This is a genomic window from Clostridium sulfidigenes, from assembly GCF_000732635.1.
Taxonomy (GTDB): Bacteria; Bacillota; Clostridia; order Clostridiales; family Clostridiaceae; genus Clostridium_J; species Clostridium_J sulfidigenes.
Genome location: NZ_JPMD01000015.1, coordinates 1 through 115,343 on the forward strand (window position 1 = coordinate 1; position 115,343 = coordinate 115,343).

Genomic DNA, 115,343 nt, shown 5'->3' on the forward strand with positions numbered 1-115,343 from the left:
ATATATATCTTCAACCTGATCTGAAATTTGACGGGTCGTAAGACCTTTGGCATACATTGAAATTATTTTATCTTCAATGTTGGAAATATCCTTTTGTCTCTTCTTAACAACCTTCGGTTCAAAAGAGCTGTTGCGGTCCTGTGGAACATCAATTGTCATTTCGCCATACTTACTGCGTATTTGTTTTTGTTTCTTCCCATTGCGCGCATTAGAACTATCGCTACGTTCATATTCATCATAGCCTAAATGGTTGTCCAACTCAGCTGCTAACATACTTTCAATTGTACCTCCGAGTAAGTCTTTTAATGCATCTTGAATATCTTCTGCAGATTGAATGTCATATTCTCTAATTAAATCTGCTATGATATTCTTTTTTCCTTCGCTTAATCTTTCTTTTCTTTTCACCATAAAAACAGCCTCCCATGATATATTTATTTTATCATAGAAAGCTGCTATTATTTGTAATTTACAGACTTTTTTTCACAGGCTCTGTTTTAAACTGTTGTTAAAACATAGCCTATATTTAAATTAAGTTTAAATTTATACTTAATTATTGAGCCTTCTTTTCGTTTTCCTTGTTATCTTCAGGGTTACACTTATTATCACACTCTGGTTTTCTCATATGTTTTCCAGGAGTCTTTGTATTTTGTTTTTTCTCATCAGTTTCGTTTAGAGTTGGTTTCTTTTCATCTTCTTTAGGAGCTTTTTCATTCTCAGGCTTAGACTCACTTATAGTTTGCTTCTTTTCATCAGGTTTTTTTGTCTTTTCTTCTTCCTCAATCATAGTTGGTTTCTTTTCCTCAGTGGGTTTTTCATCCTTAGATTTTTCTGCTGGAGTCTCTATAGTAGTCATTTTTTCACTATTAGAATCCATTGATATATTATCATATCCAAAGGCTACAGTAGAAGAAGTCATGATGGCACCAACTAATGTTAGCATAATTAAAGATTTTTTCATTGTAATACACCGTCCTTTTAAAGTATTTACTTAAATTATTAAGTATGAGTATATTTGATGAGAATAACAAGAATAAGGATAAGCTATTGAAAAATAAAAGGTTTAAGAAAACTCGACTTTAGTTTATCCTTAGAAAGAAAAAATATGTTATTAAAAATTTTCCATTAAAAATGTGGATAATACTAAATTAAAAGTAAATTTGAAAATTATAGTTTTTATGTTATAATGAAGTTAATTTAATAATTATTTAGCTAGGGGTGCCTAATGCTGAGAGAAGCAATAATTGCTTTAACCCTTGAACCTGATGTGGATAATGCCATCGAAGGAAAGCTTTAAAAGATTTCAATAATAGCTTATTTATAAAAATGTTTATAAATATTTATTTTATGAATTCATCTAAAGGCTTACCTTGTGTAAGCCTTTATTTTTTTAGATAAGAATTAATAAAGGTTTGTAAAAAAATATGTAAGCAATTATTTTCTCCTAAAGAAAGGCGCTAAATTATTAAATTAAATAATTATTGTACTTAGGGAGGAAGAAAGTATGAATTTTACAACACAAATGGATGCCGCTAGGAAGGGTATTGTAACAAGAGAGATGGAGATTGTAGCTAAGTCAGAGAATATGGATGTTCAAGAGTTAAGGGCTTTAGTAGCGGAAGGGAAGGTAGCTATACCTGCTAATAAAAATCATAAATCCCTTGTACCACAGGGAGTAGGACAAGGTCTCAAAACTAAAATAAATGTAAATTTAGGTATATCCAAAGATTGTGATGACATAGATAAAGAAATGGAAAAGGTAAAAGTTGCTTTAGATATGAAAGCAGAGGCTATTATGGACCTTTCTAATTATGGAAAAACTGCAAAGTTCAGAGAAAAGTTAGTAGAAATGTCTACAGCGATGATTGGAACAGTACCAATGTATGATGTAGTTGGCTTTTATGATAAGGAACTAAAGGATATCTCTGTAGATGAATTCTTTAAAGTAGTAGAAAAGCATGCACAGGATGGAGTAGATTTTGTAACTATCCATGCAGGACTAAACAGGGAAACTATAAATACTTTTAAAAGAAATAAGAGGATTACCAATATAGTTTCAAGGGGAGGATCTCTTTTATTTGCTTGGATGGAATTAAATCAGAGAGAAAATCCATTCTATGAGTATTTTGATAGATTATTAGATATATGTGAAAAATATGATTTAACTTTAAGTTTAGGAGACGCATGTAGACCAGGTTCAATAGCTGATGCTACAGATGCTTCACAAATTAAGGAGCTTATGGTATTAGGTGAGCTTACAAAAAGAGCTTGGGAGAGAAATGTACAAGTTATAATTGAAGGTCCAGGACACATGGCTATAAATGAAATAGAAGCTAATATGTTACTTCAAAAAAGACTTTGTCATGGAGCACCATTTTATGTTTTAGGACCTTTAGTTACGGATGTAGCTCCAGGTTATGATCATATAACTTCTGCCATTGGTGGAGCTATTGCAGCAAGTTATGGAGCAGACTTTTTATGTTATGTAACTCCAGCAGAACATTTAAGACTTCCAAACCTAGATGATATGAAGGAAGGTATAGTAGCAGTAAAAATTGCAGCTCATGCAGCGGATATTGCTAAAGGAATTAAAGGTGCATCGCAGTGGGATAATGAAATGAGTAGGGCAAGACAGGAACTTAATTGGGAGAAGATGTTTACCTTAGCCTTAGATGAAGAAAAGCCAAGAAAATATAGAAAAGAATCTACACCTCATCATGAAGATAGTTGCACTATGTGTGGTAAAATGTGTTCTATGAGAAATATGAACAAGATTCTTAGTGGAAAAGATATTAACCTTTTAAGAGAAGATGATTAATAATTAATAAAAGGACACTATTAAAAATTAAGCTTTCATTGGTAGTATAAGCTTAGTAATTTTAAGAGTGTCCTTCTTTATATACTTTTATGTTTAATAACTTGAATAATATAATTAATAATAAAGTAATAGCTGTTTTAAAGTTTAAATTATTAATATATATCTGCAGTTGCTAAGTTCACTGAATTTATTGAATTTAGCATTAATTCATCTTCTAAGGTATTTATTAATGTAACTTTATCTCTTCCAGATTCTTTAGAGATATATAATTGTTTGTCTGCAATTTCAATCATATAGTCAGTTGAACTAAGAGAGAAAAGGTTTCCATAGACCCCACCAATACTAACAGTAATTACAGAACTCTCATTATCATGAGTAGATTTTATTTTTAAGTCCTTAACTTTACAACTTATTAGATTACCTAGGTAAATAGCTTCATCATAGGTTAAATCCTCAGCAAGATATATAAATTCTTCTCCACCGTATCTACCACAAAAATCGTGACGGGAGGTAGAAATGTCTTTTAAACATTGAGCAATACTAGCAAGACATTTATCACCATGCATATGCCCCCAATAACCATTATATAATTTAAAGTTATCCACATCTATCATAAATAAAACCATATTATTTTTATTGAGTTTAGAATATTTCCATAGTCTACTAAACATTTGGTCAATGGCATGTCTATTTGAAATTTTAGTAAGAGAATCTTTCAATGCTTTAAATCGTAAATTCTTATTCTCATTTTTCATATATTGTAGCCTTTTATTTTGGGATTCTATTTCCATTTCTAGTTTTTGATTTATTATTTTAATTTGTTCTAATTCTTCAGCTTCTATAGCATGATTACATTGAATTCTTATAATTTCTAGTTTAGATTTCATAGTAGATGAAGAAACTTCTTCTTCTGAAAGGTGGTACTGCCTGTAATATTCTAAGGCTGTTTTAAAATCTCCTAATGATTCGTAGTATTTAGAAAGCTGCAAATGTATTTTACTAAGCTTATGTTTGGAATTAAGTTCCTCAGCACAATGTATAGCTTTATTTAAATATTCTATAGCATCACCAGAAGAAGTAGAAAGCTTTAAAAAACCAATGTTAAAGTATAAATCTATGATATAGAATTTGTTGCTAATGGTTTCTAAGTGTTCTAAGGATTTATTATAGTATTCCATGGCTTTATCAAACTCTTTATTTTTAAAGTGAATGAAACCAATATTATTTTCTATTTCACCTAGAAGTATAAAGTTATTAAATTCAATAGCTATATCATAGCTTTCAAAAAATATTTTTAAAGCTTTATGGTAATTATTCTTCTCTAGAAGAACTTGTCCTATATTAAATAAAATAGATGCAGATAGTGAAGTATAATTAAACTTTTTAGCTTTAGCTAAAGCTTTCTCATAATATTTCAAGGCTTTATTATATTGGGTAGTTATCCTGTGAATCTCTGCCATATTATTAAGGGAACAGGTGTGAATAAAGCTATGGTTATCATCAATACACAAATCTAGAACTCTAAGACAATTTATTAAAGAATCCTCATAAAGTCCAACGTGAAAATATGCGCAACTTAAAAGATTTAAAGCTACAACAATGCCTTCCTCTTCATTTAATTCCATAAATATATCTAGAGCATGATGACCATATTCTACCCAGTTGGCAAGATTTGATAGTGATCTGTAAATTAAAGCAAAATTAATAAAGCAATAGCCCATTGCAGATTTATTATTAAACGCTTCAGCTAATTTTAATGCTTCTTTTGTTATTTCATAAGCTTTTCTAGGATCGCTATGTACAATAGTGTTTCCATCATCAATAAGTTTAAAAAGTTCTTTTGAGTTATTATCCATACTAAACAACCTACTTTTCTTAGAATAGTTTAATTATAATTTGAATTTAAACTTATAACTGATTAACCAATGAATTTTTAACCCTGCGGTTACAATAATATAATAACATAAAATTAGATAAAAAATAATAAAAAATTATATGTTACATAAAAATTACTTAGAGAATTTAAGTAATATAAGTAATTATATGTTACATTTAATTTACTTGTTATTAGTCACAATATTTTTTTAATCTTTCAAAATCTAGAATAACTATTTTTTTAGATGTGCTTGCTAATATTCCTTGGGATTTTAACTCATTAAGAACTCTAGTAACGGTAACTCTAGAGCAGCCGATTAAATTTCCTAATCCTTCATGGGTAAGCGGGAGACTTAGTTCAATTGGAGCATTACATTTAGAATAATTATTTATAGTTTGAGCAACAATTCTACAAAGAGCAGAGCAAATTTGAGCTCTTGGTGATCTCTTTAAAAGGTCTCCCATCTGAAATAAAGAAATTTGATATTTTCTTAATATACTTTGAAGAAAATACTCATAATTTTTAGGGTTATCATTTAAATAATTATATAAAGTTTCATTATCAATAAATGAGATTGAAGTATCTTCTAATGTAACTGGAGTAATGCCTATATGAGAGTGCTGAAATAAACTTTCTTCCCCATATATTTCTCCTGGTATTAAAAAAAATAAAATTTTTTCAAGACCATTTTTAGTATAGATACAAACCTTCACTTTTCCTTCAGTAACTATTGAGAGTTTACCACCAGGAAAGTAATCTATATGCTCATTTTTTTTATAATGTTTTATAATTCCTAAAGGAGCAAGTTCTTCAAGAAAAAAGGTTCTCATTTTTTCTTGTGGAATATGTTTAAAGTATTCTTCATACATATATTAAATCATCCTTTTCAATTTAATAGAGTAATAGGTAATGTTTATGTTAAATCTTAAAAAACGTCTATAGTATAATATAATTCCTCATATTATAGGCATTATTTTTAAATTAAATTTTATTCATTAGTATTATTTTTGTTATTAGTAGTAGATTCATTTTGTGGAGTAACAGTAGCAATAGTTGATAGGTTTGTACCTATAGCTTGAAAAAGATTTCCTAATAGATTAATTTCATCAGAAGTTCTATTTTTAGCTATATATATAGAGAGAACAGCAGCTGCTACAACTAATTCTTCGGGGTTTAGATTATAAGACATAAATTCACCTTAAGAAAATAATTATTATTTTATATATTATGCAATAGAAATAGAGATGTCAATAAATTTAAATATAATTTTAGTTTATTGCAATAAAAAATCTATCAAATAAATGATAGATTTTTCTACTTGTATTATTATAGGCTATTCATATACTTTTTCCAGTCTCCATGATGAATATAGATTGCATGGGAATTAAAGTTTTTATCATTGTCATCTACGTATTTATATACATAACAATTTTCAATGGCCTTTGTTTCAAGATTTTTGACATTTATAGTAGTTCTTATATATTCATTGATTGATATATCTTCAAAGGATCTGAATCCTTCCATTTGATCTAAGGAAACTATATCTTCATAAAAATTTTTTAGTGCCATAATTTCTCCAATAACAGTATCTTCTCCATCTAGTAAAGCAGGGTATCCCTTGTGAGAAAGATGGAAAAGCTTTCCATTTACTTCTCCTAGAGAAGCTGGAGATACTTTATTTTTTAAGTATTTATCATAGTTAAAGAAACCTTCTCTTAAGCTTCCATATACAAATACTTTTTTTTTCTTCTGTTGGGTGTATCATTAGCAGATTGTACCTCCTATAGTTTTAATGTCCTCATCTCCATTATTAACTAGGGCTTCTATACAAAGCTCAAGACATTTTGAAATATCTTGAAGATTCATATAAGGTGTATTTGGCTTTGTAACCACTTGATTTGGTATATATGGAACGTGAATAAATCCACCTTTCATGTAAGAGTACTTTTTATCGATAAGATAAAGTAATCCATACATTATATGGTTACAAACAAAGGTTCCAGCAGTATTAGAAATTGCAGAAGGATAGCCATTATCTACCATGTTTTTAACCATTGCTTTTATAGGTAAGTTAGAGAAATAAGCATTTTCTCCATCTTCTTTAATTTTTATATCTATTGGTTGATTTCCTTCGTTATCTTTAATTCTAGCATCATCTATATTAATAGCAACTCTCTCTGGCATAACTGCAAATCTACCACCTGCTTGTCCGATGCAAATAACTGCATCGGGGTTATGATTTTTGATAGAGCTTTCAAGGGCCTCTATTGATTTATTAAAGACAGTAGGAATTTCTACCTTTATAACTTCTACGCCAGCAATATTATTAGGAAGTAATTTTACTGCTTCAAGAGCTGGATTTATAGGTTCTCCTCCAAAGGGATCAAAACCACTTATTAAAACTTTCATATATATATTTAATGAAGCATTAGCTTCATTAAAATTCACCTCCTTTAGTTATATCTTATATAAACTTTTAAAATGCTAAGAAATACATTAAAACTATGTGTGCTATTAGTAATGTCATAGCCACAGGAAATTGACGTTTAATAATTGCATTTTTGTCGTCTATTTCTAGAAGAGCTGCAGGCATAATATTAAAATTAGCTCCCATTGGTGACATTAGTGTTCCACAATATCCAGCAGTAAGAGCTAAGGCACCAGCAACTACTGGATTAGCCCCCTGTGCAAATACAAATGGAATTCCAATACCAGCAGTGATAACTGCAAATGCAGCAAAGGCATTTCCCATAATCATTGTAAAGATAGCCATACCAATGCAGTAAGCAGCTACTCCAATTAAAAGATTTCCTTCAGGTATGAAGCTTGATATACCATTAGCAATAACAGTACCAACTCCAGCAGCTGTAAATAGTGAGCCTAATGCAGTAAGAAGTTGAGGTAAGATACTTACAGGTCCAACAGAGTCAATCATTCTAGCTCCATCCTCTAAAATGAACTTTGGATTAGCTTTTGTGATAATTAAGGTTGCTATAGTTGCTATCACAGCAGCTATACCAATAGCAGCTGTTCCGCTAATAGAGGTAAATTGTGCTATTCCTAGAGCTACAATTGCGATTACTAGAGGTGGTAAGAAAACTTTGTTTTTAAGTTTTCCAGATTGAGTTTTAGCAAACTCTCCATCAAGGGGTTTGGTAGGTAGCATTTTAACTTGCTTAGAAACGGTCAAGCAACCTAAGGCTATTATTAAAATCCCAACTATATTAGCTGGGATATAAGGTCCAGCTATGAATATAATACCTAGAATTGACCAAAATATTGAAGTACCAATTCTAGCTTTATGATCTTTATTTGTAAATGTATAAACTGATAGGGAAATCATTAGGAAGCCCACTAAGGCATAAAAGATTTCCAATAAAAAATTTGATAGTGCTGCCATATCCATAATCGATTCCTCCTTTAATTATCTTTTTTAGAATATTTCTTAATTAATGATTTATCTAATAAATGATTCTGTACTAATACCATTATAAATAGTATTACAGCTATTGGGATAGAAGCTTTAGCTACATCAAGAGCATCTACTACATAGCCTTGTTCCTGAAGTGTACTGGTTATTAGAAGTACTCCTGAGCTAGCCATAAATAAGTTTTGTCCAAAGAAGTTACCATAGTTGTCCATAGCTGCAGAAGAAGCCTTAATTTTATCCTCATCTTCCTTATCAATTTCTCCAAAGTTACTAACGGCAGCACCTTGTGCCATAGGGTTAACAAGAGGTCTAACAAATTGAGGATGTCCACTCATTCTAATAGAAAGGGCAGCTGCCACTTGTCTAACTAGGGCATAGACACTTAATAGCTTTCCAGCAGAAAGAGATTTAGCATTACTTATAAGAGTTGCAGCTCTTTCTTTAAGTCCATATCTTTCACACATACCAATTACAGGTAATGTTAATATGAATAATGTTATGGCTCTTTGAGATACAAAAGTTTGTCCTAGAGTAGTCAATATTTCGTTAATACTCAAACCAGCAACGAGCCCTGTTAAAACCCCCGCAGAAAGAACTACAGCAATAGTATCGAGTTTTAACGTAAAACCAATGATAACAATTATAATACCGATTAATTTGATCATTATTATCCTTCCTCCCATGAATTTATATAATTTTTTAAAATTATACACTATTATGAAAAGTAAATATGTATACAGGTATACAAAGAAAGGATAAATATTAGATATAGATGAGGTTGATTGGATAAAAATAAAATTTAATTATTAAGCATCAATAACTATTTTTATCCATATTGTATTAGTAGTTGTAGTATGATAATATTAGTCTAGTAAAATGGAATAATTAATATTTATAGCATATTTTTAGGGAGATGATAAGAGTATGGGAAAAATTATACTTACCATAGTAATAACAGTATTGATGCTCCTATTTGCAATTTTCTATTTTGGAGGTATCATATTTGTTACTTTTGCAGAAGGAATAAAGTTATTGCCAATAATTTTGCTTTTAATTGCCATAGGTATAGCAGGAGCAATTATTTATAATATGATAGAAAGAATAAAGGAAATAAAAGGGGGAGACGAAAATGATATTAGTAAATACTAATTACATTGCAGGAAAAGAGTTAGAAATGTTAGGAATGGTTAAAGGGTCAGTGGTATGGTCTAAAAATATAGGTAAGGACATTCTTAGTGGTCTTAAAACCGTTGTAGGTGGAGAGATAAAAGGCTATACAGAAATGATGAATGAAGCTAGAGCCATATCTACAAAGCGTATGGCTGACGAAGCAGAAACTATGGGTGCTGATGCTATAGTAAATATAAGGTATGCAACAAGCTCAATAATGAATGGTACATCTGAAGTTATTTGTTATGGAACTGCAGTAAAATTTAAATAAAATTATCTGAGATAGACTGAGTCAAATAAAAAAATTTGACTCAGTCTTTATTATTTATTGCAAAAATAATGTTTTAATACGAGCTTTAAAGAAGGACTACTAATATTCCTATAGCTTTTATATTATATTAATGTAATTTTAAATAGAGCCTAGAAATAAAAAGTTTAAATCTTTTTGTATAAATTAGCGTATATAAATAAAGGATATTTCTTAAGATATAGGTATTAAGATTTATAGTATGAGTAGAGAGTTACTACGTTCTTATATAACGATCTTCACTAAAGTACAACGACTTCTAAGTATCAAAAATACTGATACTAAGAAGTCTGTTAGTAAGCTTCAGTGGGAGAAAACTCCATCTGAAGCAAAGAACTCTATTTATATGAAATATGGAGGTATATATATGAAAAAGAATAAATTTAAATTGTTATGTGGTACTTTAGTTTTAACTACGGTGGTACTTTTTTCAGGGTGTAATAATATAAATGCAGGTGAAAGTGAAAAAGAGGAGGAAACTGTTGAAGTAGGAAATACAGAAAATCAAGATAATGATGAAGTTTCAGCAAGCACAGAAGATAAAGAGGGGATTATTAAAAAACCTAGTGATTCTGCGAGGGAGCTTGAGTTTAAGGATAGTTATGAAAGATCTCCATATTATAATTCAAGTAAAAAATATCCTATTATCACTATTTGCAAATCAAAAGAATGTTTAAAGGAGCATGAAGGGAAAGTAAAAGGACTTACTGTAAGTATGCTGTCATGTGTAAATGAAAACCGTGACGTAGATGCAAGCAAATATGATGATGAGTTTTTTTCTAAAAAAGCTTTAATTATTGTAACACTAGATGAATCAAGTGGATCTGTGAGGCATAAAGTAAGAAAGGTAATTAAAGAGGGCAATGAAATTTCTATAGCGATTGAGAGAATGGTTCCTGGAATTGGAACTGCAGATATGGCAGAATGGAATATATATATTGAGTTAAATACTGAAGACGTAGATGAAAATGATATAGTGAATCTTGGTTTGACTAAAGGTCTAAACTAGTTTTTAAATTTATGGTGAGTATGTAATTATATTAAGATTCATGCTCACCATTTTCATGTAATTATTTATAGTTCATATTTCTTTTATAGTTGGAAATTATAGAAAAGGTGAATTACTTTAAAATAAATGCGCTATAAAGATGGAAAAAGGTATATAATAAAAGGTAGAGTAAATTTATTGAAAAAGGAAGAAATTTTAATTAGGAGAATTGTGAGAATGAAGTTTGATTTAGAGTTGAGAGAGATAAAGGATATATGTGGAAATGTTATTTTTAATAGAGCCATGGATATGTACCTTAGAAATAAAGTTAGAAGTATAAGGATCAATGAAAACTCTATAAATATATTATCAGTTACAGCCATAGTACAGTCAGCCTATGATGTAAATAATTATAAAACTAGTGTACTTATAAATAATAGAAATTTTAAATTATATCCCAACTGTAGTTGTGAAGCTTTTAGTCAATATCATATGTGTAAGCATGTAGGAGCTGTACTTATAAAGTTAAATAAGGAAGGTGTAAGAGGCAGGGGTATAAATATTCCTAAGTCTGGAGAAGAAGAGCTTCTTGAAACCTATAAAAGTACCTTTGATAAGGCTATTAGAGGAGTTGAGAAAGAACCTCTAAATATGGATATTACCTTAGTGGTAGAGGATGAGCACTACGGAAGTAAGAAAAAAAGTTTTTATTTAGAGTTAAAGATAGGAACTAATAGATTATATGTGGTAAAAAATATTCGTGAACTTATGGAGTGTATGTATACAAGTGGTGGAACTATTAATTTTGGAAAAGAGCTTCAGTATAATAACACTAAATATATGTTTAAAGATAAGGATCAAGAAATCATGAATATTATAAAGGAAATTTATGATTTAAATTTAGAAGTAATGAATAGGGTATATACTAATCGTTCTGTATTCTTTAGTGGGAAAAGGGTATTTCTTTCAGAAGGACAACTTAAAAATATTCTAACCATTAAAAATGGGAAGACTATCAATTTAGATTATAAGGGAGAGCATTATAAAGATATAACTGTTTCATTAGGAAACATGCCTACTAGTTTTTATATGTTTATGAAGGGAGAAAATCTAAATATAGATATGAATGGTGAAATCTCAAAGGCCATTTGTGAGAATACAGGACTTTATTATTTAAATAACACTTTATATCTATTGTCTGAAAAGGAAAAAAGTGATTTTACTCCACTTCATAGAGCTTTTATGAAATCAAAAAATAATACTATATCCTTTAAAAAAAGTAGTATTAATGATGTGGCAAATTTTCTTCTACCTAAATTAAAGAGTATAAGCCCCATTGTTATTAAAGATGAAAGTGTAAAGGAACTTATAAAGGAGGAGCCTTTAGTAACAGAATTTTATTTAGATAAGGATAAAGATAGAGTAACTTGTGATGTGAAATTTAATTATGGAGAAGAAAGCTTTTATTATAATTTAGAAAATGAAAGTAAAAATATCAAAGAAGAAAATCATCAATTTTTAAATGAAAAAGAAGTGGGTGTATCTGAAGATATAGTTATTAGAGATATAGTGAAGGAAAGAAAGACTATAGAGAAGCTTTATGGACTTGGATTTAAAAATAGAGATAAAAGTTTCTATATTGAAGATGAAGATGAATTAGTAGAGTTTTTAACCTATGGTGTGGAGGAATTAGCTGAGGTAGGAGAGGTATACTACTCTGATAGTTTTAAGGAGATAAAAATATTAACGCCTAAATCCTTTAATTCTAGCATTAGACTAAATGATTTAGATCTTTTAGAGTTTAATTTTAATATCGAAGGAATTTCTAAAGAAGAATTGAAGGCAACTTTAACTTCAATTAAACAGAAGAAAAAATACTATAAACTAAAGAATGGCTCTATAATTCCACTTCAGGGCAGTGAATTTAAAGATATTTATTCTGTTATTGATAACTTTGATATATCAATTTCAAAGTTAGCTAGTGGAAGTGTAGAAATACCTAAGTATGCATCCTTATATATAGATGAAAAGATTAATAAGGGGGCATTGAATTTTGTTACAAGAAATAAAGGCTTTAAAAATCTTATAGATAATATAAAAGATGTAAAAAGTAATGAATATAAAGTTCCAGAAGAACAAGGTGCAGTATTAAGAACTTATCAAGAAATTGGATTTAAGTGGTTTAAAACCTTGTCTCAATGTGGATTTGGTGGAATTCTAGGAGATGAGATGGGACTTGGTAAAACCCTTCAAGCTATAACATTTATAAATTCAGAAAAACAAGAAGGAAATTTGAAAAATAAGGCACTAATTGTATGTCCTACTTCATTAGTTTATAACTGGGTTATGGAATTTGAAAAATTTTCTAAGGACCTAAGGATTGTAGCCGTAAGTGGAAATAAAGCAGAGCGAGAAATATTGATAGAAAACATAGAGGAGTACGATGTAATAATTACGTCCTATGCCCTAATAAGAAGGGATTTTGAATATTATGAGAAGATGAAATTTGATATTTGTATAATCGATGAGGCACAATATATTAAGAATCCAACTTCTTTAAATGCAGAATCTGTGAAGTCAATTCAAGCTAAGAGTAAATTTGCTATGACAGGAACACCAATAGAGAACTCACTTACAGAACTTTGGTCTATTTTTGATTTTATAATGCCTGGATATTTAAAAACCCATGGAAAGTTTAATAAAAACTTTGAATTGCCTATAGTAAAAGAAAAGGATGATAAAGCTTTAGAGGAGTTATTGAAGCTTATAAAACCATTTATTTTAAGAAGATTTAAAAGGGATGTAGCTCTTGAACTACCACCAAAGATAGAACATAAAATAGTGGTGGACATGACTTCAGAGCAGAAAAAACTATACTATTCTTATGTAGATGCCTATAAAGAAGAGATGGAGCAAGAAATAAAGGAAAACGGCTTTAACAAAAGTAGGATGAAGATATTATCACTTATTACTAGACTTAGACAAATTTGTTGTGATCCCGCTTCCTTTATAGAAAATTATAAAGGCGATAGTGGAAAGTATCACGCTCTTTATGACATTTTGGAAGAAGCTTTAGAGAATAATCATAAGGTGCTATTATTTTCTCAGTTTACTACAATTCTAGGTAGTATAAGAGAAAAGTTGAATAAAAAGGGAATAAACACTATGTATTTAGATGGTTCTGTTCCATCTAAAGATAGGATGAATTTAGTTAAAGAGTTTAATGAGGGGGAACCATCAGTATTTTTAATTTCTTTAAAGGCTGGGGGAACAGGACTTAATCTTACCTCAGCTGATATGGTAATACATTTTGATCCATGGTGGAATCCAGCGGTGGAAGAACAGGCTGAGGATAGAGCACATAGAATTGGACAAAAGAATGCTGTGGAAGTAATAAAACTTATAGCCAAGGGAACTATAGAGGAGAAAATTTACAATATACAAGAAAAGAAAAAAGAAATCATAGATAAAGTAATAGATGGAGAAGAACATACGGAATTAACCTTATCTTCTATGAATGAAAAGGAACTAGAAGAGTTATTTTCATAATAAAACTCTATCTGAAAAGTGTTTACTACAGCTTATTTTAAGAAGATAATTACCAATTAATTATATTTAGATAATGAAATTTTTAGCCTGTCGAAATAAGTCATTGAAAATATAAGGGATATGAAGTATAATTATATTGTGAAGAATAGTGTTTAGATATAAGGTACTTAAAGCTTACAGCATGAGAATTTAAAGGTTAAGAATTATCTTAGCCATAATTATATGTTATGTAATAAATATATTAAGATGTATTTTGCAAGGTTAAGATTTTTCTAACCTTGCATTAGTACTTAAATAGACAATTTAATTTAGAAGGGAGATACTACATGGGTAGACAAAATGCACTATGTGAAGAAAAAATCACAAAATTATTACTTAAGTTTTCTATACCAGCCATCATTGGGATGTTGGTTAACGCACTATATAATATTATAGATAGAATGTTTATAGGACACATTCCAGAGGTAGGAAATTTAGCAATTACAGGTATTGGAGTAACTATGCCAATATCAACTATTATATTAGGGTTTGGTATGTTAGTTGGAATAGGTACTGCTACTACTATTTCCATAAGATTAGGACAAAATAAGAAGGAAGAAGCAGAGAAGATTCTAGGAAATGCTTTTACTTTAATTATAATCATTAGCTTAGCTATAACAGCTATAGGATTAATCTGGGGAAAGGATATACTAAGAATGTTTGGAGCTAGTTCAAGCACACTAGTATATGCTGAAGAGTACATGCAGATTATATTTATAGGTACTATATTTAATATGTTAAGTTTCGGACTAAACCACACCATAAGAGCTAGTGGAAGTCCTAATATAGCTATGGCATCTATGCTTATAGGAGCAATTACTAATGTAATTCTTGACCCAATATTTATATTTACATTAGGAATGGGAGTTAAAGGGGGAGCTATAGCTACAGTAATAGCTCAAATTGCTTCAGCTATATGGGGAGTAAGCTTCTTTTTAAGAGGAAATGCTAATCTGAGAGTTAAAGTTAAAAACTTTAAGCTAGAGAAAAAGATAATATTAGCTATATTTGCTATAGGAATGTCACCATTTAGCATGCAAATTGCAGCAAGTATAGTTCAAGTAATATCAAATAATGCTTTAAGGAATTATGGAGGAGATCTAGCCATAGGAGCAATGACTATAGTAAATAGTATAACTATGATAATCCTTATGCCGATTTTTGGATTAAACCAAGGAGTACAGCCTATTATAGGATATAATTATGGAGCTAAAAAATATGATAGAGTTAAGGAGGCTATAAAGTATCCTCAAATAGCAGCTTTAATTATTGCTACCATAGGATTTTTAATGATAGAACTTATTCCAGGAGTTTTAGTAAAGTCATTTAACTCAGACCCAGAGCTACTTTCAATAACGAAGCATGGGATGAGAATTTTCCTTTCTATGATTATTTTTGTAGGACCACAGATTATAAGAACTAACTACTTCTCTTGTATAGGAAAAGCTAAGAAATCTATGTTCTTAAGTTTATTAAGACAAGTAATACTTTTAATACCATGTCTTATAATTCTGCCTAGGATACCACTTACAAATGGAGGAACTCTTGGATTAACAGGAGTATGGATGGCAGGACCAACTAGTGATTTCATATCTGTTATAATCACTCATTTTATGTTTAAGCATGAAATTAAGAAGTTAGACAATCCTGACATAGAAGATGGAGAAGTTATGGGAGAGGCTATTTAGGTTTCTCAATTAAATATAAATAAAAAACTGTTAACATAACATTATGTTAACAGTTTTTTATACTAAGAAGCCTTTATATTGTAAAGCATGTTTTAATTACACCTCATGTATTTTAAACTATAGCAATTCCACCTTCAACAAGAATATGTTGAGAAGTTACGTAGCTAGAAGCATCTGATGATAGATAAATAATTGTTCCATTAAGTTCACCTTTTTTACCTGGTCTTCCGGCAGGAGAAATAGCATTGTAAGCTCTAAGAAATGGTTCATGCTTAAAAAGAGTATTTTCTGTCATCTCAGATTCAAAAAGGCCAGGACCTATAGAATTAACTGTAATATTATCTTGCATATAGCTTGCAGCCATACCCATAGTTAAGCCTCTAACAGCTGCTTTAGAAGTATTGTAGGAGTGACGGAAAAGAGAAGGATCTTTGTCTGCAATAATAGCATTTATAGAAGCTATGTTAACAATTTTACCATATTTCCTGTCTCTCATATGAGGAACTACATATTTACTCATTAAGAAAATTCCCTTAACGTTAATGTCCATAACTTTATCCCAAGCTTCAACAGACATGTTTTCAACAGAACCTGCAGTTGCAACTCCTGCGTTATTAAGAAGGATATCAATTTGTCCAAAGTGTTTCATAACTTCGTCTATTGCTGCTTTAACACTATCTTCATTAGCAACATCACATTGAACAGCTAGAGCTTTTCCACCATTATTTTCAATTTCTTTAACTACATTATCAAGTTTATCTTTTCTTCTTGCAAGTAGTGCAACACTAGCTCCATATTCAGCATAAGCTCTAGCGGCATCAGCTCCTAGTCCACTAGAAGCACCTGTAACTATAGCAACTTTACCAGTAAGATTGAATAAATTGTTCATAACATCAAATCCTTTCTAAAATATAAATATCTTGTAAATATTATCAATAAACAAATATTATTAATGGATATTTACTTGCTATAATAATATAGTAGCATAACTTCAACATATTGTAAATTAATTAATTATTTAACAAGGTGCTTTAATACTAATTTATAATTAGTATTATGCTAACCTGAGAGATTAATTGTCATGCAGTTGTAGATTTATCATACAAAATATTCTATAATTTTAATATACTCTCAAGTGTAAGGAGCTAGTTTAGGAGGAATATGAATGATTAATATTTGTAGAGCTAAAGTAGGGGAAGCAAGTATTTTAAGTAATATTGCTATAAACTCGGAAGCATATTGGGGTTATGGTGAAGAATATATGAAAAGTTATAAAAACACTTATGGTGTAAGTGAAAACTATATAAAGGAGGAATAGAATTGAAATTAAAAAATAAAACTTTTTTAGGAGTGTGCTTAATACTATTATTATGCAGTTTTAGTGGTTGTACATTGGATACAGGGAAAGCAGATATTTATGATAATAATGAAAAAATTGCAAAAGATGGAGATAGCTATAGCTATGTAGGTAGGAATCAATCGGGTTCTAAAAATGAAATTACCGTTAAATATGGGAAGTTTTCAGGAGCAGACACAATTTGGAATATAGAATCAGAGGGACAAAGTGAAATTACCATTAAATATGATTCAAAGGTTGAAAGTGGTGATTTTAAAGGAGTTTTAATTAGTCCAGAAAAACAGGTGGAGGATATACTAGTAGGCACTGAAACCGGGGAAAGAACAATAAAATTAACAGAGGGAAAATATAGATTTAAATTTGTAGGAAATAAAGCAAAGGGAAAGATTGAAATTTCAATTAAAACTGAAGAGGATGAACAGGTTAAGATAAGAAAAGTAGATAATGACTAATATTAAATCGTTTATAAGGGCCATATGAAAATAATTAAGTTAGAAATCTTAGTTAATTTCCATATAGTCCTTATTTATATTATTACAGTTATTCTAACATATAAAATTTATCTGAAATAATCTCTAATATTTTATCAAGATTAGCATTACCACTATAGGTAACATGAATTATATTCTTACCACGAGAAGCAAACACATTATAATAATTTACATTAGGAGAAGAATAAAGTTTTGAACTATCCTCATAAACACTCAAATGATCAAAATTTGAATTGTTTACCTGAACAGTATTTTCACCAAAATTATGTTTATTTTCTAGGGCTGTAACTAAGCTATCTACCAAGTAATGAAAGGTTATTTTATAGGTTGAGGTATGGATATAAGTATCAATACCGTTTTTATCTACACTCTCTGTAGTATTATAAGTGGTAGCAAAAATATTATAGGTATAATTATAGTGATTTAGTTCCTTCTCTGTAGATGAAGCAGGGTCAATCCTTTTTACATCCTTAGAACCCTCTATATCATATAATGTGACAATAGGTAAATCATAGGCTTTCTCTTTAAAACTATGGTTAATACTAGTAATAACTTGTGAAAATAAGTATATTAATATAAGGAGAATTATAGGAAAAGAAATACCGTTTAATGGAAAAAGTTTATCCTTATATTTTGTATATTTGTTAACACCTGCTTCTTCTGAGAAGTTCTCTATAGCCTTATTAACATACTTATATCCTAAAAAAGAGCGAACACAATCATATGCTGAGATAAATAATATTAAGGTATATATATGAAAGACGGTATCTACTAAAAATAAATGAATAGAGCCATAACTTTTTAACAAAAAGAATATAGTAATAAAATAGAGAATATTAAGAACAAGAGTCATAATAAATTCACTAAAAATATGTTTTTTTAGTGAATTTAGTTGATAAATTTGTTCCCCAGTATCTAACTTAAGAGGAAGAGGATTTTTAATTTCTGGGGCAGAAAATAAAGCAAATTTATTAAAAGAATTTGATATGCTACCACCAAAAGGTTTATAACTGCATACATAACTCCAATTGTCATCTTCATAAAGTGATATATTTTCATCTGAGGTGTAATTCTCATCAGAAAGAAGTACAACTTTAAATTGTGTTTTTTTAGGTTCTCCTTTTTCAAGCTTTATAAAATAAGCTCCAACTTCTTTAATGTGTAATCCATTTCTTGCCATTTTAGAAAACCAGATTTCATGCTCTGCTAGTTTCCAATAGCTTTTAGGACGTAATCTATATACTGAATTTCTTTTTTTCAACAGTATCCCTCCTAATCAAAAGTATAAAATATGTTTTAAAAACTTTGATTTTATATAAAAAAGCTAAAAAACATATGAACATAATATTTTTAATTATATAAATTCTACATAAAATATAATAATAATTCTATTCTGATATTAAAGAAATCTTTTGTTTTATCAATGGTATTATCTTATTTACATTTTCTTTACCAGTATATATCACACGCATAACACCTTTTCCTTTACAAGCATAGATTTCGTATCCATCACTTGTTTCTTGAACAATTAAAAGATCTAGCTCATCATCATGTAAAATAGGAGGCGTAGTATCATCTGTTCTTGAGTCCTCACCATCCTTCCATAATTCTAAGAGTAGTTTTTGGGACATGGATTTAAATCTTACTTGATATACTTCATTATTTAGTATAGCATCATGAGATTTTAAATAGGTTGTAGTTGGATTAGTCATTATAGCCCCCAATTCAAAACTAGTATACTTTAATGGAGCAAAAAAGGTTTTCTTCAAATTGTAGCGACGCTCATAATTAACTTCCTCAGAAGTGGAAATTGGAGTTTCTTCTAAGGTTTCTGAGTTTTCTATTTCCTTTAGTCTTATAATTGCCATGGAAGTGGTGTCATCAGGAATAGTTTTTTCATCATCATAACCTGTAAACAATGATGTGAAGGTTAAAGCTACTAAAGTTATTGAAAGTAGAATTAGACAAGAACTAATAAAAATAGATACTATATAATTAAACTTCCAAGGTGCATTATGATCCACGGAGGTTCCTTGTAAAAGGCACTTTCTAAGTTTGCCTATATATATAATTTCAAACAATCCATTAATAAAGGTTAAAATAATTATTAATTGGGAGAGAAGTTCTAGATAACTCATATTTACTAAAACACTAATGTATCTTTTAGCAATAAACATAGGGATAACAGCATAAAATGCAAATAAAATTGCAAAAGAAATAAGAAGTTGTGTTAAAGCTTTTTTATAAAAGGGTTTTAATAGCTGTGCATATTCTTCGGGGATAATATGAACCTCTGTGGTATTAAATTCATAGGGTGATGAGAAAATATGAAAATTGTTATAGTTTGTAACATATTTCCATCCACGAGCTTTATACATTCTAATTTGTTTTTCGCTCAATTCATCCTTTTCCTTAGACATTTCTATTCTATAGTACATATCCCTAGATTCATCTTTATTAAATTTAGCGAAATACTTCCCCATTTTTTCTATGAAAAGTCCTCTTTTAGCCATGGAATTAAGCCAGCTTTCGGTAACACCAATTTTCCAAGGAGAGCCTGGTTTAAATTTATAAACAGATTTACTCAAAATTAAATCCTCCTAAAAACATAAATAATATATTACATATTAAATAAATTATACCAGTAAATTTGATGGAAGTTAATCTAAAGTTAATGAAAGCCTATTATTGTTCTTAAAAAATTATGAGTTTATGAAATGTACATTTATTATTTCAAATTTCTTAATACTTTTTTAGACAAATAAGTAAATCTGTATAATTACATTTTAATTGTATTAAACTATAATAATAAATAAGCAATCTTCATTAATTAATTTAACTAGAAAGTTGAGGTAATTATTATGAGTAAAAAATCAAATAAAAGTAGCATAAATCCTTTAGTGGCTATAGGAGCTATAGCAGGGGCAGCAACAATAGCTACTTTAGGAGCTAAAAAACTTAAGAACAAATCACAAAGTCAAGAGACGGAAATTGAATATATAGATCATTCAGGAAAACAAGTTTACTTTGTTGGAGGAGGTTTAGCTTCTTTAGCAGGAGCAGCTTATCTTGTACGAGACTGTAATTTTAAAGGCGAAAACATTCATATTATAGAGGGAATGCAAATTCTTGGTGGTAGCAATGATGGTGCTGGAGATGTACAAAATGGTTTCCTATGTCGTGGTGGTAGAATGCTAAATGAAGAAACTTATGAAAATTTTTGGGAACTATTTTCAAGTATTCCATCTTTAGATATGGTAGGTAAAAGTGTTACAGAAGAAATACTTAACTTTGACCATTTACATCCAACTCATGCTCAAGCTCGTTTAGTAGATAAGTATGGTGTAATTCAAGATGTAAAAAGCATGGGATTCAACAATGAAGATCGTATGGCTCTCGGTAAATTAATGATTACTCCAGAAGAAAGTTTAGATGATATGACTATAGAGCAATGGTTTAGTCATACCCCTCATTTCTTTGAGACTAACTTCTGGTATATGTGGCAAACAACCTTTGCTTTCCAAAAATGGTCTAGTCTGTTTGAATTAAAGCGTTATATGAATCGTATGATTTTTGAATTCTCTCGTATAGAAACACTAGAAGGAGTTACTCGTACACCATATAACCAATATGAATCTGTGATTTTACCAATAAAGGCATATCTAGATGAACATGGAGTTGATTTTAGTATAAATGCAACGGTAACAGATTTAGATTTTAGACCAAGTAATGAAATTACAGTAACAGCTATTCATGTAGAAGATGGAAATGGAGAAAGAGTTATTGAACTAAATGAAGGTGATGTTTGTATCATGACTAATGGTTGTATGACTGATAGTGCAACTTTAGGCGATCTTCATACACCGGCAGCTTTTGACCCTAGTGCTCCAATCTCAGGTGAGCTTTGGAGAAAAGTTGCTAATAAAAAACCAGGACTTGGTAATCCGGATCCTTTCTTTAATCATCCAGATGAAACTAACTGGGAAAGCTTCACTGTAACTTGTAAAGGAAATAAACTATTAAAATTAATAGAGCAGATTTCTACTAATATTCCAGGTAGCGGTGCTTTGATGACTTTTAAAGATTCTAATTGGTTAATGAGTATTGTAGTTGCAGCTCAACCACACTTTAAAGCTCAAACAATGGATACAACTATTTTCTGGGGCTATGGGTTATATACAGATAAAGTTGGAGATTATGTAAAGAAACCAATGCGAGACTGTACTGGTGAAGAAATGTTAATAGAACTTTTACATCATTTACATTTAGAAGATCAGATAGATGAAATTATGGAAGATGTGGTGAATGTTATTCCATGCATGATGCCTTATATAGATTCTCAATTCCAACCTCGTAAGATGTCTGATCGACCAAAGGTTGTACCAGAAGGATCAACTAACTTTGCTATGATTAGTCAATTCGTTGAAATACCAGAGGACATGGTATTTACTGAAGAGTATTCAGTACGTGCAGCAAGAATTGCAGTATATACTTTATTCAAAGTGAAGAATAAGAAAATATGTCCTGTAACTCCATATAAAAAGAATCCTAGGATACTAAAAGAAGCTTTAAAAACTTCTTATAGATAAACAGATTATCCATAGTCCATTAATGGTTATTATGGATAAAAACTTCCACTAAGTCAAAAAAACTAGTAGCTTCATTTGTGCTGAAGCTACTAGTTTTTTATGTTAATATATTTATATTTGAATATGGTATTAATATCCTATACAATAAAATAAAGGAATGAGACTGGGACGAGAGAATTTATTTTATATGAAAGTAGTGATACAAGTGAATGATATTATCTTAATAGCAAAGCATTATTTTAAAGGGTTATCAAAAGAAAATGGTCTAACTACAAGTAAAGTTAGAGCGTTTTCATCAAAGCTATATAAAACTATAGAAGATAAAAGTATTGATAATATTTTTAATATATGTGAACAATTACTTGATGAACATAAATGGGAATTAGGGGTTATTGCATACGATTGGGCTTATAGAGTTAGGAATCAGTATAATAATGACACATTTTTTGTATTTGAAAGTTGGTTAAAGAAGTATGTTACAGGCTGGGGAGATTGTGATGATTTTTGCACACATGCCTTTGGAGAATTATTAAGTCAAAATAATGAACTATTTAAATATGTGATAATTTGGACAAATCATCCAAGCTTTTTTGTGAGACGTGCAGCTGCTGTTATCTTAATTTATCCTATTAAAAAAGATAAGTATCATGGAATCAATCCTTACATAATTTCAGATATGCTTATGAAAGATGAACATCATCTCGTATTGAAAGGGTATGGCTGGATGCTAAAAGTGCTGTCACAGGTTGAAAAGGATAAGGTATATGAGTATTTATTAAAGAATAAAAATATTATGCCACGAGTAGCTTTTAGGTATGCTTTAGAGAAGGTTGATGAAGAAACTAGAAGAAGATTGATGATGAGTTAATATATATTACTATTATTGATAAGGTTATTATACTTAAAATATAAATTTTTAAATCATATTTTTATTTGTTGACATTATCACTAATTAGTGATAAATTTAGATTATGAAAGATATAAAGAAATTAATTAAAGAAAATAACTTAGACCTATCAACTTTAGTCGTATTTACTAGAGCGGAGCATGAAATTCATAAAAGGGAGTTTCAAACTATAAAGGAAACTGGACTTACAGTTGCTCAGTTTGGAGTTTTAGAGGCCTTATACAATAAGGGAGACTTAAAAATATATGAGTTAATAGAAAAAATATTAACTACTTCTGGTAATATAACTGTGGTTATAAAAAATTTAGAGAAGGAAGGATTAGTAAAAAAGATTATAGATCCAGAAGATAAGAGAGTTGCTATAATCTCTATAACAGATAGGGGGAAAAAAATTATTGAAGACATTTTTCCAAAGCATATTAAAAATATTAGTAGGATCTTTAGTGTTTTAACGGATGAAGAAAAAATTATGTTAAAAAGTATATTAAAGAAATTTAAAAACTTGTAATGAGTTTTTATAAAAATATATCACTAATTAGTGATAAAGTGGAGGTTGTTATGTTAAAGAGAATAGATAGTAATAACATGGGGAAAAGTAACTACGGATGGTTAAAAGGAAATTTTCATTTTTCTTTTGCAGAGTATTTTAAACCAACAAATATTAATTTTGGTGTGCTTAGGGTACTAAATGATGAGGTTATGAAGGCTAATTCAGGATTTGACACTCATCCTCATAATGACATGGAGATTATAACTTACATTGTAAGAGGAGAATTAACTCATGGAGACAGTATGGGCAATATTGGAAGCTTAGAGAGAGGTCAAATGCAATATATGAGTGCTGGCACAGGAGTATACCACAGTGAATTTAATCATAGCAATGAGGATTTAAGGATTCTTCAAATATGGATTATGCCTGATAAGAAAGGATATAAACCTAATTACGGAGATTATAGATTTAATTGGAAAGATAGAACCAACAATTGGCTCCATATGGTATCTGGCACTTTAAAGGATGTACCTATAAATGTTCATCAAGATATAAATGTGTATACAACTTATTTAGAAAGGGATAAAGAGATATACTTTAATGTAAATAAAGGAAGACAGGTATACTTAGTACAAATTGAAGGTAACTCAGAAATTAATAATGTGCATTTAAATGAACAAGATGCCTTAGAAATAGTTGAAGAAAACATTAAAATTAAAGCTAATGAAAACTCACATTTAATTGTAATAGAAATGAATAAAACAGAAGCACTATATATATGATAACTACAATATAAAATTTAAGAACAAAAATAAAATTATGTCTTGTGTGATGATATATACAAGATAACAAAGGAGAGAAAGATATGAGTAAAGTATTATACATTAAAGCAAATATTAAGAAGGATGGAGAATCAAGAACTTTTAAGGTATCGGATAGTTTTATAGAGGAGTATAAAAGTAGTAATCCTAATGATGAAATAATTACTTTAGATCTATATAAAGAAAATATAGATTTTCTAAAACCAGAGGATTTAGGAGAAATATTTGGAGCTAAAAATGAAGAAAGTAGGAAGCACCCAATTCTAAAATATGCATATCAATTTGCAGAAGCAGATAAATATGTAATTGCAGCACCAATGTGGAATTTAAGTATTCCTGCAATTTTAAAAGCTTATATAGATTATGTAAGTGTTACAGGAATAACATTTAAGTACACAGCAGAAGGGCCAGTTGGACTTTTAAAGGATAAAAAAGCTGTACACATTGTGTCTAGAGGAGGAGAATATGGGGATGCACCATATGAAATGGGGGATAGATATTTAAGAACAATCCTAGGATTCTTTGGAATTCAAGATATGAAGACTATTGCTGTAGAAAGTTTAGATGTTGTTGGAGCAGATGTTGAAGGGAAAGTTGAACAAGGAATAAAAGTAGCTAAGGATACTGCCAAGTTGTTTTAAAATTATATGTGTTAAAAAGCCATAATTAGTTTTATGGCTTTTTTATATGGATTAAATATCAATAAAAAAAGAAATGTATTTACTTTATTACTCTACCATGGTAAAGTAATAAAGTAGTAGATTATAATTAAGTGGGGGGATAAGCAAATGAGTAAAATATTAAGAAGTGTAATAATCTATGGAATTATTGCAGTAATTGCATTATCAATAGCAGGATGTAACAATAAGTCACAGGATGCAATGGATAAGGAAACACTTATAATTGGTTTTGATGATACTTTTGTTCCTATGGGATTTAAAGATAATAATGGAGAAATAGTAGGTTTTGATATTGATCTTGCTAAGGAAGTATCAAAAAGAATAGGTAAACAAGTAACATTTCAGCCTATTGATTGGTCTATGAAAGAATCAGAACTTAACTCAGGAAAAATAGATCTTATATGGAATGGTTATAGTATAACCAAAGAAAGAAAAGAAAAGGTGAATTTTACAAATCCCTATCTGGAAAATAGACAAGTTATAATAACTTTAGCGAATTCAAAAATAAACAGTAAAGTTGATTTAAAAGGTATGAATGTTGGAGCACAAAATCAGTCTAGTGCAGTAGATGCAATAAACAAGGAAGAGGAACTTTTAAAAACCTTTAAGGATGGTAAGGTTTTTACCTTTGAAACAAATAATGAAGCATTAATGGATTTAGAAGCAAAAAGAATAGATGCTGTTGTAGCTGACGAGATTTTAGCAAGATATTATATAAACAAAAAAGGTGAAGGTAAATATAAAATATTAAATGATGATTTTGGAGATGAATCTTATGGTGTTGGTATACGAAAAGGTGATGAAAAATTGCTAGAGAAGCTTAATGAAGCCTTTGAGGATATAAAAAAAGATGGTACAGCTAAGAAAGTTTCCGAAAAGTGGTTTGGAAAAGATATAATTAAATAGGAGTGTATTTATATGAATAATTTAATTACCCTATTACCACAAGTATTCCAAGGATTAAAAGTAACCATTGAGGTATTTATATTAACACTTGTAATTTCAATACCTCTTGGAATACTAGTTGCGCAGGGACGATTATCTAAAAATAAAATATTGAACAAAATAACAAGCGGGTACATTTTAATTATGAGAGGAACCCCTCTACTCCTACAAGTTGTATTTATATTTTTTGGTTTACCTATTATAGGGATAACCTTTAACAGATTTCCCGCTGCTATATTAGCATTTACTCTTAATTATGCAGCATATTTTGCAGAAATATTTAGGGCTGGAATAATTTCTATAGAGGAAGGACAATACGAAGGAGCTAAAGTTCTTGGCTTTTCTCAAAAATACATATTTTTTAAAATAATTCTTCCACAAGCTATTAAGAGAATACTTCCTGCTCTGGCAAATGAGACTATTACACTTGTAAAGGATACTGCCTTAGTGTATGTAGTTGGATTAGACGAACTACTAAAAGTTGGTAAAATAGCATCTAATAGAGAAGCTTCTCTTATGCCCCTTTTAATAGTAGGAATGATATATTTACTTTTAATTGCATTGTTTGGTGAAATATTTAAAAAATTAGAAAAAAGGTATAGTTACTATCAATAGAGGAGGAATATTGTGCTTAGAGTAATTGGATTAGAAAAAAGTTTTGGTGATAGTAAAGTTTTAAAAGGTGTAAACCTTGAAATAAAAGAAGGGGAAATTACTGTTATAGTAGGACCCTCTGGAGGTGGAAAAACAACCCTTCTTAGGTGTATAAGTGGATTAACTAAACCTGATAAGGGTTCTATAATAATAAACAACAAGTATTTATACAAAGATGGAGAAGGGGCTCATAGAAAGGAAAAGTTGGAAATACCTATGGATGTGGGGCTAGTATTTCAAAATTTTAATTTATTCCCACATATGAATGTTTTGGAAAATATTACAGAAGCTCCAAGGGTAGTATTGGGAGTTGGTATTGAAGAAGCTAAAAATAAAGCCAAAGAAATATTAGGTTTTTTAGGACTTGCAAATAAAGAAAATAGCTATCCATTTCAACTTTCAGGGGGACAAAAACAGCGAGTTGCCATAGGAAGGGCACTTGCAATGAATCCAAAACTTATATGTTTTGATGAACCAACCTCTGCCCTAGATCCAAGCATCACTGAAGAAGTAGCGAATCTTATAAAAAAATTAAGTATTGAAAAGGGCATGACAGTTTTAATTATTACTCATGATATGACTTTTGCAACTATAGTAGCTGATAGAATTTTATCCATGGATAACGGAGTATTAAAAAATGAACATATGTATATTTAAAGTGAGGATAATCTCTTTATGATGGGATTATCCTTCTTTTTGTTTATTATTAAGTAAAGTTTGATATAAAAAATATGTAACGACAAGCTATATCTGTAATTAAAAGAGAAGTTAGAACTTTTCATGGAATTCTTACAATAATGAAAGACTAATGTAATAGATGTAAATATGAAGTTAGTTATAAAAAACATATAATTTACTTAAAAGAAACTATAGGAGGATATAAAATGAAAAAATTAATAGGAATTATTGTAAGTATAATAATAGTAGGTGGAGTTTTATTGTTAGTAAGTTCTAACGGTATAATTAATCTAGGTTCAACAAAGTATTACGTTAAAACTGTCAGTAAATATAAGGATATAACAAGTGAGAATAGTGGAGGATACAATACGTATGAGTATAAAATAAATGGGTATGATAAAGATGGAAATGAGAAATTAATTACATTTATAACGTCAAAGATACTAAAGGTTGATAGATATTTAAAGGTATATGTTAAGGGTGAAAAAACAAAGAGTTATGAAGAAGTTGAAATAAAAGAACTACCCGATAAGGTAAAAGAAATCTATAAATTAAATTAGTTTATTATTCAATGTTTTTATTTGAGAAGGAAATTATGTTAATATAGGACTAGAGAAAACATAATTTTTAGGGGATGAAAATACAATGAACGCAATTAATCACTTTAAGACTATAACAAAACATAAGTTATTAGTTATGAAATACTGCTTTAAGGTGGGGTTATATAAACAAGGAATATTACATGATCTTTCTAAGTACTCTTGGGTAGAATTTTCAGCAGGAATAAAGTATTACAGAGGAGATGTTAGTCCTAATGGAATACAAAAGAAGGTGGAAGGATATTCTAAGGCTTGGCTTCATCATAAGGGAAGAAATAAGCATCACTTAGAATATTGGATTGATTATGGTACGAAAATACAAGATGGAATAGTTGGTATGAAAATGCCCAATAATTATGTAGTTGAAATGTTTATTGACAGAATTTGCGCTTGTATGAATTATGAAAAAGAGAAGTATAAAGATAATTCGGCTTTAATATATTATGAAAGGGGTAAGGATTATCAAATTATTCATGAGGACAGTAGGGAATTATTAGAGCTTTTACTTAATAAGTTAGCAAGTGAAGGTGAACAGATAACTCTAGATTATATAAAAAAACAGATTTTAAAATAACATAATAAAGCCATCTGAAAGGAGAAATTACTCCTTTTAGATGGCTTTAATTTTTTAGTTTTTAAATTTTGTACCCTTAGGATAGATTATTTCTATACTACCATCACTGCTACCAGTCATGTGACCTGGATTACCTTTAAAGAGGGTTTTCCCTTTAAAGCAATCAAATTGAGACATTGTACCATAGGAGCTAAGAAGAATAACCTTTTGGTTTTCGTCATAAGTATAGTTAATATATAGTTTGTTATCCTCAAGTTTTGCTGTAACTATAGGGTTTTTGAAATAATTAAGATTTATATAGTCCACTTCATTGCAGGGAAGATGGTATTTTACAATAATATTTTCATAAATTTCTTCTATTGAGGAGTCGCTATACCGAGTAGTAAAAATATTTTCTTCATCTTCATTAAATTGAGTTACTATTTCAATAGGGATATCAGTGTTAAGATTAGTTAGAGCCACTTCTATTTCTTTTTCTTCAAAATTTTTAAAGGGGTTGTCGTTAACAAAGTCTATGGAATCAGATCCCATTTCACTAGTGCTATTGTATGGATAACTATGGGTAAAAACACTTAAAGATATCACAATGATAAAGCAGAAAAGGGCAATTCCACATAAAATAAATCTAGATTTAGTTGTATTTTTAGTCTCAGCTTTATAATATACTATAGTATTATTTATAACTACAGTCGAAATAAGTAAAATACCTAGGGTTATAGTACACTTTACAACAAATATGCCAAGGGAAGGTTCTTTAGTCCAAAAGCTAAAAAGATTTCCAATAGCAATGAACAGAGCTCCATTGTTAAAGAATGCAGCCACTACAAACATTATGAAAGTAATATAGAAATACATATGAAATTTTTTACTCAAAACATTGATTAACAAAGTCAGGGCAATTAACATGGAGCCGTAGAGTAAATTAACTATAAAACCTGAGATTAAGAAAGGTAAATTTATAGGATAAGCAAAAGATATATTAGAATTTAAACTTCCAATTAATGCCCAAATGTTATATTGAATTAGGTATAAAAGTAAAGAAGTTACTGACACTTTTAATAGAGTAATGTAGTTAAACAGAGCATAAGACATAAATCTTGTTTTATTATCCTGGGGAAAAGCTTGATGTTGATTATTGAAGGAGTTATACCACAATAAAGTTCCGATGCTTATACTAATTGCTAGGAAAAGACCATTAGTGGTATAGGTCTGTAGACTGTAGGTAGTTACATCTTTAGAATAAGTGAAAATATCCATAAGAGTTGCAATTAAATCAATTGAAAAAAAGGATGCAAGTAGTATATAAATTATCCAAAGTGCCTTTTTATGCTCTTTTGAGCGTATTTTATATAGATTATTAATATTTTTTAATTGTCTTTTATCCATAACTCCTCCATGCCTCCATTATAATTATTTTCAGTCAGATAAATATATAGCTCTTCTGGACTGATTCTTGAAATATTCAAATTGTTAGTTGATATCTCTATCTCTAAAGATTCTGTAATTAAGCCTTCTATTATTGCAAAGGAGGTTATGTTACTAAAATCTTTATATAGTACTTTTTTATCTTTAATGAAATTTACTAAATTATCAGGATTTCCATCTACTCTATAGGCAGACTCCTTTATAGTATCCATAGCTTCATATAAAACTAAAGACCCATTATTAATTATTACTAGTTCTGAAAGAATATTTTCCAACTCCGATAAAATGTGACTAGAAATAATTATAGTTCGTGGATGTTCTATATAATCTCGTAGTATGATATCATAAACAGATTTACGAGTTTTAATATCCATGCCTAAAATTGGTTCATCAAACATGGTAACCTTGGCACGACAGGAAATACCACATATAAAGTTAAATAAACTTCTCATACCTTGAGATAAATTTTTATACTTAATTTTCATTTTAAGATTAAAATGTTTTAAAAGGTTTTCTGCAAACTTAAGGTCGAAGTTAGGGTACATCATATTATAATACTCAACAATTCTACCTAGACATAAGTTAGATTCATAGGACATATTATGATAGCTATATACAATTTCCTCTAATACGGATAAATTATCCATGGGGTCTTCGCCTAAAACCATTAATTCTCCTTCAGTTTTCTCAATTAGACCTGCGCATAGTTTCATAAAAGTAGTTTTTCCTGAGCCATTACTACCGATTAAACCTATGAGTTGATTTTCATTTATTTCTACAGATAGATTATCTATAGCCACCTTAGATTTATATCTTTTAAAAAGATTTCTAGCTATAATGCAAGAAGTCATATTATTTATCCTCCTTATAGTGTTTTTTTATAGTTTCAAGTACATAATCTTGAGATAAGTCTAATTTTTTTGCTGTATTGACTAGATCTTTTACCAGTTTTTCGAAGGTTTCATTTTTCCTTCTATTCATAATTTTTTTCTTTGCATTGGGAGTTATAATCATAGCTAATCCTCTTTGTTTTTCAAGAATACCTCTTCCTACTAATAAATTAATTCCCTTAGCTGCAGTAGCAGGGTTAACTGTAAGCTCTTTGGCGATTACTAATTGAGAGTAGCAAGTACCACTTTCTTCTAAAGTTCCACTAAGAATATCATCTTCAATAGCATTTGCAATTTGAACATATATAGGAACTAGGCTATTTACATCTATTTTCAAGGGTAAACCTCCTTTGTTTCAGGGACTACATTACATGAGTAATGTAGTATTGTACTTTTAGTATATTATCATTAGGAATTAATGTCAATTTGTTTTTAAAAAATAATTAGAATATAAAATAATAATACTTTTATAATATAGATTCAAAACTTATACAAATGAACATAAAATGAACACAAATGTGAATATACAGGTGTAATACTGAGAATTAATAAGAAATAAGGGGTAAAAAGGGGAAAAAGAGCGAATATGATACTTTATTTTTTTGTGATTTTATAGTAATATAATTATAGAATATCGATAAATATTGACTCTCAAAGTCAAAATTTGTTGGATTTATATCTAAAATCTTAAAGTACATAGGACAAGTTATTATTTATATGTGTAAAGAAAGTTATGAGTATAATATACAATATAAAATTATTATGAAATAAATAAAAAAATTGATAAGATGGAATGCTGGAAATTATAGAATTTATGCCGTGAAATGGCTAAAAATTTTTTCATAGGTCTGAAAACGTTTAAAGAGCGATGAGGACTAGAATCTTAAATTAAAGCATAAAAATTCTTAATTCATAGGATAATTATACAAAAATATATGAATGTTTCTCATTATTTCATAAAAGTGTGTATATTTAAGAGCATGTTACTAATGAAAAATCTTTATTGGCTTATGAATAAAATATTAACTATGTGCTTAAAGTAGATATAAATAATTTAAGCTACTATATGTGGCAAGCACTAATACTAAATTATTGGAGGGATTTACATGGCAAAGAATAAAAGGAAATTATCATTTCCAACTGCTTTTACAGTATTAATTATAGTATTGCTTTTAGCAGCAGCGCTAACTTATGTGATACCAGCTGGTTCATATTCAAAGTTATCTTATAATGCAGATAGCACTGTGTTTGAGATTACTGCTCCCAATGGAGATATAAAAGAAATGCCTGGTACTCAAGAAACTTTAGATGAACTTAAGGTTACTGGTGACATTTCTAAATTTGAAGATGGTAGTATTAATAAACCAGTAGCTATACCAGGTACTTATGAAAAAGTTGAACAAAGTCCACAAGGTATAATTGATATAATTCTATCACCTATTAACGGAGTATATGATACTATAGATATAATTTTATTTGTATTTATTATAGGTGGAGTTATTGGAGTATTAAATAACATTGGTGCATTTAATGCAGGGATTGCGAGTCTTTCAAGATTAACTAAAGGAAAAGAATACATATTGATAGTATTTATTACTTTCTTGATTTCTCTTGGAGGTACTACTTTTGGACTGGCAGAGGAAACAATAGCCCTGTATCCAATAATGGTTCCCGTATTCTTAGCTGCAAACTATGATGTTATGGTATGTATTGCAGCAATATACATGGGTTCTTCTATAGGAAGTATGTTCTCAACAGTAAACCCATTCTCAGTAGTTATAGGTTCTAATGCTGCTGGAATAAGCTTTACAAATGGACTTAACTTCAGAATTATTGCTTTTGTTCTTGGTACTTTAATAACTATAATATATATTTTAAGATATGCTAAGAAAGTTAAAGCAGATCCAAGTAAATCATTAACATTTGCAGACAAAGAAAAAATTGAAGCTAAATTTGCTAGTCAAGGAGAAGCACCAGAATTAACTTTAAGATTCAAAATTATATTGTTAATATTCCTTTTAACCTTTGTAGTTATGATTTATGGAGTTTCTTCTTTGGATTGGTGGTTCGCAGAAATGACAGCTCTATTCTTAGTAACTGGTATAATTATTGGATTCCTATCAAAATTAGGGGAGAAAGAGTTTGTAAACCAATTCGTAACTGGAGCTGCTGATTTAATGAGTGTTGCATTAGTTATAGGGGTTGCTAGAAGTATTAACCTTGTATTAGAAAATGGTATGATTTCTGATACTATACTTAACTTCTTCTCTAACGCTATAGCAGGTATGAATGGAAATATATTTATAGTACTAATGCTTTTAATATTTATAGTACTTGGATTCTTTATTCCTTCTTCATCAGGATTGGCTGTTCTATCCATTCCAATTATGGCTCCTCTTGCAGATTCAGTTGGACTTTCAAGAGATGTTATAATTTCAGCCTATGTATACGGATTAGGATTAATTTCCTTTATTACTCCAACAGGATTGATCCTTGCAACATTAGAGATGGTTGATGTAACTTATGACAAGTGGTTAAAATTTATCATGCCTCTAATGGGATATATAGCAGCATTTAGTGCAATAATGCTATTAATACAAGTTAACTTTTAATATGAAATAGTAAAACTTTATAGAATTTTAAAATATACCTCATAGGATAGGCTAATTATAGTCTATCCTAGGGGGTATTTTTTTTATATATGATAGTTATTTTTTTGATTTAGCAATACAAGAAATAAAAGTTGTTATAGTTAAATATTTAACGTAAATAATAATTTATAAAAAATATTAACTATAAATAGTATATTAGTTATAAGTTTCATAAAAAATAATATAATGTAATATAGCATATTGTAAAACAAAACAAGGGGTGCTACAATATGTAATAAGATGAATAAATAGGGAGGGAATTTGATGAAAAAAGAAGACAGTTTTAAACCGTTCATTTCTGCTGAAAAAGTCGTACCCGAATTTACATTAACATCTATTATTTTAGGAATTTTACTGGCAGTACTTTTCGGTGGAGCCAATGCTTACTTAGGTCTTAGAGTTGGTATGACAGTATCAGCTTCAATTCCAGCAGCGGTTATCTCAATGGGAGTTATACGTGTTATTCTAAGAAAAGACTCCATTCTTGAAAACAACATAGTTCAGACAATTGGTTCTGCTGGTGAATCACTTGCAGCTGGAGCTATTTTCACATTACCAGCATTATTTATGTGGGCATCAGAATGGGGAACAGAAGCACCATCTTTGCTGGAAATTGGAATTATCGCACTTTGTGGTGGTATTCTCGGTGTTTTATTTATGGTACCACTTCGTAAAGCTCTTATTGTTGAAGAACATGGAGTGCTCCCGTATCCAGAAGGAACTGCTTGTGCAGAAGTTCTACTTGCTGGTGAACAGGGAGGAGCAAAATCTTCTACAGTATTTGCAGGTCTTGGAATAGCTGCATTATACAAATTTATTGCTGATGGATTAAAGTTATTTCCAAGTGAAGTACATTATGAACTTACAGGCTATAAGGGATCTGGAGTAGGTATAGACGTACTTCCAGCACTAGCAGGAGTAGGTTATATATGTGGACCTAAGATATCTGCATACATGTTATCTGGTGGAATAGTTGCATGGTTTGTATTAATGCCATTAATTAGTTTATTTGGTGGAGATGCAGTTATATATCCAGGCGCAGATCCTATAAGTGCTATGGATTCATTTACAATTTGGAGCAAATATATCCGTTACATCGGTGCAGGTGCTGTTGCAATGGGTGGTATTTTAAGCTTAGTGAAGTCACTACCATTAATTGTGAAAACATTTAGGCAAGCGATGAAGAGCTATGGTAGAAGTAACACTATTAGTGACCTTAGAACAGAACAAGACTTACCTATGAAAGGTATTTTAGCAGCTTGCTTAATAATTATTATATTAATGTGGCTAGTACCTGTAATTCCTGTAAATCTAGTTGGTGCAATTATAATTGTAGTATTTGGATTCTTCTTTGCCACAGTATCTTCTAGAATGGTAGGATTAGTAGGAAGTAGTAATAACCCAGTATCAGGAATGGCAATTGGAACATTATTGTTTGCAACAATTATTTTAAAAGCTACAGGAACTATTGGACAAGAGGGTATGACTGCTGCAATCGCAATTGGTTCAATTATATGTATTATAGCAGCTATTGCTGGTGATACATCACAGGATTTAAAAACTGGTTATATCATTGGTGCAACACCTAAAAAACAACAAATCGGCGAGTTAATTGGAGTGCTAGTATCTGCCATAGCTATAGGTGGAGTGTTATACCTATTAAATAAGGCATGGGGGTATGGTTCTACAGAATTACCAGCGCCACAGGCAACATTAATGAAGATGGTAGTAGAAGGTGTTATGGAAGGAAATCTTCCTTGGGCACTAGTATTTGCAGGTGCAGGTATTGCAATTGTAATTGAGATACTAGGAATTCCAGTATTACCATTTGCTGTAGGACTTTATTTACCAATTCACTTAAGTACACCAATTATGGCTGGTGGATTAGTAAGATTATACTTTGATAAGAAGAAAAATGTTTCAGAAGAAGAAAGAGGTCAAGTTGTTGAGAATGGTATTTTATATACCTCAGGTTTAATTGCTGGTGAAGGATTAGTAGGTATTTTACTTGCAGTATTTGCAATTATCCCAATTGGAGCATCCACTCTTGGTGATGTAATTAATATTTCAGAAACTATAAGTTTAGGTAATATTGGTGGTTTAATCTTCTTCTTGTTCTTAATATTCACAATATTCAAATTCAGTGCATCTAAAAAGAAGATTAGAAGATAGAAATTATTTCTTGCAATAGTCTATTAAAATAAAAAATAAAAAATAAGTTATCCGACCTAGGGAAAACCTAGGCCGGATATTATTTAATAGGAAGTGAATAGTCATGTTAAATAAAGAAAAAAGTGCACAGAAGGAAAATTATTTAGATTACATTCCAAAGAAAAATGAAGAGTATACTTGGTCTGTAAATGAAAAAAAACTAGTAGTAGTAGATATACCTAATAAAGGAATTCATAATAGAATTGCTCAAAAATTCTTCCACAAACCTAAAGTTAGCCATATAGAGCTAGATGCCTATGGGACTTTTATATGGAATTATATTGATGGTAAAAATACAATATTTGGTATTTCTGAAGAAGTAAAGAAACACTTTGGTAAAGAAGCAGAGCCCTTACTAAACCGGTTAGTAAAATTTTTTCAAATTCTTCACGAGAATAAATTTATTCTTTACCTAGGGAAGGAGAATTAATAATGCCAAATGGAATGCAGACGATTATAGGTATTTTATTATTTGCAGTAGCTACTGCTATTATATATGCATGGGGACTAAAAAAATCAGGTGCACAACAGAAGGATCTTTTACAAATCTTATATAGCAAGGGTGCCCAAAAAGTAATTAAGAAGTTAAAAATACAAAAGTTCATTACAAAATCGGAAATAGAGCAAGAAGTTTTAGGCGTTACAGCTTCCCAATTCTATAGCAGAAAAAAAGCTGTAGTCACTGACAAAAAAGAATTTACAAGAACTTTAATAGAATTTATGATGAATAAAAATCTTATTATGGAAGATATTGAGAGTAATAAAAGGGTATATAAATTGAGATAATAAAAATAAATTAAATATAACAAAAGTGTGCACAATCATAGGATTTTGCACACTTTTTATATAACTAATTATAAAGTTTTTGGTGGTTTTCTCCAAAGAGTTTCATTTACTGCTCTTACAGTATTAGTAAACTTTTCACAAGTAACAGAAATTTCTATTTTTTCTTCTGAAGATAACCTTTCACTAGAGAATAATCTCTTTATTCCATAGCCAAAGCCTAAGGTTCCAAAGCCGAACTGCATTTCAGGAATTCTGCCCTTGCTTAGATTCATATCCATAGGTTTTTGATTTTTTAATATATCTTGCTTAGTTTCGGCAGGATGTTTATCCCAGAAGTACTTATATTCAGGGTTTAATTTATATGCAGTTTCATGAACTTCCTTAAATAAAGTGAACTTTACATAAATATTATTCATGGCATTTTCTAATCTTTTTCTTGCTTTTGCATTTGCTTTTTCAATCTTTTTTTCCTTTGACATTAAAATTCCTCCAAAATCACTATATGTATATAATAATTAGTATTCAAACAAATAATAAGGTATAAATATCATTATATATAGAATTCTTTACAAATGCAAACTTTTACACAGTCATGTGAAGAATTATGTGTTACAATAGTTGCCGCTGTAATTGATTAAAGTTAGTCTATCAAATTAAAGATATAGTAAGAATAAAAAAATGTATGAAGTTTTATAGATTTACAACATATTTATGAAAATATACTATTTGACATTGGATATAATAAATTTTATAATTAAAGTGAAAATATAATTAAATAAATTCATATGTATGAATTTATTTTTAAGAGTATAAATTTTATTTATCAATGTGAGTTGAGGTGATATGTTGAACTTGCCAAAGATTATTAATATTCAAAAGTATTCTATCCATGATGGGAATGGAATTCGTACCACCATTTTTTTCAAGGGATGTCCACTATCTTGTCTATGGTGTCATAATCCAGAAAGTCAAAATTATAGTGAAGAACTTATGTACAATGAAGAAAAATGTACAGGGTGTATGGCATGTATAGATAGTTGTCCTCAAAGGGCAATTTCAAAGGAAGAAAAATGCGTTGTTACAGATAAAATCAAGTGTGATCTTTGTAAGGAATGTATTGACTATTGTGTAAATAATGCTCGTGAAATTGTGGGGAAAGAATATACAGTAGCACAGCTTGTTAAGGAAGCAGAAAAAGATAGAATGTTTTATGAGGAATCAAGTGGAGGGATTACATTATCTGGCGGAGAGGTTATGACTCAAAACATGGACTATATAGAAGAATTATTAAAAAAGTTGAAGAAAAAGGGATATAACATTGCCATTGATACTTGTGGTCAAGCTCCCTACGAAAATTATAATAGAATACTTAAGTATGTAGATACTTTTTTATATGATATAAAACTTATGGATAATGAAAAGCATATAAAATATATAGGAAAGTCTAATAATCTTATTCTTGAAAACTTAAAAAAGTTAAGTGAAGCTGGAGCAAATATCAATATAAGGATACCCTTGGTAGAAGGGGTTAATGCAGATGATGAATCTATAGAAGAATTAATAAAATTTTTAAAGAATAATATAAATGTACATAAGATAAATTTACTTCCTTATCATAATACAGGGAAGAGCAAATATGAAAGACTTCAAAAGGTCTATGAAGGAGTTAACTTTGAAGCACCTAGTAAGGAAAGAATGGAGACTGTAAAGGGGAAATTTGAAAAGGCTGGATTTATAAATATAAAAATAGGAGGTTAATTCATGGAAAGAGGCATGAATGAAAGAATAAAAAAATTAAGGACTCAAAGTGTAAACACTGTTCCTCATATATACATGGAGAGAGCTAAGCTAATGACTGAGGCCTATAAGAAGTATGAAGGTTCTGTATCAATTCCAGAAATGAGAGCTTTAGCATTTAAGTATTTTATGGAGAACAAAACTTTATGTATTAATGATGGGGAACTTATAGTTGGAGAAAAAGGAGATGGACCACAGGCAGCTCCAACATTTCCAGAACTATGTTGTCATACCCTTGAAGATATGCACATAATGAATGATAGAGAATTAATTTGCTTTAAAGTAAATGAAGAGGATTTAATAACTCAGGAGGAAGAAATTATTCCTTACTGGAAAAAAAGATCTATTAGAAATAAAATTATAAATGCCATGAGTGATAAGTGGAAGTCATGTTATGAAAGTGGAATTTTTACTGAGTTCATGGAGCAAAGAGGTCCAGGGCATACAGTAGGCTCTGAAAATATATACAAAAAAGGATTCTTAGATTATAAAAATGAAATTAAGGAAGCTATATGTAAATTGGATTTTTTAAATGACAAAGAAGCATTTTCTAAAAGAGAGCAACTAAATGCTATGAGTATTAGCTGTGATGCTATTATGATTCTAGGAGACAGATATGCTAAATATGCTAGAAAGCTAGCTAGCAGAGAAACAGATGAGAGAAGAAAAAAGGAGCTGCTTCAAATTGCAGAGAACTGTGAAGTAGTACCAGCCCATGCTCCAAGGACTTACTGGCAAGCAATACAGATGTATTGGTTTGTTCATTTAGGAGTAACTACAGAATTAAACCCTTGGGATGCATATAGTCCAGGGAGACTTGACCAACACTTAAATCCTTTCTATGAAAGAGATGCAGAGGAAGGTTTTTTAGATGAAGATAAGGCTAAGGAACTTTTGGAATGTCTATGGATTAAGTTTAATAATCAACCATCACCTCCAAAGGTAGGAGTAACCTTAAAGGAAAGTGGTACCTACACTGACTTTGCTAACATTAACACTGGTGGAATTACACCTGAAGGGCAAGATGGAGTAAATGATATAAGTTATTTAATCCTAGATTGCATGGATGAAATGCAGCTGCTTCAGCCAAGCTCAAATGTACAAATCAGTAAGAAAACCCCTAAGAGATTCCTTAAAAGAGCTTGTGAAATCTCTAGAGAGGGATGGGGTCAACCTGCCTTTTATAATACAGAGGCCATTGTACAAGAACTTCTTAATGCAGGTAAGTCCATAGAGGATGCAAGACGAGGTGGCACTAGTGGATGTGTTGAAACTGGAGCATTTGGAAATGAAGCTTATATTTTAACAGGATACTTTAACCTACCGAAGATATTAGAATTAACATTATTTAATGGATATGATAAAGTAAGTGGTAAGCAACTAGGATTAGAATTAGGATATGCTAGGGACTTTAAAAACTATGAAGAGTTATTTAATGCTTATAAAAAACAAATAGAATATTTTGCAGATATAAAAATAGAAGGAAGTAATATCATTGAAAAAATATATGCAGATTATATGCCTGCACCTTTTCTTTCAATTATAACTAATGATTGCATAAGAAAAGGAAAAGACTACAATGCAGGGGGAGCTCGTTACAATACTAACTATATACAAGGGGTTGGTATAGGAACTATTACTGATTCTCTAGCTGCTATAAAATATAATGTCTATGATAAAAAGAAATTTACCATGGGAAAATTGATAGAAGCCATAGAAAATAACTTTAAAGGCAATGAGATAATTGCAAATTTAGTTAGAAATAAAACTCCAAAATACGGTAATGACGATGATTATGCTGATGAAATCATGACATCAGTATTTGATGCGTATAATAAAATAATAACTGGTAGACCAAATGTTAAAGGTGGATGTTATAGAATCAATATGCTACCTACAACTTGTCACGTTTACTTTGGAGAGGTGATGATAGCTAGTCCGAATGGGCGGCTTGCTCATAAACCAGTATCAGAAGGAATATCACCTGAAAAGGGAGCAGATACTAATGGACCAACAGCAGTTATAAAATCAGCATCTAAGATGGATCATCTAAGAACTGGAGGAACTCTATTAAACCAAAAATTCACTCCAAGTGTAGTAGCAGGAGAAGAAGGGCTAGACCACATGGCTAACTTAGTAAGAGCTTACTTCAATATGGATGGACATCATATTCAATTCAATGTAATTGATAGAGAAACTTTAATAGAAGCTCAAAAACATCCTGAAGATTACAAGGATTTAATAGTAAGAGTTGCGGGTTACAGTGACCACTTCAGAAATCTAAGCAAAGAACTTCAGGATGAAATAATAAACAGAACAGAACAGCGATTTAACTGACACTCCAAATCTATGATTTGGTTAGTGGAAGTTACTCCTTCAAACGTATGTGAGAAGGAGTGTCCTTTTAAAAAAGAGAATCTTTGATTTAGTTAGTGGAAGTTACTCCACCGAGTGAATACCAGGTGGAGCATATTATAAAAAAATATAAATATAAAGGGGTCTTTAAAATGGCAATGAAGTTAGGATTTATTGGTTGTGGCAATATGGCAAAAGCTATGATCGGAGGAATTATTTCATCTAAGATTCTTAGTGCAGAGGAAATTATTGCTTCTGATTCATATGCTGAAGGATTAGCTAACACAAATAAGGAGCTAGGCATAAATATTACTGCTGATAATAAAGAAGTAGCAATGAATAGTCATGTGGTAGTTTTATCTATAAAGCCTCAATATTATGATAATGTAATTAAAGAAATTTCATCTGTGATTAAGGATGAAACTATCATAGTAACTATAGCACCAGGTCAAAGTCTTGAAAAATTACAAGGTCAATTTGGAAGAGCTGTGAAGATAGTTAGAACTATGCCAAATACTCCAGCTCTTGTAGGAGAAGGAATCACTGGAGTGTGTAAAAATGCTTTAGTCAGTGAAGAAGAATTAAATTATATATGTAATATTTTAAGTGGCTTTGGAAAAGCAGAAGTTGTAGAGGAAAGAATGATGGATGCCGTGATGGCTGTAAGTGGAAGCTCACCAGCTTATGTATTTATGTTTATAGAAGCCATGGCGGATGCAGCAGTAATGCAAGGAATGCCAAGAGACAAAGCTTACAAATTTGCAGCTCAAGCAGTTTATGGCAGTGCTAAAATGGTAATGGAAACAGGTAAACATCCAGGAGAATTAAAGGATATGGTATGTTCTCCAGGAGGTACAACTATAGAAGCGGTAAGAGTTTTAGAAGAAAAGGGTTTACGTAGCAGTGTCATTGAAGCTATGAAGGCTTGTGTGGAAAAGGCAGGAAAAATGTAGATATATTAAAGTTATCCCTTGTCTATTGATATCCCCAACATGTTAAATTATTATCACTTTTTAATATGTTACAATAGACAGTTAACCTTAGATTACAACACACAAACAATTAAAAGAACTATAGGAAGGATGTATGTCCTTCCTATAGTTCTTTTTGAATAAAAATTTATTATAATTATGAATTTAGCTTCACATATAATTTTACTTTGGAATACATTAATAATGATAAACTTTTAAATGAATTAAAAAGGAGTTTTAGAATGTTAAATGATATGGATGAGAAAGTAAATTCAAATAATATTTATCCCTTTGAATTTAATAATGGACAGAATCAGAAAGATGTAAAATATACAGTTACTAATGATGGATATATTATAATGTTTCTTAAAAATGAGATAATTATGGGGCTCAAAGAGACTAATAGTGTAACTACACTTAATTACGATGAAGAGCAATTAAAGGAAACTAAGAATACGGAAACTATTAATTTTTTTAAGATATTACTTAAGAATTCATTACCTGATGTTGAAATCATAGGAGAAGGTGAAGGTGATGAAAAGAAAAATTATTTTGATTTTGATGTACCTGATGAAGAAGTTATAGATGTACCTACTTATTCACAAATAAGGTATAAAGGAATTTATCACGGTATAGATTTATGTTTTGACTTTAATAATGGGGAGCTAGATTATAAATTTATACTTCAGCAAGGAACAAATCCAGAAATTATTAATATGACTTTTGAAGGCATAGAAAATATTAAATTAGATAGAGATAAAAATGCAGAAGTTAATATAAAAGAATGTAAGTTATCAGTTCTAAAATCTAGTGCTTATCAAAGTTATAGTGAAATAAATATAGAAGTAGCTAGTGAATTTAAGATTGAGGGGGATAGTTTATATATAAATGTAGGTCATTATGATAAAACTCTTCCTCTAGTTATTAAATCAGCACTATCATACTTCACATATATGAGAGGAGAAAGTGATGGTATGGAATATATAATAGAAAATGATAGCATAGAAAACATTGAAGTAAAGGATATAACAAATTCTTCTGATATAATGACTGATAGTCAAGGTGATTTACCAGTGGAGGAACCAAAGGAATCCAATATTAAAGGAGAAAGTGTTGACTGTGAAATGAATGTTTTGGATAGGGGGCATCATAAAAAACCAGACATTGAAGATGTTTATAATATTATTACAAATCCACATTATGGATTAGCAGAGATAAAAAGAGAAGTTAGAGCTATAGAAAGAAATGTTAAGGAGACCATATGTAGATTAGAAGCTAGAAATAGAGAAATTCAATGTAAACTAGACTGTATAATAGCGTGTATGAATTGTAAAAGAAAGTTTGCTTTAACTACTGATAGAGTAAGAAGAGAATGTAGAATAGCTAATTTATTTATTAATATAAGAAATAATTCTAGGACCCCAGTAGAATTAGAAATACGCAGAAAAAATATATGCAATGATAGAAGTAGGGTTTGCACTATTTGTATAACAGTAGGACCATGCTCATGTAAGGAAGTTATTTTCCGTAACATTCCAGATACCTATGAAATAGAAATTAGGGGAGTTACAGAAGATGTAAGAATAAGAGTAACAGAAGTATGTTGCGGAGATAATGGTTCTAGCAGACCAATAAGATTATGTAGAATACCTGATCCAAGTTAAAACTAATTATTTTATAATTTTAATAAAAGGCTAACTCAAAATTTTGAGTTAGCCTTCATATAATTACTCTATTACTTTTAAAATAGTATCTGCAAATTTACGTTTTGGCATTGCTACTTCTTCATCATAATACCCAATCGGAATAATTGAAACAATTTCCTCTGTATCAGGGATTCCAACAATTTCAGTTACCTTTGCTTCATCAAAGATACCTAGAATAACTGTACCTAGACCTAGTTCTTTAGCTTTTAATAAGAAAATCATGTTAGATAATCCGCAATCATACATTTGCCAACCATCACCCTTAGCAGAGTCAAAGCCACCATCACGAGTGTAACCAGATCTAAATTTAACTACACTAGATACTATAATAACAGGAGCGCTTTTACATGAAGGTTTATTAAAGTCAGGCATCGCTTCTATTATTGCTTCCTTTACTTTAGCGTCTTTAATTGCATAGTAACGAGTTACTTGAGAATTTTTCCAAGACGGAGCATAAGCAGCAGCGTTTACTATCTCCTCTATAATATCATTACTTACTTCTTTTGAGTTAAAGTTACGAATACTTCTTCTTGTTTCTATACACTTTTGAAATTCCATAATCAAACACCCTTTAATCTTTCTGTTTATATTTAGTTTCGTAAGATTTAGATAAAATAATTAGTCTTTTTAAAATTACCAAATCTAAGAAAAACTTAATTTCATTACTTATTATAGTATAGGATAGCAATGCCATGCAACTAAGAATTTTTTCTTTTTAAAATTATATGTAAATAAATGTAATAAATTAATAGTAATAATGATAAAATAACTATTACCAATATGTGAACATAATAAATTACTTATTGAAAACGTAACAAATAAATAATAATATACTATATAAAGAAGCAATATGTAGTAAAATAGGAATTCAAAAGGAGCAAAGTAATTATGAATATAAAAGAACTGATTTATCTTATACCGGCTATTCTTATTGCAGTATCTCTTCATGAATTTGCCCATGGGTATGTGTCTTATAAGCTAGGAGACCCAACACCAAAGGTAACGGGACGTCTTTCCCTAAATCCATTGGCACATTTAGATCCAGTAGGAACACTATGCCTTTTATTCTTTCGATTCGGATGGGCAAAACCTGTACAAGTAAACCCATATTATTATAAGGATAAAAGAAAGGGCATGGCACTGGTAGGATTAGCAGGTCCTACGATGAACTTTTTATTAGCTCTTATATGTGCTTTTGCCATAGAAATAATTCTAAAAATCACAGGAGGTTATGGTGGAGATGTGATTTTGTTCATATTTAATCTTCTTAACTATACTTATATAATTAATATAGGACTAGGCGTGTTTAATTTGATACCATTTCCACCACTAGATGGTTCCAAAATTATTGGAGCCCTATTACCAGAGGAGAAATACTTTAAGATTATGAAGTATGAAAGATATGGTCAATTAATTATATTTGCATTACTAATATTTAATTTTTTAGATATCCCGTTAGACATGGCAAGAAAAGGAGTAGACAGTATTATTTGGGGCATTGTGAATCTAGTTATATAATTAAATTTTAAATAACTAAAACTGAGCCTGCATTATGGACCAATGTTCCAATAACGGCACTTAATGTATCAACCATTGCAAAGATGATAACAAGAAAATTAAATCTCAGTAGAAAGCTAGATTCCAGTAAATAGTTTTGATAAATTTAATAGCTATGATAAATAGTTAATATTATATATTTTTTCAGGATAAAAGGAATATTTGAAAAAATATATAATATGTATATTAACAATAATTAAAAACTATTTAAAGGCTTAGTAATGGGGGATATTATGAAGAATGAAAAGAGTATAAAGAGAACGATGATAGTGATTATAGCTATTGTAGTTTGGTTTATAATAAGTATAGGATTGCTATCTTTGAGACGAGGAGTTTTTACTAAATTTTAATATAGGTTTAAATACTTAGTTTAATTAAGAATTAAAAAGATGTAAGTAAATATAGAATTTGAATTTAGACAGTTATATGTATGAAAAAATTAAATCACTATGGTCAAGTAAGGCTATAGTGATTTTTATTATAAATTATATGTTTTTATTTCTAGTGTAAGGATGTAAATTTATTTTTGGATTTATATTTATTGAAGGATAAGATAAAATTATATAGAATATATGCATATGGAAACTATCTACATAGTTTCCTATTCTAAATTTTAAAAAGTTATATAGATAAAATTTTAAAATGTTAACTATTTAAATAGTTGTTGTCGCCATGCGGGTTTCAAGGGTTTTGACGGCTAAATTAGGTGATAATATATAGATAAATTTTGTGTTTTTGCTAAAAATCGTTGACATTCCAGTAGATGTAAGGTGTCTAATATACTTAAAATCAATCACATAAAGGAGACTATAGATGAAAATAAAAAATGCGGAACTGTTAACAGGATTATCAGCTAAGACAATTCGGTTTTATGAGAGTGAGGGTTTAATTTCTGTAAGAAGAAATTCAAACGCATATAGGGATTATGATGAAGATAATATTAAAGAATTGAAAAGAATAAAAATTCTTAGACAACTAGAAATTCCAATTTCTAAAATAAGAGAGTTCAAAAACGGTGACTTACAATTAGAAAATATTTTAAAAGAAAAATTAGAAGAATTAAATAAAGGTGAATTAGATATTCAAAGCAAGAAATTTACTATTGAAGTTTTATTAAAGGAAGTAAAGAAAAATCCTAATGCAGATTTAGATTATTATCATGATGACTTTGAATATATTAAAAGTGAAGAATTCACTGAATTTTTAGGTGAAGTTAAGGAGCTAAGTGAAATTTCATTAACAGCTCAAATGTTTGGTACTTTAATGCTTAGTGGGCCATTATTGTGGCTTTGGCTTAATATTACTGATAAGAATTATGATTCTATAGGACTTAATAGTATCATGGCTATATTCAGTACAGTAATATTAACTTTAACTTGGAGAAAATATTTAAAGCAACCTAATAAAAAGACTAAAGGTACAGCCTCTGTATTTTTAATTTCGATTTTTGCAATAATTTTAACTTTTGCTATTTTTGCAGGTATAGGGAAGTTACAAGAAGCTATATTTGTACCAAAGAATTATTTAATGTTTATGTTTAAACCACCATATAGTTATTTGGTTTTCTTCTTTGAAGTAGAACTAATTGCATTTTTAATTTCAAGAATATATAAAAAAGTTAAGAATATAGAGTTGAAATGGACTGTAAATATTTGTAATTTTGCAAAGAAAAATATTGTAGTAACTATTCTTTTAAATATTGCTTTATTGTATATGTGCATTACTGGAATTACTATGGTAACAGAAAATAAGATAACTGACTATAGTTTTTACAACCCAATGGGGACAACCTATTCTTATGAAGATATTTCTAAGGTTGAAGCTGGATTTAATGGAAAGAAGTTTGGCATTTTTCCAAAAGGAGCAGGTGAATTTTATTATACTGTATTCTTTAATGATGGTAATAAAGTAAATTTTTATCAAGCTAATAGTGAATTTGAAGACACTTATTTAGAACTTGAAGTATTTGATAAGCTTATTATGGACACAGGTAAGGTTGAAAAAACATCATCTAAAGAAAATTATGAACTATGTGATTTTGATCAAAGGTATGTAGATAGATTTTTGAGGATAATTGATAATAAGTAATTTGAAAATGTCGGAAATAATTAAGGTTTAATTATTTCCGGGGAAAGTTATTTTAGTAGTTTTGTGTAGGTATTTTTAGCCTGTTAATATTATGAAGAAAATTTAAAGGAGTTGTGTATATGTTTAGAGAAATGAGAAAAAAGGATAGAGAAGTTTTTGGTGAGTACATAGAAATAATTTTAACTAATGGAGAATATGGAGTTTTAGCAACGGTTGGCGAAAATGGATATCCTTATACTGTACCATTAAGCTATGTTTACCAAGATAACTCCATATATTTTCACTGTGCTAAAGAAGGGCATAAGCTTGATAATATTGAAAAAAACCCTAAAGTATCCTTTTGCGTAGTTACAGATACTGAAGTATTACCAGGAAAGTTTAGTACAAATTATAAAAGCATCATAGCTTTTGGAGAAGCAAAGGAACTAACTGGAGCTTTAAAGAGAGATATTTTATTTGAATTTATTAAAAAATATTCTCAAAGCTTCATAGAAGAAGGTAAAAGATATATTGAAAAAGCACAAGATAGTGCAAAAATAATAGAAATTAAAATAGAACATATTACTGGGAAATCAAGAGGATAATAAGAATAATGAAATTAAGATTAAGAGTGTAGTCTTAATTATTAAAATGCTATGTTGAGAACAACATAGCATTTCTATTTAGCTAATATTTATTATTAAAGAAATTGAGCTAAATATACATTATATTGAAGTTAATGTTATAATTAGAATATATATTACTCATAATAGTAAATGGAGGAATAAGGTTGAAGTGTAGTGAATTAACTGAGTATATAGTAGGAAAATTAATCACTCAGAAATTAATGATAAAAGATAGATGCTTAATAGTTGGAATTGATGGACAAGGATGTTCAGGAAAATCCACTTTATCTCAAAATATTAAAGATTATTTAATAAAGTCAGGAGTAAAAGCTGAAGTGGTTTCAATTGATGACTTCTGTAATAAACGAGCTATACGCTATTCTGGTGAATTACCATGTTGGGAACAACACTATTATAATAACTTTGACTATATAAAATTTGAAAGAGATATTTTAAAAAAAGCCAGAATAACAGGAAAAATAGAATTTAGTGATTTTGTTTTAGATACACTAGAGGATAAATATACAAAAAAATTAGATGTTTCTTTAGGCAGTGAGGGGATACTCATAATTGAGGGTATATTTATATTTAAAAATGAATTTAAGAAATATTATGATTATAGTATTATGCTTGTAGTTGAAACAGATGAGCAATTAAGACGAGCTTCAGAAAGAGATATATTTAAGAATGATAGCTTAAAAGTGTTATTAAATAAATATAATAATAGATATATTCCTGCGTATAAATTATATGAAAAGATTGATAACCCTTATTCCTTTGTAGATTTAATTATAGATAATACTAATGTGGATATGCCTAATATAATTAAATAAAGTAAATTATCATACAAAATCATAGGAGGAAATACATGAATAAAATAGTTGTTATATACAAATCAAAATATGGTTCAGCAAAAAAATATGCAGAATGGATTGCTACTGAACTTGATGCGGATATTTTTGAGGCATCTAAAATTGATGTAGTGGATATGCAAAATTATTCTACTATTATTTATGGAGGCGGTCTTTATGCAAGTGGAATACGGGGTGTTTCATTAATTACTAAAGCCTTTGATAAGCTAAAAGATAAAAATTTAGTTGTATTTACTGTAGGACTTGCTGATCCAAGTAACACTGAACAATTTATACCTGTTATTGATAAGAATTTTACGAAGGAAATGCAGGATAGGATTAAATTATTTCATTTTAGAGGTGCTATTGATTATAAAAATCTTGGTTTTATCCACAAGTCTATGATGGCTTTATTAAAAAACAAAGTAAGTAAAATGCCTGAGAATAAAATGGATGATGAAGCAAAAATGATGCTCGAAACCTATGGTAAAGTAGTAGATTTTACAGACCAATCATCAATTAAACCATTGATTGAATTTTGTAATGGACTATAGAGTATTATAAAACAATATGGTGATATGTTTATATAAGGTTAATAGAGGAATATAACTGGAGGAATAAAATGAAGTTAGTAACAATATGGGACAAGGTTGCAATTGATTTTGGAAAAGTTGGACCTAAGTATTGGAATAGTTTTGGAGATAGATTAGTTGAACTTTCAATGATTAACAAAGGAGCTAAAGTGTTAGATATTGGAATGGGTAGAGGTGCTTCATTATTTGCTGCAATAGATAAAATAGGTAAAGATGGATACGCTGTAGGCATAGATAATTCAGAAGTTATGGTAGGTGAAACTTATAAAGATATTTTAAATAAGAAAATATGTAATGCAGAAGTTAAGAATATGAATGCTCAGAATTTAAACTTTAAAAAAGATTCATTTGATAATGTTATTTGCGGATTTGGAATAGGATATCTTTTACTTAGTGAAAATAGATTAAATGGAATACTAGGAGTGTTAAAAAATGGAGGACAAGCAGGATTTAGTATATGGGGTAAACAAGAAGATCAAAAGTGGTTAACTAAAATAGTTAATAAATATTTACCTAACAAGATACAAAAGGAAAATAAGGATAGAAAACCTGATATTCCAAAGTTTGATACAGTAGTGGATGTAATAAAAATATTAGATGAGTCAGGTTTTAAAAATGTTAAAGTTCATGAAGAAAATACAGATGTTGTGTATAAGGATAAAGAGGAATGGTGGCAAGAAATGTGCACCAACGCAGTTAGAGGAATATTTGAAAAAATAGAAGATTTGGGTTGTGATGTATTTGAAGAGTTTAAAAAAGACATATTTCAAGGACTAGAAAGTTTCGACAAAGGTGACGGACTTCATTTTAATATGTCAGTAATATATGCATTTGGAGAAAAATAAATATATAAAGAATGGTTTTAGTTGTCGTAAGGTATTTGAAATAGATGATGGTTCTTTAGCGGAAGTATTAAGTAGAAATTTAAGATAGATTTTACTCTTTTATCTAGATTTAATAGGGGGTGGAAATTATTAATAATAAAAATAATGAAGTAAAGTTAAATCCATTAGAAAAACAAGTAGAAGAGATAAATGAGTGGCAAAAGAACGCTAATAATCCTGGTTATTTTATTGGCTCAGGCAAAGCACCATTACCTATTAAGAATATATTAAAGTCTCCTATAATTATGCTAATAATAGGATTTATATTTGCAATACCAATAATATTTAGTTTAGTTAAGAGTTTTAGCATTGAAACTATATTTAATAATGTGGTGATAATAACCATAAGTATTATACTAATTACTGGAGGCATTATAAGGCTGCTAAACAAAGGTTAATGAATTCATAATATAGATATTGTTATTTGTGTAGGAGTTAGTATTGGAGTATCGATATATGAGAGGAAAAATAAGAAATAAAAAAAGATAATATTTATATCTAGGAGGCTTAATGATAGTTATATTAACCCTTTGTAGATTAAAGAACATAAAAATAATAAAAGCTAAAAATATGTGATGTTATAGTTATTTTCATTTTCGAGGAGGGATAAAATATGATTTTATTTGTAGAATGTGTTATTTCGTGCGCAGTTTTCACACTAATTATATTACCTTCTCTTTATAAAGACCCTATTAAGCATATTATGTCTTACCCTAAAGAAATTATAGAAAGGGTAGAAAATCTGCCTCAGTATAAAGATGTTATTAAAGGAGAGAAAAAAAGACATTTATCAATTAAATTAATTTCAGTATTGATTTTTGCAATTGTTCTTGCGGTAGTGGCATATTATTCTGGTGCAAAAAACTTTAAGTCTGCATATATCCACGTGTTTATACTATTTTTTGTGGTGAATATTTACGATATGATAGTATTAGATATTGGACTTTTTTGTCATTGTAAAAGAACAAGAATACCTGGAACTGAGGATATGGATAAAGAATATAAGAATCCCTGGCATCATATAAGGGGTGCTGTTATAGGAATAATAATTGGCACTGTTGTTGCTTTATTATCAGGGGCAATAGTCCATATCATAGGGATAATATAAAGTTACTAATTGAATTTTATAATGGACTATAGAGTATTAGAAATCAGATGAAAATTAATATAATTAAGGGGGTTATTAAAATGTTAGGAAAAGAAGATATAGTTAAAATACTTAAAAACATGGAGTTACCTTTAAGTGAATATTGGATAACCTCTGGTGCAGGTTTAGTAATTCATGGTGTTAAAGAAACCACAAATGATATTGATTTAGGATGTACTACAAATTTAGTTGAACTATTTTTAAAAAATGGTTGTAAGTACACAGTAGAAAAAGATAATTCAAGAATTATTCAGATAAACGATACAATAGAAATACTAGAAAATTGGTTCGTTGATGAAATAGTGATCATTGATGGATTACCTGTAGGAAGTTTAGAAAGTATAAAAAAGCAGAAGGCACAATTAGGAAGAGAGAAGGATATTAAGGATATTAAGCTTATAGATGATTATATTAAGAATAGAAGTTAATGTAAAAATTTGAAATATGAAATAAGGAATACTTATAGAGTTCAATTAGGAGTGAATAAATGAGAAAGGTATTAATTATTTTTCTGGCATTAACTATGAAGACATAATTGATAAAGAGCATCTTCCTATAGATTTTGATGCGAAAAAAGGAAATGCAACTCGAAAGGCATTTGATGATGGGGAGTAATAATACAAGTAAAATTTACAAGGAAACATTAAATTTTTTAATTTGGAGGGTATTATGAATTTAACAGAACTTAATCCTAAAGGTAGATTTAGTAGTCGAGTAGAGAACTATGCAAAATATAGACCTAACTATCCTAATGAAATAATAGAGTTTCTAAATACATCCATTGGCTTAACTAAAGGAGCAATTATTGCTGATATTGGCTCTGGAACAGGAATTTCTGCTAAATTATTTTTGGATAATGGAAACGAAGTATACGGCATTGAACCTAATGCAGAAATGAGGTCCGCTGGAGAGAAGTATCTAATTAATTACACAAATTTTCATTCAATAGATGCATCTTCAGAATATACAAAGTTGGAATCAGAATCAGTAGATGTAATTACATCAGGACAAGCATTTCATTGGTTTGAGCCAGAAGCTACAAAAAAAGAATTTCTCAGAATATTAAAACCTGGCGGGTTCGTAGTAATTATCAATAATAGAAGAAAATTTAGCAATAGCCAATTTATGAATGAATATATGGAACTAATTGAAAAATACTCAGAACGTGAGGGGGGGAATTCACTTAATACGGATTTACCCAAATTCTTTGGTTTAAAAACAATCGATAAAGAAATATTTTCTAATCCTCAAGTGTATAATTTAGAAAGATTAAAAGGGGATTTAGTATCTTATTCATATATTCCAAATGAAGAAGACCCAAGATTCAATTATATGATTATGGAATTTGAACTTCTATTTAAAAAGTATAATAAAAATGGTACATTGATTTTTGATTATGAAACAGTAGTATATTATTGCAAAATGAAGTAATTCACATAAATAATAATTGGAACTATTATTACTTTGTGAATTATGAAGAGAGGAAGAATATTAATGGTTAATATATTATTTAGTTTATATAATTTCCATGAAAAATGGGCAAAGAATACTATGGAAAAATATATAAAGTGTAATGATAAGGTTTTGGTAATTCCATTTTCTTTCGGTGAAAATATAAGCAATGATATGGAGTGGCAGAGTGCCTATAGTAAATATAAAGGAAAGTATTATAACACTATTGTTCTACCATTTTTAAGTTATGGAATTAGGGAAGAAAATATAGACTGGATAAATTATTTTAAAGATACAGAAGAAAATGCAAAAAAGAAAGTAAGAAACGGTGACATAATATTTTTTACCGGAGGGTTACCTGATAAAATGATGTATCGCTTAAAGGAGTTTGATTTAATAAATGAGATTGAAAGTTTTCTAGGAGTAATTATAGGTATTAGTGCTGGAGCAATGATTCAGATAGCAGATTATCATATTACTCCTGATAAAGATTATGATACATTCTCATATAATAGAGGATTAAATTTGATTAGAGACTTTGATATTGAAGTTCATTATGAAGAAACAGATATAGAAAAAAACTATATAAATAAGGTATTAAATGAAAGAGCGGACACTGTATATGCTATTAAAGACACTGGTGGAATAATTGTTGATAATAGTGCAATCACATTACTGGGAGACATACAGACATTTAGTAGGGAATAGTTTAATGAGATAATTCTTAATAACATATATATAATTGGAGATTTCTGATATGAGGATAGTTATATTGTTAATTCTAAATATAATTCGGAAAAATAATTGATAATTTATACAATACTTGATATTATATAGAAAATGAGGGTGTATTTATGGAGAAAAAAGCAAAGATACTTATATTAGGAACCTATCATTTTGCAAATGGTGGAGAACATTTAATTAAAGCTCAATGTGAAGATATAACTACTGAAAAAAAACAAAAAGAAATTAAGGTAGTGATAGAAAAGCTAATGCAATTTAAACCAAATAAAATTGCTGTTGAAGCAAATCGAGGAAAAAATGAGGAATTAAATAAGGCTTATTCAGAGTATTGTGTAAATAAATATAATTCATCTGATGAAACAATAAGTCATAGAAATGAAATTGTTCAATTAGGGTTTAGGTTAGGACAAATATTAAAACATAATAAAATTTATCCTATAGACTATCCAGTAGATTTACCGGAAGAGGTTTTTGAATATGCTGAAAAGAATTGTCCAAAGTTCTATGAGAAGTTTATGAATGAAATAAAGGAATGTAATATAATTGAAAATGAAATTATGAAGAATAGTACAGTTATTGAAATCCTAAAGCATCTTAATGATCCTAATCGTATTGCAAAGGAGCATAGTGATTTATATTTAGCTATGGCTCAAATAGGAGCTGGAGATAAATATTATGGAGTGGACATGCTTACAGAATGGTATAGGAGAAATCTTTATATTTTTGGAAATCTACAAGATATGGTGGAACCAGAAGATAGAGTTTTGGTTATTTATGGAGCAGGACATTGCAAAATACTTCAGGATTTTGTATCAGAGTATAATGAATTTGAATTAGTAGATACCTTGGAGTATTTATAAATCTAGATATCTAGCTTTATAATTTAGAAGATTAATTGATGATTTCTACAGTATTTGGTATTATATAGAAAACAAGGTTTATTGGGGGTAGTAAATATGAGATTTGAATTAGCGAAAAAAGAACAACTCAAAATACTCTGTGCAAAGTCTGTAAGTATGGCTTAAGGCGACAATTGCACAGAGGTAAATATCTAGTCGCCATTACTAAATAAATTCATACTTATACAGGCTTTGTTTCCTTAATTTAAAGTATAAATTTAAGGAGCTGAGCTTTATGGGATATGTAAAGGCTGAAACAATTTTACCAGATGATTTATTAAGAGAAATTCAAAAGTATATTCAAGGAGAATATGTATATATTCCATCTGAACATACAACACGGAAAAAGTGGGGGGAAAAGTCAGGTACCAGGCAGCGTATACAAAATAGAAATGAAGCTATACGTAATAAGCATGAAAGTGGATATACCATTTACGCGCTGTCAGAAGAATTTTTTCTTTCCATAGATAGTATTAAAAAAATTGTATATAGTAAAAATAGAAATGAGAAGCTATCACTCTTATAATGAGTGATGGCTTTTTATGTGCAAAGAATAATATAGAATTGTTCTTTATATATTATTTAATCACCCCACATATTAAAATAAGTATGATGATAAATTTTGATATATGAAATTATTAATTAAAGATATTTATATTTTGTGGGGTGAAATATATATGACAATTAAGCATAGGCGATACAAATTGTTAAGTGATTTTGAAAGAGTATATAAATTTCTAAAGGATAATTATAATAGTGATCATTTTAATGGATATTTGCTTCCAAGTTTTTACGAGTATGCACACACGCATTCATATTTTGATCATAAGCTGACTCATAGGTTTGGTCTTTGGGAAGAAAATAGTGACATTGTTGGAGTTGCGTGCTATGAGATGAGATTAGGAGAGTGCATCATGGCGGTAAAAGCAGGTTATGAAGATTTATACCCTGAGATGCTTACCTATGGTGAAAAGGAATTATCAGAGGAAAAGGATGGAAGTCATACTTTGACAGTGTATTCTACTGATAAGCAGGGTCTTGATGATTTACTAACTGAAAGAGGATATGAAGTATGTGATACTGAAACAATTACCATATATCCCTATGAAAAGGGGTTTAAGGAGTTACCTTTACCAGAAGGTTTTTCAATGATATCTCTTGAAGATGAAAATGATCTAAAGCAGATTCATGCTTGTCTATGGAAGGGCTTTAATCATGGTCCTAATCCAGATGATGATATTGATGGTAGATTACTTATGCAGAGTGCTCCTAGGTTTAATAAGGAGCTTACAACAGTTATAAAAGCTCACAATGGTGACTATGCTTGTTTTGCAGGTATGTGGGAGGATACACAAAATCAATATGCATATTTAGAACCACTAGCTACTGTTCCGGAGTATAGGAGAATGGGGCTTGCCACAATTGCATTGATGGAGGGCATGAAGAAAAGCCAAAAGTATGGAGCTAAATACTGCTTTGGAGGTCAACGAGAATTTTATGGAATTATAGGATTTGAAAATGTAGGTAAACGTATTATGTGGAAGAAAACTTGGGGATAGATTGAGTTTATAAATTTTTATAAGTTGAATAGAGAGGAAAAATATTTAAAATGGGGTTAGATATAGAGGAATTAGGTGAAGAGTTTTCTCATTTAAAACTTGTTGGTAGTAAGGACAATTCAATAAGACTAATCAATGGAATAATAAAGAATAAAAAGGTTGAAGATGAAGATTTATTTGTTATAGAGGGATTATGGGCCTATGAAAAGATAATTAAAAGTAATATTAGAATAATAAGCTTTGTATTTTGTCTAGAGTTTATTAAAAACAAATCTATCCTTGATATGGTTAAGAGTATTTCTATGGTAGCAGAGAATTCATGTTTAATATCAAGTAATTTGTGTAAAAGATTGAGTAGTAGAGATAGTGGAGAAGGATTTTTTCTATTATGTAGTTTTCCAAAGTATGACCTTAAGGATGTAAAGCTAAAGGAAAATAATTTGCTAGTAATACTTGATGGATTAGAGAAACCAGGAAATATTGGAACAATTATAAGGTCAGTTGATGGTGCTGGTGGAGATGGAGTAATTATTTGTAATAGTAAAGTTAGAAAAACAAATCAAAAGCTGATAAAGTCAAGCATGGGATCTAGTTTTATGTTGCCAGTTGTAAGTAGTGACATAGAATTACTTGTAAGGTGGCTTAAGAGTAACGGATTTAAGATTATTGTTACTGATTTAAAAGCCAGTAACAATTACTATGATGCTAATTATAAGGGGAGAATTGCTATTATTGTAGGAAATGAAATACATGGAATTTCAGAAATTTGGAATAAATATGAATGTGAAAGAATAATAATCCCCATGTTTGGAGGTGCAGATTCTTTAAATGTAGGAGTAGCAGCTACTATGATTGTTTATGAAGCAAGCCTTTCTCAAAAGAATTTAGGTAAAAGAATTGGCTAACTATGATTTAAATAAATCATAGTTTTATGGATTATATAAGTAGGAAAGAGGGCGTAGTCGTAGAGGCTACACCTTCTTTTTTTAGTGATTATTTTTAGTAAGTATTAAGTAATAGCAGGATTTATTAAAATATACCTTGCAATGCAAAGTACATTTTAATATAATAATAATATACTTTGTATTACAAGGTAAAGGAGGAATTGCTGTGAATAATAATTCTCAAATTCTTAAAGGTATTCTTGAAGGATGTATACTAAGTATAATTTCAAAGGAAGAGACCTATGGTTATGAACTACTAACAAAATTAAAACAATGTGGATTTGAAGATATTGTTGAGGGAACGCTTTATCCATTATTACTTAGGCTTGAAAAAAATCAGTTAATAATTGCTGAAAGAAGGAAATCATCCGCGGGAGTTAGTAGAAAATATTATAAACTATCAGAAATGGGAAGTATAGAACTTGAAGGTTTTATAGAATACTGGAATAAACTACATGTTAATGTAAATAAGATTATAGGGGGGATGGACGATGAGTAATAGCATATTGAGGGATGAATATAAGGAAGCATACACGAGTATAGTAATGTACTTATCAAGTAGTGGTATGGAAGGTAACTTTATGGATGAAGTAAGTGAAGATGTAAAGGACTTATTAATAAGTGCACAGGATGATGGTATTGATGTGAAGAGTATTATTGGTAATAATATTGAAGAGTTTTGCAAAGAAATAATAAAATCAAAGGATATTAATAGTAGTACACTACTTAATATATATCAAAGTACTAGGTGGGCTATAATTATGTCAGCAATGATGTCATTATTATATTATATATTTCATATGAAATTCACCTTAAATATAATTTTTATGTTTATAGTTGACTTTTTATTTTGTAGGTTTATTTTTAGTATAGGATTAAGGAAAGTAATAATAAAAAATAGAGGAAATACAAAAAAAATAATAAAGGTGTTATTATTATATATTTTATTTGTGATACCAGGAGCAATTCTAAACTTTATCTTAATTACAAATTTTGTTGTAGAAATTAATTCATTATACACATTCATGGTTTTAGTAGCAATATTGCTATTAAGTTACATCATAGGTAAAGCTTTTAGAAATAGAAAGGGGAGGTTAGATTAAGTAATAAAGCAGTAGAAGTTTAGCTTTCTACTGCTTTATTTATATAGACAAATAACAAAATATTTAACTTTTTAAATAGGTTTCTGTAAGATGTTTTTACAATATGAGTTTTTATTGTAGTGTATCCTTGGCTGTAAGTATACACATACTATATACATAAAGGAAATGAGAATTAAAGAAAAGAGGGCATAAGTAATGATTAATTTTAAAAAGTACATTAAGAAGGGACAAATTTTATTGGCTGTTATGGTATTAATGTATAATATAAATGAGAAAATAATATTTGGAGTAGAAAATGATGAAGTACATGGAAGGATGGAAGGTGATAAGGTTTTTATGAATGTATCTACAACCGTAGACTTACCTCATCAACCACCTAAGGAGTCCACAGAAGAACTGTATCAGGATGTGTTTTTAGCTTTACTAATGCCTTATATCCAGATTGAGGTGGAAAAATATTATTCTACATACTTATCTCAAACGCCACTAGTTGACCCTTACTCCATATATATAAATAGTATTTCTAGACCCAATGGTTATCGTTCTTTTGTCTTTGATATAAGCCTTCAAGTAAATCCCTATATAGGACCTCATATTCTTGTGGGGACTGATAATATTGATTTCACTGTAGAAGGTAACGGAAGGGTTAAGGTGAAAAAGTTTGAGCATATAAAAAGTTATGACTTACCACCAACCTATGAGCATATAATGACAGAGATTGTATAAGATTTTAGAATCAGGTTGTTATAACTAGTGAAGTTAGAGTAAAATAAAATTCGCCAATACCCTAAAAGGGATATTGGCGAAGAGGAAATAGTGGAATATAATAGCACTAGTTTTTACTATTCTTCATAGTTAGAAAGTGTGTTATTTAATGAATGTAGTGCACTTTCTACTGAGTTAAGGGTATTTTCGATTATTTGTCTGTTTTGTGATTTTTCAACAGATTTTAATGCTTGATCCAAGCAAGTTTTTGAATCTTGAAGTTCAATTTGTACATCTCGTAGATGGCGTTTAGCGCTTTTTCCTTCATTATTGTGCATAACAATTACCTCCTAAAACTTTATTTTTAAGGTATGGAGCTAGCATATTATGAAAATAAGCTTAAGCTCAATCCAAGAGTGAAATTTTGTTCATAGTAAATTTCTTCATCTACAACAGTCCTATTAACACCATTATTATCAGAAGAATTTCACTATGAAATATCAAAATTATTATATGTCATAAATTTAAAATCATACTTGGAAAGTTTAGCTTATGAAAGAAAAAAACTTAAGAAATAGATTATTAAAGAATTTATTTCTTAAGGTTTCAGTAAAAAGTTCTATTAATCATTCATTAGTTCTTCTAGATCTATTGGATACTTTCCGTATAGTTTACCAGCATCCATAAAGGCTTCAATATTCTTCATTGGAGTGTGCATTGGAATTTGACATCCAGTGCTTAAAATATAACCTTTTTCAGAATTGTAACCTTTTCTAATACATTGTTTAACTGACTTAAAAATGTCTTCTTTAGTTCCAGCATATATAACATCAACAGGAGGAACATTTCCGGTTATTACAACTTTATCACCCATCACATTTTTAGCTTCTTCTATATCTTCTATATTATCAATACTAAAATTGGAAATTCCAGTATTCACAACATCTTCCCAGATGTCTCTACTTTTTCCACAGATGTGTATACCAGGGTAACTACCAGTTTTTTCTTTTATTTTATTTATGTTTTTTTGAAGAGCAGGTAAGGAAAATTCTCTGAATTGCTTTGGACTTATAAGACTTGTTGATGAGACTGGATCAGCAAAACTAATTGAGATACCCAGTTTAGCAACTTCTTCTATGTATCTATTATTAGATTCTGACACTATTTCCATAAGAGTATGAACCTTTTTAGGATATTTAATCATCCATTTTAATAAATTTTCAGTTCCTACTACAGAGGCTGCAACACTAAAAGGACCAGACATAGAGGCACTGACATCTACATCATTTATAAGTGCATCTTTAGTAAGTTTTAATGCTTCCAGTAGTATAGGTAATTTTCCATCCTTTAGAGGGTTTATTATTTTGAGAGATTCAATTTCATCTATTGATTTAATAGCAGGTTCTAGTAAATAGGAGATAGCATAATCAGGATAGCATACCTTGGCTCCCATAGCTTCAGCCACTCCTCTAAGACTAGTAGATATGCCTACGCTATCATGATGAAGTTTTTTAAACAAAGCTATTTCTAAATCTGCCATTAGTCGTGCAGAATGATAGTAATCCTTAGTTGTTATACCAATGAATGGCGCCATAGTTGCTCCCATGTCGGGGATACAAATTAGTCTATCAATTTCTAATCCTCTAGAAAATGCATCCATTCTCTCTTTGGGAGTCATTTCTTCTTTAATCACTTAAAGGTTCCCTCCTAACAAAAATATATTTTACATATTAATTACATAACTCTAAAGTAATTATATAAGACAAAAATGAATATGTATAATTGAATTATCCTATATATAATATATATCTATTGATATAACCAATATAAAAAGATAAATTTTGTTTGTTAAAATGATGAAATATAATATAGAAAAAGACTGAGATATTAATTGTTTTATTTAATATCTCAGTCTCTCTATTAAATTAATTGATATTCATATACAGCACAAGGTATTGGGATTAACCTTGTGTTTTGCTATTCTTGATAGTTAGAAAGAGTGCTATTTACTGAATTTAATGCACTTTCTACTGAATTAAGAGTGTTTTGGATTTTTTGTCTGTTTTGTGGTTTTTCAACAGAGTTTAATGCTTGATTTAAGCAGTTTGTTGAATCCTGAAGTTTACTTTGTACATCCTGAACATGTTGTTTAGCATTTTTTCCTTGATTTTGTTGCATAACAATTTCCTCCTAAGTTTTATTTTTAGATATTAAGATAAAATTTAATACCTAATTTAATTTTTATTCACAGTAAGTTTCTTTACCATAGATAATTATTATTACTAAGAGGTAAAGAAATTCACTATGAACTAGTAAAGTTATTGTATGTTATAAGTTTTAAATTATACTTTTAAATTTTATTATCAAAACTAATAATATAATCATAATTAAGTATTAAGATAAGAAAAGCTAGGCAGTAAGCCTAGCTCATTATTCTTTAATATCTATGGCATCTACAGGACATTGATCTCTTCCATCAACAGCTCCAGCTTCAAGATCAGAAGGAACATCTCCATCTATAGCTTCAGCTTTACCATCATCATCGAATGAATAAATTTCAGGGCAGACACCAACACAAGCTCCACAGCCTATACATGTATCTTTGTTTACTATTGCTTCCATATTTACTCCTCCTTGTTTTTAATATATTAACAAGGTTAGTGTTTGCAGTAATTGATTTCATATACGCAAAAATTAGAAAATTAATTAATAATAGGTACATAGATGTTAGAGTAAATATATATAATTATGTATTTATATCAGGAGTAGTTGAGTCTTTAAATCTCTACGGCGAGCTCATAGTCATCTTGATTTTCACGTTCTTCAATAAGCTTTAAAATATTATCCATAGTATATATTTTAAGGGATAAATCACTGTTGTCTTCTAGTTTACCAATGTATTCTAGGGCATTAGGGGACACACTGCCTGTAGTAAGAATAATACCTTTTTTTATATTGTTTGCCATCATAGCACCAACAAGTTTTTGGCATATAACTCTTCCTATAAAAAACTCATCAGAAGCATTATCTTCATCATTAGAGGCTAGAGTTGGATTAGAATCATATCTTTTACATTCAACATAGATTTTTTCATCGTCATAATTTGTAAGAATTAAATCAACTCCACCATCATTACTAGGAGGTGTAAGCTTTATATCCTTATATTCAGGGTTATTATGAAAAAGCCATTGACAGAAGCCTTCAAATTGAAGTCCTGTTAATCTATTAATATTTTCTTTTTTAATCCTCATAGTAAATTTTAGTTGTTCATCTTTAAAGCCTCTTATTTTCTCAATAAATTGAGTAAAGCTCTTTATAAGTATTATGAGTACTATAAGTAGTACTAAAATTTCATATTTGTTCATAAGAATCACCTCGTATAATAATTATTGTCATTATAGAAAAAAATTAATCAATATATTTGGGATTTTGCTTTACCATGTGATATTAATGAGCACAATAAACAGATATTTTTATATGAAATCCATAACAGATTTAGAAAAGTATCTTTAATTATGAAGGTTTTTAATATAAAATAGTAATAAATACTTCAAGGAGGTTACGTATGAAGAGAGAAGATTATATTTCTTGGAATGATTATTTTATGAGTATTTCTTTGTTATCAGGAATGAGAAGTAAGGATCCATCAACACAGGTTGGAGCTTGTATAGTTGATTGCAACAATAGGATAGTTTCTATTGGATATAATGGATTTATTAATGGATGTAGTGATGAAGATTTTCCTTGGAGTAGAGATGGAGAATTTTTAGAAACTAAGTATCCTTATGTAGTGCATGCTGAGCAAAATGCTATTTTAAATGCTAGAGGTAAGTCTTTAGAAGGCTGTAGACTATATGTAAATTTGTTCCCTTGCCATGAATGTGCTAGAAATATCATTCAATCAGGCATAAAGGAAGTTTATTATCTTAGTGATAAGTATGCTGAAACAGATTCTATAAAAGCCTCTAAATATATGTTTGAAAAGGCTAATGTGAAATTAACTCAATTAACTCCAAGTGTAGACAAGATAGAGATAAAATTAAAATAGACCTATTAAATTAGAGCTAAAAGGATTGTCTCATATTTTTAGATTGAGATAATCTTTTTTTTATTTATGAGCAATATCAACTGAATTTTAGAATGAATTAAAGTCCTATTTTAAGATTGGTTGAACGTATACCTAAGAGGTTAAGTATAATAAATAATTATATTTAAAGACAGAATTTGTTAAGGAGTAGGTTAAATGAAAACTAAAGATATGACGAGAGATGCTATAGTAATTGGTTTTGCTTTATTTGCTATGTTTTTTGGAGCAGGAAATCTTATATTTCCAACATTTTTAGGATTAGAATCAGGGATAAGTTGGAGTAGTGGATTGTTTGGATTTGTTTTAGCTGATGTGGGTTTAGCTATACTATCAATTATAGCTGCAGCTAAATGCAATGGAGATGTAAGCGAAATTTTTGGGAAGGTAGGTAAAAAATTATCAATAATTTTGGGTGCTGTTATAATGGTATGCTTAGGACCACTTTTAGCCATACCGAGGACAGCAGCAACAACCTATGAAATGGGTATTGTACCAATATTCAAAGGATTTAGCCCAGTAGTATTTTCAATAATATTTTTTGCTATAACATTGGTTTTATCTATAAAACCATCTAGAGTAATTGATATAATAGGTCAGTTTTTAACCCCAATGCTTCTCATAACTCTACTATTACTCATATTAGTTGGAATAATAAATCCAATTGATTCTATCAGTATAGCGCCAAGAGTAGAAAGTATATTTGCAGAAGGAGTAATCCAAGGTTATCAAACCATGGATGCATTAGGAGCTATAGCATTATCTACTGTTGTAATAACAACATTAAGTAATAAAGGATATAAAGGAATAAAGGAAAAAATAAAATTAACCTTAAAAGCATCTATTGTTGCCTCAATAGGACTAGTTTTAGTCTATGGTGGGTTGACTTATTTAGGAGCTACCATTTCAAATCAATATGCAAACATACCATTAGGAGAAATATCTCAAACTGCATTAATAGTACATATAACAGATATATTACTTGGAAAACCAGGAAAGATATTATTAGCAATAATAATAGGTCTTGCATGTCTTACAACAGCAATAGGACTTACGTCTGCAACAGCCCAGTATTTTAGTAAAGTATCAAAGGGAAAATGGAAATATAGAGATATAGTTATATTCGTATGCGTGTTTAGTAGTATAGTAGCTAATTTTGGAGTAAGTACTATAATAAAATTTTCAGCACCAATATTAAGTGTTATCTATCCTCCAACAGTTACATTAGTAATATTAACATTATTTAAAGAAAAAATTAAGAACAATTATGTGTTTATTTTTTCAACATATACAGCTTTATTTATAAGTGTATTAACGGTTTTAAACAATATGGGAATAGGAAGTTCAATAGGAGTACCAATAGTGACTGAACTTCCATTTGCGAATTTAGGTTTTAACTGGATAGTTCCAGTTATAGTGGCAGGTATAATGGGGAATTTTATTAAAACAAACACAAAAATATAATATTTAAATCATATTTCATATTACAAAGATATACAAGGCAATCAATAAGTGTTATGGATGATTTATATAATTGTAGCAAACATGTTATAATAGATACATGTAAATGCGTATTTTAAAGATAGAATACCTACATAATTTAATATGAAAATTAGTTTGGAGGTAGAGTTATGATTAAAGCAATTGAAGAGCGTAGAAGCATAAGAAGATATATGGATAAACAAGTGGAAGATGAGAAGTTATTACAAATTCTTCATAGTGCAAGACTAGCACCATCAGGTAGTAATACACAACCATGGCAAATCATTGTGGTTAAGGAGCAGAGAAATAGAGAAAAAATTGCAGCTGCTGCCTATAATCAAAAGTGGATGGTTAGTGCACCTGTCCACCTTGTGTGTGTTGCAGATATAAAATCAAGGTTACCTAAGTGTGATGACCTTTATATTGATGAATATAGTAAGGAATTTGAAGTTAAGCAAATTATTAGAGATACATCTATTGCCATTGAACATATGGCACTTGTGGCAACAGATTTAGGGTTGGGAACTTGTTGGATTGCTTGGTTTGAACAGAAGGACTTTAGACCAGTTTTAAATATTCCTGATGATAAGTATGTGGTTGCAGTATTAACTTTAGGTTATCCAGATGAAGCACCAAGTCCTCGTCCAAGAAAGAATTTAGAAGAAATAGTTCATTATGAGAAGTGGTAATAGATAATGAAAGTATATAATAAATTAGTAAGAGATAAGATTCCACAGGTGATAGCTGAAGATGGAAATCAGTGTGATGTAGAAATTGCATCTAAAGAGGACATGATTTCTTTATTAGAAGATAAGCTAAAAGAAGAGGTAAATGAATATCTAAAGGATAAAAATTTAGAGGAGCTAGCGGATATTATGGAAGTGCTGTTTGGGCTAGCTCATAATTTAGGATATTCTGAAGAGGAATTAGTGGAGAAAAGAAATTGGAAGCTAAAGCAGCGTGGGGGATTTAAGAAAGGAATTGTTCTTAAGTCTGTTAAGTAAAAATATTAGCTATATTTTAGTCAGTATGATTAAAATTATAGAGCGTAATGTTATAAAAAGTTTTTATTTGGTTTCTAGTAATGAGGCAAAAGATAAGGAGATACTGATGATAAGAGAATTATTTGAAGATATATATCAAATAGAGGTAGAACTTCCGGATAATCCTTTAAGGGCACTAAATGCCTATTTAATTAAGGGTAATGAAAGAAATCTACTTGTGGATACAGGCTTTCGCAAGGTTAAATCTTTAGAAAGCTTAAGACAAAGTTTAAAAGAATTGAATGTGAATATGGACAATACGGATATATTTTTAACTCATCTTCATGATGACCATACAGGTCTTGTACCATTTCTTTTAAATTCTAATAATAAGGCTTATATTCATCCAAGAGAAAGTGAAGAGATATATAATTTAAGAAAAGTAACTTATATGGAAGAAATTAATATATTTAATGAAGCAATGGGATTTCCTAAGGGCAAGGCGGTATCGGCACTAAAAGCTCTAAGAGATCAAGAAGGTTTTGAAGAAAGTTTTACTGAGCCAACCTATACAGATATTAAGGATGGGGAAACATTAAAGATAGGAAAGTATGAGTTTAAATGCATCTTGACTCCAGGGCACACACCAGCTCATTGCTGCTTATACGAAGAGAACCATAGGATTTTAATTGGTGGAGATTTAATATTAGCAAAGATAACTCCAAATATAGCCTATAACCTTGAGCAATGGATGGAAAACCCTTTACAGGAATACTTTGATAGCTTAGATAGAGTTGCATCTCTACCTATAGACGTGACACTGTCTTCTCATAGAGCTATTATAAGGAATACTAAAAAGAGAATAAGAGAACTCAAGGACCATTATGATCTCAGGTTAGAGGAAATCATGGATATTTTGGCTAATGGAGAAAAACTTTCGCCTTATGAAATTGCAGGAAGAATGCACTGGAGTATAACAATTAAAAACTGGGAAGACTTCCCAGTAACTCAAAGATTCTTTGCGTTAGGGGAGTGTATGTCCCACTTAGTCTATCTTGAAAAGCTTGAAATGATAAATAAGTTATATAAAGACGGAAAGATTTATTATGTTATATCAAATAAAGGATTAGTGTGGGCAATAGTTAAGTACATTAAAGAAAGTTAAAACAGTGAGTTTAAAAATAAATATAAAGGATGTTTAGAAATAAGGTTATTTCAAAACATCCTTTTAAGTTCTAAAATTATTGAGCTACTGTTGATGAACAGATTTTACAGATGTTTATAGTTTTTCCGTCTTCACATTTCTTAGTCCAAACCAATTTTACTCTTTTTCTACCGCATAGAGGGCATGTACCTCTCCAACCTACTATTTTCTTAATAACTTTACCTCTTCTTTGCTTACCCATTTTTTCATCGCTCCTTTCTTTAAAAATATATTTTTATAAAGGCAGAGTTATGACTAAAAAGTTAAGATAAGCTTAAATAAAAAAAGTAGTACCACAATTAAAGTAGTACTACTCTTATATATTTTTAGGGTATGTTGATTATCTATACATTTAGGTTATAAGATAAATGCTGGAAATGGAAACGAAAACATAACCAGCATCCATCTCATAAGAGTTTAAAATTAAATGAAAATGTAAAACGTAAAATTTTAATGTAAGTAATATTATAGTTTTATTTTAACATAAAACACTATAAATAAATTAATTAAATTAACTATTTACAATAAATTTCAAAAGTTGTTAAGTAATTATGAAAGATATTAATATAGTATGTACATAGAGTAAATAAATAGAAAAGTAGTATAGCGTATTTTATTTTACAATACGGTTTATTATTTTACAAATGTTGTATATAATAAAGATATGAATATTAGAAAAGTTGGTGATCACATTGTCAAACCAATTAATTAAAGAAGAAATCTTAAATAAGTTAAAATCAGAAGAATTTACTGGCTTTATAAAGAGATTTGACATTATAAATATAGTTGTATTTGGAAGTGTTTTAACTGAAGAGTTTAATGAAGAATCAGATGTAGATATTGCAGTATTAGGAAAAGGTAGTTTCTCCTTAGATGATATTTTAGAAATAGAGTTATTTTTAGAAAGGTTTTTAGAAAGAGAAATTGATGTAGTAGATTTAAAGAGTAAAACTTTAGATATATTTGTTAAGATAAGTATTCTAAACTCTTGCGAAATTATATATTCAACTGATAATAAGGTCTTTGAAGAGTTTTGCGATGACGTGGAGTGGATATATAGAGAAAATGAAAATTTTATTCATTTTAGAAAGGTTGATGTTTTGTATGAATGAAGAAAGACTTATGAGGATAATTGAGGATTTAAAGGAATGTAGTAGTGATATAGAAGAATGTATAGAAATTATTAAAACTAGCAATGATAGATTACTCTTAAAGTTAGCAAAATCAAGTTTAAGGCAGTTATTTGTTAGTTTTCATACCATCCTTGAGGATTTATGCTCCATTATACTAAAGGAAATAAAAAGATTTAAGATAGGTATAAGCTTAAGTGATAGCTTAAAAATATTTAGAGAAGAGGGAATTTTAGATCAGGATACTTATGAATTCTTAGAAAAATCTAAGTTAATTAGAAATAGAATTGCTCATAGATACAAAGAACCAACTCATGAAGAACTTTTCAATCATATTGTGAAATATAAAAGTAAATTCAAAAAGATTATTAGAATAGCAGCTAGTTATTTATAAATTATGAAAGAAGAAAAGAGCTTATTATGAAAAAATACAATCTACAAAAGCAACTAAAATGTAAAATTCTATTTTAGAAAGGAGCACTTAAGATGGATAACAATACTTTATGGTATATGGAGAAGAGAATTGATAGAACTATAAAAAATCTGAACAGAAGAAACATGGATGGATTATTTGTTAAAGATAAAAATGAGCTAATAACGCTTTTAAAGAAGCTAATAGATGATAATTCCACAGTAGGAGTAGGAGACTCTATGACACTTTTTGAAACAGGAGTTATAGATTTTCTACGCAAAGGTGATTATGTATTTTTGGACAAGTATAGAGATGGAATAACTAGTGAAGAGAAAAAGGAAATTTATTTAAAAAATTTTTCTGCAAATACATTCATGTGTAGCACTAATGCATTAACTGAGGATGGGGAACTATATAATATTGATGGTAATGGAAGTAGGGTTGCACCCATGCTTTATGGTCCAAAGCAAGTTATTCTAGTAGCTGGAATAAATAAGATTGTAAAGGATATAGAGGAGGCAGAAAAGAGAGTTAGAAATTATGCTGCTCCTATTGATGCCAGGAGGTTAAATAAAGATACTCCATGCACCACCTTAGGTTATTGTGTAGATTGTAAAAGTACCAACAGAATATGTAATGATTTCACAATTATAAGAGGTCAGTTTATTAAAAATAGAATAAAAGTAATTATTGTGGGAGAACAACTAGGTTATTGATAATCTGTATAGTGTTTAAAACTATAATTATAGTACAAAAAAATAGCTTAATTAAATAGGCTATTTTTTATATGTGTAGAAGTCACATATAGTACTTAGATATTCTCTTTAAATAGGTACAGTTTTTATTGACAAAAATACTACCATGCAATACAATATAGAAAAGGACTATTATGTATTACAATATACCTTGTAATGAATGGTACTGAGAATAAGTTTTGGAGGGGTAGTTTATGAAAACAAAACAGTATATAAAAGAGGTTAATAAGTTTATTAATAAACTAAGTAAAGAAAATGAGGAAAAGTTTGAAAATATATTATTTAAAATACGGTTTTCAAATATTAATGATCATGATGCTGAAGAGTTTATACACCATTGTCTAGATTTATTTTTACAAGCTGAGGAAAGAGAAATTGACGTAGAAGAAGTACTAGGAAATAGTGATATAAATTCCTTTTGTGATGAGTTTATATCAGAAACAATAGAAGGGTACTCTATACTGGAAAAAGTATACTGGAAGATTTCTAAACTACCTATAATACTAATTATTTTTACAGGCGTATTTGAAATGTTTGTTGGACAATTAATTGAAGGCTGGGTAAATAAAACAACACTATTTACAGTTTCAGTTACAGTTTCAATGTTAGTGAATACATTACTTGTAATTATCTTATCCAATTATTTATTATCTAAAATACAATATATGTATAATGTTTTTAATGGAGAGGATAAAAAGAAAGATAGAAAGATAACATTTTTATTATGGATAGGCTTTTGCATTATAACAGCTATATTTGTATTAACTAAATTATTTTTGACAAAGGTACTTTTTGAAGTAAACTATTTAATATTCATGGGCATACTTATAACTATTTATTTGATACAGTATTTCTTTGAAAATAAAAATCAATAGAAGGAGGAAACCATGAATAATAAATCACAGTTATTAAAGGGAAGTTTAGAGGGCTGTGTTCTTAAAATTATAGACTTAAAAGATGAGATTTATGGATATGATATTGCTAGAATACTAAAGGATAATGGTTTTACTGATATTTCTGAAGGAACATTATATCCACTATATACACGCCTACAAAAGAATGGTTTTATATCGTCAAAAATGAAGGAGTCTCCACTTGGCCCTGCTAGGAAATATTATAGTTTAACAGATAAAGGCCGTGAAGAACTAAAGGATTTTGTGGATACTTGGGAATATATGAGTAAAAATATAAATGATATAATTAAAGGGAATATTCAGTAATATATTTCTTAATATTTAAATATATTCAATAATTTATATAACCATAAAATCCTTATATATTAGTATACTTTGGAGGCGGTAATGTTAAACTATTATTTAAATAAAAAGCTTAACATTGATATAGATTTATTTTGAATACCTTTATAGAGTATTTCTATTGTATCACTTTTATCCACCATGCCAAGTATATATAGTAATGGTAAATAGTGATCCTTAGTAGGAATGGCGTTGTTTTTTTTATCTCCATATTCAATTAGGGATTCAAAGTTTCTTGATTTTAGATTTGTTACTACTTCATTTTCAAAATCAATAGCCCATTGATATGGAGTAGTATCATAATTCATATCTGCTAAGTATAAATTATGGACAATGTTTCCACTGCCTAATACTAAGATATCATGCTCTCTTAAAAATTTTAATTTTTTACCCATTTCGTAATGATATATAGCAGGTTGTGCCATATCAATACTAAGGGCTACTACAGGAACATCAGCCTTTGGATACATATGTTTTAAGATTGACCAAACTCCATGGTCAAGACCATATGTATCAATAGGTTTTATGTCAAGATCTTTAAGCACTCTACTGATTTCAGGAAAACCTGGACATGGATATTTTATTTCATATAATTCATTTGGAAAACCATAAAAATCATATATAAGTTCTGGATTTTGGGATGTAGTAACTGCAGTGGCACCGTCTGACATCCAGTGAGCAGTAACCACCATTATTGCCTTTGGAGTAGGTAGAGTCTCACAGATATTATAAATACTTTTTGTGTAGCTATTGTCAGTTATTATATTCATTGGTGAACCATGCCCTATAAAACCCATTGGGAATTTCATAATATCACTCCTCGTCTTAATATACTTTATTATATAACTTAATTTTATTATATCAAAAATAAGGTGAAATATATTTAATAATTATTTTGATTAAAATTTATAATATAGAAGAGATAAGTGGTAAATATCTAATCATGTCGACAAGCTATTTACCACTTATTTAAAATTAAGATATGTATTTTATAATTTAGATAAATCTGATATAAATTCAATATCTACATTTAATGAACTTAACACCCTTTTTAATTGCATTGCAGCAATAGCTGAGCTTGGTGGTGTTGATACTATGTTTTTAAAACCAGTAGCCTTATACATTTTAATGCAGTTCTCAAGAATTGGAATCATTTCTGCTTTTGATGTTGATAATTCAGAACTTTCAAGTGCAAGAGTAAAGCTTGATGGAGTTATAGACTTTACAGCATTATTATAATCATTTAAGAAATTTTTGCCATCCTCCTCTTGAAAAAATCCTCCTACAGTGATAAATAAGACCTTCTTAGCATTATTAACTTCTACTTTATACATTTAAAATTCCTCCTTTAAAATTTATATAAAAAAGCTCCCATTGTGTATCCAGAACCAACTGAACAAAAAATAACGAGATCTCCCTTATTTATCTTTTTAGTTTCTATAGCTCTATTAAGCGCAAAAAACGGACTGGTGCATCCAGTATAACCATATTCATCTGCAACAAAGGTATAAGTGTCACTACTAACCTCTAAATTTAATTTATTTAATGTTTCTTTTATATCAGCATGGGAAAACTGTGAAAATAAGAAGTGTTTTACATCTGTTATAGATTCATTTCCTTCTTTTAAGAGTTTATTGATAAGTTTTACCCATTCATCACTAAAGTAAGACACATCATGATTTACCCAAGCATATTTTTTACTATCTATAGGCAGTTCTTCATCATATATATGGGATAATCCACATTCAGGGAAAACCATATATTTATGATTTTTAGAATCAGTATGGAAGGCAGAATTAAGAACCCCACCAGTTTCTTCATCATTAGTAAGTAATATTGCAGCTGCACCATCTCCAACAGTAGAATTTACTAACTCACAATCACTTTTGGCAAGGAGTGAGCCATATGAAGCACCAACGATTAAAGATTTTTTATATTTACTTTTAGATTTCATATAGGTCGCAATGCTATCTATAGCTGTTATCATTCCTATACAATTATCGTTCATGTCATAAGTTAAATCGCAGTTACATGCATCTATAGCATCTCGTATCAAAAGAGCGTTAGTAGGTATTAAATGTTCTACAGAATCACTAACAAATACAATAATATCTAATTCAGAAGCCTTAATATTAGCTTTTTTCAAACAGGATTTAGCAGCTTCCACACTCATAGTAAGAGAATTTTCTGTATTATTATCAACTAAATACCTAGACTTCCGTCCTAAGTGATTTAAAAGTTTTTCTAAATCATGTCCATATTTGTTAATGAAGTGTTGATTCTCTATTCTTTTTTTAGGATGATATATTGATACTTCTTGAATTTTTATTCCCATAAAGTCCTCCCCATTCACATTTGAATTTGATGTTTAAATATATATTACATATAAACAAAATGGTACAATATATATGTAAAAATTATAAATATAGTAAAAAATATATTCTACTGAATTTATTATTCTACAAAAATTTCAAATAAAATAAATTTTTAATATAATATAGTATTATATTTTGATACCACTCTATTATTATCGTCACAATTCGATTTACTTTATATGTTTTATAATTTATATTCTTACTTTATTAGAAGCCGATATAAATTTATGCAAAGAGAGGAAGTTGGATTAACCTATAACTTTTTTATAGTAGTTGACTCTTGGGTTACCGAAGGGTTTATAATAATAATAGATGGCAAGGTGCACACTTGTAGAGCTTATTTGTTGAGGTGAAGTTATGTTTAAGATTGGTGAATTTTCGCGTATGAGTGGACTTTCAATTAATACACTGTATCATTATGACAATGTAGGAATTTTAAAACCTATATATATAGACAAATTTACTGGTTATAGATACTATGATGCAAGTCAACTTATAACCATAAATAAAATAATTGCTTTAAAGGATGCTGGATTTTCACTTGTTGAAATTAGCAATTTCTTTAATAATAATTCTAGTAATGAGTCGCTTATAGAGGTTTTGGAAGTGAAAGCAGATTTACTTGAAAAGGCACTAGAACTAGAAACAAGTAGGCTTCAACGTCTTCGTACAAATATATTTTTAATAAAGAATGGAGGCATACCTACTATGAATGAAATTTCAATTAAAAAAGTAGAAAAAATCTTAGTTGCATCATTGCGAAAATGTTTTGTGAAGGATGGTAATCAAACTTATGATGAATTTTGTGAAAGCCTATGGGCGCAAGTTAATGAATATATAGATAAAGTAAAAGGAAAACGTACAATTCCGTGTATGACACTTTACCATAAAGACAATACTTCAATACAGGACATGGAAGTTGTAGAACCTATAACAAAATTAATCCCAGAAGGTGATAATGTTAAAGTGTATGAACTGCCAATGATAGAAAAAATGGCTTGTATAGTTCATAATGGCTCATTCGCTACAATTGGAGAAACCTATGAAATAATGTACAAATGGATTTCAGAAAATAAGTATTCAATCTGTGGACCAGTGCGTGAAATATACCATGAAGGTGAATGGGTAACAGATGATCCTAATAAATACGTAACGGAATTACAATTTCCTATAAAGTAATATAATTGACTTTTAATAAAGTTGAACTCAATAGGTCTATATAAAAATAAATAGAAAATAAATATTAGAATACCGTATTATTCTTTAAAATGAATATACGGTATTTTAATTTGTTTTATTTAGATTGGTAGTGAAATCATATGTGTAATCATGATTTTATGGTTAAATATAATAAAAATTTTATTCTTGCTTTTCTTTTGCTAAATTTATTTCTTCAAGTCTTTTCTCAGCAGCTTTTATTGCTTCAACACCTGTTTTGCATAAAGGATTAATACCTTTAACAATAGTTACAATGACAAAGGCTTCTACTAATTCTTCCATGGTTAAGCCTGCTTCTATGGCAGCAACTGCATGCGCTTTTGCCCCACTTACTTCATCATCCAAACTATCTAATATTGTAAAAATTAATTCCCTAGTCTTTTTAGATAAATGCCCATTTTGGACTGACTCACGCATTACTAAATATCCATTTAAACTATCAGGAGAATATTTAGATAGGATTTCAGCAAAGGGAGGACTCCACTTTAATTCATTTTTATAGTAATTAAGTATATTTTCTAAATCATTCATAATTAAATTACTCCTCATTTTGTTATTAATATCTCGAAATTTAAGTTTAAATTAACTATTTTATCTACAGTATAACATATTGTAAAAATTTGTTTTGTATGCATTAGAAGTATGACTTATGTAAATTACAAATGTATAGAAATTTTGCATGATATGGTATAATTTCCTTAAATCTGATTTTAAAGTGTAAACATTTACTGCGTATAAATTAATTTATACAATTTACTCTATAATATATAGTTTTAATAGATATTTTAAGAATTAATTAGTATAGGATTATGATAAGGATTAAAGATAGGAAGGAGAAGTTAATTATTTTCAGCATGAATTATAAAATGGGGATTCACTTTATTTAGAAAGTAGTGAATGAAAGCAAGGGAGTAAAGAGTGATATGAAAAAATCTTTATTGAAAAGTAAGGTTATTATTGAATTAGAAAAAAGGGTTAAACAGAATGGACATAAGGCTGTAGAAGAATTTATACATGATTTACAACATAAGGGTTCTCCAATAATAGAACATATAGAAAATGATGATAAGAATAGCTTAGTTACTTTTATATATGAAGGGAATAAAGAGTGTAAAAATGTTTTGTTTATACCTGATATAGGATTAGATAGATTTAAAGATAACTATAGAGATTTTCAAATGGAAAAAATAATGGAAACGGATCTATGGTTTATTACTTATGAAGTAAGAAATAATTTAAGATTTATATATTACTTTTCACCAAATGATCCATTGGATGATTATTGGAATGAAAGATTTGGTAGTAGAGTTAAGTATGATAAGTTTTGTAAAAGAGCATTGAGTTTTGATAAAGAGAATCCAGAAGATAAAGGTTCTTATGTATTAATGCCTAAGTCGCCTGAAGATATTTGGTCAACAAAAATAGAAGATGTACCAAAAGGAAAAATAGAGGAACATAGGTTTGAAAGTAAAAACTTAGGGGATAAGCGTAGAATCAGAGTTTATACACCTTATGGATATGATAAGAAAGAAAAACCTTATGGATTTATGGTTTTAACTGATGGTGATGATTATATCTCTACTCTTTCTGCAATAGAAACTTTGAATAATCTTATTGCCGCTAAAGAAATACCACCTATAGTTGCTATATTTATTGATTCAACAAAAAATAGAGGAAAAGAACTAAAGTGTAATGATTCATTTTGTAAGTGCATTGCAAGGGAGGTAATCCCATGGGCTAAAAAAAATTATAATATTTCTAGCATGCCAGAAAAAGCTATAATTTGTGGACTTAGTCTAGGAGGATTAACAGCAGCTTATTTAGGGTTAAACTATTCGGAAATTTTTGGAAATGTCCTTTCTCAATCAGGTTATTTTTGGTATAATTCAGAAGACTATGTACCTAATGAGGATTGCTGGATGAGCAAAATGTTTAAAGAAGTAAATACGCTCAATCTTAAATTTTACCTAGATATGGGGGTTTTAGAAACTAAGTATAAAATTATAGATCCTAATATAAATTTAAGAGATACATTGATATCTAAAGGATATAAAGTTGATTTGCGATGGTTTAATGGAGGACATGATTATTTATCTTGGGGAGAAACCTTGGCACATGGATTAATTTCACTTATAGGAATAAAGAAGAAATTATAAGAATATAGCAATGTGTACATTAGGAAGGTAAATAAGAACAGTATTCTTTGAAATGGTAATAGATATAAATATATTAAGAGTATGTTATAATATGTATAAATATGCAATATATAAATTTAAATTACATATAAGCAGTGAAACTTACAAAAGGAAAAGTACAATTTGAAAAATACAGAGCTTTCAGTTCTCAAATTTAATGAAAGAGCTATAAGATTATATAAAAGTTTAGATTTTAAAGTTATAAATGAATTCATAGGAAAAACAGTTAATGGAGAAATGGAATTTATAACTATGTCAAAAGAATTATAAATAGAGTTCTTAGTATCAGTACTTTCGATACTTAGAACTCGTTGTCTATTAGGGTAAATCGTTATCAAAGGACGTAGCAGCTCTTTACTCTGACTTTTAAGAAGCTGGGAGTATTAGAGCTGGTAGTCATCAGATAATTATTGACTACCCTACATATTTGAACTCAGAATGCAGGGTAGTCTTATATTTCCTTTGTTACAATTAAATATGAAAGGGGAAGGTAAAATGGAATGGGTTGATAGAATGACAGCAACAATAGATTATATTGAGAATCATTTGACTGATGATATTATGTATGATGAAGTAGCAAAAATTTCTTGTTGCTCAATGCATCAATTTGGACGTGTTTTTTCTTATGTTGTAGGGGTATCTTTATCTGAATATATTCGTCGTAGAAGATTAACTCTTGCAGGATTAGATTTACAAAGTAGCAATAAAAAAGTTATTGATATTGCTATAAAGTATGGATATAATTCGCCCGATGCATTTACTCGTGCTTTCGTCGGAATGCATGGTGTAACTCCTAAGGTAGCGCGCACTTTGGGAGTAAAACTTAAAGCCTATCCACCCATCACTTTTCATATTTCAATAAAAGGAGATGTTGAGATGGAGTATCGTATTGAGGAAAAGAAAGAAATAAAATTGGTTGGACTTGTTAAACAAATAAAGAGGCAGTCTGCTAATGCTGAAGCTAATGATTGGAAAGAAGCTTTAGGTGAAGCATGGGATATTTGGGATGAATTTTTGGATGGTGATATTGATAGGAAGATAGCATGTGAATACAAACTTTATCGCAGCCCCATGTGGCAGATGGGTTTCACCAAAACTTTAGAAAATGGAGAAACTATACTGGCTATTGGTGCTGAAGCTGATGAAAATGTTTTAACGGATTTGCAAAGCCATACTATACCAGCAGGAAAATGGGCAGTATTTACTGCAAGAGGAAGCCTCAATGGCAAGGCGCACCCAATTGATGTCATGTGGACAAAAATAACAGCAGAATGGCTTCCTAACTGTGGATATGAAAGAGCAGCAGACTATGAACTTGAAGTTTATCTACCAGGAGATACAAATGATGATGATTATGCCTGCGAAATATGGGTTCCTATTACTAAGAAGTAGATATATATATCCTAAACTTAAAAATATCTATAAAAAATAAATATTCGTTGGTTAAAATACCGTAGTATTCAGTAATGATTACACGGTGTTTTTATTTTATGATTTAACTATATAGTAAATTGTATAATTAAAATAATATTATTTGAGAGTTGGATAACATGGTATTTAAAATATAAATTACTATAAAAATATATAGAAAATAATTTGGTTCAATATGGTATAATTTCATTAAGTTTACTTGTTTTATAGGTCACATATAGGAAAAAGTATTATGAGTTTTAGTGTTTAATGTGATGTTTATTTAAAATAAAATAATTATTTAAATAATGAAAAGTAGGAAGGGGCAAGTATAGATGATATCATATAAAGTAGGATTAGAAAATATTCAGTGGGATAAACTTTTTGACCTATATAAAAGAGTTGGATTATTGAAACGGTTTATAGAAAATAATGAATACCACAAAATTCAATCAGCATTTAAAAATAGTTATAAAGTTGTTATAGCATGGGATGATGAAAAATTAATAGGAGCCTGTAGAATGATATCAGATGGCATATGTTATGGCTCAGTATTTGATGTGGGGGTATTGCCTGAATATCAGAAAAAGGGTGTAGGAAAGAATTTAATGAACACACTTTTGGAAGGAGAAGACTATATACCTATTCATCTTACCGCTACCTTTGGAAATGAGGATTTCTACAAAAAAATTGGTTTTAAAAGGCATAAAACGGCTTACTCTAAATATCCATGGGAAACCATATATACAGAAGAATAAGCATGTTATGGAAGGAGTAGTATAAATGGAGTCTAAAGAAATATTAATGCTCATAGATAATATATCTCCCCATGCAAAAGAGTATGTAAAAAAAGCATTTGAAAATAATCGAGTGGATATAATATATTCTGTATCAACAGAGGAAAACAAAGGAGTATTTATAGCTGTTGATAATAAAGATTGTTGCATTTTTTATGCTTATTTTCTTAATGAAAACAATATAGAACAAATTTTAGATATTATAAAAAATAAGACTAAAGAATATATTATAAAATTTGACTCAAAAGAAATATGCTTTAACGTGTACGGTAATAATCTAAAAATAATTAATGAAGTGAGAAAATTAGGTTTTAAATTAGATATTGAAGGATATCATCTTGAATTCATTGGTAAAGAGTTACCCGAGTTAAATTGTTGTAATTTAATTGATAAAGGATTCAAAAGTGATATGTTAAAAGAATTTATTAACTTATTTGATAGTTCATATTATCAGTTAAATATAGATAATGGTTGGCAGGTAAATACTAATGCCATAAATGAAGAACAATTTTACAAAAAGCTTATTGATTTAGATGAGCATAGCCAAGTACGTTCATTCTGGATGAATAATGAGTTGGTAGGTGCATATATTTTCTGCCAAAACTATATAACTGATATTGCAGTTAAACCTACAGTTCAAAATAAAGGATATGGAAGTTATATATTAGCACATTGTATTAGAAATATGAGTATGAATGAATCTATTAGAAACATAAGACTTCGAGTAGCTAAGTCAAATACTGGTGCTAAAAAGTTATATGAAAGAAATGGTTTTATTGAAATTGCTTATTTTTCAGAACATACATATGAATAAACATGATTAGCGTATTAAATTTAATACCTCAATTATTTGTAGTGATGTTAGTAAGTAAATATAAAAAAAGAGAGAATAAACAATATTAAATAGTTCATGATATTTTTATAAATGATGCATTTCTAAGATAGTGAAGCAAATTTAAGGAGGAAATTATGAATGATATAGAACAAGTATTACAGACAGAATATAGTGAAGAATTTGATAAACTAAGAAAAAATAGAATGTTCGTCAGTTATCATAAATACGGTCCTATAAAAAATAACTATGGTGAGGGTTTAATTAATTCAATTGAAAATCTAGAAATAAGATTAAAAAAGTATAAAGAAACTGGTAATACGGAATTTTTAGTTGATATTGCAAACTTCGCAATGATCGAATTTATGTATCCTAAACATAGTAATGTTCACTTTGATAGTGAAACCCACGGTACTAGATTAAAGGGAATGACTGTTAATGATTTGAAACAGTTATGATACATAATTCAACTACATAGTTAAGAAGCAAAAATAATGGTTGATAAAATTCTAGTGTAGATAAATGAGTTAGATAGAATATTTATTTTTTAGATATAACGGAGGTAAGAATGATTAAGGATATTATTAATGAAAAAGGATTTAATATAGAAACAAGTAGGTTACTTCTTGTGCCTATTTCAGAAGAATTTGCATATGATTATTTTACTGAATTTAATGATGAAATAACAAAATACCAGTATCCAGAGCCTTTTAAAAGCCTAGATAGTACAAGAAAATTTATTGATGAGTTTACAAAACTTAAAGAATTGGGAACAAATTTGGTGTGTTGTATTTTAGATAAAGAATATAAATTCATTGGAAGTATAGAGATTCATCTGATAGACACTAAAACTCCTGAGGTGGGTTTATGGATACGAAAGAATGAACAACGTAAGGGGTATGGATATGAAGCTATTACTGGTCTAACTGACTTTTTTCGTGAACATATGGATTTAGATTATTTTATTTATGAGGCAGATCGTCGTAATCCTAATAGTATTCAGTTAGTTAAAGCTCTAGGTGGAATAGAAGTTGGATTCAATAAAGCAGAAAGTAATTGTGGAAGTACTTTAGAGTTGAACATGTATTATATTAAATAGTAAGGTTATAAAATATCGGATTATTCAGAAATGAGTATACGATATTTTTTTATTTTCTAATTTTACTACATATACAAATATATGGATGATGATCCGGTATAATATGGTATAATTTTATTATGATTACTATTTCTAGAGAATGCTATGGAGGGAGTTTAATGATACATTTAAAAGAAGTTACGGAGAAAAATTGGAGAGAAGTTAACTCACTAGAAGTAGTAAGTAATTATAATTATTCTATTAAAGAGAAGGGAAAATATGAAAATGGATAGTATTATTTTTGATTTAGATGGAACTATATGGGATTCAACATCTAGTGTTATAGATTCATGGAATAAAACTATAGGTAACTATGATGAGGTGATAAATAAACTTACGCTTGATGATATGAAGGGTGTTATGGGGTTAGTAATAGAGGATGTTGCATTAAAGTTTTTCCCATATTTAGAAGAAGAAAATAGACTTAAAATAGTTAAGCATTGCTGTAAGGATGAATGTAATCATTTAGGCAAACATGGTGCAATTCTATATGATAGGGTAGAGGAAACTTTAAAGGAATTATCTAAAAAATATAAATTATTTATTGTTAGTAACTGTCAATGTGGATATATAGAAGCCTTTTTTAAATCACATAAGTTAGATAAATATTTTATAGATTATGAGAATGTAGGAAGAACAGGTTTAAGTAAAGGTGAGAATATAAAACTAATAATAAAAAGAAATAACTTAATTAGTTCAGTATATGTTGGTGATACTGAGGGAGATTTAAAAGCATCACGAATTGCTAATATACCCTTTATTTATGCACAATATGGTTTTGGGGAAGTTAAAGAATATGATTATGTAATTAATAGCTTTCACGAACTTTTAAAGTTTGTGTAACACTATAAGAATATATATTTATAATTTGAAATACATAGATTTATTAACAATCTGTAGGGTGTATTGTGAAGTAAAAGGGGGAGTATAATCAATGAAACCTTATGAGAAATTAGCAAAGTTTTATAAAAAAGGTTGGGGAAAAGATAGTATTAAATACTGCGATTTAATTTACAATGTAATTAATATTTACAATCTAAATATTAATTCAGTTTTAGATGTTGCTTGTGGGACAGGCTTACTAGCATCAAAATTATATAATGAAAATTTTGAAGTTAGTGGAATTGATATTTCAGAAGATATGATTAATATAGCAAAGGAGACTACAACGGGAATAGAATTTGCAGTTGCAGATATGGTAAATTTCACTTTGAATAAAAAATTTCAGCTTATAACTTGTGCATTTGATGCACTAAATTATTTAGTAACGGATTCTGATATGAAAAGAACTTTAAAAAATATTTTTTTACATTTAGAAGATAACGGGATTTTTATATTTGATATTAATACTCCAGTTTTATATGAAGAAAGACATTTTGGAATAATTGATAGAAATTTTGATAATATAGAATTCAAACAGATATTAGAATATGATAAGGTAAGTAAAATAGGTAAAACTGTCTTTGATTTTGGTGATAATCAGTGTGAAACACATATTCAAAGGGCATATACTGTTGAAGAAATGGATGCATTTCTTTTGATTTCAGGTTTTGAAATAATGAATAGGTATAAAGATTTCAGATTATCTCCAATTGATGATAAAGCATATAAAATATTTTATGTGGTCAAAAGGATTAACTCATAATCTTCATGAGCTATAAAGCTAGGAAAGCTGAAGGAAAAGTAATAATATATACCTTATTTTATGGAGGAGACTATGATTAGAATTGAAGGAGACAAGATTTATTTAAAAACATGTACTAGAGATGAATATCATGAACACTATAAATCCTATGTTACAGATCCAATTATGGATCCAAATACCTATATTTATGATAAAGAAAAGGTTATAAAAAGTATGATTCTATTATAGAAAAGGAATCATGGTATCCTAGGGTTGGAATTTTTTTAAGGGATGGAAGAATCGTTGGAGAATTATCTTTTAAACGAATTGACTATGAAAAAAGTAGATGTGAACTTGGGCTTGCCCTTGCCAATAATAATTATAAAGGATTAGGGTATGGAACTGAAGCAGTTAAATTGGCAATAGACTATGTATTTAATACATTAAAACTTAAATGTATATATGCTGATACAATGGGCTCAAATAAGAGAATGCAAAGTATATTTAATAAATTTGGATTCGAGTTTATAAATAAAGAAGAGCATTTTTATGATATGCATGATAGATGGGAAGATAAGTTAAATTATATATTAAGAAATACAGAGGTACTGTACTAACTAAAGAAGATGATAATATTGGGGAGAAAAATGAAAGGGTGGATATTAAATGAAAAAAAAGTTAGCAATAGTGTTGTTGGTAGCAGTATTTGTAATAAATATCACTGCCTGCAATAATAAAGTTAACAGCAAAGAAACAACTTCTACTAATAATAATATTAAAGAAGAGGTAAAAATTGAAAGATTTCCGTACATGGCTGATTTTGGAAGAGGGAGTATAAATAACATTGAAGAACTCAAAGATGAGTGGGGAAAAAATATTAGTGATTTAAGAGGATATGACCTTGAGAAACTTGATTTATCTGGGGAGAAAGATAAGCTTTTAAATTCAGTGTTTGATAGTAAAACAAAATGGCCAGGGAAACTTCCAGAGGAGTTTAACCCTGAAAGTTTTTTAGAGTTTCATATAAATCCAGGTCTTGAAATAAAAAAACTTCATGAAAGAGGAATAACTGGTAAGGGAATAAACATAGCATTTATCGATTATTCTCTTTTAGTAAATCATGAGGAATATCATGATAGAGTAAAGATGTATGAAGAAATTCATTATGAACCAGAAGAAGCACAGATGCATGCTCCAGCAGTGGCATCAATTGCAGCAGGTAAGAATACTGGAGTTGCATCGGAAGCAGATTTGTATTTTATAGCATGCGAAAACTATAACTTTGTTAATAGTGAAATGGAACTAGACTTTTCTTGGACAGCAAAAGCGATTGAAAGAATTATTGAAGTAAATAAATCTTTGCCAAAGGATGATAAGATACGAGTTTTATCTATATCAGCAGGATGCAAGCCTGAAAGTAAGGGGTATAACGAATTTATAGAAGCGGTTAAAAAAGCAATTAAAGAAAATATATTTGTTATAACAGTAAATATGTTTGACACATATGAGGATAAGTTTTATTTCCATGGATTAGATATAGATTCCCTTGCAGATAAAGATGATATTTCTAATTATAAAGTTACAGAATGGAATAAGTGGGTATCGAAAATAGAGCATATTGATGAACTTAATAAGTATTATGAAGAGAAATTTAATATGGACAAACCAGAAGAATTACTACTTATTCCTATTGATTCTAAAACAGTGGCTAGCCCTACAGGAGAGAAGGATTATGTATTTTATAGAGAAGGGGGATGGAGCTGGTGTATGCCTTATCTTGCTGGACTTTATGCTTTAGCTTGTCAAGTAAAACCAGATATTACGCCAGAAGAATTTTGGAAACAAGCTCTTGCAACAGGAGATAGCAGACAAATAGAAAAAGGAACAGAAAAATATAAGGGAAAAATACTAAATCCTGAAAAATTAATCTCTAGTTTTGAATAAGAATAGTAATATTAAATACTTGTACATTAGGGAGGAATAAGAAAATGAGTATAAAATTAATAATGCAACCAAACCCATGTGCATGTGGACAAGCATGCATAGCTATGCTTGCGGGAGTGTCAGTTGATGAAGTTATTAAAAATATGCATACACATGGGCCAACATCCATTGGACAGCTAATTGAAGCTCTTGATTTTTATAACATTAAACATGCTGATAAAAATGTAAGATTATCTAAAAAGAATCCTAAGATTTCAGAAGTAGCAATTTTGACAGTACACATGCCAAAGTATACACATTGGATAGTACATTATAAGGGCAAATTTTATGACCCGGAGTTTGGGCTTCTTGAAGAATGTCATCCTGATGGAAAGATAACATCATTCTTGGAGATTTATTAATATAGGTATATCTGATATTTATTCTAAAAATTATAAAAGTGGCTACTTCCATTTTGAAGTAACCACTTTGCTTTTTCTTGTAGAATAAATTAACTTATATATAAAATATATACATAGCATTAAAATAAATGTTACAATGAAAACATGCTTAAGCAGTGGTTATGTAGGTGATAAAGTACTGATAATTTTATAGGAGGAAACCACATGGAGTATTTTGATATTTTAAATAGAGATGGTAGTAGAAGTGGTAAAATAGCACCAAAAGATGAAGAGCTTTTAGAAGGACAATATGATTTAGGAGCACATGCATATATACATAACTCAAAGGGAGAATTCTTAATTCAGAAAAGATCAAAATCAAAACAGTTCTTACCTGGTGGATGGGATATTCACATGGGACACGTTATAGCTGGAGAAACAAGTAAAGAGGCTATTATTAGAGAGATACATGAAGAATTAGGTATAAAGATAGATGATATAATTTTTCTTAAAAGAGTTTTATGGGAAAAATACAATCATTTCATTGATATTTTTGTATTATGTAAAGATATTGATATTTCAGATTTAACCTTACAAAAGTCAGAGGTAGACGATGTTAAATATATTTCAGCCCAAGAGATGATTAATTTGATAAAATCCATGGACTACAGACCAGAAGAATATAGAATAATCATGGAGTCGTATGTTAAAGAAATTATTTTAAACTTTAAATATAGTAATACAAATTTATAACTATTTATATATGAAAATAGTTATATAGGAAACTATACAAATATATAACTATTTAACTATTTAAATAGTTGTTGTCATACCAAGGGTTTCAGCGATTTTGATGTTTGAATAACATGAAATTCATAGCCACATTCATAATAAATTGTCTTTATATATTGGAGGAGAATTAGCATGAAATATGCAATAGAATTATATTTTGATAAGGAAACAGAGGAAAAAATTCTTAAATTGGCTAAAGGAATTGCAAGAGAGAGAATCAGTGAAAAATATTTAGAATGGAAGACTCGTCCTCATATTACCATAGCTATATTTAATGATATTGATATTGAAAAGTGTGACAAGTTATTAAAAGAAATAGCTAAGGATACAAAATCATTTCCCGCTTTGCTTTCTAGTATTGGGGTGTTTAATAATACCCGAACTGTATATCTTGCACCAGTTGTATGTGGTGAATTAATTGCTTTACATAAAAATATACACGAAACTTTTGCATTTTGTGATCATAGTGGTTGGGAATATTACACAGCTGGACAATGGGTACCTCATTGTGCCGTTATGCTGGGAAGTGAAGATAAAGAATCAGCATCAGTGGAAGCTACAAAATACGTAATCGAAAACTATGAGGTTTTTCCAAACAGTAGATATGAAGAAATTGGTTTTGTTGAAGTTGTAATGCCTGTAAAAGAAATAAAACCTCATAAGCTCAGTATTTCTATGTAACTATAATTATTATAAGAAGTTTTGTTAGGAGAATTTATTTTAAAATCTAGTCTTAAAATTGAAAATATGATAAATAAAAATTTTAGTGAGGAAGTAATATGAAAAAAATTACTATGTCAAAGGGTGAATTGAGAAAATTCCTGGTGATGTATCAGGGGCTATCTTCACCAAAATCTTTTAAGGGTGAAGAGGGTATTAAGAATTTTATAAATAGAGTAGGGTGCATACAATATGATCCTTTAAATATGGTAGGGAGAAATGCTGATTTGGTGCTTCAGTCCAGAGTTGAAAATTATAACCCTATGATGCTAGAAACTCTTCTTTATAATAAAAGAGAACTCATAGATGGCTGGGATAAGATGATGGCTATCTATTCCATTAAAGACTGGCCTTATTTTGAAAAAGTGAGATTAAGAAGAAAAGAAGAAACTGAGAGAGTATTGCATCATAGAGGTTCAATTGAAGCAATTAATCATGTGGATGTAGCAAAAGAATATATAGAGAAAAATGGTGCTACTTTGCCTTCAAAGCTGGATATTGGACGTGTGAAAAGTGGAGTTTGGGGTCATGGGAAACTTTCCAGCGCTACCATGGACTATATGTGGAACAGCGGAATTTTGGGCGTTAAAGAAAAGAAGAACACACAAAAGGTTTATGACTTGATAGAAAACCTATTGCCAAAAGAGCTACTGGATGTGAAGGAACCTTTTAATAATGATAATGATTTTTATAAGTGGTATGTTAAAAGAAGGATAGGAAGCATAGGGATCTACTGGGATAGAAATGGTGGAGGATGGCTTGGTCATTTTGTATCTGATAAAAATCTTAGAAAGAAAATATTAAAGGAGCTACTAGAAGATGGTGAGATTATACTTGTAAAAGTAGAGGGACTAAACGAAACTTTTTATATTAGGGCTGACGATACATTAATGTTAGATAATCTTAATTCTAGTATTGATAAAAAAGCAAATTTTATGGCTCCACTTGATAATCTTCTTTGGGACAGAAAGTTAGTTAAAGATATTTTTGATTTTGAATATAGTTGGGAAGTATATAAACCTGTTTCAAAGAGGCAGTATGGATATTACGTATTGCCTGTTTTATATGGAGATCAACTGGTGGCAAGATTTGAACCAGAAATGCATCGAGGAAATGAACCATTGATAATAAAAAATTGGTGGTGGGAAGAGAGATATCAGGTAACAGAAGAAGCTATGGCTGCTATGATGGAATGTTTTGAGATATTTTGTAAGTATTTGAAGGCGGATGGATTAGAAGAAAGTTCATGGAGGAAAATAAAAGGCTAGACTATAGTTAATTTTTATTATGTAAAGTAATTGCTAGTAATTTACTAAGGAGTGATATATATGATTATGCCAACACATATTGTTACAGGAGCAGGAGTAGTTGAAAATGATAAGAATGTTCAATATCTAGCATATGTTACAAATCCAGAATTTGATTTACAAGTTAGTAGAAAGATATAAAGGGGAATTCTTTTATGAAATTTATTTATTGTCCTATATGTGGTAAAGAATTAGACGAAAAAAGTATTGGGGATGAAGGATTAGTAAGATATTGCATAGATTGTGATAAACCATATTTTGATGGTCCTGCCAGCTGTGTTGAAGTTCTAGTTATTAACGAAAATAATCAGATATTGCTATTAAAGCAAAATTATATTTCCAAAACTCATTGGGGAGTAGTTTCTGGTTATGTAAGTAATGGTGAAACATTGGAAGAGACAGTAATAAGAGAAGTTTTAGAAGAAACAGGTCAACAAGTTGAAAAAATGCTGTATGTAGAAAGCTATTACTTTAAACCAAATGAGTTAATAATGGCTGGATTCATTGCCTTTGTTAAGGCAAAACCATTTAATAATTCTAATGAAGTTGATGATATTATGTGGTGTGAAATTGATGAAGTTAATAAATATATTGCAAGAGTAAATAATATGTCTGGCATTCATTTTGATAATTCAATGAAGTTGCTAAACTTATAAATATTACAAAGGAAGGGTTTTATGAATAAATTTATTTTAACGGAAGAGTTAATTGGACAAGTAAAATTACCAAAAGGAATTTATATTAGGCAATTTAAAGAAACAGATTTTTCTTCTATTCAACTATTATACGAGAAAGAAGGATGGATGACATTCTTAAAAAGATCAGAAGATGCATTAAAGGCATGGAAAAATTCTAATATTGCACTTGTTGCATTAGATGGAGGTATAATAGTTGGGTTAATTCGTGCATTAACAGATGGAGAAATCACTACTTATATATCTGAAATTATAGTTGATAATAGCTATAGAGGAATGGGGATAGGAAAAGCTTTAATTGATATATGTCATAATTTATATCCGAATACAAGATTAGATTTACTTTCAACGGATGGAGCGGACGACTTTTATCAAAGAAATAGTTTTAGAACGAATATGGGATTTAGAAAGAGTTATTCTTTGGTAAGAGAATGATGTTATGCCTGTAAAAGAAATAAAACCTCATAAGCTCAATATTTCCATGTAATTTATTTTATCATGAAAAGTAATGATCAGTAATTGATTAAGGAGTGATATATATGATTATGCCAACACATATTGTTACAGGAGCAGGAGTAGTTGAAAATGATAAGAATGTTCAATATCTAGCATATGTTACAAAGCCAGAATTTGACTTGCAAGTTAGTAGAAAGATATAGGGGTAATATTTAGATGAAAAAAATCTGTTTATTTAATGTAATTTCTATAACTTATATATTAATGATAATTTTATTGATAGCTATAAAATTAGCTTTAAATCTATCACTAATTGGAAATTATACTAATACAGCTTTATTTATATTGGGGTTATATCTTGTTATTTTATATATAATTAAAGAAACACAATCTAGTAAAGTGATTGGATATGTGGTGTTTATAGCGATCTCATTTTTAGTTATAACTTCTCAGTTATTATTCCTTTCTAAAAAGGAGTTATATTTTCAGGCGCCTAATAGAGCAAATACTATAATAGTTGTTGAAAAATCATCGCTATTAGATGGTTATAGTACTATATATGAAAAAAAGTATTGGTTATTTAAGAGAAGTGTAAACTGGAATAGGATAGAGGGGCTTAATAATTTTTCAAGTGGACAATATACAATTGAATGGATTAGTGAAAGTTCTGCTATTATAAAATGTGCTGGTGAACATTATGGACAAGTTAATATAGATTAATAGTTTTTCAATTAAGTTATAAAAGGAGAGTATTCATAATGAAAGTTACTTTAAATAATTATTATATAAAAAATTATGAAGATAGAAATAAAAAGCAAAATTCAAAAGGAGAATTTTTAAAATTATTGGAAGAATCAAAAGCTAGTAATACTGAAATAAAAACATCAGGTAAAAGGAAAATAGAGTACATACTTGAAGGTGGTATTATAAAAGTTTATGTTAGTGATGGTAAAAATCCACCTAAGTGTATAAAGAGTATTCCAGCAAAATCTGCATCAAAGGAATTATTGGCAAGAGTGAAATGCTTAACAATAGCAGATTCTTTATACATTAATGAATTAATGAAGTCTAAAGGGGAATCTGATGAAAAGGTAAGTGGAGATACTGCCATTAATGAAGAGAGCATGATAAATAATTACGATTAAATTAAATATTTTAGGGGTGATAAGGAAATACGAGAGAGTTAGAATGTTAAGTTTAGTTGACAAATTTCCATTTTAACTTGATAGAAAAGGTGTTTAGTGTTTAGTATACTATAGCTACAAGTTAACTTGGATTTTAGGAAAGGCTGGTGATAGTTATGTCATTAGGCGAAAAATTATTATATTTACGTAAAAAGGAAGGTTTATCTCAGGAGGATGTTGCAGAGAAATTAGGTGTATCTCGACAAACGGTAAGTAAATGGGAGACCGACCAAACGGTTCCTGAACTTATTAAAGCAAAATTACTAAGTCAACTTTATAATGTAAGTTATGATTATCTTATTAGTGGAAGCCATATTAGTGGTGATGTTACTGGCATTGAAATGATAGTTGATGAAATTGATTGGACAGGTGCGTGGAGTAAAAAGTATCCAATTTTGGCTTCATATCAAGGTATAAAAGGGATAAATACTTATAGTCAGAAAATATCTGAGTTATATGATGCTTTTAAAATTGAGTTTGGGTTTGACGACGTAGATACTGTTTTAGTTTTAAAAGATATTCTTTACCAAAAGTATAAAATGGAAAAAAAGAAAAACAACCAATAAGAGCGTAATTTGTGGTAATTTTAATATTAACAAGGTGTATTAGTATATTTTGTAATAAAAATTAATTAAATTCCTTTGTCAGTATATAAGTATAAGCATATATTGTTAATGAAGTATTATTTAAAGGGAGAAAATATGTTATCTAAGGAGAAGTTTATTAAACAATCGCTAGAATTAAATCTATTCTTTTTAAGAATAATGAAGGAGCATCTAGTTTTTGTTGGTGCATCATTAATGCCTAGATCTCAAAATTACCTTCATTATGCAGATATGTTAAAGGAACAACTAGATGGATTGCTTAGAAAGACTATAAAATTATCTAGTGGAATTATCGATACCAACATTGGTAATACAGGAGAAATAATTACAAACTATACACTAGAAGCAGAAAGAGCTACAGAATTTTACACTGGAATTAATATCAATACAAATACAACTGAAATGGAATTATCTTTAGGAGATTATCAAAATAGTAAAACTCTAGATGGTTTATCAGAAGAAGTATTTTATTTAAATAAAGAGATTATTCCTGTAGTAAATGAAACAGCTAAGTTAAAAAATAAAATAAAAGTAAATGTATTAAAGTGCAAGATGTTTACAGGTTCTTATCCCCTTTTAGTGGATCATATTTTAAGAGAAGCAATGTTCTATCTTAGAATGTTAGGAAGGTTACAAGAAAGAGTTGAGATGGACATTAATAAGGAAATGGCTGATCAGGAAGCTTTCTGGAACAGAATTATGGCTGAACATTCAAAATTTATTAGAGGCTATTTAGATCCAACAGAAGAGGAATTATTTAATGTTGCTGACATGTTTGGTAAGCAATTTGATAGATTGACAGAAGAAGCACTTACTATGCACGATAATACAATTTCATTAGCACATATATCCACTGTGACTGAGGAGAGTAGAGAGGCCACTAAAGACATTAGAGATTTCAAGATGAAAGGAACAGAAGGATTATTAAATTGTAAGATTAAGTCCATAATTTTACCGCTCTTAGGAGATCATGTTCTAAGAGAAGCAAATCATTATCTAAGATTGCTAAATAATTACAAAACAAAAACATATTCTTCATATAGATAAAATTGATATAGGAATAAATGGGTTTCTAAAATACTGTGAAATTTAGTGATGAATTTTACGGTATTTTTATTTTTCAATAATTAACTTGTAAATAAGCTACTTATAATTTATATGGTATAATTTACATATAATAAGCGTGCAAAATGGTATTGAATATAGGCGATTAATTTATCATATGCATTAATAAAGTCAAAGAAAATATTTTTAGTTTGGTATTATGAAGTTAAATGGATAATTTTACAAAAATTCTTGAAGTGTATTTTAATAAATGATACCCTTGTATTATCCCCTATGGGGGGATAATATAAGGAGGGATAGAATGAATTGGGTAAAGAAAAATAAAGATAATATTATTACTATATTTTTATTATCAATTCCTGTAATAGTAGAAAATATTCTTCAAACACTACTGGGAACGGTAGATACCTACTTTGCAGGACAGATTAATGATAGTGCAATTGCAGCAATTAGTGTAACTAATTTAATTGTTAATGTGTTCATTGCTTTTTATACTGCTATAAGTATAGGAACTAACGCAATTATTTCAAGAAATGTTGGGAGATGTGATTTTGAGGAAGCAAATGCCACCATAAAACAATCCAATATATTAGGTATTATAATAGGAATATTGGTTGGAGCAGTCAATTTAATATTTTATAAACCGATATTAATGATTTCAGGTGCTTCAAATGAAATATTAAGTTATACAGTACCATATTATATGGTTGTTGCAGTACCATCAGTATTTCTTTGCTTATCACTTATTCTATCAAGCTGTTTAAGAGCAACTAAAGATACTAGTACACCAATGATAGCAACAGGGATTGCTAATGTGTTAAATATATTTTTAAATTACATTTTTATAAAATTAGGATTGGAGATTCTGGGGTTAGGTTTAGCTACAACTATTTCACGTATGATAAATGTTTTGATTCTTACATTAAAGCTAGTAAATGGTAGTGTTATTAAGCTTGATTTGATAAATATAAAGATTAAAAAAGATATAATTAAATCCATCATGAGAATTGGAATACCAGCTGGAATTGAAAAATTAGTTATGAGATTAGGTCAATTAGTATACAATAGCATGATTATTTCTATTGGTATATCAGCATATGTAGCCCATAATATAGCAGGCAATATTGAAAGCTATTCCTATATACCTGCAATGGGTTTGGGGGTTGCTACAGCTACTCTTGTTGGTATAAGTCTTGGAGAAGATAATACTAAGAAAGCTAAAAATATTGTTATTTTATCGGATTTCATCGCAACTATTTTTATGGTTTGTATTGGAATTATATTTTTTATATTTGCCCCACAATTTGCAAGGATATTTACAGATACAAAAGAAATACAAGAAATGGTTGTAAAAGTATTAAGGTTGATTGCGCTATTTCAGCCATTTGCAGCAATTACCCAAGTATTTACCAGTGCATTGCAAGGTGCTGGAGATACAAAGTTTCCAATGTATGCAACACTAATAGGAATTTGGTGTGGAAGAGTAGTAATTGGATATTTACTAGGAGTAACATTTAGATTTGGATTATTGGGAGTATGGCTTGGGTATGCTTTAGATATTACAATTAGAGGTATAATTTTATTAAAACGTTTCTTAAGTGGAAAGTGGCAGAAAATCAACATATAATTAAAATATAACAAAAGGAGATAAATTTATGAGTGATGAATATGGACATAACCATACACATAAAAATACTAAAGCTGTAATAAATAGATTATCAAGAGCTATAGGACATTTAGAGGCAGTGAAAAAGATGGTTGAGGAGGGTCGTGATTGCAGTGAAGTATTAGTACAGGTCTCAGCAGTGAAATCTGCAATTAATAATATTGGTAAAATAATTTTACAAGATCATATTGAAAATTGTGTTGTTGATGCTGTAGAAACAGGAGATAAAAAAGTTCTCACAGATTTAAATGATGCAATAGGTAAATTTATTAAGTAAATCCTAAAATATTTTTAATAATACTAATTACAATTAGTTTAAATATCACATGTTCTAAAAGGAATGTGTGATATTTTTTCATTTAATAGCCAAGCTATATTACAATTCAAACATTGAAATGTAAATAATTAATGTTGGAAATAGAATTGTAGAAATTAGAAGAATGTGATATATTTAGGACTTTCATTAAAATTATATGTTATAATTTTCTTAAAGAATTATTTGTAATTAATTTAAATATATAGTAATTATTCAAAAATAGATATATTAGGGAGATTTATATTATGAAGGCAGAATTATATGAAAAAATGTTGGAAACTGAATTGAAATATATAAAATGTTTTTCAGATTATGCTGAACTGAAGAAATCAATCATTTTCACAGACAAAAAACTACTTGATATGTACATGCATAATTTCACTTTTCTCAAAGAGTCAATGGAGATGGGGGAACTAAGAAGCTTTATTGAAAATAAGCTTGGTGAAATGCAAAAGTCAAATAATGAACATTTACATATCATGATGAATTATAGTGTGAAATGGGATGAGTTAAAAAACTTGATTCAAGAGCCTGAGATTACAGAATACTGTTTTATGGCTATAGAGCCAAAAGATTTTAAGAAATTAAAAGTAAAAGATGATTGCATAGCTTTAAAAGCAGATACTCTTGAAATACTTGATGATGGATACAAAGCAGATGTACAGGCCAATAAGGCAGCTATGGGAGAAGAGTTTGTTATAAAAAGAAGCAAAAGAAAGATGGAAGTATATAAGGACAATCCTGATTTGAACCTTTATGTATGCTACAAGGGAAAGGAACCTATAGGTAAATGTGAGCTTTTCATAAAAGATGGCATTGCAAAGATTGAGGATTTTGATAGTATTGAGGAATTTCAAAAACAAGGATATGGTACTTCTATGTTGCATAAATTGCTAGAAGAATCTCTTAATGCAGGAGCTGATATAGCATACTTAATAACAGACAATTTCGATACAGCAAAGGATATGTATAAAAAATGTGGATTCTCAATATGCGGTATTAAGACATCTATATTATTTATAAGGTAGTTATAGATTATAACATGAATTAAAGTAGATAGTTGGGGAGGAAATATGAATATGATTAATATTGTAAAGGCAGAATTAATAGATTCTAAAGTTATAACTGAAATTAAGAAACTTGCATACAATGATGAAACATGCAGATTTGGACCAGGAAGGGATGGTGGTCCTTCAGGATATGATTCAGAAGAAGAAACACGAAGACTTATTAAAAATTATTTATGCTATAAGATTATCCTTGATAATGATATAATTGGATTCTTTTGGCTACATGGAGTAGATCAAGAGTTTTATGAATTGGAAGATCTATGTATTCATCCGAAATATCATAATAAAGGTTTTGGATTTAAGACTATGAGGCTAATGGAAGAAATGCATCCGCAGATAAAAAGATGGATATTGGGAACTCCTTATTATAGTGTAAGAAATCAATATTTATATGAAAAAGCTGGTTATAAAAAAACTGGACAATCAGAAGATGGATTTCTGTTCTTTTATGAAAAATTAATTTGTTAAACTATAAAGTTGTATATCAAAGATGATTTAATAAGAACTTCTAAAACATTACTAATAATGTTTTAATAATGGTCAATGAAGCATTGAAGATATTAACTAAATTTTGTTTTAAGCAAAAAGGGGTAAAGATTATGAAAGAAAAAATAAAAAAACTTTTAGGTGCAAACATGGACATAGATTTAACAAGTAATGGCAAGGTTGATTGGAAGCAAAGCTGTTGTCCTTGGAATGAAAAAGAAGGTTCTAATACACATAAATGTGCAGTGAAAAATACTTCAATATGTGAATATTTTTATGGTATTGAGTACCTCGATACAGTAATTTGTTGTTTTCCTAATGAAAATACCAATAGATGATATATAACTAAAAGTAAATATCATATAACTATCTTTATATAGTGAAAGTTTTAAATGAACTTGAAGACAATTTATGGTATGTTAGATTACAAATTTGAGGGGGAGAAATATGAATTTTATCGTATCTACTGGAGAAGTTGATAATGTAATTAATATTATGAAAGAAGTCGCTTCTTGGGGACGCTCTGTTGGATTAAATGTATGGAAGGATGAACACCTTACAAAAGAAAAATTAATGGTAAATGTTATGGAAGAAGATTTTTGTGTGGGAAAAGTTTCAGGAGCTAATGCATGTTGTATGATATTGCAATGGAGTGATACTTTCTTTTGGCCAAATTCAAAGGAAAATGAAGCTGGATATATACATAAACTGTGCGTGAGAAGAGAGTATGCAGGACTGGGTCTACCAGGCAAAATGGTTAAATTTGCAATAGAAGAATGTAAAAAAAGAAATATTAAATACTTAAGATTAGATACAGGATGGAATAATAAGAAATTATGTAATCTTTATAAGAGTCTAGGATTTGAGATAGTTGATAAATTCTTATTAGATAATAGTGGAGCATTTGCATTATTTGAGATGAAAATAGAATAAATAGACTATTGAAATTTGTAATGGCAAGCATTTTCATGTTCAATATTGACCTATATTTGAAATAACAACAGGAGAATTCATTGGCTGCTGTGGTGTACGCCCATTTAAATCTAAACAACACTCATATGAAATTGGTTTTCATCTTCGTAAAAGATACTGGGGTCAAGGTTATGCCCATGAAGCAGCAAAAACAGTAATCAATTATTGTTTTTCTAAATTAAATGCAGACAAGCTTTTTGCAGGACATCACCCACAAAATGTTGGATCTAAAAAACTTTTAGTACGCTTAGGTTTTGAATATATAGGAGATAATTTCTATGAACCAACAGGATTATATTTATGGAATTTAGAAACAGAAAAATGGGTTAGTATATTGGAAAAATATTTTCATATATATCTTAAAAAAGATATTTACTACAATCAACATGAACAGTATAATAGATTGTTTTTATTAGTAAATAAATAGAAAAAATTTGAAGTATAAGGAGTATTGATAAAATATGCATAATCTTATAAATGCTATTCCGTTATATAATTTCTTAAAATATTGTAATAACAATTCCTCTGAAAAAATAATATTAGACTGTGGAGCAGGGGGTTCTAATCCACCTCTTTCTTTGTTTTATGAATTTGGATATGAAACCTATGGAATCGAAATATCTGAAGAACAATTAGAAAAGGCAAGAGCATTTTGTATAGAACATAATACAGATTTAAATATTATATTTGGTGATATGAGAAAAATACCTTTTGAAAATGAGTTTTTTAATTTTTTGTATTCTTATAATACGTCTGTTCATATGAAAAAAGAAGATTTCTCACTTGCTTTATCAGAATTTTATCGAGTGTTAAAACCTGGAGGACTATGCTATGTGAATTTTTTAGGTGAAGAGTGTGATACTTATGGCATAGGAAAAGAAATTGGTGAAGGGGAGTTTTTACAAATTGAAGATAATGATGAAGTGATCTATTGTCATTATAAGGATAACGAAATTGAGCAAGCCCTTACAAAATTTGAAGTTATATATAAGGAAAAGAAATCAGTAAAAAGAAATATCGATGATAGAGAAAATACATCAGTTTATCTTGAATATATACTAGTGAAAAAGTAATTGAATAAGATTAGTTGTATAATTGGGGGATGAATCAATGATTGAAATTAGACAATTAAAGGAATCTGACATGCAGCAGGCCTTAGAATTAAAGATTTTGTGCTGGACGGAAGAGTTGGCAGGTAAGGCTGAAAACACCCTTTCAGTTTCTCAAGAATTAGACTTCTGGGTAGAGTGGATGCATACAGGGAAAGAAAATAATGATGTTCGCTTGTTAATTGGAGCATTTGAAAATGACAAGATGCTTGGAGTAGCCTTTAGCAGTTTTGCAGAAACCTTTGATATACCTGAAAAGGGTATAGAGTTAAATGGTCTTTGGGTATATCCTGACCAACGAAATAAAGGGATTTCTCTCATTATGATTATTTATATATTGAATTTCTACATGGCTATAGGTATGGAAAAGATTGTTGTCTATAACCATCATTATGCAGCATCAAATCAGTTTTATCACAAATTTTGTGGACAAGTTGCCAAACAAGAATATCAGATGGAGGGTAAACTTTTGGTGGATGTATTCTTAACAGACATATTATCAATGAAAAGTAGAATGGAGCAATCTCTAAAGAAATATATAGGAGAATATGCCTATGAAAATTAAAAAAATTAAAGCTGAGAATATTGAGCAAGTAAGGGAGCTACACGTATATTGTACAGGCCGTCAGTGGACTGATAGTAAACCAGCAAAGGATGAATTATCATTTTATACTCCTGATGAAATATTAGGAATGTTTGATGAGGAGAAACTAGTAGCTATGATAAGGAACTATACATTTAATCAGTCAGTGAGAGGTGTAATTAAGAAGATGGGAGGGGTTTCCCATGTGGCTACTTTTCCTGAATATCGTTTGAAGGGATATGTAAAGGACTTAACAAAAGCAGCATTTTTAGATATGAAAGAAAAAAATCAATCTGTTAGTTTATTACATCCTTTTAAAGAAAGTTTTTATAATTCTTTTGGGTATGTGGGTACAAATGACAATTTGCTAATTAAAATTTCTTTAGATGGATTTTTTCATTATTTAAAAGATATATCAAAAATAAATGGTGAATGGGAAGATAAAAGAGTAAGAGCTATTGAGGTGCAAGAGGAATTTGAAGCATTTAAATTTGAACTTGATTTGTTGGAGCATCATGGACTTGTTTTTCTCAATAATATGTCCAAGGAGTATTGGATAGAAGATCATGGTGGTGTAATTGTAGTATTTATAAAGAAAAATAATAAAACTATGGCAGCAGCAAAGTATATTAAAATAGGATCAGGAGAAAATGGAAAAATTTTTGTGGCAGAAATGTATTGGAAAGACATAGAAAGCAGAGTGATGTTATTCAGATATTTTGCAAAACACAAAGACCAATTTTCACATATAGAATTAAGAGTTCCATATGGTACTAATTTTTGGACATGGTTGAATGATCCAATGAGGCCTTTTGAAGTAAAGATTAACAATAATCCATGGATGGTAAGAATTATAGATGCAGTAGAAGCAATGAATGATATTAATGTAAATTTAGAAGGTCACATTATTTTAGAATTATATGATGAACATTGTCAGTGGAATAATGGTATTTATAAGTTAGAAGCTGTGGATAAGAAACTAAAAATGAGTAAATATGAGAGTGGAAAACCACATGTAAAGATGGATATAAAAGGGCTTACCGCACTATTGTATGGTGTATATTCTGTAGAAGAGCTTGAATTTAAGGAGTGGATTATACTATCAGATTCAAAGTTTAAAATAATATTAGACCATTGGTTTCCTAGAAAGTTTCTTTATAATCCATATTATTTTTAATGGTGTAGTTTGTAATAATGATTTTTAAAAGATTTAACATGGAATTTTATAATTGCAGTATAAGTATTGTTAAATGTGATGAGATAAGTAATAAGATAGCTGTGAAATGCATTAATGATACAGGGCATTTGGACGAAATAGGAGAGTAGAAGTTATAGGAAGAGTAGATGGGCTTTGAAGCTGATACTCCATTATGCTAATAAAAAATGATATTCATGGAGATAATTAGCTTTTAATTTGAACATATGTTATAATATGGTAAAAAAGGTTGTGCTTATTAAATATTGTGTAGCATTGGGGGAGTTAAAATGAAAATAAAATCACATACGAAACTTAATTTATATTCCTTTATATCTATTGGGATTAGTGCAGTTATATATTTTATATTTATGATCATGGATATATTTTATCCACCTAAAGATAATGAGTTATTTTTACTAATCACCATATCATTAATTTTAGTAATTAGTATTATTGGAATGATATATAGCATTTTAAGTTCAAAATCACTAAGAGAAAGAGAGATTAATAATATATGTGTTCCTAAAGTGGATTTATTTTTAACAATCGCTGCCCTAATTATAAATGTTGGTATTGTAGTTTTAACCCTACCAGCGCTTATTATTACTATAAAATTTATGTATTTTTAAGTGAAATATATTTGTATGTAGGTTATAAAATTTTTGAGTTTGATATCTTGTACTAATTATTTATAAAGGAGGATAAGTAAATGAGCATACAACTTAGAAAGAGGTTAATTAACCAAATAGAAAAACCATTTCAATTTAAAATCAGTGACCTAGTTTTAGAAGGAGCAGAGTTAGAAAGTAAATTAAATACTTATCTATCAATGTTTATAGAGGGAACCTTAGACCCTGACCTTTCTAGTAAAAAACCAGATAAGTTTATTGAAAATCTTAGGAATAATATTTTGGGAGATTTTTCGAAACGATATATTATAACTGCACAATGTAAGGATGAAGTAATAGGTATTTTAATAGCTTTACCTGGAAGTGTGAATGAGATGCATATTTATTCACTGCATGTTGCACCAGATCATAGAAATAAAGGAGTTGCTTCTACACTATTAGCTACCTGTGTAAATGATATGCATAAAAAGAATATAGAAGATATTATTATAGATGTACATATAGACAATAAACCTGCCTATGATCTATATAAAAAATTTGGATTTATTGAAGTTGAGAATATAATTTAATAAAGGAATAATGTTAAGTATATTAAAGCCATAGATATTAATAATTAAATTAAATAAAAAATAATAATGAATATTTAGAAAATATGCTATAATAGAAATATTAAAAACAGAATAATTATAATTTAGTTTTAATAGTGGTAACAATTATCTAAAGAACGGAGGAAGGCTTTTGATATACATTACAGAACCTGGATTTGAACCGAAACATATAAATCCATTTACAGATGAAAGATATACTGATGATTGGATTGTATTTTGCTTAACTAATTCTAAGAATTATGAAATAACCAATGGAAGAGGAAATTCATCTGTATATACTTTAAAGGTAAGTAAAAAGTGTAAGCAATGGGAATTTAATCTTATGGATTTTATAGAATATGAAAATAGCTATTGTAAAAATATGATTTTGTCGGTAAATGAGGAAGACTTAATTAAAGCAAAGGAAGCATATGAGAATCATCATTATAATGAAGCTTTTTTAAGGGGAAATGAACCTAGGGTTCTTATTCATAGTACAACAATGGAAAATTGGGAAAAAATTAAAAACGATGGATGTTTAAAGTCGTGGAATATACTAAAAAAAGAAGGCAGTAACTACAAGGACAAGCCTATAGGTGAGCTTCTTGGTGATCCAAAGGACTATAGTGATTATATTATGTTTTCTAATGGGAATGTTTCAAGTGAAGTCGTTGTATTATCCAAGGAAAATAATAAAATTATTATGGATGAGAAAATGAAATATAAAACAGGTGCAAGGTTATATTTTGATATTGAAAAAATAGCTAAAGATGGATTATTAGTTCGTGATGGTTGTCATCTAAAGGTAAAGAGCATGTTACCCCTAGATAAATATCTAATCTGGACTGCTACATGGGAAAATCTTAATATAGAAAATAAATATTCTACACCTGAAAACTTTACAAAAATAGCAAATGAGACCTTCAATTCTCTCTTTGGAGATGCACTTATTAAATAAAAGTTTATATATTAAAAAAGGAGAGAAATAAATTTGTGTTTACACAAACTTACTTACTCTCCTTTATATTTTAAATGATTAATAAATTTTTTGTTTTTGACATTTCTTCATAAATTCTTCGATTTCTTCAACAGTTTTTATAATCTCATCAGACAAGACTTTACATCCATTTTTAGTTATAACTACATCATCCTCAATTCTTATTCCTATGCCTTCTTGGGATAAATATAGGCCAGGTTCTACTGTAATTACCATGCCTTCCTCAAAAGGAGTATCATAATCTTCTACATCATGGGTATCTAGTCCTAAATGATGACTTACTTGATGATAGTAATAATTAGACAATTCACTTTCATCTTTTATTATACCAAGGTCAATCAATCCTTCTGTTAAAGCTTTTTTTGTAACCTCATTTATTGACTGAAAAGTATGACCTGGTTTAAGAGCTTTTATAGTTTCAAGTTCAGCATTTAATACTATATTATATATTTGCTTTTGTCTTTCAGTAAACTTACCGTTAACAGGGAAAGTTCTAGTTATATCTCCATGATAATAATTCCATGCTGCACCTACATCACATAAAACCAAAGAGTTATCATCAATTTCACAATTATTCTGTTCATAGTGAAGAATTGTTCCATTTTTTCCACTGGCAATTATACTTGGAAAGGCAAAATCTTTCACACCATTGTTTTTTAATGCAAAATCGAAATAGGACTCAAGTTGATATTCCATAATATTAGGTTTAGCATTTTTCATCATCGCTTCTATTCCTAATTTAGTTTTCTCTATAGCAGCCTTAATTTCTTTAATTTCCTCTTTTTCTTTGCACATTCTTAGAATAGATAATTTAGGATATACGTTGTGTATAAATACCTGAGAGTATCTTTCCTTTAAATCTTTGGCAAAGCAACCATTAGTAGTTAAATCATCTTCATAGGCATCTTTTTCTAAATCTAAATATATATGAGTTAAATTCTTAGTTGATATTAAACTATTTAAATCTCTTTTAAAGCCATCTATAAATCTAATATCATTTATTCCAGATATTTTTTTAGCATCCTCAACATTAATACTCTTACCTACCCACTTAGCTCTTTTTTCATCAAATTTTCTGATATAAAGTCTTTCTTCTATATTCCCATTTCTATCTTTAATAACTACAAGATTTATATGCTCTTCATCAACTCCACACAGGTAATAGAAATTTCTATTTGGTGTGAACTTATAATTATAGTCATTTGATTTCTTAGGTGCTTTTCCAGCAAACATTATTAATATGGATCCATTAGCTAATTCCATTGATAACTTTAGCCTATTCTTCTTGAAAAAATCTTTATTCATCTCAAACAACCCCTTCATTAAGTAATAGATAATAGATAATAGATAATAGATAAGTTCAAGTCACATAAAATTTTTATAAAAGATATTTATATAATAATATTAACCTAATTTCAGTCTATAGTAAATGATTACATAAGTGAAAATATAAAAACTTATTCATGGATAAAAATAATTTTTTTCTTAAAGATATCTCTAATATACATATGTATGGTAAAATATTACCTATAAGTAAGGAATGCAATAATTAGTTTTTATATTCCTTATAATTGTTATATTGGAGGTGAATAAATGGCAAAGATTAGAGAAATTACTTGTGATGTAGCGTGTAATAAATTAAAAAGAAAAATACCCTTTGCATGGGATTTAAATATATATAGAGGGTGTGAACATGGTTGTAAATATTGTTATGCTATGTATTCACATCAATATTTAGATTCAGATAAATATTTTGAAGACATATATGTAAAAACTAATGTGGTTGAACAATTGGAAAAACAACTGAGTAGTCCTTCGTGGAAAAGGGAAGTTGTTAATATTGGAGGGGTAACAGATAGCTATCAACCAGTAGAAGAACAGTATAAACTAATGCCGGATATATTAAGACTTATGATAAAATATAAAACACCATGCATTATTTCAACTAAGTCAGATTTAATTTTAAGAGATTATGATTTAATAGATGATCTTTCTAGGGTTACCTATGTAAATATAGCAGCTACAATTACATCTATGGATGAAAATATACGAAAATTAATTGAACCAAATGGAGTAGAATCTTTAAAACGATTTGCAATGTTAAAGGAATTTAGTAAAACCAATGCATCTACTGGACTTCATTTTATGCCTATTATTCCATATATAACAGATACTTTTGAAAATATAAATTCTCTATATTTTCATGCTAAAGAATGTGATGTGGATTACGTTCTACCAGGAACTCTTTATTTAAGAGGTAGTACAAGAAAAGTATTTTTAGATTTCATAAAGAAAGAATTTCCAAAGATATATGATGACCTACTATTATTATATAAAACTGGTGGAGCAAATAAGGAATATAAAAATAATTTATATAAAACAGTAAATGCTTTGAGAGAAAAATATGGTTTATCAAGTAGTTATTCCAAACCAATGAAAGAAAAGTTAAATCAAGAATGCCATACTCAATTATCAATTTTTGATTGAAATTGGAAAATATAATACAAATGGCAAATTGGAAAATATTTAAAGTGTAGAAAGGTATTATAATTATGATGAAGATAAAAAATTACAATGAACTTATAATTAGAAAAGCAACAGTTGAAGATTCTAATGAAATTGTAATGTTAGTGAAACAAGTAATGGGCGAGGTAAGTTTCTTTCCTAAAGACCCAGACGAATTTGACTTAACAGCTGAAGACGAGGCAGAATATATTAAAAATACATCTTTATTTTTAGTAGCAGAGATAAATGAGAAAATAGTAGGTTCTACCACATTACAAAGGGGTAGAACTAAAAGGACAAGTCATGTTGCAGATTTTGGTATAACAATTTTAAGGGAATACAGTGGGTTAAAAATAGGAACTTTGTTAATGGAAGAGGTTATAAAGTGGTGCAAAGAAAATCAAGTTGAGAAAATTGAATTAGAGGTTTTTGAAGAAAATACACCTGCTATAGCACTTTATAAAAAGTTCGGATTTGTTGAAGAGGGAAGAAAAAATAAAAACATAAAAATCGAAGGGGAATATAAAAACACATTGTTACTAGCTAGATTTTTAAAAGAAAATTAAGAGATAAAGTTAAATCGGATATAATAGTAAATAGGAGTAGGTATATTACTAGCAACATATCTATTCCTATTTTTAATGTATAATAATTATTCTTTGAGTTATTTTCTAAATTTTAATGCTACAGAATTTATTAAAGTTTTTGATATTGGCCCAAAGTCACGAGAATCTACGCTATCTAATCTATTATCCCCCATGACAAAGTATCCATCAGGTGGAATCGTAAGGTTTAAATCATCTTTGCTGGATTGACTATAATAGGCATAGGGTTCATCTAGAAGCTGCCCATCAATATATACTTTGTTTTCCTTGATTTTTATATTTTCATTAGGGAGTGCTATAACACGCTTAAGCAAGTTATAACTACCTTCATTATCAGCTTTAATAGAAACTAAATCTCCACGCTTAATTTTTTTCAAATCAGATTTAATAAGAAGTAGTTTGGAATCATCTGATAAAGTTTTTTCCATAGATTTCCCAGAAACAGTTGAATAGTATATACCTATTTTAAAAACTAAAAGTCCGCCTTGTAGGATAAAAGCAATAGATAATAAAATAACTATTAATAGGAATTCTGGTTTAGGTATAGACTTTCGTTGTAACCACTCCTTCATATGAAAAACCTCCAACATTGAATTATAAACATAATTACTACTCCTAATAAATAGGCCGTAGGAATAGCAACTAATAAACATTTACCTAAGTCTAGGAAAGAATATCTTTTCAAAACAAGCACATCCTTCTATATAATATTTTTATTAAATAGTAGATATATATTAAAACCTGACCAGATGCATTATCAAATTATCTCTATACTGACCTTCATGAGATTCTCTTTTTTTAAGGATTTTTATAGCCTTGAATCCACATCTTTCATAACATTTAATAACACATTTATTCAGCCTAAGATTTAATGAGGGTTAAGTCTATTATACTATTATTTACCATATTGGAATATATATTGATTTAAAAAATTTTTTTATATTTAGGGAAATAGATTAAGAAAAATACTTACTGATAAGAATAGATAATTATTATGAATATACATAAATAGAAAAAATTTGTAATAAACTTGAAGGTTTTGTATAATAAAGAAAATAAATAATTGTAAAGATTAACAATGATAAGGATTAAAGTTCAAAAAATATTAGAGATAATATAAAAATTGTCTAATATATTTATAAAAGGGAGTAATTATATGATTAAGATACGAAGGTATGGAAGCCAACCATATGATATAGCAGTTATTCACGGAGGACCTGGTGCTCCAGGGGGAATGGCTCCAGTAGCAAAAGAATTGTCAATGAAATATGGAGTTCTTGAACCTATGCAATCAGCAAATTCTATTGATGGACAAGTTAGTGAACTTAAAAAATTGCTTGAAAATAATGGACAATTTCCAGTAACACTAATTGGTCACTCATGGGGAGCATGGTTAAGCTATATTTTTGCATGGAAATATCCTGAATTAGTAAGTAAGGTTATACTTATAGGAAGTGGATCCTATGAAGATACTTATCTTTCATCAATGAATAGTAAAAGAGCTAAAAGACTTACAGAAGAAGAAAACTTAAGAGTTGGGACATTATTTCAATTATTAAATGAACATAATAATCCAAACAAAAAAGAAGTATTGCGTGAATTTGGAGAATTAATGGCAAAGGCGGATTCCTATAGTCCAATTTCTATTGAAAATGAATCTCTAGATTTCCAACCAGAAGTTTTTCAAAGTTGTATGGAAGAAATAAATAAATTAAGAAGCAACGGGGAACTTTTGGATTTTGGAAAGAATATAAAATGTCCTGTAATTGCTATACATGGTGAATATGATTCTCATTCTTTTGAAGGGGTTGAAAAGCCCTTATCAAAAGCTATAAAGAATTTTAAATTTATACTATTGAAAGAGTGTGGACATAACCCTTGGAATGAAGCTTATGCTAAAGATAAATTTTATGAAATAATTTTCAGTGAGTTAGATTCAAGATAAGATAAAAGCACTAATTTAAGGGGAGAGTTAAAATGAGAAGGAATGTTTATGAGCAGTGCCCTATATTTAAAAATGATTTTATTACATTAAAAAAGACGACAACTATAGAAGCAGGGGAATTACTAAAGTGTTATTCAGATAAAGAGGCTGTTAAATTCTTCAATTCTGATAACTGTAATGGTGACGATTTTTATTATACAACAGTTGAAAGAATGGAGCAGGCAATTAAATTTTGGGATTTTTCCTATGAGAATAAATACTTTGTGAGATGGACAATCACTTTGAATGATACAAATGAAAAAATTGGGACTATTGAAATGTTTAAAAGAGAAGCAGAAGATGAGTTTAACAATTATGGAGTATTGAGAATAGATTTGCAGAGTAAATATGAAAAACAAAAATATATAGATGATATTTTAGAAATTGCAAATGAGAATTTTTTTGATCTATTTAATGTTGAGCAAATTCTTACAAAGGCAATTCCAAATGCAACTGAACGTATTGAGTCATTAAAGAAAAAATCTTATGTTCCGCTAAATAGAAAAATGATGATGTATGGTGATTATTTTATAAGAACCAAAGAATAAATTTTAAATTAAAGAATTTTAATATGGGAGAAAAGGTATGAGTAAATTATCTGACTTACCTAATATAGGTAAGAAACTAGAAGAGCAACTTAATGAAGTTGGCATAGAAACTATTGAGCAATTAAAAGAAGTTGGGAGTAAGCAAGCATGGCTAAATATTAGAGCTATAGATAGTTCTGCATGTATTAACAGATTATGTGCCTTAGAGGGAGCAATACGAGGAATCAGATGGCATTCTCTTTCAGAAGAAGTAAAAAGGGATTTAAAAGCATTTTATAATACAGTCACTATTTAATTAGAAGGAGAATTAATATGATGATAAAACTCGGATGTAACTATTATCCAGAAGTTGTAGAGCTTGTTGAAGAAGGAAAAATAGATATAGACTATTTTAAATATCCTGGACTTGGATATCAAATGGATGTCTTTAAAAAAGAGGATTTGTCTGATTATAAGCAATTTGTATCACAAACAAATAGGGTTCGTCCAGTAATGATTCATGGGCTAGGATTAAAACCACATAATATTTGCTCAAAAACATTTATTCAAGATTTAGATATAGACTATGTGAAACAGATTATTAAATTGTCAGGAGTTAATGGAATTTCACTTCATTTAGCAGGTGTTGATTCTTTATTATCGAGAAAGCAAAGTAAAGAAATTATTATTAATAACATCAAGTATCTTAAGGAACAATTTCATAATTTAGATTTTATATCCTTCGAAAATGCTGATGGGAATCCCTATAGTAAGAATGGTGAACTTGGAATATGCATCGAATCTAATTTTATCTCTGAGATTATATATGAAACAGGTTCAGATTTTCTATTAGATATAAGTCATGCTTATTGCTCATCAAAAAAATTAAAGGTTAATTTCGAAACTTATTTATATGAATTACCTATAGATAAAGTTTATGAAATACATATTAATGGATGGATTGAAACGAAAAGTGATATTATGTCTCATACTAAAATAAATGAGTTAGGGTATAGAGCATTGAAAAAACTTCTAAAAGAATGTAATCCTAAAATGATTACATTAGAATATGGAAGAAATAATGATAGAATTAACACAGGCATTCCTATAATATCACCAAACAATATATGTAATGAGGCTAAAGAGGAAATTATAAGTCAAATTACTAGATTAAGAGAAATATTAAATAATTATAGATAATTTAAATTGAATAGTAATAATTTATTGGAAAGCTAACAATATATTGGGTAAGAATTATGAAAATAACTCACAAAATATTTCCCAATGAATAATCTATCAATATAGTTATTTCATTGATGGAGGTAATGAGTGGGATATTATATCAAAGTTGAACCAAATGTGAAAGTTTATGTAGAGGATCTTAATCCAGAAGGAAAGAAAACAATTGTATTTTTACATGGTTGGCCTGGTAACCATAATCTGTTTGAATATCAGTTTGACCAACTTCCAAAGTATGGGTATAGATGTATCGGAATAGATACCAGGGGTTTTGGAGATTCTGATAAACCTTATGATGGATACGATTATGATCGTTTATCTGATGATGTTAGATGTGTAATAGAAGCTCTAAATCTTAGAGATTTCACACTGGCAGGACATTCAACAGGTGGAGCTATGGCTATTAGATATATGGCTCGTCATAAAGGGTATGGAGTATCTAAGCTAGTTCTTATATCTGCAGCAGCACCTAGTCTTATTAAGCGTAAAAACTTTCCTTATGGATTGGATAGAGAAGAAGTTGTTAAAATTATTAATGGGACATATAATGATAGGCCTAAAATGCTGAGAGATTTCGGAGATATATTTTTCTTTAAATATATATCTGAACCATTTTCTCAGTGGTTCTTTAATCTTGGATTACAAGCAGCAGGATGGTCTACAGCGGCTATTGCAAACACGTGGCTAGGTGAGGAAAAATTATTTTCTGATTTAGAGACTATAAGAGTTCCAACATTAATTCTTCATGGCATTCATGATAAAGTGGTTCTATTTGAGTTAGCTGAAATTCAAAATCAGTGTATTAGAAATTCAAAACTTGTACCATTCAAATATAGTGGTCATGGAGTATTTTACGATCAGAAAGAAAAATTTAATGAAGAATTAATGAGATTTGTTGAAGAATAGAAGCTTATAACATAGGAGTATTTAATAAAAAATTAAAATGTTTATCTATAGAATACCGTACTATTCATTAATGTATATACGGTATTTTCTATATGAAATTATTATGGAGGTATAATCATGGATACAAATACTATAAATAAATTAAAAGAAAACTTTAGGATGAGAAATATAGAGGTTGAATGTTTTGAAGATTTAACTGAAGTTAAGAATCATATATTAAAAATTATAGATGAAGAATGTACCATTGGAATTGGTCATTCAGCTACCCTTCAGAAAATGAATATAGTAGAATCACTGATGGACAGAGGAAATATAGTTTATGATAAAGAACTTGGAAAAACTAAGGATGAAACTAAAATGCTGAAAAAGAAAGCTCTTATAACTGATTGGTATATTACCGGTTCTAATGCTGTGACCACTGATGGGAGAATTATCAATGTGGATCATAGTGGAAATAGGGTAGCAGCAATTACTTTTGGACCAGATAAAGTAATTGTAGTTGTAGGTAAAAATAAAATTGTAGACAATGTTGAAGAGGGAATAAAAAGAGTTAGAAATATAGCATGTCCTTTAAATGCAAAAAGAGCAGGTTATAATCCACCCTGTGTAGAAATAAATAGATGTGTAGATTGTACATCAAAGGAAAGGGTTTGTAATGTGCTTTCCATAATTGAGGGACAAGCGAATAAAAATAGGATGAAATTATTTATAGTTAATGAGGAATGTGGTTTTTAATATGTATTTTAAGGTGGGAATACAACTATGAAAATATTGATAGCAGTTTTATAGTACCTGATTATAAGCGAGAAGATATTTATCATAATATAGATGGATATAAAAGGAAAAGTATTATTAAAACTTTTATAAGGGAGATTCAAGATTAATAAGAGGATATATCAATACGACTTGATTAAATTAGGGGGGTATAGTATGGAGTACATGGGAAATAAGGAATATTGGGATGATAAATTTGAAAATAGAAGTGACAAGCCTTTAAGTGCTGAAAAATCAATAATTGAAAATATAGGATACTTTAAAAAAGGATCTGTTCTTGATATAGCATGTGGAGATGGTAGAAATACTTTATTTTTTCTTGGAGAAGGATTTCAAGTAACAGGAATTGATTTTAGCAATAAAGCACTTGAAAGGTTGAATAGATTTGCAAAAAGAAATAATTATTTGGTTCATACAAAGCAAATTGATTTAAGTGTAATTAATTCTTTAAAAAATATTGGAACATTTGATAATGTTCTAGTTAACCATTATAGACTAAGCAAGAACCAGCTTGAATATGTGAGAGAATGTATAGCTGATGATGGCATTTTATTTGTATGTGGTTTTGGATGGAAGCATAAAGTAGATACTAAAATTAGAAAAGATGACTTGATTCAGCAAACTGATTTTGAAGATTTAAATAAGTCATTTAAGTTAATTAAATATAGTGAAAGTCAAGATGATAGGGGTTTTATTGTTACGTATATTTTTAAAAAGATAAAATCTTAATATATAATGGATGAATAGAAAGAACATATTAGAGAGGTTAGGCGTAATAAAATGAAGAATAAATGGTTTTGTTATATAAAAATTGATGAAGAAAGTAATTCCGTGTTTACATCAGGAATGACCTTTAAGGACTTTATGAGTGGAATTAAAGAAACACCTAATAACATTCTAGTTTTAAAGGGATTTCCAAATGAGGGCAATTGGGGTCATAAGTTAGGTTTTGAATATATTTTGCAGAATAACATGGAAAGTTTTATAGAAGAAGATGTATATAGTTATGGAGATTTTTGTTGGGTAGATTTTCAATGTGAAGATGATCTTGAGAAAGTTAGTAATGAGGAACTGGCAGAGTTATTGTATTTAGCACATCGAGTTGAACCTTTAAGGAAGTTTACTTTCCATAGTTTACAAAATAGATATGCTTATCTTTGTCATGATGATGATTATATAGTAAAGGTTTATATGAATGATATAAAAGTTTATAAAGAGGTTATTCATCACAAAATTCTTAGTGAGTTAAAGGGAAGAAAAAGAAGTATTGAGCCAGTACCATCAGAGATATTAGATAAACTTTATGATATGTTTAAGGATGGGGCAGCATTTGATTTTGAGAATGCATATAGTAATGGGGTCAACATATATCCCATCAAAAAAGATGGTTATATTGATGATATACACAAAAGTCTTGATAGAAAGAGAAATATACCTGGATGTGGAATATGCCTTGATTATAATCCTAGAACTAAAAAGTGGATGATATACTAGAAGATCCAGATGGAAACACTATTGAAATAATAGGAAGATATTTTAAAGAGGTGAAATAAATGTATCTAGAAATGAGGGATAAGGTTAACTTGTATGTAAAGCAATCAGGACAAGGTATTCCATGTATATTTGTCCATGGTGGACCAGGGGAAGGAAGTCTTGATTTTGAAGTATTAGGCGGAAATGCATTAGAAGGTTTTATGAATATGATATATTTTGACCAAAGAGGAAGTGCAAGATCAGAAGGAGACGAGGAAACTGATTACTCTATTGATAGACTTGTAGAGGATATGGAGGAAATTAGAAAAAAACTAGGCATATCAAAGTGGATAGTTATGGCTCATTCCTTTGGAGGAATTATTGCAACAAACTATGCTCATAAGTATGGAGAGGCTATAGACAAGCTTATTTTATTAAATGTTACTCTTAGCATGGAAGACTCATTTAAGAGTCAAATAGATCATGGATCAAAATTATTATCTGAAAATGAATTAAAGTCCATAGAGGCTAAATCATATATGGAAAAATGGCAACAGATAGTTACTAGACTTATTGAAAAAGATATCTTTTATAAACTGCAATATAAGGAATATGATAATTTTTTAAAATTAAGAGAAGTAAGTAATACAATAGATAGTTTTAATACATCCATGGCAAATCAAGGACTTAGCAATAAAGAGTATTTAAAAAATTATTTTGATGTTACTATAAAAATAAACATTCCAGTCCTTGTAATAGCTGGCAATGAAGATTATGCTGTAGGACTAGATCATCATGAAAATTTTATATTTCCTAATATGAAGATTAAAATTATTTCAGGAAAGCACATGTTATATATGGAAAATAAAGAGGAAGTTAAGTCAGTAATTGAAGCATTTATAAAGAGCTAATTTAAGTAGCAAAGATGCTGAAACCCGCATGAACAGAACAACTATTTAAATAGTTATATAGTTATATATTTTTATATATGACTATATAACTAGGTTCATATGTTAATATTTATATAGTTTTATATTTGTGGGAGGATATGGACATCTTAGTAAAGTTATAAGTTTTAGAAAGGGGATTAATTCCTTGGAGTATTTTGGGTTAATTGCATTTGTACTAGTCCTATCTCAGATGGGATATCCATCGAAAATAAAAAAATTAGAAGGTGAATTAAAGAGTTTAAAAAGAAAGATTAAGGGGGAAGAGGCCTTGTCAAAGTTGTTAAAGGAACTAATTGGTGTGAAATGTATTATTAGTTGCGAGGGAGCTCCAGTATTTATCGGTAAAAGCGAAATGGAATGTGAGGTTCTTGACGTAGATGATGAGTGGGTTAAGATAACCTATAGAGATAAAAAGGATGTTATTAAAACTAATATTATCCGTATTGAAAGCATAGATAATATAGAGATAATAAATTAGATAATCAAGTAAAGGCTAATAATTAAGCACCTTCTTAAAATTTTTAAGAAGGTGCTTTTTAAAATTAATAATATTAGGTATTTATTCTTTCTTCTGTATCTTTATCAAAAAAATGAAGTTTGCTAGTATCAATTGCTATATTTATTTGTTCTGATTTTATATCTGCAGAAGATGGGACTTTTGCTATTAACTTGTTACCATTACAATCTAGATATAAGTATGATTCTGATCCCATTAGTTCAGTAATATCAACTTTAGTCGAAATAATATTACTTAGACTATCTTTAATAGTGTTATTCTCAATATATATATCTTCAGGTCTAAAGCCTAAGATAATAGATTTATTTGCGTAGTTGTTAAATAAAGACTTAATTTTATCTGTATTAGGTAATTTAATTGTAATGCAATTAAGTTTAGCATAAAAATTGTTAGAGTTGTTTATAAGAGTAACTTCTAGGGTATTCATTTTAGGAGATCCCATGAATTCTGCTACAAATAAGTTACAAGGATTATTATATAGATTCATAGGGGTATCTACCTGTTGAATAAGGCCATCTTTCATTAGTACAATCCTATCTGCCATGGTCATTGCTTCTGTCTGATCATGGGTTACATATAGAAAGGTTGTACCTAAAGTTTTATGTAGCTTGATTATCTCAGCTCTCATCTGAGTTCTAAGCTTTGCATCTAGATTTGATAGAGGTTCATCAAGTAGAAACACCGATGGATTACGAACAATAGCACGTCCTAGTGCAACACGTTGACATTGCCCCCCTGACAGCTGCTTAGGTTTACGATATAATAGTTCTTCAATGTCTAGAGTTTTAGCAACTTCAGTGATCTTTTTATGAATTTCATCCTTTGGTACCTTTTTCATTTCAAGTCCAAAAGCCATATTTTTATATACAGTCATATGGGGATATAGAGCGTAACTTTGAAATACCATGGCAATATCTCTATCCCTAGGAGCTACATTGTTTACTAATTTATCACCAATGAATATTTCACCCTCTGTAATACTTTCAAGACCTGCAATCATTCTTAAAGTTGTAGATTTTCCACATCCTGATGGTCCAACTAAAACAATAAATTCCTTATCTCTTATTTCTAAGTTAAAGTTTTCAACAGCAATATTGGTTTCATCATATTTTTTAACAATATTATTAAAGGTTATATTTGCCATTTTATTACTCCTTTTCATAAGATTTAAATAGGATAACATAGATTATAGCATACTTATTTGAAAGTTTTCATCATATTTTCTTTAAACTATAAAGATTTATATATTTTGGTAGAATATTATAATATATAGTATATTAATTATGAAAGTATATATTATTTGTTTTAGGGGTGTTTACAGTAAATTTAAATGCAAATAGGATTGTGGGGGAAAATGATGTTTAAAAGTTTAGGAGAAAGCACAGTAACTTTAGTAATTACTATTTTACTAGTAATAGCTTTAGCTACATTATGTGTATTTCTATTTTCAAAGTTACTTGAGGGGTATAATTTAAAGAAAAAAAAGAAGAGTCATGAAGAACAAGTAGAAGCAGTGGTTGCAGTTGATGAAAAAGCTTTTGACATTAAAGATGATATAAGGGAAAAAGTTAATAATCAGATAAGTAAAGTAAAAAGAGATGTTATAGAATATGCAAATGATAGAGTTAATAATAGTATGTCTGATGTTTTAGCAACCACTATGAAAGGGAAAAAAAGATTTGTGGAGAAACAGATAGTCAATGAAATAGGAGAAACTGTTAATAATACTTATGAAGATGTAATAAAAGAGGCAAGAAACAAATTTTCACAGAATAATGAGGAGCTCATAGAAATTATAGAAACTAAAATAAAAAATTATGTTAGTGATAATAGTGAAAAAGATTACAGGGGAATTAATAAAGAAATAAATGAGCTTTTAAATGAAAGTATGAATATTTATACTAAAGAAGTAGAACAAATTTTAACTAGACAGAGCACTTCATTAAAGATGCAAATAGGAATGAATATAGACAAGCAGTTCAAGTCTATGAAGGGAGAAATTAAAAATAGTAGTAACATAAATTTAGATGGCTTTGAAAAAAGCTTAAAGAGTCATACTAATAATGTTATGGATGTTTGTATAAGACAAAGTGAGAGACAAATTAATCAAATGGTGGATAACATTACTGATGAATTTGAAGAACTAAAGAAAAAAGGAAATTATGAAAAAATAAGTGAAAATATTAAAAAGAATATAGAAGAGTTAGAAGAGAGTTATATGACTTCAGTTCAGAAAAATGTAGATTGTACTATAGAAATAGTGAATAGCTTATCTCGACTAGGGGTAGCTGATTATAAAACTATAAAGGATGAAGAAATCATTGATATTTTCAAAGAAGCTTTAATTGCAGCTAAAAGCGAAATAGACATAGTTACTCCTTGGATAAATAATCATGTAATGTATAAGGAAAAAGTTTATAGTCTTTTGAAAGAGGCATTAAACAGAGAGGTTAAGGTTAGAATAGTTTATGGCTTAGGTTCCAATAAGGATTTGAATATGGAAGAAATGGAAAGAGGATCAGAAAGAATAGCAGATATCATTAAAGATGATTTTAATAACTATGGTAAACTTTTTGAAATAAAGAAGGGTGATACCTGTGAAAGGGTATTGATTTGTGATGAAAATCTTGCTCTTATTGGAAATTTTAATTTCTTATCCTTCCATGGAAAATACTCAGAAAATAAGAATTTAAAAAGTCAAGTTGTAGCAGTAATTACAGAAAAAAGAGCCATACAAAGACTTAGAAAAGAAAAAATCAGATTTTAATTTTGCACAAAGACTGTCTCAAAATTATTTGGGGGCAGTCTTTTATTTATGTGTAATGGATGAGAAGCAATTCAGATATGGGGAACTTACTGGTGTTATTTCTATATAATGATAAGAAGAGAGAGTTTACAGTTTAGATTCTAGATTTTATCAGTAATTTTATGAGGAGAAGTTAATATGAACATAGATTTTCATGTCCATGGATTGTTGAGTAAAAGAAAAGATTTTAATGAGAGATTTTTTAATGAGGAAATTGAATATGCAAAGCAATGTGAATTAAATGGAATAATTATGTGTGAACATTTTAATGCTATAAATTTTAAAGAAATATATAAATATCTTGAAGAAAACTATGAATACAAAGATCATAGGTATTTAGTTAAAGGAGTTTCTGTTTTTCCTGCTATGGAAGTGAGCATAAAGGATAAGGGACATGTTGTTTTAGTAGGAAGGAGAGAGGCTATATTAGAGATTCATGAAGGGCTAGAACATTATATGAATAGAGAAAACTTAGTGGAATTTAAAGAGTTATTAGATTTAGCTGATGAGTATGGATGTTTAAAAATAGGAGCACATCCTTTTAGGAGAGGACATAAGTTATGTAATCATCCTGAAGAACTACTAAAGAGATTAGATGCTATAGATTTAAATGCTAAAGATATATTCAAAAAAGGTGAAGAAGAGGTAAGAAGAGAGTTATATGAATTATCTAGTAAAATAGGAGTTAATGTAATTACAGGTAGTGATAGTCACACTCCATTACAATTGGGTGGGATATATACTAAACTAGATAATCCATGTTATACCATAGAAGAGCTTAGATTAGCTATAACTAGTGAAGATTATTCTATAAAAATAGAACCCTCCTTA

Annotated in this window: 134 protein-coding genes, 1 pseudogene and 1 riboswitch (1 of these 136 running past the window's edge); of the genes and pseudogenes, 105 read left to right on the forward strand and 30 right to left on the reverse strand. The window is 29.1% G+C overall.

Annotation, left to right across the window (positions count from 1 at the left end; genetic code table 11):
* Together IO99_RS06625 and IO99_RS06630 are read right to left on the reverse strand one after the other, a co-directional pair.
* A partial coding sequence (locus tag IO99_RS06625; protein WP_035131620.1) for an IS256 family transposase occupies positions 1-408 on the reverse strand: 408 nt, incomplete at its 3' end.
* A gap of 142 nt (positions 409-550) precedes the next feature.
* The gene (locus IO99_RS06630; RefSeq protein WP_035131622.1) at positions 551-958 is read right to left on the reverse strand and encodes a hypothetical protein; all 408 of its coding nucleotides are present in this window, start codon (positions 956-958) and stop codon (positions 551-553) included.
* Between the two features lie 243 nt (positions 959-1,201).
* A riboswitch (TPP riboswitch) is annotated at positions 1,202-1,303 on the forward strand.
* A gap of 198 nt (positions 1,304-1,501) precedes the next feature.
* On the opposite strand from IO99_RS06630, the gene thiC reads away from it, so the two are divergent.
* On the forward strand, positions 1,502-2,815 hold the full coding sequence (gene thiC / locus IO99_RS06635) for a phosphomethylpyrimidine synthase ThiC (protein WP_035131624.1): 1,314 nt from the start codon (positions 1,502-1,504) through the stop codon (positions 2,813-2,815).
* 152 nt (positions 2,816-2,967) lie between these two features.
* Here thiC and IO99_RS18350 read toward each other — a convergent pair whose 3' ends face one another.
* From IO99_RS18350 to IO99_RS06670, 7 genes and pseudogenes are all read right to left on the reverse strand, one after another.
* Positions 2,968-4,671 carry a tetratricopeptide repeat-containing diguanylate cyclase gene (locus IO99_RS18350; protein ID WP_051823974.1) on the reverse strand — a complete coding sequence of 568 codons (1,704 nt, stop codon included), beginning with the start codon at positions 4,669-4,671 and terminating at the stop codon, positions 2,968-2,970.
* Between the two features lie 211 nt (positions 4,672-4,882).
* Complete coding sequence (locus IO99_RS06645) at positions 4,883-5,560, reverse strand: Crp/Fnr family transcriptional regulator (protein ID WP_035131626.1); 678 nt, start codon at positions 5,558-5,560, stop codon at positions 4,883-4,885.
* Between the two features lie 119 nt (positions 5,561-5,679).
* On the reverse strand, positions 5,680-5,880 hold the full coding sequence (locus IO99_RS06650; protein WP_035131629.1) for a hypothetical protein: 201 nt from the start codon (positions 5,878-5,880) through the stop codon (positions 5,680-5,682).
* A 137-nt stretch (positions 5,881-6,017) separates the two neighbouring features.
* Positions 6,018-6,416: pseudogene (locus IO99_RS06655) on the reverse strand (gamma-glutamylcyclotransferase family protein); the annotation flags it as partial.
* Between the two features lie 39 nt (positions 6,417-6,455).
* Complete coding sequence (gene pcp, locus IO99_RS06660; RefSeq protein WP_035131933.1) at positions 6,456-7,100, reverse strand: pyroglutamyl-peptidase I; 645 nt, start codon at positions 7,098-7,100, stop codon at positions 6,456-6,458.
* Positions 7,101-7,167: 67 nt separating this feature from the next.
* A complete protein-coding gene (locus tag IO99_RS06665; protein ID WP_035131631.1) occupies positions 7,168-8,097 on the reverse strand; it encodes a DUF979 domain-containing protein in 930 nt (309 codons plus the stop codon).
* 14 nt (positions 8,098-8,111) lie between these two features.
* The gene (locus IO99_RS06670; protein ID WP_035131935.1) at positions 8,112-8,783 is read right to left on the reverse strand and encodes a DUF969 domain-containing protein; all 672 of its coding nucleotides are present in this window, start codon (positions 8,781-8,783) and stop codon (positions 8,112-8,114) included.
* A gap of 262 nt (positions 8,784-9,045) precedes the next feature.
* On the opposite strand from IO99_RS06670, the gene IO99_RS06675 reads away from it, so the two are divergent.
* From IO99_RS06675 to IO99_RS06695, 5 genes are all read left to right on the forward strand, one after another.
* Positions 9,046-9,270: a hypothetical protein gene (locus tag IO99_RS06675; RefSeq protein ID WP_035131633.1), complete on the forward strand. Its 225-nt coding sequence runs from the start codon at positions 9,046-9,048 to the stop codon at positions 9,268-9,270.
* Entirely contained in the window at positions 9,251-9,562 is a 312-nt protein-coding gene (locus IO99_RS06680) for a YbjQ family protein (protein ID WP_035131635.1), read from the forward strand. Before IO99_RS06675 ends, IO99_RS06680 begins: the two co-directional genes overlap by 20 nt.
* A gap of 403 nt (positions 9,563-9,965) precedes the next feature.
* Positions 9,966-10,607, forward strand: a complete 642-nt coding sequence (locus tag IO99_RS06685) for a hypothetical protein (protein WP_035131637.1) — start codon at positions 9,966-9,968, stop codon at positions 10,605-10,607.
* Between the two features lie 216 nt (positions 10,608-10,823).
* Entirely contained in the window at positions 10,824-14,135 is a 3,312-nt protein-coding gene (locus tag IO99_RS06690) for a DEAD/DEAH box helicase (RefSeq protein WP_051823987.1), read from the forward strand.
* Positions 14,136-14,461: 326 nt separating this feature from the next.
* Entirely contained in the window at positions 14,462-15,862 is a 1,401-nt protein-coding gene (locus tag IO99_RS06695; RefSeq protein ID WP_035131639.1) for an MATE family efflux transporter, read from the forward strand.
* 112 nt (positions 15,863-15,974) lie between these two features.
* Here the strand turns inward: IO99_RS06695 and IO99_RS06700 are convergent, their stop codons facing one another.
* Positions 15,975-16,751, reverse strand: coding sequence for an SDR family NAD(P)-dependent oxidoreductase (locus tag IO99_RS06700; RefSeq protein WP_035131641.1), 777 nt, complete (start codon positions 16,749-16,751; stop codon positions 15,975-15,977).
* Between the two features lie 276 nt (positions 16,752-17,027).
* Between IO99_RS06700 and IO99_RS19020 the strand changes: the two genes are divergently transcribed.
* On the forward strand, positions 17,028-17,180 hold the full coding sequence (locus IO99_RS19020) for a hypothetical protein (RefSeq protein ID WP_156964309.1): 153 nt from the start codon (positions 17,028-17,030) through the stop codon (positions 17,178-17,180).
* Positions 17,181-17,182: 2 nt separating this feature from the next.
* Positions 17,183-17,671, forward strand: a complete 489-nt coding sequence (locus IO99_RS06705) for a hypothetical protein (RefSeq protein WP_035131643.1) — start codon at positions 17,183-17,185, stop codon at positions 17,669-17,671.
* Between the two features lie 88 nt (positions 17,672-17,759).
* Here the strand turns inward: IO99_RS06705 and IO99_RS06710 are convergent, their stop codons facing one another.
* Positions 17,760-18,971: a DUF2812 domain-containing protein gene (locus IO99_RS06710; protein ID WP_035131645.1), complete on the reverse strand. Its 1,212-nt coding sequence runs from the start codon at positions 18,969-18,971 to the stop codon at positions 17,760-17,762.
* Positions 18,972-19,098: 127 nt separating this feature from the next.
* A complete protein-coding gene (locus tag IO99_RS06715; RefSeq protein ID WP_035131647.1) occupies positions 19,099-20,298 on the reverse strand; it encodes a DUF2812 domain-containing protein in 1,200 nt (399 codons plus the stop codon).
* A 273-nt stretch (positions 20,299-20,571) separates the two neighbouring features.
* Here IO99_RS06715 and IO99_RS06720 point away from each other — a divergent pair, with 273 nt between their 5' ends.
* From IO99_RS06720 to IO99_RS06765, 10 genes are all read left to right on the forward strand, one after another.
* The gene (locus IO99_RS06720; RefSeq protein WP_035131649.1) at positions 20,572-22,299 is read left to right on the forward strand and encodes an oleate hydratase; all 1,728 of its coding nucleotides are present in this window, start codon (positions 20,572-20,574) and stop codon (positions 22,297-22,299) included.
* 187 nt (positions 22,300-22,486) lie between these two features.
* Positions 22,487-23,167 carry a DNA alkylation repair protein gene (locus IO99_RS06725; protein ID WP_084178107.1) on the forward strand — a complete coding sequence of 227 codons (681 nt, stop codon included), beginning with the start codon at positions 22,487-22,489 and terminating at the stop codon, positions 23,165-23,167.
* A gap of 103 nt (positions 23,168-23,270) precedes the next feature.
* Positions 23,271-23,714, forward strand: a complete 444-nt coding sequence (locus IO99_RS06730) for a MarR family winged helix-turn-helix transcriptional regulator (RefSeq protein ID WP_035131651.1) — start codon at positions 23,271-23,273, stop codon at positions 23,712-23,714.
* A 50-nt stretch (positions 23,715-23,764) separates the two neighbouring features.
* Positions 23,765-24,478, forward strand: coding sequence for a pirin family protein (locus IO99_RS06735; protein ID WP_035131653.1), 714 nt, complete (start codon positions 23,765-23,767; stop codon positions 24,476-24,478).
* A gap of 83 nt (positions 24,479-24,561) precedes the next feature.
* Positions 24,562-25,158 carry an NAD(P)H-dependent oxidoreductase gene (locus IO99_RS06740; RefSeq protein ID WP_035131655.1) on the forward strand — a complete coding sequence of 199 codons (597 nt, stop codon included), beginning with the start codon at positions 24,562-24,564 and terminating at the stop codon, positions 25,156-25,158.
* 147 nt (positions 25,159-25,305) lie between these two features.
* On the forward strand, positions 25,306-26,103 hold the full coding sequence (locus tag IO99_RS06745) for an amino acid ABC transporter substrate-binding protein (RefSeq protein ID WP_035131657.1): 798 nt from the start codon (positions 25,306-25,308) through the stop codon (positions 26,101-26,103).
* A gap of 12 nt (positions 26,104-26,115) precedes the next feature.
* Positions 26,116-26,757 carry an amino acid ABC transporter permease gene (locus IO99_RS06750; RefSeq protein WP_035131659.1) on the forward strand — a complete coding sequence of 214 codons (642 nt, stop codon included), beginning with the start codon at positions 26,116-26,118 and terminating at the stop codon, positions 26,755-26,757.
* A gap of 12 nt (positions 26,758-26,769) precedes the next feature.
* Positions 26,770-27,453, forward strand: coding sequence for an amino acid ABC transporter ATP-binding protein (locus IO99_RS06755; RefSeq protein ID WP_035131661.1), 684 nt, complete (start codon positions 26,770-26,772; stop codon positions 27,451-27,453).
* A gap of 227 nt (positions 27,454-27,680) precedes the next feature.
* Positions 27,681-28,034 (forward strand): YxeA family protein, encoded by a 354-nt coding sequence (locus IO99_RS06760; protein ID WP_035131663.1) that lies wholly within the window; start codon positions 27,681-27,683, stop codon positions 28,032-28,034.
* Between the two features lie 85 nt (positions 28,035-28,119).
* The gene (locus IO99_RS06765) at positions 28,120-28,647 is read left to right on the forward strand and encodes a DUF5662 family protein (RefSeq protein WP_035131665.1); all 528 of its coding nucleotides are present in this window, start codon (positions 28,120-28,122) and stop codon (positions 28,645-28,647) included.
* Between the two features lie 54 nt (positions 28,648-28,701).
* On the opposite strand, the gene IO99_RS06770 is transcribed toward IO99_RS06765, so the two are convergent.
* Genes IO99_RS06770 through IO99_RS06780 form a run of 3 tightly spaced genes read right to left on the reverse strand, consistent with a single transcriptional unit; the run spans position 28,702 to position 31,299 of the window.
* Positions 28,702-30,033 carry a hypothetical protein gene (locus tag IO99_RS06770; protein ID WP_035131667.1) on the reverse strand — a complete coding sequence of 444 codons (1,332 nt, stop codon included), beginning with the start codon at positions 30,031-30,033 and terminating at the stop codon, positions 28,702-28,704.
* On the reverse strand, positions 30,015-30,923 hold the full coding sequence (locus IO99_RS06775) for an ATP-binding cassette domain-containing protein (RefSeq protein WP_035131669.1): 909 nt from the start codon (positions 30,921-30,923) through the stop codon (positions 30,015-30,017). The genes IO99_RS06770 and IO99_RS06775 overlap by 19 nt, the downstream gene beginning before the upstream one ends.
* Position 30,924: 1 nt before the next feature.
* Positions 30,925-31,299 carry a GntR family transcriptional regulator gene (locus IO99_RS06780; protein WP_035131671.1) on the reverse strand — a complete coding sequence of 125 codons (375 nt, stop codon included), beginning with the start codon at positions 31,297-31,299 and terminating at the stop codon, positions 30,925-30,927.
* Between the two features lie 769 nt (positions 31,300-32,068).
* On the opposite strand from IO99_RS06780, the gene IO99_RS06785 reads away from it, so the two are divergent.
* The 4 genes from IO99_RS06785 (at position 32,069) to IO99_RS06800 (ending at position 36,610) form a co-directional block, all read left to right on the forward strand.
* Positions 32,069-33,574, forward strand: a complete 1,506-nt coding sequence (locus IO99_RS06785) for a YfcC family protein (protein WP_035131673.1) — start codon at positions 32,069-32,071, stop codon at positions 33,572-33,574.
* A gap of 303 nt (positions 33,575-33,877) precedes the next feature.
* Complete coding sequence (locus IO99_RS06790; protein ID WP_035131675.1) at positions 33,878-35,785, forward strand: OPT family oligopeptide transporter; 1,908 nt, start codon at positions 33,878-33,880, stop codon at positions 35,783-35,785.
* 103 nt (positions 35,786-35,888) lie between these two features.
* Entirely contained in the window at positions 35,889-36,254 is a 366-nt protein-coding gene (locus IO99_RS06795) for a PqqD family protein (RefSeq protein ID WP_035131677.1), read from the forward strand.
* Between the two features lie 2 nt (positions 36,255-36,256).
* Positions 36,257-36,610, forward strand: coding sequence for a hypothetical protein (locus IO99_RS06800; protein ID WP_051823975.1), 354 nt, complete (start codon positions 36,257-36,259; stop codon positions 36,608-36,610).
* Positions 36,611-36,678: 68 nt separating this feature from the next.
* On the opposite strand, the gene IO99_RS06805 is transcribed toward IO99_RS06800, so the two are convergent.
* On the reverse strand, positions 36,679-37,089 hold the full coding sequence (locus IO99_RS06805; RefSeq protein WP_035131679.1) for a hypothetical protein: 411 nt from the start codon (positions 37,087-37,089) through the stop codon (positions 36,679-36,681).
* A 367-nt stretch (positions 37,090-37,456) separates the two neighbouring features.
* Between IO99_RS06805 and IO99_RS06810 the strand changes: the two genes are divergently transcribed.
* The 4 genes from IO99_RS06810 to IO99_RS06825 all read left to right on the forward strand — a co-directional run bounded on the left by IO99_RS06810 (position 37,457) and on the right by IO99_RS06825 (position 43,397).
* The gene (locus IO99_RS06810) at positions 37,457-38,368 is read left to right on the forward strand and encodes a trans-4-hydroxy-L-proline dehydratase activase (protein WP_156964313.1); all 912 of its coding nucleotides are present in this window, start codon (positions 37,457-37,459) and stop codon (positions 38,366-38,368) included.
* A 3-nt stretch (positions 38,369-38,371) separates the two neighbouring features.
* Positions 38,372-40,744, forward strand: a complete 2,373-nt coding sequence (gene hypD, locus IO99_RS06815) for a trans-4-hydroxy-L-proline dehydratase (RefSeq protein ID WP_035131683.1) — start codon at positions 38,372-38,374, stop codon at positions 40,742-40,744.
* Positions 40,745-40,914: 170 nt separating this feature from the next.
* Entirely contained in the window at positions 40,915-41,715 is an 801-nt protein-coding gene (gene proC, locus IO99_RS06820) for a pyrroline-5-carboxylate reductase (protein ID WP_035131685.1), read from the forward strand.
* Positions 41,716-41,975: 260 nt separating this feature from the next.
* Positions 41,976-43,397, forward strand: coding sequence for a DUF7948 domain-containing protein (locus tag IO99_RS06825; RefSeq protein ID WP_035131687.1), 1,422 nt, complete (start codon positions 41,976-41,978; stop codon positions 43,395-43,397).
* Between the two features lie 63 nt (positions 43,398-43,460).
* Here the strand turns inward: IO99_RS06825 and IO99_RS06830 are convergent, their stop codons facing one another.
* Positions 43,461-43,997 (reverse strand): nitroreductase family protein, encoded by a 537-nt coding sequence (locus tag IO99_RS06830; RefSeq protein ID WP_035131689.1) that lies wholly within the window; start codon positions 43,995-43,997, stop codon positions 43,461-43,463.
* 330 nt (positions 43,998-44,327) lie between these two features.
* On the opposite strand from IO99_RS06830, the gene IO99_RS06835 reads away from it, so the two are divergent.
* From IO99_RS06835 to IO99_RS06920, 18 genes are all read left to right on the forward strand, one after another.
* Positions 44,328-44,957, forward strand: coding sequence for a site-2 protease family protein (locus tag IO99_RS06835; protein WP_035131698.1), 630 nt, complete (start codon positions 44,328-44,330; stop codon positions 44,955-44,957).
* 852 nt (positions 44,958-45,809) lie between these two features.
* Complete coding sequence (locus tag IO99_RS06840; RefSeq protein ID WP_035131700.1) at positions 45,810-47,084, forward strand: MerR family transcriptional regulator; 1,275 nt, start codon at positions 45,810-45,812, stop codon at positions 47,082-47,084.
* A 119-nt stretch (positions 47,085-47,203) separates the two neighbouring features.
* A complete protein-coding gene (locus tag IO99_RS06845) occupies positions 47,204-47,668 on the forward strand; it encodes a pyridoxamine 5'-phosphate oxidase family protein (protein ID WP_035131701.1) in 465 nt (154 codons plus the stop codon).
* A 185-nt stretch (positions 47,669-47,853) separates the two neighbouring features.
* Complete coding sequence (locus IO99_RS06850) at positions 47,854-48,522, forward strand: nucleoside/nucleotide kinase family protein (protein ID WP_035131703.1); 669 nt, start codon at positions 47,854-47,856, stop codon at positions 48,520-48,522.
* Positions 48,523-48,557: 35 nt separating this feature from the next.
* A complete protein-coding gene (locus IO99_RS06855; protein ID WP_035131705.1) occupies positions 48,558-49,094 on the forward strand; it encodes a flavodoxin domain-containing protein in 537 nt (178 codons plus the stop codon).
* 68 nt (positions 49,095-49,162) lie between these two features.
* The gene (locus IO99_RS06860) at positions 49,163-49,978 is read left to right on the forward strand and encodes a class I SAM-dependent methyltransferase (protein WP_035131707.1); all 816 of its coding nucleotides are present in this window, start codon (positions 49,163-49,165) and stop codon (positions 49,976-49,978) included.
* A 119-nt stretch (positions 49,979-50,097) separates the two neighbouring features.
* Entirely contained in the window at positions 50,098-50,415 is a 318-nt protein-coding gene (locus IO99_RS06865) for a hypothetical protein (RefSeq protein WP_051823976.1), read from the forward strand.
* Positions 50,416-50,630: 215 nt separating this feature from the next.
* Complete coding sequence (locus IO99_RS19300; RefSeq protein ID WP_084178108.1) at positions 50,631-51,125, forward strand: hypothetical protein; 495 nt, start codon at positions 50,631-50,633, stop codon at positions 51,123-51,125.
* 80 nt (positions 51,126-51,205) lie between these two features.
* Complete coding sequence (locus IO99_RS06875) at positions 51,206-51,592, forward strand: hypothetical protein (protein ID WP_035131709.1); 387 nt, start codon at positions 51,206-51,208, stop codon at positions 51,590-51,592.
* 241 nt (positions 51,593-51,833) lie between these two features.
* Positions 51,834-52,595, forward strand: coding sequence for a class I SAM-dependent methyltransferase (locus IO99_RS06880; RefSeq protein WP_035131716.1), 762 nt, complete (start codon positions 51,834-51,836; stop codon positions 52,593-52,595).
* A gap of 63 nt (positions 52,596-52,658) precedes the next feature.
* The gene (locus IO99_RS06885) at positions 52,659-53,324 is read left to right on the forward strand and encodes a Type 1 glutamine amidotransferase-like domain-containing protein (protein WP_035131718.1); all 666 of its coding nucleotides are present in this window, start codon (positions 52,659-52,661) and stop codon (positions 53,322-53,324) included.
* A gap of 146 nt (positions 53,325-53,470) precedes the next feature.
* Complete coding sequence (locus IO99_RS06890; protein ID WP_035131720.1) at positions 53,471-54,220, forward strand: DUF5694 domain-containing protein; 750 nt, start codon at positions 53,471-53,473, stop codon at positions 54,218-54,220.
* Between the two features lie 274 nt (positions 54,221-54,494).
* Positions 54,495-54,785 (forward strand): CD3324 family protein, encoded by a 291-nt coding sequence (locus IO99_RS06895; protein WP_035131722.1) that lies wholly within the window; start codon positions 54,495-54,497, stop codon positions 54,783-54,785.
* 151 nt (positions 54,786-54,936) lie between these two features.
* Positions 54,937-55,818, forward strand: a complete 882-nt coding sequence (locus tag IO99_RS06900) for a GNAT family N-acetyltransferase (protein ID WP_035131736.1) — start codon at positions 54,937-54,939, stop codon at positions 55,816-55,818.
* A 50-nt stretch (positions 55,819-55,868) separates the two neighbouring features.
* Positions 55,869-56,723, forward strand: coding sequence for an RNA methyltransferase (locus IO99_RS06905; RefSeq protein WP_035131738.1), 855 nt, complete (start codon positions 55,869-55,871; stop codon positions 56,721-56,723).
* Between the two features lie 205 nt (positions 56,724-56,928).
* A complete protein-coding gene (locus IO99_RS06910) occupies positions 56,929-57,261 on the forward strand; it encodes a PadR family transcriptional regulator (RefSeq protein WP_035131740.1) in 333 nt (110 codons plus the stop codon).
* Entirely contained in the window at positions 57,254-57,865 is a 612-nt protein-coding gene (locus IO99_RS06915) for a DUF1048 domain-containing protein (RefSeq protein ID WP_035131742.1), read from the forward strand. Before IO99_RS06910 ends, IO99_RS06915 begins: the two co-directional genes overlap by 8 nt.
* Before the next feature lie 195 nt (positions 57,866-58,060).
* On the forward strand, positions 58,061-58,591 hold the full coding sequence (locus IO99_RS06920; RefSeq protein ID WP_051823977.1) for a DUF3888 domain-containing protein: 531 nt from the start codon (positions 58,061-58,063) through the stop codon (positions 58,589-58,591).
* 116 nt (positions 58,592-58,707) lie between these two features.
* On the opposite strand, the gene IO99_RS06925 is transcribed toward IO99_RS06920, so the two are convergent.
* The 5 genes from IO99_RS06925 to IO99_RS06945 all read right to left on the reverse strand — a co-directional run bounded on the left by IO99_RS06925 (position 58,708) and on the right by IO99_RS06945 (position 61,935).
* The gene (locus IO99_RS06925; RefSeq protein WP_035131744.1) at positions 58,708-58,908 is read right to left on the reverse strand and encodes a hypothetical protein; all 201 of its coding nucleotides are present in this window, start codon (positions 58,906-58,908) and stop codon (positions 58,708-58,710) included.
* A 284-nt stretch (positions 58,909-59,192) separates the two neighbouring features.
* The gene (locus IO99_RS06930) at positions 59,193-60,263 is read right to left on the reverse strand and encodes a methylcobamide--CoM methyltransferase (RefSeq protein WP_035131746.1); all 1,071 of its coding nucleotides are present in this window, start codon (positions 60,261-60,263) and stop codon (positions 59,193-59,195) included.
* A 284-nt stretch (positions 60,264-60,547) separates the two neighbouring features.
* Positions 60,548-60,748, reverse strand: coding sequence for an EscE/YscE/SsaE family type III secretion system needle protein co-chaperone (locus tag IO99_RS06935; protein WP_035131749.1), 201 nt, complete (start codon positions 60,746-60,748; stop codon positions 60,548-60,550).
* A gap of 252 nt (positions 60,749-61,000) precedes the next feature.
* Positions 61,001-61,192 carry a ferredoxin gene (locus IO99_RS06940; RefSeq protein ID WP_035131751.1) on the reverse strand — a complete coding sequence of 64 codons (192 nt, stop codon included), beginning with the start codon at positions 61,190-61,192 and terminating at the stop codon, positions 61,001-61,003.
* Positions 61,193-61,347: 155 nt separating this feature from the next.
* Positions 61,348-61,935: a restriction endonuclease gene (locus IO99_RS06945; protein ID WP_035131754.1), complete on the reverse strand. Its 588-nt coding sequence runs from the start codon at positions 61,933-61,935 to the stop codon at positions 61,348-61,350.
* Positions 61,936-62,135: 200 nt separating this feature from the next.
* On the opposite strand from IO99_RS06945, the gene IO99_RS06950 reads away from it, so the two are divergent.
* The 5 genes from IO99_RS06950 (at position 62,136) to IO99_RS06970 (ending at position 66,284) form a co-directional block, all read left to right on the forward strand.
* Positions 62,136-62,618 carry a deoxycytidylate deaminase gene (locus IO99_RS06950; RefSeq protein ID WP_035131756.1) on the forward strand — a complete coding sequence of 161 codons (483 nt, stop codon included), beginning with the start codon at positions 62,136-62,138 and terminating at the stop codon, positions 62,616-62,618.
* 195 nt (positions 62,619-62,813) lie between these two features.
* On the forward strand, positions 62,814-64,118 hold the full coding sequence (brnQ, locus tag IO99_RS06955; RefSeq protein WP_051823978.1) for a branched-chain amino acid transport system II carrier protein: 1,305 nt from the start codon (positions 62,814-62,816) through the stop codon (positions 64,116-64,118).
* A 167-nt stretch (positions 64,119-64,285) separates the two neighbouring features.
* Positions 64,286-64,825 carry a nitroreductase family protein gene (locus IO99_RS06960; protein WP_035131759.1) on the forward strand — a complete coding sequence of 180 codons (540 nt, stop codon included), beginning with the start codon at positions 64,286-64,288 and terminating at the stop codon, positions 64,823-64,825.
* A gap of 6 nt (positions 64,826-64,831) precedes the next feature.
* Entirely contained in the window at positions 64,832-65,140 is a 309-nt protein-coding gene (locus IO99_RS06965; protein ID WP_035131761.1) for a nucleoside triphosphate pyrophosphohydrolase, read from the forward strand.
* 106 nt (positions 65,141-65,246) lie between these two features.
* The gene (locus IO99_RS06970) at positions 65,247-66,284 is read left to right on the forward strand and encodes an MBL fold metallo-hydrolase (protein ID WP_198028568.1); all 1,038 of its coding nucleotides are present in this window, start codon (positions 65,247-65,249) and stop codon (positions 66,282-66,284) included.
* 76 nt (positions 66,285-66,360) lie between these two features.
* On the opposite strand, the gene IO99_RS19305 is transcribed toward IO99_RS06970, so the two are convergent.
* Positions 66,361-66,525 (reverse strand): hypothetical protein, encoded by a 165-nt coding sequence (locus IO99_RS19305; RefSeq protein WP_167402990.1) that lies wholly within the window; start codon positions 66,523-66,525, stop codon positions 66,361-66,363.
* Between the two features lie 490 nt (positions 66,526-67,015).
* Here IO99_RS19305 and mntA point away from each other — a divergent pair, with 490 nt between their 5' ends.
* The 5 genes from mntA (at position 67,016) to IO99_RS06995 (ending at position 69,840) form a co-directional block, all read left to right on the forward strand.
* Complete coding sequence (mntA, locus tag IO99_RS06975) at positions 67,016-67,435, forward strand: type VII toxin-antitoxin system MntA family adenylyltransferase antitoxin (protein WP_414632432.1); 420 nt, start codon at positions 67,016-67,018, stop codon at positions 67,433-67,435.
* Positions 67,428-67,847, forward strand: a complete 420-nt coding sequence (locus IO99_RS06980) for a HepT-like ribonuclease domain-containing protein (protein WP_035131763.1) — start codon at positions 67,428-67,430, stop codon at positions 67,845-67,847. Before mntA ends, IO99_RS06980 begins: the two co-directional genes overlap by 8 nt.
* Before the next feature lie 92 nt (positions 67,848-67,939).
* Entirely contained in the window at positions 67,940-68,581 is a 642-nt protein-coding gene (locus tag IO99_RS06985; RefSeq protein WP_035131765.1) for a lactate utilization protein, read from the forward strand.
* 233 nt (positions 68,582-68,814) lie between these two features.
* The gene (locus tag IO99_RS06990) at positions 68,815-69,495 is read left to right on the forward strand and encodes a DUF1048 domain-containing protein (RefSeq protein WP_035131766.1); all 681 of its coding nucleotides are present in this window, start codon (positions 68,815-68,817) and stop codon (positions 69,493-69,495) included.
* Positions 69,496-69,507: 12 nt separating this feature from the next.
* Positions 69,508-69,840, forward strand: a complete 333-nt coding sequence (locus tag IO99_RS06995; RefSeq protein ID WP_035131768.1) for a PadR family transcriptional regulator — start codon at positions 69,508-69,510, stop codon at positions 69,838-69,840.
* Positions 69,841-69,932: 92 nt separating this feature from the next.
* Here IO99_RS06995 and ygiD read toward each other — a convergent pair whose 3' ends face one another.
* The 3 genes from ygiD to IO99_RS07010 all read right to left on the reverse strand — a co-directional run bounded on the left by ygiD (position 69,933) and on the right by IO99_RS07010 (position 72,211).
* Positions 69,933-70,685 carry a 4,5-DOPA-extradiol-dioxygenase gene (gene ygiD, locus IO99_RS07000; protein ID WP_051823980.1) on the reverse strand — a complete coding sequence of 251 codons (753 nt, stop codon included), beginning with the start codon at positions 70,683-70,685 and terminating at the stop codon, positions 69,933-69,935.
* A 180-nt stretch (positions 70,686-70,865) separates the two neighbouring features.
* On the reverse strand, positions 70,866-71,210 hold the full coding sequence (locus tag IO99_RS07005) for a hypothetical protein (RefSeq protein WP_035131772.1): 345 nt from the start codon (positions 71,208-71,210) through the stop codon (positions 70,866-70,868).
* Positions 71,211-71,224: 14 nt separating this feature from the next.
* Positions 71,225-72,211: a 3-oxoacyl-ACP synthase III family protein gene (locus IO99_RS07010; protein WP_035131774.1), complete on the reverse strand. Its 987-nt coding sequence runs from the start codon at positions 72,209-72,211 to the stop codon at positions 71,225-71,227.
* 397 nt (positions 72,212-72,608) lie between these two features.
* Here IO99_RS07010 and IO99_RS07015 point away from each other — a divergent pair, with 397 nt between their 5' ends.
* Positions 72,609-73,430, forward strand: a complete 822-nt coding sequence (locus IO99_RS07015; protein ID WP_035131776.1) for a MerR family transcriptional regulator — start codon at positions 72,609-72,611, stop codon at positions 73,428-73,430.
* A 180-nt stretch (positions 73,431-73,610) separates the two neighbouring features.
* Here the strand turns inward: IO99_RS07015 and IO99_RS07020 are convergent, their stop codons facing one another.
* Positions 73,611-74,000, reverse strand: coding sequence for a carboxymuconolactone decarboxylase family protein (locus IO99_RS07020; RefSeq protein ID WP_035131778.1), 390 nt, complete (start codon positions 73,998-74,000; stop codon positions 73,611-73,613).
* A gap of 392 nt (positions 74,001-74,392) precedes the next feature.
* Here IO99_RS07020 and IO99_RS07025 point away from each other — a divergent pair, with 392 nt between their 5' ends.
* The 36 genes from IO99_RS07025 (at position 74,393) to IO99_RS07180 (ending at position 100,187) form a co-directional block, all read left to right on the forward strand.
* The gene (locus IO99_RS07025; protein ID WP_084178116.1) at positions 74,393-75,625 is read left to right on the forward strand and encodes an alpha/beta hydrolase; all 1,233 of its coding nucleotides are present in this window, start codon (positions 74,393-74,395) and stop codon (positions 75,623-75,625) included.
* Between the two features lie 162 nt (positions 75,626-75,787).
* Positions 75,788-75,934 carry an N-acetyltransferase gene (locus IO99_RS19030; protein WP_156964311.1) on the forward strand — a complete coding sequence of 49 codons (147 nt, stop codon included), beginning with the start codon at positions 75,788-75,790 and terminating at the stop codon, positions 75,932-75,934.
* A 225-nt stretch (positions 75,935-76,159) separates the two neighbouring features.
* On the forward strand, positions 76,160-77,056 hold the full coding sequence (locus IO99_RS07030) for an AraC family transcriptional regulator (RefSeq protein ID WP_035131782.1): 897 nt from the start codon (positions 76,160-76,162) through the stop codon (positions 77,054-77,056).
* 353 nt (positions 77,057-77,409) lie between these two features.
* On the forward strand, positions 77,410-77,832 hold the full coding sequence (locus tag IO99_RS07035; protein ID WP_035131785.1) for a GNAT family N-acetyltransferase: 423 nt from the start codon (positions 77,410-77,412) through the stop codon (positions 77,830-77,832).
* A gap of 25 nt (positions 77,833-77,857) precedes the next feature.
* Positions 77,858-78,685: a GNAT family N-acetyltransferase gene (locus tag IO99_RS07040; protein ID WP_035131787.1), complete on the forward strand. Its 828-nt coding sequence runs from the start codon at positions 77,858-77,860 to the stop codon at positions 78,683-78,685.
* A 155-nt stretch (positions 78,686-78,840) separates the two neighbouring features.
* Entirely contained in the window at positions 78,841-79,161 is a 321-nt protein-coding gene (locus tag IO99_RS07045; RefSeq protein ID WP_035131789.1) for a hypothetical protein, read from the forward strand.
* A gap of 110 nt (positions 79,162-79,271) precedes the next feature.
* Positions 79,272-79,802: a GNAT family N-acetyltransferase gene (locus IO99_RS07050; RefSeq protein ID WP_051823981.1), complete on the forward strand. Its 531-nt coding sequence runs from the start codon at positions 79,272-79,274 to the stop codon at positions 79,800-79,802.
* Positions 79,803-80,060: 258 nt separating this feature from the next.
* Positions 80,061-80,684: an HAD family hydrolase gene (locus IO99_RS07055; protein WP_035131791.1), complete on the forward strand. Its 624-nt coding sequence runs from the start codon at positions 80,061-80,063 to the stop codon at positions 80,682-80,684.
* Between the two features lie 91 nt (positions 80,685-80,775).
* The gene (locus tag IO99_RS07060) at positions 80,776-81,486 is read left to right on the forward strand and encodes a class I SAM-dependent DNA methyltransferase (RefSeq protein WP_035131793.1); all 711 of its coding nucleotides are present in this window, start codon (positions 80,776-80,778) and stop codon (positions 81,484-81,486) included.
* 72 nt (positions 81,487-81,558) lie between these two features.
* Positions 81,559-81,714 carry a hypothetical protein gene (locus IO99_RS19035; protein ID WP_156964312.1) on the forward strand — a complete coding sequence of 52 codons (156 nt, stop codon included), beginning with the start codon at positions 81,559-81,561 and terminating at the stop codon, positions 81,712-81,714.
* A complete protein-coding gene (locus tag IO99_RS18695) occupies positions 81,711-82,082 on the forward strand; it encodes a GNAT family N-acetyltransferase (protein WP_278245233.1) in 372 nt (123 codons plus the stop codon). The genes IO99_RS19035 and IO99_RS18695 overlap by 4 nt, the downstream gene beginning before the upstream one ends.
* Before the next feature lie 49 nt (positions 82,083-82,131).
* The gene (locus IO99_RS19460; protein WP_035131797.1) at positions 82,132-83,409 is read left to right on the forward strand and encodes a S8 family serine peptidase; all 1,278 of its coding nucleotides are present in this window, start codon (positions 82,132-82,134) and stop codon (positions 83,407-83,409) included.
* A 44-nt stretch (positions 83,410-83,453) separates the two neighbouring features.
* Positions 83,454-83,810: a hypothetical protein gene (locus IO99_RS07075; RefSeq protein WP_242844100.1), complete on the forward strand. Its 357-nt coding sequence runs from the start codon at positions 83,454-83,456 to the stop codon at positions 83,808-83,810.
* A 204-nt stretch (positions 83,811-84,014) separates the two neighbouring features.
* Positions 84,015-84,542: an NUDIX domain-containing protein gene (locus tag IO99_RS07080; protein ID WP_051823982.1), complete on the forward strand. Its 528-nt coding sequence runs from the start codon at positions 84,015-84,017 to the stop codon at positions 84,540-84,542.
* Positions 84,543-84,713: 171 nt separating this feature from the next.
* Positions 84,714-85,262: a 2'-5' RNA ligase family protein gene (locus tag IO99_RS07085; protein WP_035131798.1), complete on the forward strand. Its 549-nt coding sequence runs from the start codon at positions 84,714-84,716 to the stop codon at positions 85,260-85,262.
* A 98-nt stretch (positions 85,263-85,360) separates the two neighbouring features.
* Positions 85,361-86,569 (forward strand): DNA glycosylase AlkZ-like family protein, encoded by a 1,209-nt coding sequence (locus IO99_RS07090; RefSeq protein ID WP_035131801.1) that lies wholly within the window; start codon positions 85,361-85,363, stop codon positions 86,567-86,569.
* 194 nt (positions 86,570-86,763) lie between these two features.
* Complete coding sequence (locus IO99_RS07095; protein WP_035131802.1) at positions 86,764-87,264, forward strand: NAD(+) diphosphatase; 501 nt, start codon at positions 86,764-86,766, stop codon at positions 87,262-87,264.
* Between the two features lie 21 nt (positions 87,265-87,285).
* Positions 87,286-87,738, forward strand: coding sequence for a GNAT family N-acetyltransferase (locus IO99_RS07100; protein WP_051823983.1), 453 nt, complete (start codon positions 87,286-87,288; stop codon positions 87,736-87,738).
* A gap of 237 nt (positions 87,739-87,975) precedes the next feature.
* Entirely contained in the window at positions 87,976-88,479 is a 504-nt protein-coding gene (locus IO99_RS07105) for a hypothetical protein (RefSeq protein WP_035131804.1), read from the forward strand.
* A gap of 38 nt (positions 88,480-88,517) precedes the next feature.
* Positions 88,518-88,904 (forward strand): hypothetical protein, encoded by a 387-nt coding sequence (locus IO99_RS07110; protein WP_035131806.1) that lies wholly within the window; start codon positions 88,518-88,520, stop codon positions 88,902-88,904.
* A 155-nt stretch (positions 88,905-89,059) separates the two neighbouring features.
* Positions 89,060-89,509, forward strand: a complete 450-nt coding sequence (locus tag IO99_RS07115) for a helix-turn-helix domain-containing protein (RefSeq protein ID WP_035131808.1) — start codon at positions 89,060-89,062, stop codon at positions 89,507-89,509.
* 135 nt (positions 89,510-89,644) lie between these two features.
* Positions 89,645-90,595: a DUF2935 domain-containing protein gene (locus tag IO99_RS07120; RefSeq protein WP_035131810.1), complete on the forward strand. Its 951-nt coding sequence runs from the start codon at positions 89,645-89,647 to the stop codon at positions 90,593-90,595.
* A 319-nt stretch (positions 90,596-90,914) separates the two neighbouring features.
* The gene (locus IO99_RS07125; RefSeq protein WP_035131813.1) at positions 90,915-92,240 is read left to right on the forward strand and encodes an MATE family efflux transporter; all 1,326 of its coding nucleotides are present in this window, start codon (positions 90,915-90,917) and stop codon (positions 92,238-92,240) included.
* Between the two features lie 28 nt (positions 92,241-92,268).
* The gene (locus IO99_RS07130; protein ID WP_035131814.1) at positions 92,269-92,556 is read left to right on the forward strand and encodes a metal-sensing transcriptional repressor; all 288 of its coding nucleotides are present in this window, start codon (positions 92,269-92,271) and stop codon (positions 92,554-92,556) included.
* A gap of 284 nt (positions 92,557-92,840) precedes the next feature.
* A complete protein-coding gene (locus tag IO99_RS07135) occupies positions 92,841-93,623 on the forward strand; it encodes a GNAT family N-acetyltransferase (RefSeq protein ID WP_035131816.1) in 783 nt (260 codons plus the stop codon).
* Positions 93,624-93,674: 51 nt separating this feature from the next.
* Positions 93,675-94,133 (forward strand): GNAT family N-acetyltransferase, encoded by a 459-nt coding sequence (locus IO99_RS07140; protein ID WP_198028569.1) that lies wholly within the window; start codon positions 93,675-93,677, stop codon positions 94,131-94,133.
* A gap of 131 nt (positions 94,134-94,264) precedes the next feature.
* The gene (locus tag IO99_RS07145) at positions 94,265-94,489 is read left to right on the forward strand and encodes a hypothetical protein (protein ID WP_035131820.1); all 225 of its coding nucleotides are present in this window, start codon (positions 94,265-94,267) and stop codon (positions 94,487-94,489) included.
* A 109-nt stretch (positions 94,490-94,598) separates the two neighbouring features.
* Positions 94,599-95,084 carry a GNAT family N-acetyltransferase gene (locus IO99_RS18355; protein WP_051823984.1) on the forward strand — a complete coding sequence of 162 codons (486 nt, stop codon included), beginning with the start codon at positions 94,599-94,601 and terminating at the stop codon, positions 95,082-95,084.
* Positions 95,085-95,145: 61 nt separating this feature from the next.
* Positions 95,146-95,550, forward strand: a complete 405-nt coding sequence (locus IO99_RS19825) for a GNAT family N-acetyltransferase (protein WP_278245234.1) — start codon at positions 95,146-95,148, stop codon at positions 95,548-95,550.
* Between the two features lie 34 nt (positions 95,551-95,584).
* Complete coding sequence (locus IO99_RS07155) at positions 95,585-96,196, forward strand: class I SAM-dependent methyltransferase (protein WP_035131822.1); 612 nt, start codon at positions 95,585-95,587, stop codon at positions 96,194-96,196.
* 37 nt (positions 96,197-96,233) lie between these two features.
* A complete protein-coding gene (locus IO99_RS07160; protein WP_035131823.1) occupies positions 96,234-96,797 on the forward strand; it encodes a GNAT family N-acetyltransferase in 564 nt (187 codons plus the stop codon).
* Positions 96,787-97,992, forward strand: a complete 1,206-nt coding sequence (locus IO99_RS07165; protein ID WP_035131825.1) for a GNAT family N-acetyltransferase — start codon at positions 96,787-96,789, stop codon at positions 97,990-97,992. Before IO99_RS07160 ends, IO99_RS07165 begins: the two co-directional genes overlap by 11 nt.
* A 17-nt stretch (positions 97,993-98,009) precedes the next feature.
* Positions 98,010-98,141 carry a hypothetical protein gene (locus IO99_RS19635; protein WP_278245231.1) on the forward strand — a complete coding sequence of 44 codons (132 nt, stop codon included), beginning with the start codon at positions 98,010-98,012 and terminating at the stop codon, positions 98,139-98,141.
* Between the two features lie 159 nt (positions 98,142-98,300).
* Positions 98,301-98,642 carry a hypothetical protein gene (locus IO99_RS07170; protein ID WP_035131827.1) on the forward strand — a complete coding sequence of 114 codons (342 nt, stop codon included), beginning with the start codon at positions 98,301-98,303 and terminating at the stop codon, positions 98,640-98,642.
* An 80-nt stretch (positions 98,643-98,722) separates the two neighbouring features.
* On the forward strand, positions 98,723-99,211 hold the full coding sequence (locus IO99_RS07175; RefSeq protein WP_035131828.1) for a GNAT family N-acetyltransferase: 489 nt from the start codon (positions 98,723-98,725) through the stop codon (positions 99,209-99,211).
* Positions 99,212-99,380: 169 nt separating this feature from the next.
* On the forward strand, positions 99,381-100,187 hold the full coding sequence (locus IO99_RS07180) for a hypothetical protein (protein WP_035131830.1): 807 nt from the start codon (positions 99,381-99,383) through the stop codon (positions 100,185-100,187).
* A 78-nt stretch (positions 100,188-100,265) separates the two neighbouring features.
* Here IO99_RS07180 and IO99_RS07185 read toward each other — a convergent pair whose 3' ends face one another.
* Positions 100,266-101,531 carry an aminopeptidase P family protein gene (locus tag IO99_RS07185; RefSeq protein WP_035131833.1) on the reverse strand — a complete coding sequence of 422 codons (1,266 nt, stop codon included), beginning with the start codon at positions 101,529-101,531 and terminating at the stop codon, positions 100,266-100,268.
* A gap of 288 nt (positions 101,532-101,819) precedes the next feature.
* Between IO99_RS07185 and IO99_RS07190 the strand changes: the two genes are divergently transcribed.
* Together IO99_RS07190 and IO99_RS07195 are read left to right on the forward strand one after the other, a co-directional pair.
* Positions 101,820-102,713 carry an SPL family radical SAM protein gene (locus IO99_RS07190; protein WP_035131835.1) on the forward strand — a complete coding sequence of 298 codons (894 nt, stop codon included), beginning with the start codon at positions 101,820-101,822 and terminating at the stop codon, positions 102,711-102,713.
* A gap of 65 nt (positions 102,714-102,778) precedes the next feature.
* Positions 102,779-103,297 carry a GNAT family N-acetyltransferase gene (locus tag IO99_RS07195; RefSeq protein WP_035131836.1) on the forward strand — a complete coding sequence of 173 codons (519 nt, stop codon included), beginning with the start codon at positions 102,779-102,781 and terminating at the stop codon, positions 103,295-103,297.
* A gap of 98 nt (positions 103,298-103,395) precedes the next feature.
* Here the strand turns inward: IO99_RS07195 and lepB are convergent, their stop codons facing one another.
* The gene (gene lepB / locus IO99_RS07200) at positions 103,396-103,908 is read right to left on the reverse strand and encodes a signal peptidase I (protein ID WP_035131837.1); all 513 of its coding nucleotides are present in this window, start codon (positions 103,906-103,908) and stop codon (positions 103,396-103,398) included.
* Positions 103,909-104,492: 584 nt separating this feature from the next.
* Here lepB and IO99_RS07205 point away from each other — a divergent pair.
* The 10 genes from IO99_RS07205 to IO99_RS19310 all read left to right on the forward strand — a co-directional run bounded on the left by IO99_RS07205 (position 104,493) and on the right by IO99_RS19310 (position 111,667).
* Entirely contained in the window at positions 104,493-105,281 is a 789-nt protein-coding gene (locus tag IO99_RS07205) for an alpha/beta fold hydrolase (RefSeq protein WP_035131838.1), read from the forward strand.
* Positions 105,282-105,313: 32 nt separating this feature from the next.
* Entirely contained in the window at positions 105,314-105,868 is a 555-nt protein-coding gene (locus tag IO99_RS07210; protein ID WP_035131839.1) for a GNAT family N-acetyltransferase, read from the forward strand.
* 37 nt (positions 105,869-105,905) lie between these two features.
* The gene (locus IO99_RS07215; RefSeq protein ID WP_035131840.1) at positions 105,906-106,163 is read left to right on the forward strand and encodes a TfoX/Sxy family protein; all 258 of its coding nucleotides are present in this window, start codon (positions 105,906-105,908) and stop codon (positions 106,161-106,163) included.
* Positions 106,164-106,180: 17 nt separating this feature from the next.
* Positions 106,181-107,047 (forward strand): multinuclear nonheme iron-dependent oxidase, encoded by an 867-nt coding sequence (locus IO99_RS07220; RefSeq protein WP_035131841.1) that lies wholly within the window; start codon positions 106,181-106,183, stop codon positions 107,045-107,047.
* Between the two features lie 129 nt (positions 107,048-107,176).
* Positions 107,177-107,992, forward strand: a complete 816-nt coding sequence (locus IO99_RS07225; protein ID WP_035131842.1) for an alpha/beta fold hydrolase — start codon at positions 107,177-107,179, stop codon at positions 107,990-107,992.
* Positions 107,993-108,109: 117 nt separating this feature from the next.
* Positions 108,110-108,727, forward strand: a complete 618-nt coding sequence (locus IO99_RS07230) for a lactate utilization protein (protein WP_035131843.1) — start codon at positions 108,110-108,112, stop codon at positions 108,725-108,727.
* Between the two features lie 195 nt (positions 108,728-108,922).
* Positions 108,923-109,495, forward strand: a complete 573-nt coding sequence (locus IO99_RS07235; protein WP_035131844.1) for a class I SAM-dependent methyltransferase — start codon at positions 108,923-108,925, stop codon at positions 109,493-109,495.
* Between the two features lie 51 nt (positions 109,496-109,546).
* Complete coding sequence (locus IO99_RS07240; protein ID WP_035131845.1) at positions 109,547-110,260, forward strand: hypothetical protein; 714 nt, start codon at positions 109,547-109,549, stop codon at positions 110,258-110,260.
* A gap of 59 nt (positions 110,261-110,319) precedes the next feature.
* Positions 110,320-111,150, forward strand: a complete 831-nt coding sequence (locus IO99_RS07245) for an alpha/beta fold hydrolase (protein ID WP_035131846.1) — start codon at positions 110,320-110,322, stop codon at positions 111,148-111,150.
* Between the two features lie 184 nt (positions 111,151-111,334).
* Complete coding sequence (locus tag IO99_RS19310; protein WP_035131852.1) at positions 111,335-111,667, forward strand: hypothetical protein; 333 nt, start codon at positions 111,335-111,337, stop codon at positions 111,665-111,667.
* A 73-nt stretch (positions 111,668-111,740) separates the two neighbouring features.
* On the opposite strand, the gene IO99_RS07255 is transcribed toward IO99_RS19310, so the two are convergent.
* Complete coding sequence (locus IO99_RS07255; protein ID WP_035131854.1) at positions 111,741-112,850, reverse strand: ABC transporter ATP-binding protein; 1,110 nt, start codon at positions 112,848-112,850, stop codon at positions 111,741-111,743.
* A gap of 213 nt (positions 112,851-113,063) precedes the next feature.
* Between IO99_RS07255 and IO99_RS07260 the strand changes: the two genes are divergently transcribed.
* Together IO99_RS07260 and IO99_RS07265 are read left to right on the forward strand one after the other, a co-directional pair.
* On the forward strand, positions 113,064-114,473 hold the full coding sequence (locus tag IO99_RS07260) for a hypothetical protein (protein ID WP_035131856.1): 1,410 nt from the start codon (positions 113,064-113,066) through the stop codon (positions 114,471-114,473).
* 177 nt (positions 114,474-114,650) lie between these two features.
* Positions 114,651-115,343, forward strand: the 5' portion of a protein-coding gene (locus tag IO99_RS07265) for a PHP-associated domain-containing protein (RefSeq protein ID WP_035131859.1). The gene runs 87 nt beyond the window's last position; the window shows 693 of its 780 coding nt (coding positions 1-693); it begins with the start codon at positions 114,651-114,653; its stop codon lies off the right edge, out of view.

Bases quoted from the DNA above. Each gene is read 5' to 3' on its own strand.
- IO99_RS06630 (WP_035131622.1), bottom strand. From the start codon at position 958: ATGAAAAAATCTTTAATTATGCTAACATTAGTTGGTGCCATCATGACT.
- thiC (WP_035131624.1), top strand. From the start codon at position 1,502: ATGAATTTTACAACACAAATGGATGCCGCTAGGAAGGGTATTGTAACA.
- IO99_RS18350 (WP_051823974.1), bottom strand. From the start codon at position 4,671: ATGGATAATAACTCAAAAGAACTTTTTAAACTTATTGATGATGGAAAC.
- IO99_RS06645 (WP_035131626.1), bottom strand. From the start codon at position 5,560: ATGTATGAAGAATACTTTAAACATATTCCACAAGAAAAAATGAGAACC.
- IO99_RS06650 (WP_035131629.1), bottom strand. From the start codon at position 5,880: ATGTCTTATAATCTAAACCCCGAAGAATTAGTTGTAGCAGCTGCTGTT.
- pcp (WP_035131933.1), bottom strand. From the start codon at position 7,100: ATGAAAGTTTTAATAAGTGGTTTTGATCCCTTTGGAGGAGAACCTATA.
- IO99_RS06665 (WP_035131631.1), bottom strand. From the start codon at position 8,097: ATGGATATGGCAGCACTATCAAATTTTTTATTGGAAATCTTTTATGCC.
- IO99_RS06675 (WP_035131633.1), top strand. From the start codon at position 9,046: ATGGGAAAAATTATACTTACCATAGTAATAACAGTATTGATGCTCCTA.
- IO99_RS06680 (WP_035131635.1), top strand. From the start codon at position 9,251: ATGATATTAGTAAATACTAATTACATTGCAGGAAAAGAGTTAGAAATG.
- IO99_RS06685 (WP_035131637.1), top strand. From the start codon at position 9,966: ATGAAAAAGAATAAATTTAAATTGTTATGTGGTACTTTAGTTTTAACT.
- IO99_RS06690 (WP_051823987.1), top strand. From the start codon at position 10,824: ATGAAGTTTGATTTAGAGTTGAGAGAGATAAAGGATATATGTGGAAAT.
- IO99_RS06695 (WP_035131639.1), top strand. From the start codon at position 14,462: ATGGGTAGACAAAATGCACTATGTGAAGAAAAAATCACAAAATTATTA.
- IO99_RS06700 (WP_035131641.1), bottom strand. From the start codon at position 16,751: ATGAACAATTTATTCAATCTTACTGGTAAAGTTGCTATAGTTACAGGT.
- IO99_RS19020 (WP_156964309.1), top strand. From the start codon at position 17,028: ATGATTAATATTTGTAGAGCTAAAGTAGGGGAAGCAAGTATTTTAAGT.
- IO99_RS06720 (WP_035131649.1), top strand. From the start codon at position 20,572: ATGAGTAAAAAATCAAATAAAAGTAGCATAAATCCTTTAGTGGCTATA.
- IO99_RS06725 (WP_084178107.1), top strand. From the start codon at position 22,487: ATGAAAGTAGTGATACAAGTGAATGATATTATCTTAATAGCAAAGCAT.
- IO99_RS06730 (WP_035131651.1), top strand. From the start codon at position 23,271: ATGAAAGATATAAAGAAATTAATTAAAGAAAATAACTTAGACCTATCA.
- IO99_RS06735 (WP_035131653.1), top strand. From the start codon at position 23,765: ATGTTAAAGAGAATAGATAGTAATAACATGGGGAAAAGTAACTACGGA.
- IO99_RS06740 (WP_035131655.1), top strand. From the start codon at position 24,562: ATGAGTAAAGTATTATACATTAAAGCAAATATTAAGAAGGATGGAGAA.
- IO99_RS06745 (WP_035131657.1), top strand. From the start codon at position 25,306: ATGAGTAAAATATTAAGAAGTGTAATAATCTATGGAATTATTGCAGTA.
- IO99_RS06750 (WP_035131659.1), top strand. From the start codon at position 26,116: ATGAATAATTTAATTACCCTATTACCACAAGTATTCCAAGGATTAAAA.
- IO99_RS06760 (WP_035131663.1), top strand. From the start codon at position 27,681: ATGAAAAAATTAATAGGAATTATTGTAAGTATAATAATAGTAGGTGGA.
- IO99_RS06765 (WP_035131665.1), top strand. From the start codon at position 28,120: ATGAACGCAATTAATCACTTTAAGACTATAACAAAACATAAGTTATTA.
- IO99_RS06770 (WP_035131667.1), bottom strand. From the start codon at position 30,033: ATGGATAAAAGACAATTAAAAAATATTAATAATCTATATAAAATACGC.
- IO99_RS06775 (WP_035131669.1), bottom strand. From the start codon at position 30,923: ATGACTTCTTGCATTATAGCTAGAAATCTTTTTAAAAGATATAAATCT.
- IO99_RS06785 (WP_035131673.1), top strand. From the start codon at position 32,069: ATGGCAAAGAATAAAAGGAAATTATCATTTCCAACTGCTTTTACAGTA.
- IO99_RS06790 (WP_035131675.1), top strand. From the start codon at position 33,878: ATGAAAAAAGAAGACAGTTTTAAACCGTTCATTTCTGCTGAAAAAGTC.
- IO99_RS06795 (WP_035131677.1), top strand. From the start codon at position 35,889: ATGTTAAATAAAGAAAAAAGTGCACAGAAGGAAAATTATTTAGATTAC.
- IO99_RS06800 (WP_051823975.1), top strand. From the start codon at position 36,257: ATGCCAAATGGAATGCAGACGATTATAGGTATTTTATTATTTGCAGTA.
- IO99_RS06805 (WP_035131679.1), bottom strand. From the start codon at position 37,089: ATGTCAAAGGAAAAAAAGATTGAAAAAGCAAATGCAAAAGCAAGAAAA.
- hypD (WP_035131683.1), top strand. From the start codon at position 38,372: ATGGAAAGAGGCATGAATGAAAGAATAAAAAAATTAAGGACTCAAAGT.
- proC (WP_035131685.1), top strand. From the start codon at position 40,915: ATGGCAATGAAGTTAGGATTTATTGGTTGTGGCAATATGGCAAAAGCT.
- IO99_RS06825 (WP_035131687.1), top strand. From the start codon at position 41,976: ATGTTAAATGATATGGATGAGAAAGTAAATTCAAATAATATTTATCCC.
- IO99_RS06830 (WP_035131689.1), bottom strand. From the start codon at position 43,997: ATGGAATTTCAAAAGTGTATAGAAACAAGAAGAAGTATTCGTAACTTT.
- IO99_RS06835 (WP_035131698.1), top strand. From the start codon at position 44,328: ATGAATATAAAAGAACTGATTTATCTTATACCGGCTATTCTTATTGCA.
- IO99_RS06840 (WP_035131700.1), top strand. From the start codon at position 45,810: ATGAAAATAAAAAATGCGGAACTGTTAACAGGATTATCAGCTAAGACA.
- IO99_RS06845 (WP_035131701.1), top strand. From the start codon at position 47,204: ATGTTTAGAGAAATGAGAAAAAAGGATAGAGAAGTTTTTGGTGAGTAC.
- IO99_RS06855 (WP_035131705.1), top strand. From the start codon at position 48,558: ATGAATAAAATAGTTGTTATATACAAATCAAAATATGGTTCAGCAAAA.
- IO99_RS06860 (WP_035131707.1), top strand. From the start codon at position 49,163: ATGAAGTTAGTAACAATATGGGACAAGGTTGCAATTGATTTTGGAAAA.
- IO99_RS19300 (WP_084178108.1), top strand. From the start codon at position 50,631: ATGATTTTATTTGTAGAATGTGTTATTTCGTGCGCAGTTTTCACACTA.
- IO99_RS06875 (WP_035131709.1), top strand. From the start codon at position 51,206: ATGTTAGGAAAAGAAGATATAGTTAAAATACTTAAAAACATGGAGTTA.
- IO99_RS06880 (WP_035131716.1), top strand. From the start codon at position 51,834: ATGAATTTAACAGAACTTAATCCTAAAGGTAGATTTAGTAGTCGAGTA.
- IO99_RS06885 (WP_035131718.1), top strand. From the start codon at position 52,659: ATGGTTAATATATTATTTAGTTTATATAATTTCCATGAAAAATGGGCA.
- IO99_RS06890 (WP_035131720.1), top strand. From the start codon at position 53,471: ATGGAGAAAAAAGCAAAGATACTTATATTAGGAACCTATCATTTTGCA.
- IO99_RS06895 (WP_035131722.1), top strand. From the start codon at position 54,495: ATGGGATATGTAAAGGCTGAAACAATTTTACCAGATGATTTATTAAGA.
- IO99_RS06900 (WP_035131736.1), top strand. From the start codon at position 54,937: ATGACAATTAAGCATAGGCGATACAAATTGTTAAGTGATTTTGAAAGA.
- IO99_RS06905 (WP_035131738.1), top strand. From the start codon at position 55,869: ATGGGGTTAGATATAGAGGAATTAGGTGAAGAGTTTTCTCATTTAAAA.
- IO99_RS06915 (WP_035131742.1), top strand. From the start codon at position 57,254: ATGAGTAATAGCATATTGAGGGATGAATATAAGGAAGCATACACGAGT.
- IO99_RS06920 (WP_051823977.1), top strand. From the start codon at position 58,061: ATGATTAATTTTAAAAAGTACATTAAGAAGGGACAAATTTTATTGGCT.
- IO99_RS06925 (WP_035131744.1), bottom strand. From the start codon at position 58,908: ATGCACAATAATGAAGGAAAAAGCGCTAAACGCCATCTACGAGATGTA.
- IO99_RS06935 (WP_035131749.1), bottom strand. From the start codon at position 60,748: ATGCAACAAAATCAAGGAAAAAATGCTAAACAACATGTTCAGGATGTA.
- IO99_RS06940 (WP_035131751.1), bottom strand. From the start codon at position 61,192: ATGGAAGCAATAGTAAACAAAGATACATGTATAGGCTGTGGAGCTTGT.
- IO99_RS06945 (WP_035131754.1), bottom strand. From the start codon at position 61,935: ATGAACAAATATGAAATTTTAGTACTACTTATAGTACTCATAATACTT.
- IO99_RS06950 (WP_035131756.1), top strand. From the start codon at position 62,136: ATGAAGAGAGAAGATTATATTTCTTGGAATGATTATTTTATGAGTATT.
- brnQ (WP_051823978.1), top strand. From the start codon at position 62,814: ATGAAAACTAAAGATATGACGAGAGATGCTATAGTAATTGGTTTTGCT.
- IO99_RS06960 (WP_035131759.1), top strand. From the start codon at position 64,286: ATGATTAAAGCAATTGAAGAGCGTAGAAGCATAAGAAGATATATGGAT.
- IO99_RS06965 (WP_035131761.1), top strand. From the start codon at position 64,832: ATGAAAGTATATAATAAATTAGTAAGAGATAAGATTCCACAGGTGATA.
- IO99_RS06970 (WP_198028568.1), top strand. From the start codon at position 65,247: ATGATAAGAGAATTATTTGAAGATATATATCAAATAGAGGTAGAACTT.
- IO99_RS19305 (WP_167402990.1), bottom strand. From the start codon at position 66,525: ATGGGTAAGCAAAGAAGAGGTAAAGTTATTAAGAAAATAGTAGGTTGG.
- IO99_RS06980 (WP_035131763.1), top strand. From the start codon at position 67,428: ATGAATGAAGAAAGACTTATGAGGATAATTGAGGATTTAAAGGAATGT.
- IO99_RS06985 (WP_035131765.1), top strand. From the start codon at position 67,940: ATGGATAACAATACTTTATGGTATATGGAGAAGAGAATTGATAGAACT.
- IO99_RS06990 (WP_035131766.1), top strand. From the start codon at position 68,815: ATGAAAACAAAACAGTATATAAAAGAGGTTAATAAGTTTATTAATAAA.
- IO99_RS06995 (WP_035131768.1), top strand. From the start codon at position 69,508: ATGAATAATAAATCACAGTTATTAAAGGGAAGTTTAGAGGGCTGTGTT.
- ygiD (WP_051823980.1), bottom strand. From the start codon at position 70,685: ATGAAATTCCCAATGGGTTTTATAGGGCATGGTTCACCAATGAATATA.
- IO99_RS07005 (WP_035131772.1), bottom strand. From the start codon at position 71,210: ATGTATAAAGTAGAAGTTAATAATGCTAAGAAGGTCTTATTTATCACT.
- IO99_RS07010 (WP_035131774.1), bottom strand. From the start codon at position 72,211: ATGGGAATAAAAATTCAAGAAGTATCAATATATCATCCTAAAAAAAGA.
- IO99_RS07015 (WP_035131776.1), top strand. From the start codon at position 72,609: ATGTTTAAGATTGGTGAATTTTCGCGTATGAGTGGACTTTCAATTAAT.
- IO99_RS07020 (WP_035131778.1), bottom strand. From the start codon at position 74,000: ATGAATGATTTAGAAAATATACTTAATTACTATAAAAATGAATTAAAG.
- IO99_RS07025 (WP_084178116.1), top strand. From the start codon at position 74,393: ATGAAAAAATCTTTATTGAAAAGTAAGGTTATTATTGAATTAGAAAAA.
- IO99_RS07030 (WP_035131782.1), top strand. From the start codon at position 76,160: ATGGAATGGGTTGATAGAATGACAGCAACAATAGATTATATTGAGAAT.
- IO99_RS07035 (WP_035131785.1), top strand. From the start codon at position 77,410: ATGATATCATATAAAGTAGGATTAGAAAATATTCAGTGGGATAAACTT.
- IO99_RS07040 (WP_035131787.1), top strand. From the start codon at position 77,858: ATGGAGTCTAAAGAAATATTAATGCTCATAGATAATATATCTCCCCAT.
- IO99_RS07045 (WP_035131789.1), top strand. From the start codon at position 78,841: ATGAATGATATAGAACAAGTATTACAGACAGAATATAGTGAAGAATTT.
- IO99_RS07050 (WP_051823981.1), top strand. From the start codon at position 79,272: ATGATTAAGGATATTATTAATGAAAAAGGATTTAATATAGAAACAAGT.
- IO99_RS07055 (WP_035131791.1), top strand. From the start codon at position 80,061: ATGAAAATGGATAGTATTATTTTTGATTTAGATGGAACTATATGGGAT.
- IO99_RS07060 (WP_035131793.1), top strand. From the start codon at position 80,776: ATGAAACCTTATGAGAAATTAGCAAAGTTTTATAAAAAAGGTTGGGGA.
- IO99_RS19035 (WP_156964312.1), top strand. From the start codon at position 81,559: ATGATTAGAATTGAAGGAGACAAGATTTATTTAAAAACATGTACTAGA.
- IO99_RS19460 (WP_035131797.1), top strand. From the start codon at position 82,132: ATGAAAAAAAAGTTAGCAATAGTGTTGTTGGTAGCAGTATTTGTAATA.
- IO99_RS07075 (WP_242844100.1), top strand. From the start codon at position 83,454: ATGAGTATAAAATTAATAATGCAACCAAACCCATGTGCATGTGGACAA.
- IO99_RS07080 (WP_051823982.1), top strand. From the start codon at position 84,015: ATGGAGTATTTTGATATTTTAAATAGAGATGGTAGTAGAAGTGGTAAA.
- IO99_RS07085 (WP_035131798.1), top strand. From the start codon at position 84,714: ATGAAATATGCAATAGAATTATATTTTGATAAGGAAACAGAGGAAAAA.
- IO99_RS07090 (WP_035131801.1), top strand. From the start codon at position 85,361: ATGAAAAAAATTACTATGTCAAAGGGTGAATTGAGAAAATTCCTGGTG.
- IO99_RS07095 (WP_035131802.1), top strand. From the start codon at position 86,764: ATGAAATTTATTTATTGTCCTATATGTGGTAAAGAATTAGACGAAAAA.
- IO99_RS07100 (WP_051823983.1), top strand. From the start codon at position 87,286: ATGAATAAATTTATTTTAACGGAAGAGTTAATTGGACAAGTAAAATTA.
- IO99_RS07105 (WP_035131804.1), top strand. From the start codon at position 87,976: ATGAAAAAAATCTGTTTATTTAATGTAATTTCTATAACTTATATATTA.
- IO99_RS07110 (WP_035131806.1), top strand. From the start codon at position 88,518: ATGAAAGTTACTTTAAATAATTATTATATAAAAAATTATGAAGATAGA.
- IO99_RS07115 (WP_035131808.1), top strand. From the start codon at position 89,060: ATGTCATTAGGCGAAAAATTATTATATTTACGTAAAAAGGAAGGTTTA.
- IO99_RS07120 (WP_035131810.1), top strand. From the start codon at position 89,645: ATGTTATCTAAGGAGAAGTTTATTAAACAATCGCTAGAATTAAATCTA.
- IO99_RS07125 (WP_035131813.1), top strand. From the start codon at position 90,915: ATGAATTGGGTAAAGAAAAATAAAGATAATATTATTACTATATTTTTA.
- IO99_RS07130 (WP_035131814.1), top strand. From the start codon at position 92,269: ATGAGTGATGAATATGGACATAACCATACACATAAAAATACTAAAGCT.
- IO99_RS07135 (WP_035131816.1), top strand. From the start codon at position 92,841: ATGAAGGCAGAATTATATGAAAAAATGTTGGAAACTGAATTGAAATAT.
- IO99_RS07140 (WP_198028569.1), top strand. From the start codon at position 93,675: ATGATTAATATTGTAAAGGCAGAATTAATAGATTCTAAAGTTATAACT.
- IO99_RS07145 (WP_035131820.1), top strand. From the start codon at position 94,265: ATGAAAGAAAAAATAAAAAAACTTTTAGGTGCAAACATGGACATAGAT.
- IO99_RS18355 (WP_051823984.1), top strand. From the start codon at position 94,599: ATGAATTTTATCGTATCTACTGGAGAAGTTGATAATGTAATTAATATT.
- IO99_RS07155 (WP_035131822.1), top strand. From the start codon at position 95,585: ATGCATAATCTTATAAATGCTATTCCGTTATATAATTTCTTAAAATAT.
- IO99_RS07160 (WP_035131823.1), top strand. From the start codon at position 96,234: ATGATTGAAATTAGACAATTAAAGGAATCTGACATGCAGCAGGCCTTA.
- IO99_RS07165 (WP_035131825.1), top strand. From the start codon at position 96,787: ATGAAAATTAAAAAAATTAAAGCTGAGAATATTGAGCAAGTAAGGGAG.
- IO99_RS19635 (WP_278245231.1), top strand. From the start codon at position 98,010: ATGATTTTTAAAAGATTTAACATGGAATTTTATAATTGCAGTATAAGT.
- IO99_RS07170 (WP_035131827.1), top strand. From the start codon at position 98,301: ATGAAAATAAAATCACATACGAAACTTAATTTATATTCCTTTATATCT.
- IO99_RS07175 (WP_035131828.1), top strand. From the start codon at position 98,723: ATGAGCATACAACTTAGAAAGAGGTTAATTAACCAAATAGAAAAACCA.
- IO99_RS07185 (WP_035131833.1), bottom strand. From the start codon at position 101,531: ATGAATAAAGATTTTTTCAAGAAGAATAGGCTAAAGTTATCAATGGAA.
- IO99_RS07190 (WP_035131835.1), top strand. From the start codon at position 101,820: ATGGCAAAGATTAGAGAAATTACTTGTGATGTAGCGTGTAATAAATTA.
- IO99_RS07195 (WP_035131836.1), top strand. From the start codon at position 102,779: ATGATGAAGATAAAAAATTACAATGAACTTATAATTAGAAAAGCAACA.
- lepB (WP_035131837.1), bottom strand. From the start codon at position 103,908: ATGAAGGAGTGGTTACAACGAAAGTCTATACCTAAACCAGAATTCCTA.
- IO99_RS07205 (WP_035131838.1), top strand. From the start codon at position 104,493: ATGATTAAGATACGAAGGTATGGAAGCCAACCATATGATATAGCAGTT.
- IO99_RS07210 (WP_035131839.1), top strand. From the start codon at position 105,314: ATGAGAAGGAATGTTTATGAGCAGTGCCCTATATTTAAAAATGATTTT.
- IO99_RS07215 (WP_035131840.1), top strand. From the start codon at position 105,906: ATGAGTAAATTATCTGACTTACCTAATATAGGTAAGAAACTAGAAGAG.
- IO99_RS07220 (WP_035131841.1), top strand. From the start codon at position 106,181: ATGATGATAAAACTCGGATGTAACTATTATCCAGAAGTTGTAGAGCTT.
- IO99_RS07230 (WP_035131843.1), top strand. From the start codon at position 108,110: ATGGATACAAATACTATAAATAAATTAAAAGAAAACTTTAGGATGAGA.
- IO99_RS07235 (WP_035131844.1), top strand. From the start codon at position 108,923: ATGGAGTACATGGGAAATAAGGAATATTGGGATGATAAATTTGAAAAT.
- IO99_RS07240 (WP_035131845.1), top strand. From the start codon at position 109,547: ATGAAGAATAAATGGTTTTGTTATATAAAAATTGATGAAGAAAGTAAT.
- IO99_RS07245 (WP_035131846.1), top strand. From the start codon at position 110,320: ATGTATCTAGAAATGAGGGATAAGGTTAACTTGTATGTAAAGCAATCA.
- IO99_RS07255 (WP_035131854.1), bottom strand. From the start codon at position 112,850: ATGGCAAATATAACCTTTAATAATATTGTTAAAAAATATGATGAAACC.
- IO99_RS07260 (WP_035131856.1), top strand. From the start codon at position 113,064: ATGTTTAAAAGTTTAGGAGAAAGCACAGTAACTTTAGTAATTACTATT.